Raw genomic sequence first — 115343 nt, 5'->3', positions numbered from 1 at the left:
ACCAACCATGTAAATAACATTTTTTACCTTTGGCAATGATCCAAGTTCTTCATCATTCATGAAATCTGCTACGATGGTCTTTACACCAAGGTCTTCAAGATCTTGTCGTGACTCTGGACCACCTGAGAATCGAGCAACTCCGTAAACCGTTGTATCCTTACCAGCTTTCTTTAATGCATCCATTAATAACGCTGATAAGTTATAACCGATTTTACCACTTACACCTAAAATTATAATATCCCCGTCTATTTTTTTTACATCTTCAACCAAAATTGAGGATGCTGTATTCATTTGTTTTTCAATGTTTTCTAGTATTGTATTCATTTTTAACTCCCCTGTTCATCGTCATAAGTGAAGCAATGCGTCAAGTACTCACAACCTCTTTGTGAAAGTTCTTCATAAACTTTTTCAAAGTCAGCATATGAACTTGGTGTATCGTAATATTCTTTGACACTAATTCTCTTTTGTTCTAGTAAGCGAATAAATTCTGCTGTATTTCTACCTTCTGTCCAACGGACAAATCCATACGGATAATCAACGGCATCCCGTTCATAGGATGTTTGGTAACGACCCGGTCCACCCGCTCTAGAAATACGAATATCAATCTCTTTCGCAAACATTTTTTCTCGAGTATAGTGAGGTTGTATATCCCCAACAATCACGGACTTCCCTTTATCTTTTAACCAATCCAAACTTTTATCTGTTAAGTAACTTGCGCCAGATCCTGCACACAAGAAGACTGCATCTGCGCCTTTTCCATCACTAAGGATATCTAAATCTTTTTCTAGTTCTGCCTCATCTGAGTATGTTTTCAAGCCTGAGACATCTGCTAAAAGATCAGCACGACTTTGTGAACGATTAAGCGCTAAGACAACCATTCCTGCATTATGAGCAATTTGAGCAATGAGTTGACCATAAATTCCTAAGCCAACCACAACACAAATCTCACCAAATTGCAGTTCTCCTTGACGTAATCCATGAATCGCAATCGCTCCAAGCCCTGCTAAAGAAGCATCACTTAACGAAACTGATTCAGGAACTTTCGCTACTAATGTTTTAGGCACACTCAAGTATGAGCGATGACCGACATAGGGTGCACCATAGACTGCAACTTTGTCACCAACCTTAATGCCCTCAACACCTTCCCCAACTTCTTCAGCAATCCCTGCTGCAGAATAACCTAAACGAACAATATCGTCTTTAGATTGACTGCTCATGGTCCCTTCAGTACCAGGACTCACAGCCGAGTAAACAACTTTAACTAAAACATAATTCTCTTTTACTTCTGGTTTATCATCGTTATATACATCGATACGACCATTTTGTGCTCCAATATATTTCATATTTATTATTTAACCCCCGTAAATGCAATTCCTTTAGTAAAGTATTTTTGGAAGAACAAGAATATTAGGAATGTTGGAATAAAGGATAATAATGCGCCTGCCATCTCAATTCCAAAGTTTCCTTCTTTAGTCAACAGTGATGCTAATCCAACCGTAATTGGATACATCTCACTACTTGTTGTGAAAATTAAAGGCGTTAAGAAATCATTCCATGCTGAAATGAATGCAAACGTTCCAACTGTAGCGATAACTGGTTTGGATAAGGGTAACATAATTGAGAAGAATATTTTCATATCACTTGCGCCATCAATTTTGGCCGATTCTTCCAATGATTTTGGTAATTGTGCCATAAACTGTTTGACTAAGAATACCCCCATAATCGACCAGACTGCCGGCAGAATTAATGCTGCACGCTTGTTCACAAGATTAAAGCCACTAAACATAATGTATCGTGGAATAATCAAGACTTGCGTTGGCACCATAACAACCGCCATCATGCTCCAGAATAATATTTCTTTTCCAAAAAAGTCTTTTCTTGCAAATACATACCCTAAAATAGCTGCAAAGAACATTTGTAATACTGTTGGTATTACCGAAATTATGATCGAGTTGACTAACCATCTTAAGATTTGTGAATACTTAAATATGTGGCGGAAGTTGTTGAGTGTAATCTCATGTGTTTTTAACCATAAAAACGGACTTCCTACCGGTATTTTCGCATCAATAAATGCTCCAGTAATCATAATTATGAAAGGAACTAGAAACGAGATACCAAATATAACTAATATAATATTGCGAATTATCTTCGCTGTTTTTTCGCTCATAATTTCCTCCTAATTATAGTCTACCTGTTTTCCAAGGTAGCGTTTTTGTATCATTGATATAATAAAGATAAAGAAGAATAGTACATAGGCTAACACACTCGCATAACCAAAGTTGAATGCATTAAATCCTTGTTGGTACATATAGAATACAATTGTATTTGTTGCATAATTTGGTCCACCATTTGTTAATAAATAAGCAGAATCAAAAATCTGGAACGAACCAATTGTGGTTGTTATTGCGACATATAAATGAATTGGCAATAGCAATGGCATGGTGATTTTGAAAAATGTTCTAAATCGACCTGAGCCATCAATTTCTGCAGCTTCATAGACATCATCTGGAATACCTTGTAAGCCTGCATAATAATAGATCATTGTATTTCCAACAACTTTAAAGACCGATAAACCCGCTAAGACAAACAGTGCTTGGGTTGAACTCGATAAGAACAATTGTTCTTCAATTCCAAATATCGATAAAAGTTGATTAATAAAACCTGAGCTGTTCCCTTTAAACATCCATGCCCAGATACCAGAAATAACGACAAATGAGGTTACAACAGGAAGAAAGAATATCCCCTTGAATAGCGTCGCCCATTTACGTTTCAATGATTGAATTAGAACTGCGAAGAACAATCCTAATGCCATCGTTGGCACAATGTAGTACAAGGAGAATTTGAATGTATTCCAAATTGATCTCCACGCATTCGCATCATTGAAAAATCGTTTCCAGTTGTCAAACGCAATAAACTTGGGACTTCCAACAATTTGATAGTCTGTAAATGTAATAATAAAACTAAATATAATTGGCCACACATAGAAAACTGAGAAATGAATTAGTATTGGTACTAAAAATAAATAAATCAGAGAGTGCTTCTTGAAATGACGAAGCACTCTTTGAAATATACTCAGTTCTTGTGGGCTTTTCTTGGTTTCAATTGTTTGTTTAATTTCTTCCATGTTAAACCCTCACATTCTAAATTTTAAACTAAAACTCAATTATTTTAAGTATGATTGAATATCTTCTGCTGCTTTATCTGCTGCTTGTTGAGGTGTTAATTTACCCTCCAACATTGCTTGAACTGCTGCTTGAACATCTGGCATAAATACACGTGCTTCAGAGTTAATAACACCTGGTTTAGCAATCTTTGTTAATTCAGCCATTTGGAGCATTGCTGGATTGTCTTTTAGAATATCCATTGCTGCTTCACGTGCTGGAATGTGCCCTGTAACTGTGTTAAATTCACGCATATTGTCTTCGTTTGTCATAACTTTAACAAATTCTGCTGCTTTTGCTTGGTTTGTTGATGTGCTTGCAACAACAAATGCTCCTGTTGTTCCATAAGTTACTTCAACTTCTTGTTTTAATGGTGAACCAATTAAAACTTCGACATCATTTTCTTTTGCCAAGTTAATCATATTGTTTGCTGACCATGTTGCTAAGATTTTTCCTTCTAAGAACATTGATCCTTGGTCATCTGATGTGATTGAATCTTTTGCAATTAATCCATCTTTATACCATTCGTTAATTTGTTCAAATGCTTTTACTGATTTTTCATTATTGATTGAGATTTCGTTTTTATCGTTAACAATATCTCCACCTGCTTGCCATACTAATGGGTATAGTGAGGTGTTTAATGTATTTCCACCTTCATAAGTACGTGCATAGTATCCTTTAGCAACTGCTTTTTTACCTAACTCGTTAAACTCATCCCAAGTTGTTGGTAAGTTATTTACATCTCCACCAATGTCTTCAAGAACTGCTTTATTATAGAATAATGTTTGTGATTCTCGTAAGATTGGTAATCCGTATAATTTATCTTTATATGTAACGGCTGAAACTGATGTTTCTGTGAATCCGTTTAAATCATCTTTTGTAATATGCTCATTAAGATCTGCTAATAATCCTTTTTCAGCAAATTGTGAAATTTGGTCAGGAATTAAGTAGAACACGTCTGGTCCTTCTTTAGCTGCAAGTGCTGTTGTGATTTTTGTTTCACGGTCTGCCCATGGAATTTCTTCAAATGTAATTTTTGCATTTGGATTATCTTTTTTGAATTCTTCAGTCATCTTAGCATAAACTGCTTCAATGGCTTCTTTCTTCTCCGCACCGACATATGGATGAACCCATACTGTAAGTTCAACGTCCTCATTATTTGTTTCTTCTGCTTTTTTTCCACATCCTGCAAGTACTAATAATGATAGTAAAACAATTATTGTATTTCTTATTGCTTTTTTCATCGATTTTCCTCCTACGATTTTTATACGCATCTTCACGATGTCATAACTTTATTACAGTTACTAATGTTTCCAATTTGAGCTTCTTTTTGAGTGCACCTCCTTATGATCATCAATACAGCTCAAGACTCCTCATTAGGATAGAATCCTATCCAACGTAACAAGGTAATAATCGGTTTTATAAACTACAGGTTTACATTTATTTCCTACATTTTTCATTTAAATGCAAACGCCCCTCCCTTGTATACGCTTTCATTATACCCTTTATTGCTCTCTTAGAAAATTACCGAACTTGCCAATAATTATAACTATCTTGCCATATACCTCTAAAACCCTAGTATATAGACGTTATTTCTTTATTTTTTTGCTTTATTTCACCATACTAACATCTTCTTTTGTCGGTCTATTCGTAACTATCTTGCTTTTCGGTTAGTTTTTATTGCTCAGATTGGTTTTTTAGTCGATTAGTGTATCCCAACTTTCCTGATATGCACTAAGGATTTCAATTATTAACTTTTGATATACTTTTAAAGTATGTGATTCTATTTTAATTTCTTTCATCTTAGTCTTTGCTTCCATTAATTCCTTCGAAATTATTGCCTGATATTCTGGATTCTTAACATCCGTCAACCTATTGGGAAAAAGTACCGTGTTATATTTAGTTAATGGCGCTAAAACATCTTCAACTTCTAAATGAACATTTCGCTCCTCAATATGCAAGCTTGCTAATGTTGGATTAAAACCAAGATAACTGTATGCAGTATTATTAAGTTGGTGAATTCTTTGGTAATTATATTTTTCTTTGAATTGATCAAAATGATGTGCCGTAAAATAAGGTACATGCAAATTCAGTACGCCCTCCAATTTTAGTCTTTCATAATAATTCATGTCTGTTTCAATTCGTCTGAGTAAACTTGGATAAATCTCACTCAGCATAAAAAAATCACTATAATATTCCAATACTGTTGTTGATGAGCATTTTGATGTGAGTTTTTCTAGGGTTTTCATTCCCCTTAAAGAATTTTTTTCATGATAGTCACCATAATTATGGCCCCAATAGGCGAACAAAGCGTTAACGTCTTTTAAATTTTCCTCATAGTTTGTTACTTCTAACATTTCCCAAGACAAGCCAGCATTGTAAGCAATGAATTCTACTTCCGCCCCTAAGGCTTGTCGATCTATTTCTTTTTGTAAGTACTTCACAAACGAAAGATAAGATTTAAAAAATTCTTGTCCATTGTGTCGTTCGATTGATAGATCCTCTGGCCACAGTGATATTCTTGTAATTAGTTTAAATTCTTTAATATAGTCTATAATTTTTTTTACTAATATTTCCTGTAAAATTTCGCTTTCAAATAAAAATACGTTTTCCAGTTTTTTTTCTTTAATCGATTCTTTAAGTAAAAACTGTAAACTATGTCCACCTAATGTTACGTTAATCTCTCTTTTTAATAATTCTTCTTTCAACTCTTCTTTTACCTCATCCCACAAAAAGAATGTGAAAAATATTTCATTGTGATAGTATTCTGCTCCGAACTGAATTTGGCTTTTTAGATAAGAAACATCATTAATCACTTCATAAATATTACCACGCCGATTAAACCTTGCTTTTTTATTCGCATTAGGCGCCTTGCTACGATGATAGTCATAAAGTCCATAGAGAACTGACCGTTGCTGATCAGCGACTATGGTCAATACATTGTTTTTAAAATCATAGGTGAAATATTCTAGTTCTTTTGCTTTAATACTAACATTTATTTCAATATCCAAACGCTTTGCTTCGTTTAAAATAAAGTCTTTTATCATTTGCTCTCCTTTATTCAAATTAATGTCGTTCTTTTCGAACCGAGTTGATTGCAAGTAAGAGTGATCCAGTAATAACCAAAAATATAGGGTAAAGTGAGTAGTTCATTCCAGTTTTTGGTAGTTCCTTGTCGGATTCTGCAATTCCCTTATCCTGCTCTGGTTTATCTTCTTGCTCTGAATTATCTTCGGTTGGGTTAACTTCTGGTTCTTTTTCTTCTTTAGTATCGCTAACTTCTATCGTTATCTCATCACTGCATAAATCCTCAAAACACGCTTGTATTTTTACACGTCCTACTGCAAGTGCTTCTAGATTTGAATTCATAATTAATTCATCTGATGATTTAATCGTTATCAAATTATTGTTAATGAGTTCATTATCCATATAATGATTACTCAATCTATAATCCACTTTCATTACTTCACCAAGCTTTATTTTTTTGTCAGTTATGTCCATATTTAATTCATTATGAATAATTGTTAGTTTATACATTTCCGAACCAATGTTGTAGAAAATATTTCCGATATCATCAATTGCAAAGTTTGTAACAATTCCACTAACTAGTTTTTTTACAGTTTGTTTTTCAATATCTATAACGCTCAGTTGCTTACCAGCACTTGTGTAAAGTTTATTATCAATTCCCCACTTTATGTAATAAGGTCTAAATCCAGGGGTATGTTGTGTACCTGGCGATGTTTTAATCGTTTTTTCCACTTCTAGTGTCTTCGAATCCATTGAGAATATCAGCGCATCTTTAACAGTTGCTGCCCATAATTTTCCATCAGGACCTTTACTAATACTGCCAATAAAGTCAGGATTAGAGTCATTCGGAAGATTTGGTGTTACTTCCTTGATTACTTCTAAACTATGCTTATCCAAAATTGCAACTCTTGCAGAAGGTAATTTAATATTTGGATCAACACCCAAACCGCCACTGTTGCTAGTAGATAAATAAATATAGTTTTCATCGACATCAATGCCTGTGATTGATTGTTGGTCGACAATATTCCTCTTCACAATTTTTTCTTTTGTCTTAGGATTATAAATGGTGAGGGCTCCACCAGTTACTCCGTATGTCGGAAATGTTCCAATATACAATAATCCATCGTGTTCGTGCATAACAAATGGTCGATCTTGTTGGTCGCCAATCGTGAATATTTTACCAGGATTCCCTTCTTTAAATTCTTGGTAATTCAAATCATTTTTTGAACTGTAATTATAAATCACTGCACCACCATACGTTCCAAAATAGACCTCATCATCCACAAATCCAATACCTTCTGGCTGATGAAATGTTGGAATTGAAGTTTTTATTTCTTCAAGAACTGGATCAAAGATTGACATTCCCGACATATAACCACCAATGTAAATATTCCCATCATTTCCTGATTCCATTGATTGAATAATGACACCATTCGATGGTAAGTTACTCTGTTTTTCTTCAAGTTCATTTGTTTTAGGATTAAAGAAAAACACCTCAAGATTTGTTGTCATAAAGGCAACTACATCTTCATTTTTTTCATTTTTTATCCATTGTGCTGTTCTAAAATTACGAGTTGGTAACAGTCCTAATTCTTTCATGTCCTGGAATTTTTTTGTTTCAATATTATAAGAGCGGATTGTCCCAACTTCTGTTTTAAAATAATGGTGTACACCATCGATTGGATTAATCCCACTTACCTTTCCATCAAAACGACTGTATCCTTCAACTTCCAATGTTTCCTCGTCAAGAATAACGAATAAGATACCAGAAGAAGCAAGGATTTTTCCATCAACAATCGTTATTTCTGAAAACATAGACGGTGTTTTTACGCTATCAATGACTATATCTATGATTTCTTTTTCACCTGTTTTCTTATCAACACGCATAATCTGTCCTACAGTACCACCAATACCTGCATAAACAAATCTTTCACTAAGTCCAAGCCCCCTGACATAAGATACCCCTTCTGGGGCAGTCGCAAACACACTTGATTTTTCAGTTTCAAAATCATAATAAATAATTCCACCTGGTTTATCTTTCATATATGTCCCAAGATACAAGCCGTTTTCATCGGCTTTAATGTCCCATACATGACGATGATTATCAGATAATTGTGTCAATGTTTTTATTGATTTTGTTTCAATATTGTATTCATACAGGTTTCCTGTTTCTGTACCGGAAAAATAGACATGACCATTTGGAGCAACTGTTATTCCCCAAATAGTATTCTCATTTTTTATTTCAATATCAGCTTCAATAGTGTTTTTTGTGTGATTTAATGCTGTAAAACGAACAGGTAACCCTGACAAGCCAAAAAATTGATAAACATCGCCTTTTCGATTTGTAAATGCTGATCCTTGAGCAAGTGATGTTTGTACAGGGTCATTGATGTATCTGGGTTTATGGTACTTAACATCTGGCACCTGATCTGATTCTACTTTCTCTACAAATGATAATTCATCATAATAAGCTGTTCCTGTATGGCCAGCTCCTATATACAACATTATTTGAGCTTCATGAGCATTTTCAGGACTTGTAATTTCCTGAGAAAATAAAGTTAATTCACGTATTGTTTCTAAACTAGGATTAATGGCAAATGAAGTTGTTGCATCCAAAGTTTTACCCTCACTATCAAAGAAATAGATATAAACTCTGCTTGGATTTTGATGAGCCAAAGCCTTACCAGATACTTTATATTGAGTGTCGCTTGCGATAGCAAAACGATCACTTTTCAAACCAATGGATGCTTTACTTGATTGGTCATTAATGACAATTCCCTTATTTCCATCCGAGACGATATCCGTTTGTATTTCTACATTTGTACCTTCTAATGGTTTAACAGGTTCTTTAGTCCAACCTAGCAACCCATCCTCAAAACTAGGATTTCTTAACAAATTAGTTTCTTCCGCTTTTATAGTAATCCCTGTTGATAAGAGCATACAAACCAAAACTAAACAAATCATTTTCTTCATGACTTTTCCTCCTTTTGCCCTAAATTTATCACACCTTGATAGCGTTTTCATCATTTTCTTTAATTCCGACAAAACAGTTTAATCAAATAGCAATATTTTTCTCATTTATAAAATTTCCTATGATATACTTGGTGCAGATAGGGGTGATTATTTTGGCTAAAATAATTTATGAACTTCATACATTTGATAATCCTCATATTCCAATCATTTTTCATAACGATCGACTCGTGAGAGGCTATTCACATATCCTTCCCCATTGGCACGCTAATCTAGAATTACTTTTAGTTATAGAAGGTACCATTGAAGTAAATCTCGATCAAACTATTTACACAGTAAATCAGGGTAGTGTGGTTGTTATAAATAGTAATGAGATTCATGCAATCAAACCAATCACAAACGAAGTAGAATATTACTGTTTAATTCTTGATTATAGTTTTTGCCGTTCTTTTGATTTTGATACTCAACTTAATACCTTTAAGAGTATCAATCAAGATCCTGAACTCATACGGCTAATGGAGCTTGTAGCATATGAAATAAAGGAATTAAAAAATCACTATGAACTTGCGATTAAAGCATTATGTAATACCATTCTAATTACTCTATTCAGAAACCAATTAGTCGCTGACACTCCAATCGAAAACTCACAATCAAAATTAGATTTAGTTCAAAATGCAATGACTTATATTCATTTTAATTATCAACAGCCATTAACTTTGGAAGATGTTAGTGAAAGTATTGGTGTCAGTAAGTTTTATTTATCTAGACTATTTACAGAATTAACTCAAACTAATTTCAGTAATTATGTTTTAAAGTTTAGATGTTTTCAAGCCTATAATTTACTTATAAAACAAAAAATGAATGTATCAGAAACTAGCAATTATTGTGGTTTTAATTCAGTCCCTTATTTCTCTAAATCATTTAAAAACCAATTTGGAATAACTCCCTCAGAAGCCTTATCAATCTCTTGGAAAAAAGAAGCGAAAAGTATTCGTACGTTTGGGGAGGCTATTAACCACGAAATTAATGGAGTCTACTTTTCAGCTGACTTAGACAAGTAAAAAAGTTCAGTTTCCTGAACTTTTTTACTTGTTTCTTGCTCTAATATTTGATGGCGTTATTTCTATACATTCATCATCGTTAATGTAAGCAATCAAATACTCAAAATTTACTTGAATCGGTGGATCAATTTTTAATGCTTCTTCTTTACCACCACTTCCATTACCTCTAAAACTATTTAAACGCTTATTTTTAATAACATTTACTTCTAATTATTGATTCGATGACAACACCAACAATCATTCCTTTATAGACCATTGTTTTCTCTTGGATAAAAATCGCCTCTATCCTTTAAGTGAAACATGGAATACAACATGGATATGCCGTTTTCATTGGATATCATCGATCCGTTAATGCATTTCATTAAATCACCTTTATAAGAAAGATAATCATAGAATCGACGAGAAAAAGTTCCTTTCCCTCTTGTAAGGTTTAAAATTAAATCATTTAATCCAACTAATGATTGGCTCGGCATTAACCAAATTTGCTTTAAATAAGTGTCGTAATACTCCACATTTTCAAGTTCTGCTTTTCTCATTTCAAGGCCATGCGATACGTTATTATTGAATTCAATAAAGATAATGCATTCCAACCTTTCAATCGGTTCCATTTTTTCACCAACAAAACGGTATTCAACATTGGGTCTTGGGACTTCAAATTCGTAACCTTCACGACGCATGGTTTCTACTAAAACAGAAAACTGTAACATTCCTCGTGTTAACACTTTGAAGTTATTAGAGTTTGCTTTTTTTCAATTTTTATTCCTGGGTTAATTTTCGTTTCATGATTAAGTCGATCATATATTTGTGTCGAAGTTTTGTACTGACCTTCTAATCCTGACATCGCTAAGCCATTGACCCCTAAAATAAAAGAAATCTTAGGTTTGTCCATTTCAACTCTCGAAAGAGCCTCTTGATCACTCGTTTCTGCAAGTGAATCACCTAATTCAATCGTATCAATTCTTACTATTATCGTAATATCACCAGCACAAACTTTTTTAACTGGTTTGAACGTTAGACCATCATAAGTAAATAATTGTTTGATTTTAATCGTTGAGTCTTGTTTATCAGCGGATTTTTTAAAGTACGATTTGTTTTTCTCGAGTGTACCTTGATAAAGCCGACCAATGGTTAATAAGCCATAATGATTATTGTATTCTTTTGAATACGCTTGATATAGAGCCGGTAGAGATGTATTATTTTGAAATCGACATCGTTCTATAAATTAATCTAAAACTATTGTTATGCCTTCATTATAAGAATTTAAATCTTTATAAATACGCGATCCCGTGCTGTCCCATAAAGAATAGGAAAGTTAAACTGAGTATCGTTTGCATCAAGATCTATGAATAAGTTATATATTAGATCAAGCAGCAATAAGACCGTATCAACTGTTTTGACAACTCTTTCGGCTTCACTCGAAAAATCAGCATGTCCTGGTGTATCGATATTATTTATTTTTGTATTTTTATAGTTTATGGAACAATTTTTAGAATATATTGTGATACCACGTTCTTGTTCTAAGTCAAATTTATCAATGATTTGGTCATTTGTTTGTGCACTATTAAAATAGTGTTCATGCAATAGTGCATCAACAAACGTGCTTTTACCAACATCGACATGGGCAACTATACCTATATTAATATTCTTCATAGTACTCCTTTTATTATGAACTCGGAGCACTGACATTGTATCGGAACTCCGAGTTAATGTTAGTTTGATTCTTTTTTAGTATTTAGATGTTTTATTCCTGCCACAATGGGACTTTAGATTAAAACATCCACATCGGGTACAGGAGCAATTTTTTTAATAATATCTGAATATGTTTTCATAAAATACTCCTTTCGTCTCTATTAATATAGCATATTTTTAATTTTTTTATTCAATGACGCTTTATGAATTAAAAGAAACTCCAAATTTTACTTGGAGTTTCTTGTCTATCATTTGATTAAATCTTGCCAGTCTTTATGGTCTTGAATTTTTTCAGTGTTCAGATATTTGAAATATGACCGTAAAACTTTTTTCTGTTCCTCATACATTCGATTCCAATTAACCATGAAGTCATCTGTTTCTTTTAATGCATTCATGCTCGCTGTTAAGAAATCTGTAAATACATTCACTTTTGTAATACCTAATGAAACTGCCGTCTGTAAATTTTGTTCACCAGACGATGAACCACCGTGTAGAACTAATGGTATTTCGATTGCGTTTTTAATGGCCTCTAAACGAACAAAATCAATTTCAGGCACACCAACATAACTACCGTGTGCTGTTCCAATTGCAATTGCGAGTGAATCCACCTTTGTTTCTTGATAAAACGATACTGCCTCTTCAACTTCCGTTAATTGAGAATCTCTTAGCTCATGATTTTCATAATTTTCCCCTGATCCTACATGACCAATTTCTGCTTCAACCGTTATATTCAAAGGTCTTGCTAGCTCAACAACTTTCTTTGATATGGCAACGTTGTCATCAAATGTTTCACTTGATGCATCAATCATTACCGAAGTAAATCCACTATGGACGGCTCTTTCAATTGCTTCGTATGTTTGTCCATGATCAAGATGTAGACAAATTGGAACGTTGGCTTTTTCACCATAATAGCGCACTAATGTCGCCATCTCTTCGATACTTAAATCCATTAAATCTTCTTGCGCTTCTGCAAAGCTAATGATTAATGGGCAATTCATTTCATCAGCTACTTCTATTAATCCCTTAATATTTTTTGAACTATAAACATTTGGGGCTGGAATACCAGCTTTCATATCTTTTGCCATTTCTAATATTTTCTTTGAATTTACTAACATTATACAACTCCTATAAATGATAAAATTAAACATATCACAATGGTTACCACTAACACTCTATTAAATGACCATTTCTTTTTGCTCATTAAGTAATGGGAACCAAGGGTATAAACAAGTGGAATTAAACCGACAAATAATTGATCTAACACATCTTGAACAACCATCGTGTTTTCTGGCGAGAACACAATCTCCAAGCTTGTATTAAATGAAATAAAACTAACTGTCATAGCACCAATCATAAATAAGCCTAATGAACTTGCGGCTTTCGTTAATATGTGAATTAAGCCTGATTCATAAACTTTTTCTAAATATGTTGAACCTAACAAATAACCAATTCTTGCATTATAGTATCTTAAAAGGACTGATGGAATATTATAAATTAGTATGAACACAATCGGTGCAAGAACATTTCCTTGCATTCCTAAACCAATTGCGATCCCTGCTGCAATAATTCGTATAATTCCCCAAAATATTGAATCACCAATACCCGCAAGTGGCCCCATTAAACTGGTTTTTACAGCGTTAATTGAATCAGTGTCAAAATCTGGATTTTCTGAATTTTCTTTTTCCATGGAACTGACTAACCCCATGATAAAGGTTGAGAAAGGATGGGTTGTGTTAAACCATACAATGTTTCGATCCATCGCTTCTTTTAATTCTTCCCCTTCATAATATTCTTCTAGGAAAGGTAATACTGAGTACAAGAATCCTGTTGCTCCATGGTTTGCATATCCAAAGGAAGAAAACAGTGTAAATGATCGCCAAAACATTTTGTTAATATTTTTCTCTTCTTGCTTTGTTAATTGGTTTTTAGACATCAAAGAATCCCTCCACTTCATCCTGTTCTACATCAACAGCTTTATTGCTTCCTAGATTTTCATAGCTTTGCATTGCAATTATGTAAACAAGAGCAAAACCAATGACCGCTAAAGCAATTAAAGGTATATTGAAATATGCTGCTAAAACAAAGCCAAGTAGATAGAAAACTGCAAGTTTTTTATCCCACAATAACTTGAGTAACATTGCAAATCCAAGGCCTGGTAGTAATCCACCCGCTACTTGGAAACCATGAATGATCCATTCTGGTGATATATCCATTAAGTGCTTGACAGGTTCTAATCCTATTTTCACTAAAATAGCTGCAATTATACCAAATACCATATATTTTCCAAACCATAAACCATAATGCATTCTAACTATTTCTTTAACTTTACCTTGAGAAGCAAGTTCCTCTTGCTTATTCACAAATAAGCTCATAATTATTCCAGCAACAGTTTCTAATGCACCACCAAATAATCCCAATGGTAATGCAAGAGCCAGTGCCGTTTCCACACCACCTTGAGTTGCTAATGCAAAACTTGCGGACAGTAAGGTTCCAAAAGATGGATTTATAGGTGCTGCCCCTCCAATATTAACTGCCCCCATAAACAAGGCTTCTAACGATGCACCGATAATAATTCCTGTTTGTAAATCATTAAAAACTAAACCAACTAAAGGCGCTACCACAATTGGTCTATCTAACATCGATTGCCCTGTTAACCAGTTACCACCAAACGTTACAAAGAGTACTAATCCCAACATAACTGCTTGCATCGTCGTAATCATACATTGACTCCTTTCAAGTCTCTTTCATTTGAATCTGGTGAGATTTGATGGACCATTTTAACCGACATTTTTTGAATGGCCTTAAAACTCTCCAAATCACTGTTATCTAAATAAAGTGTAGAAAATAATTTGTGCTTCGTTGATAGTTCTTCCCCATCAAATCGACCAACGTTCGCAATATTAATCCGATCAATTGACGTTACATTTTTTAACATTTCATATGCATCAGTAACACTTTTACACAACAACAAGATGTTCATTGAACCAGCGCGTGGATCATTTAAAATGTCACTTGCTTCATCCAAGGATTTAATTAATACGTTAATTCCTTGTGGTGCAGCCATTTTTAAAGATGCTTGTTGTACCTTACTTGTAGCTGCAGCATCATTAGCGACAATAATCCCTTTTATCTTTAAATGCTTGCTCCACAATAGTGCTACTTGACCATGAATTAAACGATCATCAACTCTTAATTCAATCATATACCTTCCTCCTAAAAGAATGATTCTTCTTCCACTTCTTGATTCTCTAAGCGCTCTATATCCATTTGTGAAAAAGCGATTACCTCCTCAATCACAGTGTCATTCAGTGATTGTTGAGTCAAAATACCAATCAACATTGCTAAATTGAATCCACTAATTAAATAAACATCATCTCTATCTAATACACCCTCTTCAATAGCAAGTCTTGTTAAACTCCCTGATTTAAGGTCCGTCAAAATTACTTTCTTTGGGGTCAATGTTAAAAAATCTTTAATCAGTGAACGTGGATCCTCTTCACTCACATAAGCATTAACAAACCTACAGCAATCATAATTGATCTCAAATAAATCAAGGGTTTCTTTCATTCCCACACTCAAATTACCATGACTTAATACCAATACTTGGAACACTCTTTCCACCTCCTTAACTAAAGTATAAAGTATGCGCTTTCATTTTTGACTGGTTTATTGTAATTATTGATGTATAATATTTTTAAAGAGTTCAAGTACGAACGTTTATGAACGTTTTATGATTTAATTGATATAATTTCACAAGGAGGATATGATGCCACATACACGTCAAGCAGGAATTGTTGATTTATTACTACAAAAACAAATTGTACGAGTTAAAGATTTAAGTGAACGTTACCAAGTAAGTCCTCTAACGATTCGAAGAGATCTTGATCAATTAGAAAAAATTGGAATGATTAAACGCTATTATGGAGGAGCGATTTTAGATGAATCGTATGCTGATAGAATGAACATGAGCTCACCGATTTCAAATCTTGGTGAACACCACGAAATCATTAAACACGCACTCGATCTTATTAAACCTGGTGATGTTGTAGCAGTTACCCCCAGTAAGATTCATGAAACATTTTGCTTAATGTTGCCCGATAAGATGGATATAACAGTTATTACTAATTCCATGAATGTTTTTGAGATTATTAAAGATAAATTTTCTCGTGTTATTCTTACAGGTGGATCTTATATGAAGAGTACAAACTCTTTTGAAGGTGAAGAGACTAAAGAAGCCATGCTTCGTCACACCATTGACGTTGCTTTAATTGGTTTTAATGGTATCCAAGACAATACATTATTTACAGGTACAATGATGGAGGCAATTGTTAAGAAAAGTTTAATCGAACATAGCAAGACAAAGGTGGTACTTTTAGAAAAACATAAACAAAATTACAAATCAAACTACAAATTATGTTCCATTGAAGCTATAAATTATGTTGTCTACTCAGAACAAATTCAGCTATAAAAAAAAACGATCATTTGAAATGATCGTTTTTAGATATCCATATGCCTTTCAAATTCTTCTAACACTTTTCGTACTTCATCGGTAGTTTTTGTTTCCATTAATTGTACACGAAGATCACTTGCACCCTTCATTTCGCGAACATATATTTTAAAGAATCTCTTCAAAGGTTTTCTTAAACTTGGCTCTAATTTTACATAGTGATCATAGGTATCAAGATGAAACCTTAATAAGTTTAGCAATTGCTTAGGAGAAGCTTTAAAATTATCTTTTGAAAATGCGTATGGATTATGGAAGATTCCTCTTCCTATCATGATGCCATCGACCCCATATTTTTCATATAATTCCATACCCATTTGGTAATCCATAATATCACCATTAACTGTAATCAAGGTATTTGGAGCTATTTCATCTCTTAACTTCATTATTTCAGGAATGAGTTCCCAATGTGCATCTACTTTACTCATCTCCGTTTTTGTTCTTAAATGAATTGAAAGATTCGCAATGTCTTGTTTTAATAAATGACCTAACCATTCTTTCCACTCTGATGTAGAACGGTGACCTAATCGTGTCTTTACACTGACTGGTAGTCCACCTGCCTTGGTAGCTTGAATTATTTCTGCTGCTTTTTCTGGTCTTAAGATTAAACCTGATCCACGACCGTGTTTAAAAACATTGGGTGCAGGACAGCCCATATTCAAATCAATGCCATCATAACCCATTTTCGCAAGACCAAGACTCATTTCTTTAAAGTACTCAGGGTCATCTCCCCATATATGAGCGACAATTGGCCCTTCATCTTTCTCAAACGTTAAACGACCACGTAAGCTTTCTTTCCCTTCCGTATGACAATAGCTTTCACTATTGGTGAATTCTGTAAAAAACACATCTGGTCGACTTGCTTCACTGATAACCTTTCGAAACACTATATCTGTAACATCTTCCATCGGTGCTAAAACAAAAAAAGGCTTAGGAAGACTTTTCCAAAAATTTTGACTCATACACATTTCCTCACTTTATATTACTGTAAGATTTTATCATTAATTCATCATGCAATGAAGCAATAAACTCTTTTCTATCAAATCAAACGTTTTTCAAATCCACCATCCACAGCCATATTCTTGCTCACGATTATAAAACTTTGTGGATCAAATCTTTTCACCAGACGCCTTAATTCTTTCACTTCAGACTGGGCAACAACGGTAACCAATACCTCAACATCCGTTTTTGTATAAGCTCCCATTCCCTGCCAACACGTAACACCACGATGCATGTCCACAATAATACGGTCTTTCACTTCCATATCTCGCGTAAAAATCATAACACTTGCTTCTAAATTATGTTCATGGAAACGATCCAACCCCTTACCATAAAAATATGCATAAACCAAGGAATAAATTGCTGTTGGAACATCAAACACAATCATACAAATGATATAGATTGTTGTGTTCAGTATTATATAAATTGTTCCGACACTTAATTTATTATACTTTGAAAGATAAAACCCTAACATGTCCAAGCCACCGCTACCACCCTTTACTCTAAACATTAGTGATACACCAAACGACCCCAATGCTGCCGCAATGATAATATTAACAAAAACATCACCAACGATTGGGCTTGACGGCGTTGGAATTACAGAAAGAAAAATGGCTTGTGAAGCAATGCTGACTAAATTTAATAACACAAACTGCTTCGATAGTTTGTTCCATGCAAAAATAAAAAATGGTAAGTTAACAATAATTATTAAAAGACCCAATAAATCAAATCCATCAAATCCTGTAAAGTGGACAATTGCATCTCGAATTAACTGAGCAGTTCCTGTTAATCCCCCATTATAAATATGAGTTGGTACAACAAACCAATTCACAGATAATGCGAAAATACCAGATCCTAGTATAACAAAACCAACTCTTTGTAAGAAGGACATGTTTTTCATTTTTATACCTCCACATCATTTCCATTCTAAACTACATGTATAACCTTAATACATTATACCTTAAGCGTAAAGAAAAGCTAACAATGTGTTAGCTTTTCTCTTATTTTTCTACATTTTCTAAGTGATCAATGAATGCTTTAAGAACCTGACGACTCACACCTTCATAGTCACCCTTTTCGTCATATTGATAGGATACTTTTCCATGGGTTGTCGGGTCTTTAAACCATCCTTTAAATGATGAATGAACTTGATTAATTGAAGTCTTAACCAAAATGGTATCCACATTACTAATATTGACTCCAGCACCAACACAAAGTTCTATTTTTGGACCGTATCGTTTGTGAAGGTCTTTGAGTAAATCGATTCCTTGATCTGCAGTAGGCTTTTGTCCACTGGTTAAAATACGATCAACCCCGCAAACAATTAGTGCTTCAATCGCTTCATATGGATCATTTGCACGATCATACGCACGGTGAAATATAGCTTCCACTTCGTGTTTCTTCGCTAATTCAACAAATTTCTTTGTCGTTTGCACATCAACACTGGCATCTTCATTTAAAAAACCAAAAACGATCCCATCAACACCATGCTTTATCAGTTCTTCTGCATCCCTGAACATAGTTTCTATTTCAACATCATTATAGTAAAATCCACCAGGTCTTGCTCTTAACATGGCAATGATTGGGATATCAACTCTTTTTTTCGCCTCAATTAAAGTGCCAACACTGGGTGTAAGCCCCCCTAAGTGCACTGCATTATTTAATTCAATTCGATGCGCACCTTGTTGCTCTGCAATCAAACAATCTTCAACTGATCCTGCACATACTTCAACTAAATATTTCAATTCAATTCTCCTTCCTTACCATTGCTCCATTAACTCCATCAATCTTATGTTTCTATACCATACTTCTTTTCCTACCGTTTGTTCTTTTAAAATTCCTATGCTTGTTAATTCCTTCAAAATTGTCGTCGCTGTATTTCGACTTATTGACAGATTTTCTCTAAAATATTCATTTTTAGTTATGAAATCATAATATAATACTTCTACAAGTTCTTTAGACTGTCTTTTAGGTAATTGTTCGCCTAAAAGTCTATAGGTTTCATCCATACTTTCATTAACAGCATCAATAAATTCTATTGTAAATATTGCGGTTTCTTCTACTGCCTGTAGCATATACTGTACAAAATATACAATATTTTTTTTATCCTCTTGAACTTTCGAGATTAATGAATAATAGTCTTCTTTATGATTAATAATATATTTGCTGAGATAAAGTACAGGTAGACTTATTTTTTCTTTCAAAGTAAGAAATGCTACGTTTAAAACTCGTCCCGTTCGACCATTGCCATCAAAAAAAGGATGAATTGCTTCAAATTGATAGTGTATTAACGCCATATCAATCAACGGATCATAGCTCGACTTTTCATTAATATACTTTTCTAAATTTTCCAGATAATCACGAATTTCTTTTTCATTTTGTGGTGGCGTGTGAATGACTTCTTTTGTTCTCTCGTTTCTGAGAACCGTTCCTGCTTGATTTCTGATTGCCCCTTTGTTCGGTTCGATAACATGGTGAATTGCAACCATATCATTTGTCGTTAACATCTGTTTTTTTATTACAATTTCGTGAGCCAAGTTTATTGCATCTTTATAATTCAAAACTTCCTTCGCATTCTTATTGGAATTTTCTGAGGTTATACTCTCATAGATTTCATGATAAGTTGTAATTATATTTTCAATTTCCGATGATATTTTCGCCTCACCAATTGTGATAGCATTCAAAATAATTGACGGATTGGGAAGAAGTTTCAAGGCTCCATCTAATTGTCCAATACGATAGTTTGCTTTATTTAACTGCAATAATATCGATGTTGTATTCAAATCAATGTCTAATGGTAAATGAAACATAGCACTATTTCCTCCTTCAATCTACGTAAATACAAAAAGCACATACATTTCTAAATAACAGCATTAAAATTCAGGTATATGTTCATGAACGAGGCGATCACTGAATGCTGTATATAGATCGGCAATTCATGATTAAATTACGTGTTTATTTGGGCACGTTAGCAACTCATGCCCAATTTTTGCATTTTTTTGGGCACGTTAACAACTCATGCCCAAATTTTCCGTTTTTTTGGGCACGTTAACACCTCATAAACAAATCTTATCATATTTTAGAGTCATTAGCAGTTCTTGACTATTTTTACCCGTCTTAACTTTTTTGCTTATATTATTATATTGCGATATAGACTCTAAACCCTCTGGCTGCATAGTATGATGAGGCTCCATTATGGAATACAAATGACGTATTATATCTTTTTTCACAGAAAAGCGCGCCTCCTAGAGAACGAATGTCTTGAGGTGTTTTGATCCAAGATGAGGTTTTGAGGTCGAAATTAAAGTATTTTTGTAAACTTTCGTAGTCTTGTTGATTCAATAAACTTAAATTATACGCCTTAATTGGCTCCATAATATGGCCTACTGGTTTGTTTTTCTTCCTTGCATTTAATGCTGCTTGATCAAAACACAGACTTCTCCGGCCACTTGGACTTTCAATCGCCATATCAATATAAACGACTTGTTCATTAAGCAGAAATAAATTAGGTTCACCACCTGTTTCTTCCATATATGTTAACGCTTCATAAAACTTTGGGTCAGTTTTTAATCTTGATTCGATCGTATTCCACGATATTTGATCTTTAAAATCACTTTCTTCATAACGGTCTTTGAGTACTTCTATTAAGCTCATAGTAAAACCTCCTTATGAATTAATTATACAGTTCACTTTAGCTTTCATAAAGAAGTATGCAAAAAAAAGAACACCGAAGTGTTCTTTTGACAGTTAAAGGTTTAACAATTTAATTCGTGATATAAATTTTGGAAGATGTTAAACTCATCAATATTACTATTATCTAAATTTGTGACAAGTTGTAGATGAAATCTTCCTATAACATCATCATCCAGTCCAATCCATTTTAAATCATCACGCTTAAATATTTTTGCGAGGTCAATGGGTAAGATACTAATCGAATCATAAGCGGCTACGTGTTCAAGTACAACTTCCCAGTTATCATTTTGGTAGGTGATATTGGGGGTAAAGCCTAAAGCTTTACAACGTTTGGGTACTTCTTGCCCAATGGCATAGGCATCAGAAACTAAAGCGATGGATTCTTCTTTAATGTCATCGAATGTTACAGACTGACGATTTGCTAGGCGATGATTCTTTGGTAAAACAATTCCTACATCGTAATAGTAACCTTCAAGTCTTTTAGCATTACTTGCTAATTTAGGATAGTAGATTGGTTCAGAAATTAATGCTACATCTACTTTATCCTGAATCATCATCTCTTGTATTTCTTTTGAACCTCGTTGCACGAAATTCAACTCAACACCTGGATATTTACCAACAAATCCTTGAAATTGTTCCATATAATTAATGGAAGATAGGATGGTGAGTCCAAACTTAATTTTACGTTTAATTCGTAAAGCTTCTGACTTCATAAGCCGGTCAAGGCGATTAATTTGAGCGACAACATCTTTTGCTCCATCATAAAACACCTGACCACTTTCAGTCACAACAACACCCGATTGCGTGCGCTCAATCAGTTGTGTTTCTAGTTTTTCTTCAAGTTGTTTAATATTCCAGCTGAGTGCTGGTTGTGTCATATGTAATGCTTTCGCGGCAGCTGTAAAACTTCCTGTTTCCACAACTGCAACAAAATATCTTAGTTCTCTAATTTCCATAGCGACCCCTTAATTCTATTTGAAGTATTGAATTTTTTCTTTACCTTGATAAGCTCTTAATCCACCTGATGAGAGTGCTTCTAACTCAAATTCACCAGGATAAATATTAAGCGGAGCAATAAACTCAACGCGTTCTTTAATCCAGTTCATGACACGATTTGATCGTGCAAAACCACCGCTAATTACAATTGCATCAACATCGCCTTTAAGGACTGTACTTAATTCACCAATACTTTTGGCGATTTGATAGGCCATTGCTTCTAAAACAATCGCAGCTTCTTCATTCCCTGAATCAATAAGGGCTTCAATCTCTCTTACGTCATTTGTTTTGAAATAAGAGACAAGGCCGCCTTCATGTCTTGTGAGTTTTGTAACCCCTTTCACATCTTCATTGTAGCACAATTGTGCAAAAGGTCTCAAGGGTAATCCACCACTTCGTTCAGGTGAGAATGAACCTTCATCATCCCCAACTAAGTCAATCATTCTGCCTTGACGATGTGCTGTTACTGTGATCCCACTTCCTGCATGGACTACGATAAGATTTAAGGTATCATAAGGAGTATTAGTATCTTCCGCGTGTTTTATGGCAACTGCACGCGAGTTTAACATGTGTCCAATGCTTTTTCTTTCAATTCCTTTAAGGCCTGAAATACGAGCGATATCATCCAATTGATCGACTGAGATTGGGTCATATATATATGCTACACATGACTTAGCCTGATCAACAAATTTTTGAGCGATGGATGCTCCTAAATTTGCTGGATGGAGTACTTCAGAATTATGTAAAAGGTAATCGATGAGTTCATCAGTAACCGCAATCGCCCCTGCATCCACAGGAGGCAGAATACCACCACGACCTACAGCAATCTCGATATCTTCAGGATTGTATCCAGCTTGCTTTATACTTTCGTAAATAGATTCATAGCGATCATCAAGTTGATCAACTAATGTTTTATATTGACTTACTTTTTCACGAGGAATTTTTAAATCTTCTCGGAATAATTCTACTTCGTTATCAAATAGTGCAAACTTCGTTGACGTTGCACCTGGATTTATTGCTAAAATATACATTTTTATTCCTCCCCTGCAATTAAACATGCTAAGAGAATTGAATTAATTTTTTCTTCTCGTTCTGATCCTCTGGATGTTAAGATAATTGGTACTTTTGTTCCTTGAATGACACCAGCCATTTTACCATTCGTAAAGAGTGTTCCTACTTTACCAAGAATGTTTCCACTAATGATATCTGGCGTAATTAAAATGTCAGCATCACCTTGTATTTGACCATCCCATTGTTTGATTTCTGCTGCTTGCTTTGAAACAGCTAGATCTAAGGATATTGGTCCTTCTACGATGGCTTGTCCCCAATTCATTAAACTAAGTTTTTCTGAATCAACTGAGGATTGAATATGAGGATTGGTATGCTCTGCTGCATCAAGTAATGCAACTTTGGGTTCCTTCATTCCCAATGAACGGGCAAGGCTAATACTGTTATCGATGATCCCAATTTTTTGTTCGAAATTAGGATACGGTAACATACCACCATCACTCATAATATACATTTTATCTTTAAACGGAATTTCAACTAAAGCAACATGTGACAGGACTTTTTGTTCGCGAATTCCTGTATCACGTTTAACAACAGCTGAAAGTAAATCGCTTGTTTGAATTAAGCCTTTCATGATTAAATCTACTTCACCATTTTTAGCCATAGAAACAGCAATTTTCGCAGCTTCCTTAGGATCTTTTTCATCGATAATTTCATAATTTGCAATTAATTTATTGCTTTCAATCAAGCCCTTAATTTTCTCTTCATCACCGATCAAGACGGGTTTTATATAACCCCGTCCTTCAACATCAGCGATTGCTTCTAAAGCATTAATTTCATCTGCACAAACAAGTGCTAAGCGACTTTGATTAATTTTATTTCTTACTAAATAAGCTTCTAGTTCTACAAAATTTTTCATAATTTATTCTACCTGAATTCGATAATCTTCGACATCTACAACTGGTTTCATTTCTGTAAATACTTTACGGAATACAATGGCTAAACCGATTGGAACAACCATGAATGCAATAACTGCATTGGCGATATTTCCAAGTGTCCAACCACCTGCTAAGTTAATCGCATTAATGGGTCCAATTAACCCACTAATTCCAAAACCTGCTGACATAGGTGTACCCTGTTGATTCAACAATACAATAAAGATTGCACTGACTGCCGCATTCGCAAGAATCGGAATCATTGTTTTAGGATTCTTCAATACGTTGGGCATCGCCATTTTAGGTGATCCTGCCATAATAGCAATTTTTGTCCCTAGTTCATTGGCTTTCCACCCTGTAATTGCAAGACCAAACGCTGCTGCTGTAATACCAACGTTCGCTGCTGCTGATCCAACACCTGATAAATTAACAGCCAGAGCAATACCAACTGTTGATAGGGGTGATACAATCATCATCGCAAATATCATTGATACTAAGATTGACATTAGCATCGGCTGCAAATCGAGTAAGTTACTGATTAAGACTGCTACTGCACCTGTAATCATCTGGACATAAGGTAATGTTAATACACCAATTCCTCCAGCAACAATCATGACAACTGTTGGCGTTAATAACATGGCATAAGCTTTAAACTTATGCGCAATAGCAAGAATGATGATTACAGCAATCGTTGCTGTTAGGGTCATGTTGATAATGTCACCACTTCCCTTTAAAATGAAGCTTCCTTCTTCACCAATCTTCCATGCGCCAGATGCCAAGGCTGTCGCCATCCCAACTGAGGCTGTTTGAATTGGTGTAAACTTAAACATCATTGATACAGCAACCCCCACAACAACACCCATTAACGTCATAGCAAATGCGTTTGCCGTTAAAATAAACTGACCTTGTGGAAAAATAGGTAATAATGCTTTAAAAATTTCGTTTAATAATGCACCTGGAATTAAGACAACAACTGATCCAATAGCGACTCCGTTAAGAATCTTCATTGTAAAGCCTTTTTCAAAGATTTTGTTCTTCATAAGGTTCCTTTCTAGAGATGAATTGGCAGTCCCATTGCAAGTTCAGCAGTATCCATAATCATTTCAGAAAGACTTGGATGTGTGTGAATGATGAGTGTTAAATCTTCAACGGTTAATTGAGTTTCAATCGCCATTGTTAGTTCTGTTAACAACTCACTTGCTTGTGCACCGACAATTTCAGCACCGACGATGAATTTACTGTCTTCATCGACTGTTATGCGGACAAATCCTAATGTATCGTTCATCGATAATGCACGACCATTGGCTGCATATGGGAATTTATAGGCTTTTGCTTTGATTCCTTCTGCTTTTGCTTCTTTAACATTCATACCTACCACAGCAATTTCTGGGTTGGTATAACTAACGGATGGAATGACTGTATAGTCAAATCCTGCTGCATTCCCAGCAATAACATCCGCAACAACTTTTGCTTCATAACTTGCTTTGTGTGCAAGAGCTGGTCCAGCAATAACATCACCAATCGCAAAGATATTTGATACATTCGTACGGCCTTGATCATCCACAAGGATGAGACCTTTATCATCAACTTTGACACCAGCATATTCTAAGCCAATATCATCTGTATTAGGTCTACGACCAACCGTTACTAACACATAGTCCGATTCGATTGTTTCTGTTTTACCGTCTTTACTGTAATCGACTTTAACATTTTCTTTTGATTGAACTGCTTTTTCAGCTTTTACGTTAGTGTGAATCGTTGCGCCTTGTTCTTTGAATTTATTAACAACAAATGAACTTAAATCTTTATCAAAGATCGGTAAGATATTATCTGCACCTTCTAAGATTGTAATTTCAGTTCCAAGATTAGCAAATACACCTGCTAATTCACAACCAATATATCCACCACCAACAATTGTCATTGTTTTAGGAACTTCGTTCAGTTCTAAGGCTGCGGTTGAATCAAGAACACGTTTACCAAATTTAAATCCTGGGATTTGAATTGGACGACTTCCTGTTGCAACTATCGCATTTTTAAAGTCAAAGGATAAGACGTCGTTTTCACGAACAACACGAACTCTTTCTTCTGACATAAAGTGTGCTTCTCCTTGAACAATTTCAATTTTGTTCTTTTTAAGAAGTGCAGCGATACCGCCTGTTAAGCCTTTAACAACACTATTATCTTTCCATTCAATTGCTTTTTTCATGTCAAATTTAGCTTTGCCATAATCCAATCCGAATGGTGTTTTTTCTTTTGTTTTCGCAAATTCACTTGATGCATGGATCATTGCTTTTGAAGGAATACATCCAACATTCAAGCAAGCTCCACCAATTGAATCTTTCTCAACAATTGTTACTTTTTGTCCTAATTGGGCGGCACGGATGGCAGCAACATAGCCACCCGGTCCACTTCCAATAACGATTAAATCTACTTTTTTTGCAAAATCTCCAACAACCATTTCTATCCCTCCAACACGAGCTTGTTTGGATCGCTCAATACTTTCTTCATGTGGTCTAAGGCTTCCTGAGCTTCGACACCATCAATGATTCTATGGTCAAAGGTAAATGATAATTTCATGAATGGAGCAATTTCAACAGTCATATCTTTGGTTACATAAGTATCCATTTCAATACGAGCTGTTCCTAAAATTCCAACTTCAGGTGCATTGATGATTGGTGTTGAATAAACACCATCAGCGGACATTCCACCCACGTTTGTGATTGTGAATGAACCGTTTCTCATGCTATCCATTGGTAATTTTCCTTCACGAGCAAGACGAGCATTTTCTTCAATTTCTTGTGAAATTTCGAATAAGTTTTTCTTATCTGCATCTTTAATGTTTGGTACATATAAACCTTGTTCTGTGTTTGTTGCGACACCAATGTTAATTTGATCACGATAGACAATTTCGTCTGTAGTTGTATCAACCATTGAGTTAAAGATTGGGTATTTTTTCAACATTGTCACTGCTGCTTTTACAAAGTATGCAGTATATGTTAACTTAACACCTTGTTCTTTTGCATAGAATTTGTACTCATCACGGTGTTCCACAAGTTTTGAAACATTGATTTTTGTGAACACTGTAACACGTGGAATTGTTGATGTTGATTGAACCATTGCATTCATCGTTGCACGACGCATTGGACTCATTTTCTCACGGCGTAATCCTTGAGCATCAATCTTAACGGGTGCTGGCGCTGGTGCAGCTTGTTGAACTGGAGCACTTGCGACAGTTTCTTCAACTTCTTGTGTTGTTCCACCTTGTAAGAATGTGTCGATATCTTCTTTTGTAACAGTATTGTTTTTACCTGTTGGTGTTACTGCACTGATATCAACATTTTTTTCTCGTGCATATTTTCTAACTGAAGGAATTGCACGAGCTTTTCCTTGTTTAACAGGTGCAGTTGTTGGTTTTTCTTCAACTTTTTCTTCAACAACTTCTTTCGCTGTTTCTGTTTCTTCGCCTTCTGGCATATCACCAGCTTCGACTTCAATTTCTAAAAGTGTTTCTCCTACTTTCGCAACAACTCCTGCATCGACTAAGATGCTTTTAATTGTTCCTTTTACAGGGGATGGTACCTCGATTGTTGTTTTATCATTTTGGACTTCGAATAAAGGTTCATCGTTGCTAACTGTGTCACCTTCTTTGACATGCCACATCAAGATTTCACTTTCTGTGATTCCTTCTCCTAAGTCTGGTAAATTAAATTTAAAGTTCATATTTCCTCCTAATAATCTTCAATTAATGTACGTGCTGCATCAGCGATATCTGTTGCATTTGGTAACCATGTACTTTCAAGTTGTGGGAATGGGTACACTGAGTCAGGTGCCGTTACACGACTTACCGGTGCTTCAAGATCTAAGAAAAATCTTTCACTGACTTCTGACATAACATGACTTGCCACTCCAGCTGTTCGTTGTGCTTCTTGAACAACTAAAACACGACCTGTCTTAGAGACTGATTCTCCAATTGTTGGAATATCAAGCGGTGCAATGGTACGTAAGTCTAAGACTTCAACACTATGACCTTCTTTTTCTAAAGCTTCTGCTGCTTTACGTGCTTCTACTACCATTTGTCCGTAACTGATAATGGTAACGTCAGTTCCTTCAACAACAACATTTGCTTTATCTAAAGGAACTTCATAGATACCTTCAGGTACTTCAACACGTTCGCCACGATATAGTTTTAAGTGTTCTAAGAATAACACTGGATCATTACTACGAATTGATGAAATGAGTAATCCTTTGGCATCATAAGGGTTTGATGGAATAACAACACGAATACCTGGGTATTGCGCAATCATTCCCTCATAACTATCTGAGTGAACTTCTGGTGTTTGAACGCCACCACCATAAGGTGCACGAACTACAATTGGTGCTACAATGTTTCCACCTGTACGGAAACGAATACGAGCCATATGGTTAGCCAATGAATCAATTGCTTCAGTAATAAAACCTAAGAATTGAATTTCTGGCATCGGTCTAAAACCTTCCGCTGCAAGACCAATTGACAATCCCAAGATTCCTGATTCTGCTAATGGTGTATCAAAGACACGGTCTTCTCCATGTTTTTGTTGTAAGCCATCAGTTGCACGGAAAACACCACCGTTTTTACCAACGTCTTCTCCGAAAATTAAAACTTTTTCATCGTCTGCTAGCATCACATCTAATGCATCTGTGATCGCTTCTACCATGTTTTTAACAGCCATTATTTATTCTCCTTTTCTAAGTAAATATTGTATTGTTCTTCGATTGCCGGTGGCATTTCTTCAAACAAATCTTTTAAGTAATTTGAAACTTTTTGTGGTGGAAGTGCACGTGATTCTTCTAAAGCAACCTTAACTTCTTCTTGAGCTGCTTCAATGATTGCGTCTTCCTTTTCTTCATCCCATAGACCTTTTTCAGTTAAGAAATTTCTCATTCTGATTAATTGATCTTTTGGTTTCCATTCTTCGACTAATTCATTTTCACGGTAACGACGTGGGTCATCACTCAATGTATGAGGTCCATAACGGAATGTTAAGAATTCTAATAATACAGGACCATTTCCTGCAACTGCATAGTCACGTGCTGCACGCGTTGCTGCATAAACTGCAAATGGATCCATTCCATCAACAAATAAATGAGCAATTCCTACACCCACTCCTTTTTGTGAAAGTGTTGCTGCACGAGTTTGGAAACTACGTGGTACTGAGATACCAAATCCATTATTTTGTGCAATAAAGATAACTGGTGCATCATAGACTCCTGCAAAGTTAATTCCTTCGTAGAAATCCCCTTGTGATGTACCTCCATCACCAATATATGTCATTGCAACATTTTTCTTACCGTTTTTCTTCAAGCCAAGCCCAACACCTGCTGCTTGAATAATTTGTGCCCCAATTAGAACTTGAGGTGGGAAAGCTTTAATTGACTTATCATAACGGAAGCCATCAGTGTGTCCGTTGTACCAACTCATCGCTTGACGTGTATCAATACCATGACGAATCAATGGTGGAACATCACGATATGTTGGTAATAACCAGTCACCATTCTCTAATGCATATTGAGAAATTAACTGAGCTGCTTCTTGTCCTTCGGTTGGAGGCAAGTTACCTACCAATCCTTGACGACTCAAGATACTCACTCGTTCGTTATACTCACGTCCCCATACCATGATCTCCATCATTTCAACCAATTGCTCATCTGTTAATTCAGGCATATAGTCTTTATTAACGATTTTTCCTGTTTCATCCATAATTTGGAATAACTTCGGCTCCTTGTTAGAGTCCTTCAGAATTTTCTTGTAATCTATTACTTTTGCCATTGTTTGTCCTTTCCGTCTTTTTAGACATATCTTTCTTATACAAATTGCATAAACCTTGATAAATCAAAGAATGATAGCGCTATCACTTCTTGACTTCATTATAGAATTGATTAGACTTTTTTCCCAATACAACCTGTTTTTAGATATAAATGTTTTTTATGACGTTCGTTTTAAGGCTTAAACAGTGGTGCAAAAACATCACTTTTTCACAAGTAGTCATAAAAACTATTGATATAAAAAGTTTTTATGGTGATTTTGAATGTAAAAAAACTCAATTTTTATATCTATTGAGTCATTTTTTGTGTTGGCTTTTCATACTATTAAAATAAAAATTCTAAAAATAGAATGTTGATAAGCTTTGCATTTACTGTTTTTTTCATATTATGAGAATATAAAAAGACCATTCAAATAAATGGCCTCTATACATTACATTTATCAAAACCCATAGAAAAACTCTAGGCTTTTGAGACTTCTTTCATGACTTCATAAAGTTTTTTGACATCTTCAATTCGAGTTAATCCTGTTTCTTTATCAATAATTGATGAATAGACATGTGGAATAACTTTTGGAACCTTTGCATCGATTGCGATTTTAATAATTTCTTTGAAGTTGTCTAGTGTGATTCCGCCTGTAGGTTCAATCATAAAGTTTTCTTGTGCACATGCTTCACACACTGCTTTATATTCTTCAATCGTTTCTAATCCGTTCATAGGAAAGAACTTTACTGAACTTGCCCCCATCTCTTTTAACATTGCAATTGCTGTTTCAATAGGAACCTCTGTTGCCACTTTTTCTTGACTCAAGTAACCAGTTGCCATGTTAACATAGCCTGGACGTCCAGTTGGACCAACAAGTGCATTAACAATCGTTTCGTCTTGGCCTAATCTAGCTCTAGTAAATCCTGTTGCTGTGCAGATTTGATTGACATGAGGAGCTTGGAGTTCTCCTGCGAGTTCCGCGACCATTTTCCATTGTTTTGGATCACCTGCACCAAGTCCAATTGATAACGCTCCATTAATATTAACAGATAAATCACTCATAGCTGTAATTGCTTGTTCATTTGTTTCGTAGTTTTTTGATAACATCCCAATGAGAACATGACCTTGGGTGACTTCATATATTTCTTTTGCATTTTCTTTATCATGAGATAAGACATTTAAACAAATCTTATCATTTAAAAACTTTACACTTTTATGCATTCTTGAATCTCCTTATCAATTCGTTTATATATTTCTTTTAACTCATCGTCATTCACATCTCGAATATCGATTTCTATAATTCCTTCATTTTGTCGATAATCACGAGTATAAATTTTATTGTTTCCGGTTTGCATTTGCGTCACGATTGAACGTGCTAATGCGGCTGGAGTAAATGTTAATTCAGATCTAAATATTGGTCGACCAGCACCATCTTGGACAATTTTACACGCTACATACTCACTGCCTTCAAAATATTGATTGAATGTTTGGAGTCTGTTTTTTTGACTTTCGATACTTTCTGGTTCTTTGTCTAAGTATTCATCAATCGCATTCGTCAGTGAAAACAGTGCTTCTTTACCTACCTTCATGACACGCCCAATTCCTAATCCTTGAAGTCGGATGAATTCTATAAAATCTTTTTTTCCAACAATTAAACCACTAGTTGGTCCTTCAATTGCTTTGGTTCCACTATAAATAACTGCATCAGCGCCCTTGTGAGCATACATCTTTAAGTTACCTTCTGCTGCGGCATCAATGATAATGGGAATTTGATGATGATGAGCTAGTTCAATGACATCATTGACACTTGCCATTGATTTTTGAACAGCATGATGAGAAACAACATAAAGGATTGCAGCTGTATTTTTGTTAATCATTTGGGCATAATCATCAATTGAACATTCATTTGCATACCCTGCTTCCACAATTTTCCCACCACCCATACGAATGGGAACCTCGATGCTTGTTCCATAATTTACAATATGACCTTTGGCGATAACAATCTCATTTTTTATAATCTTATCACTATAAACATTCATAATAAATTGACGATTATCTTGGGCAATAGCTGCACCAACACTTTGAGCAATTCCAGAAGAAGCACTTGAAACGATGTGGGCTGCTTCAACACCAATTCTCTTAGCAAGGAACTGACTTGATTCCTTTAGCAATTCCTCCATTAAATAAAACGTTTGACTTCCTTCTTTAAGAGCTTGAGCCGCCCTTTCTGATAAAACAGATCCGCCAAGAACCGTCATCTTTCCTGACGCATTAATAATTCGACTTAAATTATTTTTGAGTTCCATAGTACTCTCCTTTCACAATACAGCCAAGTGTCTCAAATCCTTGACATTGCTTTCGTTCATTACCATTAGAGTCAAACAACGATTGGTTAATTTCATGATATTTAAAGATCGTAAAGTCTGGATAATTACCAACTTCAAGGTCACCTTGATGCTTTAGATTCAATACTTGCGCAGGCTTGGTGGTTACCATTGCAAGCACTCTTTCTTTTTCATATCCTAGGAATAGCATTTTATTCATGGTTGTCGCTAAATCATAAACCGGACCTTTCTCCATGTTACGTGAATAAATATCAGTCGAGATTGTATCCAGTGTGAATGATTGAGCGATTGCTTGTTCACCAACTTCAAAATTAAAGCTATCTGTGCCATGCCCTAAATCAAGAATAATACCGTCATTTTTTGCTTTCCACATGAAATCAAGAACCTTATTATCGTTATCTAGTATTCCATTCGCTTTACCATTATAAACATGAGTTATAATGTCATCTTTTTCTAGTAAAGTCACGATATCCTTGAGCTTGGGAGGGTTTGATCCAATATGGACCATCACAGGTTTGTTGAGACTGCGACCAGCTTTTTTCGCAATTTTAAGTGGTTCCACATCATTTTCACCAACAACACTTTGACTCATACGCGCTTTAATTCCCACAATAAATTCTGGATATTGATTGATTTTTTTAATCACCGATTCTTTGTTAACAAAATTCATATCGCTTAACTCATTTTGTCTTTCAATACCTAATTCAGAAATATTTATAAAGGCATATACACGCGTTTTACTTGTTAGTGTATCGTTGTAGAATTGATCTATATGATTAAACCCTGTTGTTCCCGCATCCACAATTGTTGTAACACCTGTTCGAATACCAATTGTATCAGCATTTGCTTCATAAAGATCAAAGCCTTCAAAACAATGAGTATGCATATCAATCCAACCCGCTGAGAGATAGCTATTTGGGGGTAAAATTACTTCTTCACAGGATTGGCACTCTAAGTTATTTCCAAGTTTAATAATTTGCTCATCATTATAAATAATATCAATTCTTTTATTATTGAGGAGTCTTGCATTTCGTATTATTTTATTCATTGATACTTCACATCCATTCTAGCCATTTAACGAATAATTTTCGAACCGTTCGATGATAAACCTTGTTCAATCATCTTTTCTGTCACAAGACACTTATCACCTTGTATAGAGTGACTCAAAACACCACTCATACTTGCTCTATCCACAATCCTTTGTAGGCTTTCTTCCCTCAAGATTCCCGCAATCGCGCGAGCAGCATAGGCATCACCTGTTCCAACAGGATCCAAAACATCTTGTATATCATAAATCGAACTTAAGACATACTCATCTTGACTCATGATAAATCCTTGATAATCATGATTGTTTTTATGAGTCCCCAAAAATAATTCGATCTCATATTTTTCAATAAATGCTTTGAGCAATTTTTCATCATCACAATCTAATTCTAAAAAGTTTTTTGCATCATATCTTGAGCCAAAAACGATGTCAGCATAATTCAGTACCTGTTCATAATTGTTCTTAATTTCTTGTTTTTTAACAAGTGAGGGACGAACATTACAATCAAATATGATGGTGATATCTTGTTTATCCGCAACTTCAATCATCCTTAAACAATTTTCACGGCTCGTATTTGATGTCGTTAATGCAATGCCACAAAGATGAACCGCACAAACTCCTTGTAATGCTTCTTCAATTTCTAAAACAGTTAATTTCCTCGTATTAAAACTACTTAAACTTCGATCTAAATACGTAACTTCACTTGGACGAAAGCCATGGCCCTTTTCCAAAATATAAGATCCCATATGCTCGCCATAAGTCTTAATTAGACGACTATCAATTCCCACTTTTTGTATTGTTTCCAGTGCAGCTTTTCCTAAATTATTGTCAGGTAATGCTGTTAGGAGTGTTGTCTCAATGCCAAAAGAGGATAAACCACTTAAAACATTTAAACCTGTCCCAACAAATGAATATTTAAATTGATTGGACTGTTGGAGTAAATCATGATCCAGCACTTCCAACCGGAGCATAACTTCACCAAAAGCTAATACTTTCATACATTGACCTCCTCATGTCTAAAAAGGGGCGTTATGCCCCTTGAATTTCTTTTTCCTTTTCTAACTGTTGTCTTTCAAACACTTTAAAGAATGGATAATAAATCAAGAACGATACAACAAAGTTAACCAATACAATTACACCTGCCATAACTGTCCAATCTGTACTCATCCAAGCGGCGATTGGTGCGAGTACTGTAAATGGTAATCGAGCAACCATCATAGGAATGATTCCTAACTTCAATGCTATATAGGCAATGGTTGTCATCACCATTGGTGCAATGATGAAAGGAATTGCTAGGATAGGATTCATTACAATTGGAGCACCAAATATAATCGGTTCATTGATATTAAATAAACCAGGAACAAACGATAATCGACCAAGTTTCTTTAAAAACTTAGATTTTGAGAACATAAACATCACAACAAGTGCAAGCGTTCCTCCTGAACCACCAATCCAAGCAAACCATTGAATAAATTGTTCAGTAAAGATATTAGGCATTTGATCGGCTGGAACACCTGCTGCAAATGCTTCCATATTTTCAGCAATTGACATATCCCAAAATGGACGAATAATGGGTCCTAAAATCGCAGGTCCATGAATCCCCATTACCCAGAACATAACAATTAAGAAAACCGTCAATAATCCACCAAGTAAACTATTTCCAGTGAGTAATCCTTTGAGTGGCATGAGTAACATTGATAAGAATCCATTGATATCAAAATTTAAACCATAGCGTAAACCAACAAAAATAAAGATCACGACTGCAGTTGGTAACAATGCTGCAAAAGAGTTCGCAACTTCTGGTGGAACACCTTCAGGCATTTTAATGGTCCAATTCTTTTCTTTCATAAATTTCAAAATCTCAACAGCAGCAATCGAGGTAACAATCGCTGCAAAAAGAGACGATGAACCAAGTGCACCTAGATTAATGAATCGACCTGCACCAATAACACCTTCCACAGGATCGATAACGCGTGTTGGAACAACTGTACTAATTAAAAAAGCAAGAACAGCTAATAATCCAGCTGACGTTGAATCAATTTTATAAGTATTCGCAAGATGTTGCGCAATGGTAAATGTACAATACAAACTCATTAATCCAACCGTATACCTAAACGGAATATCTAAAACCGCACGATAAGGTTCAATCATCGCCGCCAAACTATCAACAGGTAGATTTAAAAGAACTGTAAAAAACGATCCCACAATCGTTAAAGGCAAGGTTGCAATAATCCCCGATCTTATTGCTTGCATGTGCCTTTGACTACTAATTTTCATCGCTGCAGGCATTAACTTCATTTCTAAGTAAGACATAAAAGCTTCCATATCTTCTCCTCCTTACCTAAAAGATAACATTATAATGTTATAATGTAAAGGGTTTCTTTTGTGAAAGTTGTTATGTCATGCATTTTTTTTACAATATCAATTTTGAAAGTTTAGTTTCTCCAAAAGCCAGTCGAAATAACTTTCTTTTTCGTAAATAATTCTTGCTTCAATCGGCATCGAGGGAATGGCTTTTATCACCTCATCTTTGTTTTTTAATTCTGTTTCATTGAGTGCTACTTTGGCTTTATACAATAGTAAGTTGCCTTCTGGTGTTTCTTGAGTAATTGTTCCTGAATCAATTTCAACCAATGTTCCTTGTAGAGTCCCGTATTTTGTTGAATTAACACCGTTCATTGCAACCTTAACATCTTGCATTATGTCAACTCTTGAAATGTCGTGTGCATTTATATAGGCTTCTGCTATTAGCAAGTCTGGATTTGATGTCGAAACCTCAGCAACAACTTGGTTTTGTTGAAGTGAGAGCCCAACATGCATTGGCCTAAGATAATGAAGTTTTCCACTTTGATTTGTCTTAATTTTATACGATTCTGTCTGATCAGTCACTAACTTGATACTTGACTCAAGCTCATTGATCCGTGTTTCGACTTGCGTGCGATTTTTTCCAAGTTCCATTAACATCTGAGCATGCATTGAATTGTTTTTATTAACAGGGGATGTGACTTGTTCTTCCAACCGAGCTACTTCATCTTGCTTAGTCTCAACTTCACTTTTTAGCTTTTCCAATTCATCGCGATCATTTTCCTCTAAATTCATTCTTTTTTGAATTTCATCGTATTTAAAGCTTAGACTTTTTTGCTGCTTAGTTAGTTTACTTATACGCTCCCTAAAACTTGCTTGGGGGTTTTCCTTTTGTTTAAGTTCATTCAATGTTTCTTGATTCTCTGTAATTTGACGCTGAAGTCTATCTAATTTTTCGTGATGATCAGTGATGGTTATCTTACTCACCTTTTCTTTTAACGTTTCATATTTTTCTTTTTCTTTTTTCAAGGCAGTTTCTTTTTTCTTTAACTCTTCTTTCACATCTTGGTTCGAAACATTACTTATTTTTTTCTCCCCTAAGTAGTACTCCAGGTATGCATAATATTCTTGTTCTAGCCCCTTATTTTTCATTAAGTTCTTCTCTTGTTCCAACGAACTTTGATATTTATCCATGATTTTTATTTTTTCTTTTAGATGCTTGACTTGTGTTAAGTACGCTTCAATTTCTAATGTTTCTTTTCCATCACTCACAAGCATAATAACATCGCCCTTTTTAACATCTTCCCCTTCTTTTTTTAATACTTCAATAACACCACCATTTACATTGGAAGAAACATATTCTAAATCACTACTTTTAAGACAGCCTTGTGCCTTGACGATGTATGTTTTTTGAATCATTGTTGATGTAAAAAGAGCAGTTATCATTAGCAATGTTATAAAAATTGTGAAAGCCAAACCAAACTTCGGTGGTCTTTTATCAAAAAAAATACGACTTGAGTGAAGATGTTCTTTTGAATATAATTTCATAATTTTCTTTCTGGTCTAAATAAATCCATGACCAAATGATCTTGACCATCCTCAACAATAATCGTATATGTTATATCTTTAGCCATTAGATCGTGTTCATAAAAGTATAAATCTAACTTATTATGAGCAAAATTAATATACTGAGGATGATCTTCGAATCGAAGATAAACACAATGTTCTTCTGTTAATCGTTCATATGTCTTGTACATGTCTTTATAGTTTTTATAGTTATGGGCTTGAACCATCACATCATAGTTCACTGTTATATTTCCTTTATCATCCATTGAACTGCCAAATGCTTTGGTAATTAATGGGCCAAAACTTTGCACATTTAAAACTTGTAATTGTGCGACAAACTGATTAATTTTGTCATCAAGCACATCCAATGATATATTTCTCAACTCGTGGCAAACAACATGTTTAAGCACAAGTTTCTTGTTTTCAACAACTGTTAGTTTAGACATATGATACCTCATCTCCTTCTTTAGAATTTCTCTCAAAACTATTTGTCTTTGTTAAACCTCTTTGAATTCGAATCATAGATGCGTATTGACCATCTTGTTTCATCAACTCATCATGACTTCCTTGTTCGATGATCTGTCCTTTATCTAGAAAGAAGATCTTGTCACATTGAACAATCGTTGATAAACGATGTGCAATGACAATGGTTGTTTTGGTTTGAATTGTTTCAAAGATTAAACGGTGAATTTTTTGTTCACTAAATGAATCAAGATTTGAAGTTGCTTCATCAAAAAGAAAAATATCAGGATTTTTTAATAAAGCGCGTGCGATTGCAAGTCGTTGCTTTTCACCACCTGAAAGATTACTGCCGCCTTCTTCAATAAACGAGCCATATCGATTCGGCATTTTTTCGATAAAATTCGATGCCCCCGACATTTGACAAGCGATCACAATTTCTTCATAACTTACTGAAGCATTACCTACTTTTAAATTATCAAGGACTGTCCCTGTAAACAATTCTATATTTTGAGGAATATAAGCGATTTTTTCTCGTAAATAGGTATGGTCAATATCTCGTAAATCACAATTTGAGATGGTTATCAATCCATCATTACACTCAATAAATTTCATGAGTAAACGAGCAATCGTACTTTTACCTGCACCACTCTCGCCAACAAACGCTATTTTATTTCCATGTTGAATTTTTAAATTCATGTTATTCAAAACAGGCGCTCGTGATCCATAAGCAAAGCGAACATCTTTGAACTCTATATCACCGGTAAGATCAATGTTTGTCCGAGACTCTTTTTTATGGTTTTCTGTCTTCAAACTCATGAGTTCACTTAAACGCGTCATGGAAATCTGTGCTTCTTGAAATGTAATTTGTAATAATACTAAGTTTTGTACCGGTTCTGTAAAATATTGACTCAGTGTCTGAAAAACGAGCAAATCACCAACACTCATCTTGTTGTCAATGATATAGAGTGCACCAACACCCATAAAAACGACCTGCCCTAAGGCTGCGACAAAATTAACTATGAACCCTTGAACATTCTTTAAGACCCCGACTTTGTAATCCAGTTTTAAGGAAGTGACATACCGTTGCTCTAATTTATTCATTTGTTCTTTTTCATCACCCATTGATTTTACTGTTTCTATATTTTCAATCGACTCAATAAGTTGAGAATTTAACATCGAACTAGATTCCATTTGCTCATAGTTATATTTTTTATAAGGTCTTTTAAAAAGATAAATTAAAACAACATTTATGCAAACCATGAGGATTAAAATTAAGAAAAGTTTTGAATTTAAATGCCACAAAGCAACACCCGAGATCAAGGATAGTAAAACATCCATCACTAACGATATCGATAAAGATGTAAATATTTCCTTAATGGTCATTGCATCTTGAAATCGTGTTAATACATCCCCAACTCTTCGTGTAATAAAAAAGAAATATGGAAGATGAATCACATGGTTGTAATAACCTAAAAGAAGCGGTATATCAATTTTCCTTGATAAGAATAAAAGGACATGTTGTCGGAATGCAGAGAGTAAATTTTGAATGAGGGATACTAAAATAAAGAACACCAAAAAGAGTAAAAGACTTTTCTTGAGTTGAAATGGAATAATTTCATCCATGAGTATCTTTGAAAATAAACTTGATAATATCCCTAGTAAACTAAGAATTAACGACATGATGATTGTGGTTATAAGCAGTTTCTTTTGTGGAAGAATCAATAGTTTAAATACTTCAAACATCGACTTATCTTTGAGAGTAGCTTTTTCAAATTCACTGGTTGGCGTCAACACAATAAGTACGCCTGAAAACCACGCATTAAATTCTTCTTTACTTTGCTTACTCACATCTTTCGCCGGGTCAGCAATAATAAAATCCTGATTCTTAGTAATTCGATGTATAACAACAAAATGATTAAGTCCTTCTTTAGTTTTAACATGAGCAATAGCTGGCAGTGTAAGATCAGATGTTAGATCATCCGTCGTCGTTTTAATCGCTTTAACATTAAAGTGTAGTTTTTCTAACCCTTCAACAATTCCTTTCACACTGGTACCATAGGCATCAGTTCCGATAATTTCTCTAATTTTCATCAGAGACCTCTCTTGCTTATAGCTCAAAAGTACAGTCGCAATCGTAGCTGCGGCACAATCTGATGCATCGTGTTGATGAATATTATGATATTTTCTTAAAAAAACAGTCTTAAATCTTTTTAGCATCCTGACATCTCCCCTAAAAGACACTCATTTAAAGTAATGGATTTGATAGAGAATTGTTCTCAATCATTGATCTGCCCACTCTTCATACACTCTTTAATTAAATGTTTAGACTCAAAAACCCTAGAAGATTTTTTTGATATAAACCTGAAATTTCAGACAATAATAAAGGGGTTCATTTTTTTATGAAATGAGCTCAAGAAGCATTGTTGTTATATATGTCTTATTGAAAATCTCTTCAGCATTAAATGATTGTCCAAATTAATCAGTGAAATTAATTGTATGTTCTTTCTTTTCATTGACTGATTAGTCTCGACAAAATATGTTTCAACATGAATCTATGCTTTTCAAATTTATTTTGGAAATAAAAAAACTATACATATATTAAGAAGTTAAAATACAAGTATTTCCTCTTAATTATACGTATAGTTTTGTATTGAAAAACATGACAATCTTGGAATTGTGAATTGAAAGTCTTACTTAAAGATTATGGATAAGTATATGATCCTGAACCATTGATGTATACGCCTGCAACAGTCCCAGACTCATTTCTAGTTATGAAGTAATATTTATCATTTTTGAAAACCCCAGTCCATGATACTCTGCCACTTTTTGATGCCCCTGATTTAGAGTAAGCAGGTAGGCTAATATTCGAAACTATTGTTTTAGTAGTCCCTACTTTGCACTAACTTAAAGCAAAAATACCGATTATAATGCTATAAATTTTGTTTTTCATACATTGTCTCTTTTTTCAATAATTTATAAACACTCCTAATTAAAGTATACCCCAACACAAATCCAATTGAATTAGCAATTAAGTCATTTATATCAAAATATCTATCAAGATTGATTGAGTAAGCTAGAATCAGCTGAATAAATTCTATAGATAGAATAAAGAGAAAAGAAAAAAGCATTGATTTCTTAAAATTATATCCATGATAATACCATAGAATCCCCAGTGGAATAGTCATCATAATATTTAAAAGAAACTGTTTTGAGAAAACGTTTTGGAAAGGTTTTAGCAATATAATATCTGAAAGCTGACGTATTCCTGCAATTTCTTCATAAAATAGCAAACCAGCTTTACTTATTGGAATCGGAAAAATTGTGACATCAATAACAGCACAAAAATAACCCAAAGTACAAGTGTTCAGTATAATTCTTTTTTTATCGTATTTTTTATATATCATGTAAGTTAAATATAATATAAAAAAAATAAAATAATAAATAATTCCAGTCATAAGTCTTGATTCCATATATATCCCCCGTCTAATTATTAATATCTTATTAAAAACATTAAAAATAGCACTTTTATAAAATCTTCTAATTTCCTAGATTTACATGAGCAATTATAATTATTTATTGCGCAGCATCTCTGAATCCTAATCCAACTATAGCAAGCACTTTAGCCAAAGTCAATTTTTCATACAAATCATTAAATACAACCATTATATACATATTATCTTTCAATTTACACTAAATACAGGAGTTTAATAATTAGTTAAAATATTTTTGGTGCGTACCTTGATGATCTCGATTGTATATCCGCTGAAATGGAAGGAGAGGTCTGAAGTATTATTTAATAGATATGAAGAGATCACAATCAAGTCATTTTTTTAGATGACAATTAAAAGCAGAACAAAAAATATCGTATTATAATTTAACTAAATCAAGATTAAAAAGACTTAGTCCTGTGGAATACAGAAACTAAGTACTTCAATTAAATCATTCAATGCTTTTTATTAAAATTATTGAGGTCACTTTATCTAGGCTTTAAATCTCATATTCAATCATATAAGGCATAATATCACTGTTGTAATAACCATGTGACACTTCAATAACTTCATTATCTAAACTATAAGATAAGCGTTTCCTTAGAAGAAGATGTTCATCCTCTAACTCCAGCACTTCCATCATCACTGCATCAGCAATTCCGACAGAAAATTGATCTTGGAAATGCGAGACATCATGACCATGATTCGATAACCAATGGTAAATTGAATATTCTTTTATTTCCTCTAAAGCCTCTTCGTTACTTTGATCAACTACAGGAAAAAAATGATTAAAATATATAAAAGCTTGACCATCTAGTTTATAAATTCTACTTAATTTCAGACAATCTTTTTTGAAGTATTGATGCATTTCATCTTCCTTATCAAACCGAATGATTTCAAGATTTAATAACTCCTTTTCTAAGTCATGATTTTTTTCTAATAATGTAGAATAAGAAACTGCTTTCGATAATTTATTAAACAAACGATTACTAATGACACGCGTTCCTTTGCCACTTCGTTTTACTACATATCCCTCATCAGCAAGTATTTGTACTGCTTGACGAACCGTAATTTTACTCACACCAAAAATTTCTTCTAATTCCGTTTCTGTTGGAAGGTAAGAATTCACTGGATAATTCCCACTTAGAATATCAGCTTTAATCTGATTCGCAACATTTTGATATAATAATCCCTTCAAATAAATCCACTCCTTTTATAATATATTCCATAGTTATTTTAAAAAATAATCATTCCTTACGACTTTGACGATTCACATGATTAATGCCCCAATCATGTAGACTTGATAAAATAGGTTTAATCGTCATACCATACTCCGTCATTGAATAGACAACTTTTGGAGGTATCTCTGGATACTCTTCTCTAAGAATTAATCCTTCTTCTTCTAACTCTTTAAGTTGACTCGATAGCATTTTAGGGGTGATTCCGACTATTTTCCGTTTGAGTTGCCCATACCTAAGCGGACCTTCGTAGATAAGTGTTAATAAGATTGTAGGTTTCCATTTTCCTGTTATAATCGCTAAAGCATCATCAACTCTACAAAAAACAACATGTTCAAACTCTGTCATTATAGCCTCTTTCTATCTAATAGTAACCTCTAAGATACTAACTAACATTAAAGTACGTACTTCCATTCTCCTAATAATTATACCATAATTGTAATATAGGAAAGGCGGATTAATGAATGAAAAAATTTGAAATTGGAATTTACTCGTTGGGTGATTACCTTCATGACCCAGCAACAGGAAAAAGAATTAGTGAACAAGAACGAATTGAACAAATAATAAACGCTGCGAAACTAGCCGATGAACTTGGACTCGATATTTTTGCACTCGGAGAATCTCATCAAGAACATTTTATTTCTCAAGCTCATGCCGTTATTCTTGGAGCAATCGCAAGAGAAACAAACAATATCACGCTTTCCAGTTCAGCAACGATTGTCTCAACATCAGACCCTGTTCGTATTTATGAAAACTTTACAACCATTGATTTAATGTCTAATGGACGAGCAGAAATCGTTGGTGGACGTGCTTCTCGACTTGGTCTCTTTGAATTACTTGGGTACAATGTCCGTGATTACGAAACTTTATTTGAAGAAAAATTTGAACTTTTACTGAAATTAAATAAAGAAGATAAAATTACTTGGCGTGGTCGTTTTCGAGCACCTTTAGAAGATGCCGTTTTATATCCAAAACCATTGCGGGGGTCTCTACCGATTTGGCGTGCTGTTGGCGGTCCACCACAAAGTGCAGTTTTGGCTGGACAACAAGGTGTACCAATGATGCTTGCTACACTGGCAGGGCCTGCAAGTTTGTTCAATCATTCAGTAGAGGCATATCGAAAAAACTATCAGGCGTTTGGACATAATTTAGATGAAATGCGGGTTGGAGTTACTAATCTTTTCCATACAGCAGAAACAGATGAAAAAGCATTCAAAAACTTCTACCAATATGTCAACAATACCTTTATTAATTCAAATGGACACCCTTTTAATCGAGAAGCATATGTTGATGCTCTTGATATTAGAAATGTTATACTTGTTGGGAGTCCACAGACGATCATTGATAAGATTTTATATCAATATGAAATTTATAACAATGATCGCGTTATGCTTCAACTCGATCTTGGTGGTATGCCTTGGGATCAAGTTGACTATAATATCAGAATGATTGCGGAAGTCATTGCTCCTGCCGTTCGTCAAGGGATCGCGCAAATTGATGAAAGAAAAGAGGAAGAGTAACATGAAAATTTTAGGAATCGTTGGTTCAGTATTTGGATCAAAAACACGGATTGCTTTAGAAAACATTACGTTTAGTCAAGATGTTGACTATGAAATTATTGATCTGGCAACTTTGGATATTATGTTTGCTGATGGTCGAGATTATCGTGATTATGAAGGGGATACAAAAACCTTAGTTGAAAAGATATTGGATGCTGATGCGCTCATTATTGGTACCCCCGTGTTCCAAGCATCAATTCCTGGCGCTTTAAAAAATGTTTTTGATTTATTACCGATTGATTCAATTAAAGATAAGGTTGTTGGTATTGTTGCTACAGCGGGATCAGCAAGACATTATCTTGTACCAGAATATCATCTAAAGCCTATTCTTGCATATATGAAAGTTGCTTTGTTAGATAAATATGTATTTATTGATTCACGAGATTTCTTAAAAGAAGCAATTATTGAAGACGACGTTCATTTTAGATTACGAAATCTAGCAAGACAGGTCGAGAATAGAGTGACTCAAATTAAAAAAGAATACGAAGAACGTTATGATTTTTAGCGTTAAAAAGACACGAACCTTATTGATAAGTTCGTGTCTTTCTTATTTGCTCATTATTTTTTTAGCATCTTCTAACTCACTATTTTTTTATGATTTCAAATTGAGCAAACAAGTGTTTCTTCCTGCATATACAAATCTTCTTTTTTCACCATATATACAAGTATATTTTACGCTTACTTTACGTTTAGGTATAGCCTTTTGCTCAATTTAAGACGTTTTTTCTTGATTATCTTTTAACAAGTCGAACCATATGTTTCAACAACTCTTGATTATCATTAAGCAAAGCTCCAAGATGAATACTTGACCCTAAAAATGCAAGACTTGAGAAAATAGTTAAGACTAAACCAAGCGGTTGTGCAACTTTGAAAATAAAAACTAACAACAACAGCCATTCAATCAAATGCACAACAATTATAGAGTGGGTTTGTTTTTCAACATACTTCATCCCATATAACACAAGAACGATTAAAATCCCCAATAATGTCTGAGAAAATCTGCGTTCAATAATATCATAGGACAAGCTATCGATACTTTGATCAATCGTTGAATTAACCATTTGTCCCACATCTAATTCTTTCATGCCTAATTGCGATATTATCGTATTTTCATCAATCGCTTCTGGAACACTTACACCTAGATAGGATAGTGGTTTAGAAATTTTTTCAGGCACTTTTAACACAATATAGCCGTCTTGGTTGGGTGTGAAATCAATCGTATATGAAATATGAAGGTCTTCCTTTAGACTGTCAATAATTTTTTGGCCAGTAAAGAAAAAGAGACTTAATACAATAACAAGCACTGCACTGACTTTCACACCTGTTTTGATGAAATTATCGGCCTGATCTTTCAATGTTTCTTTTGTAATGACAAATTTTCCGTCACGATATAAACTATAAATAATGAGTGAAAACAATACTAATTCAATCAATAAGTACCATCGCAATCCGTTTGAAAAACTGTTTGGAATACTCGCTGATACATTTTGCGTTATATACAGAAAATTATGGGCTCTTAACCACAACGAAATAATAATTATCATTGTAATAAATACCGTTAGTAGTGATGTATCATGCTTAATCGTGTATCTTTTCAAGAAAAATATCGCAGTTTGGAAAACAATGAAAACCAAAGCAAAATAGGCTGCATCAAAGGTGATGACTGGCTTAAATACATTGTGGATAAAAACAGAAATATTTAAAATATTCAAGCTTTTCAAATAGGCCAAGAGTATGTTTCCAATATAGGGAATTGTACTAAACATTGTGCTAATATAACGATTAAATATCTTAGGGCTAATGTTTGAAATATAAACAACAAAAATGACAGAACTGACCAAACCCAGTAACCAAAATAAATTAAACAAATTATTCACTAGCTTAAATTTGCTTCCTTTTCCATTTGTCATGCTAAATCCTCCTCTTGTGAACTTCGTATATTTATATTATACATTTATTCACGTTGAGTCGGTACAAAAAAGATATAAGTTTAATTTAACTTATATCTCTTTCTTTTGCTAAAGTTTTAGAAACATTGCGTTAATGGCAACAATAACTGTACTAAGTGACATGAGGATTGCACCGATGGCTGGACTTAAAATAAATCCTACACCAGCCAATATTCCGGCTGCTAATGGAATTGCTAAGAAATTATATCCTGCTCCCCAAATTAAATTTTCTTTCATTTTTCGATTTGTGTTTTTTGACAACTTTAAGAAATTTAAAATATCATTCGGATCACTTTTAACTAAAATTACATCAGCAGCATCAATGGCTACATCTGTTCCTGCTCCAATAGCAATCCCAATGTCTGCTCTTACTAGACTTGGTGCATCATTCACACCATCACCTACCATCATGACCGTATTCCCTTTATTTTGATAATCAAGAACAATTCTCTCTTTGTCTTCTGGTAATAGTTGGGCATGAACATGGTCAATCTTTAATTGTCGGGCGACTGCTTTTGCGGCATTTTCATTATCCCCCGTCAACATCACCGGTGTAATTCCTAGACTTTGAAGTGTTTGGACCATTGCTTGGGATGTTTTTTTAATTTCATCACCTTGAGCAATAACTCCTATATCCATTTCATCATATAATAGATAGCTAACCGAATAACCTTTTGATGTTAACTCATTAAATAACGATTGATCATACGATATATTATTTTTATCAAGATAAGCAGCACTGGTTATTTTAACTTGTTTGTCATTGTAGAGTCCTTGTAATCCAACACCAGCAATGGTTTGAACATCACTAACTACTTTTAAGTCTACAGACTCTTGTTCCGCTTTTTCCATGATGCCTTTTGCTAAGGGATGCGATGAATGTTGTTCCAAGGAAGCAAAGAGTTCTAACATCTCATGATCTGAGACTTCTTCATGATTTGATTGATAATGCATGACTTTAAAATTTCCTTCAGTTAAGGTTCCTGTTTTATCCATCATGACCATATCTACATGATCCGCAAGTTCAATGGCTTCTCTTTTCTTAATTAAGAGTCCGTTTTGTGCAGCAAGCGATGTAGAGCGAGCCGTAACAAGTGGAATTGCCAAACCTAAGGCATGAGGACACGCAATAACCAATACGGTCACCATTCGTTCAATACCAACATTAATATTTTGAGTGATTCCCCAAATTAATAGGGCGATAAGGCTCACAACAACTGCAACATAAAATAACCATTTCGCTACACGATCTGCCATTGATTCTGCCTTTGATTTGTCATTTGAAGCTGTTTCAACAAGATGCATAACTTGTGCTAAATAACCTGAAGACCCAGATCCTGTAACCTTCACTTGGATGGTTCCAAATCCATTAACCGAACCACCAATGACTGAATCATTAACTTTTTTCTTGACTGCTAAAGATTCTCCAGTAATCATGGCTTCATTAACATTTGTTTCTCCATGGATAATCAAACCATCCACTGGCATATTCTCCCCAGCTTTCACTAAAACAATATCGTCTTTTTTAATTTTAGATAAGGGTATAACTTGAGTGCTTCCATCTTCTTTGATGAGTGTTGCATCACTTGGTAAAAGAGCGGCCATTTTTTCTAATGCATTCCCCGCACTTGAAACAGCATCCATTTCAATCCAGTGACCCAATAACATAATTAAGATTAAGCTCGCAAGTTCCCAAAAGAAATCCATAACCTGATGATTTTTGTAAATAAATGTATTCATGCCAAAGGCATACATACTATAGATATAAGATACAGAAATTCCTAACGAAATTAATGTCATCATCGCTGGACTTCGATCGCTCAATTCATCTTTTGCACCGTTTAAAAAAGGTGCACCACCGTAGAAAAAAAGAATTGTTGATAAGATCATCACAACCCAGGTACTCCCATTAAATTCAAACTGGAAGGGTAGTTTTATCCCCATCATTGGTGCTAGAAAGAGTATCGGAATTCCTAAAACAAGTGATCTAAAAAATATCGTTTTAAAGTCACCGTGATGACTGTGATCATGACCTCCATGTGTTTCATGTCCTTCATGATTGTTGTGTTCGTGGTGTTCGTGGTGTTCGTGGTGTTCGTGGTGTTCGTGGTGTTTGTTTTCCATTCGTATCACTCCTTTATTTATAGTTTACACTTGTAAACGACCTATGTCAAGTTTATGCCTTGACACAAGCTGTTTACGGACGTAAACTATAGATAAGAGGTGGTTAGAAATGGATGAGATAATTCAAGCGTCTCCTGCAGAATGGGAAGCTTTAAGAGTTGTTTGGAGCCTTAAACAAGCCAGCAGTAAAGAAATTTCTGATATATTACTTGAGTCTCAAGGCTGGAAAAATGCGACAACAAAGACACTGTTAGGACGACTTGTAAAAAAAGGATACTTACAAACAGAGAAAGATGGCAATCGTTTCATTTATTCAGCAACTGTTTCAGAGCAAGCTGGAGCAAATAAACGAGCCGATGATCTATTTTCATCGATTTGTAGTAAAGCGGTCGGAACGACATTAGTTGAAATCATCAAATCTAAGGATTTATCGTTTGCTGATCGTGATTTGATTTTACAAGCTCTTGAAGTAAAAGACTTTGTTGAAACAGTATCATGTGATTGTGTTGCTCATGATTGTGAAACATGTTCTCACAATTGAAATAAGACTTTAAGGTGTTGATGAAAAATATTCATCAACACCTTTTATTTTTGAGTATAAAAACCCTCTTGATTGTATATAATTCTATAATTTAAAGCTGCTTAAATATATTCTTTGCCGTTATGGCTTACTTTTTAGATACTTTTCCCTGACAAGTAATCTACAATGTTTCTATTTCTATCACTCGATGAACCTTTTGCATAACATAGTCATCGTGCGATACAATCACAACTGTTTTACCTTCTTTATTAAGTTCAATTAATAGATTCATAACATTCTCTTTGTTTATGTCATCAAGGCTTCCTGTTGGCTCATCGCATAAAATTATATTAGAATTTTTAACCAATAAACGAGCGATTGCAATCCGTTGTTGTTCTCCCCCTGAACAGTGGTATATTTTCTTTTTTTCAAAACCACTCAATCCCACTCTAGCAAGGGCGGATTCAATTGTATAGTGACTTTCTTTTGTCCTAGCCAACTTCAAATTATATTCAACACTTTTATGATCAATAAGCGCAAAGTTTTGGAATAAGTAACCAACATCATTCTTTAATACTTTAGTCGCGTTTCGACTGTATGGCTTCGGACTTTCAATTCCATTCAAGTAATAAGCACCCGTATCGTAGCTATCTAACAAACCTAAAATATTTAATAAAGTACTTTTCCCTGATCCTGAAGCACCACTAATGCAAATTAATTCTCCTTCATCAATTACTAAATTAATATCTTCTAAAACTTTTTTAACACCAAAACTCTTTGAAAGATTTTCTAAATAAATCAGACTCATTGGTAATCTCCTCCTTTTATTATTTCCGATACTGATTTTTTTTCAAATTTCTTCATATCATAAATTATCAAAAACAAATCTAAGGACACCAGTGCTATTAGTAACCAATAAAGTTGAGTAAAGTCCATCTCGATATTATAGTCTACACGGTAACGATTATATAATTGCGAAACACCAATGCCAACTGAAACTAAACTTGGGACAAGGATTGAAAATATCAAAGGATAATAACGCTTGATTCGAGATTCCCCCATGATATATTGAACAGTCAATTTTTTCTTTAGATTGTTAATCATCATGCGGTTGATTAATTTACTAATTACGACATTTAAAATAATAACTACAGCAAACAATGACATGATTAGTATTTGATCATTGATATAATGCGTCTGAAAAAACTGATTTTTCGCATCATTATTACTGACCATCACCAATCCTATTTCACTTGATATTTTCTTAATAATCTCATATAAATTTTCATTTGAAGTTTGGTTATAGTAAACATCAAACTCTCTATAGTCAAAATTAATCTTTGGATCATTTAAGACATGTATCATCTTGGGATAGGAAGAATCAACTAATAGACTTGCTTTTTCGGATCTCAATTGTGGTGCATTTTCAATACCAATTTTTTGAGTCGTTATGTATTCTAGATTTTCCTTTTTGACGAAATTTTCGGGTACCAGTAAAACATCTTCGTGAAAATCATTCGTATCAAGCAAGTTTCCATTCGTATCTCTTAATTGATAAGGTTTAATAAATTCCTTATTAACATAGACAACATCATTTCTATACTCATCATCAGGATATTCAATCACATCACTCATGATAGCCAGATTATACTGCTCAATAATCGACATGTAGATTGAGTTTACATTCAAGTCCCATGAAGCATCTTTGGGATGGTTAAAAGGAAAGACTGGTTGAACGATCTCATTCAACAATGTTCTGTTCATTGTTTGAGGATCAAGGGATCGTGCAATTCTATGTTGGTTAAAATCTTGCATTTCTTCAAATTTTGTCGTGATTGGAACCATTAAAATGAGAATCATACTCATCTTAATGATCATTGCTAAAAAAACAAAAAAATTCGTTGTTGCTTTAGTCTTTAAATATTTAACAGATTTGAACACATTAAATATAATAAAAATACCAAAATAGACTACAAATATCCACAAACTAAAAATGATGTTCGCTTGAACAATTAATTTAAAAAACTCCATTTTTAAGGGATCAAACCCTCCCATTAGTATTACCCAAAGAACAATGGAAGTTAAAATAAAAGAACCGACAATTAGAAGATAATCAGTAAGAGTCGTTGAAAAATAAATCTTAAAAAAGTTATTTCCATTTAATTGTCGAACCATAATTTCTTTTGATTTTTCAAAACTTGTATACAGAATAATAATCACTAATAACATTGTTGAAACTATGAACATTTTCTTGGGCATCGAACCTAGACTATTATAACTACCAAATATATTCAATGTCTCATTTTGATAGGTATCAAGCAAATTACTAAATTCATAAACATCTTCACACTTGACCCCACCGCAGAATTCATAGGGATTTAATATTTCTGTAAAAATAATAGTTTCGATTGTCTCAAGGGATGATTGACTAAAATAACTCACGTTAAACTGAGTCTTGATTGTATTAATTTCATCACCATGTAGATAATGAATTGGATATGTTCGACTATCTTCCTCTAATTTGTTCCTTGAATTATAAGTAAAACTTCTAGGCAACCTTAGCATTCTAGTCGCATTCGCATCGTTCGAGTTTACGTTTTCAGTTACGTACTTTGTTTCATTCTTATTGTTAAATTGAATATCATTGATATCTTTATCAAAAAAGACCGAATTATAACCACTATTATCACTTATATTCGTAAATGATCGACCAACTGGCTCACCATATTTATCGAATCGTGTAGAATGGATAGCAATTTCATCTCCGTACTTTTCAGCAACAGATACCAAATTATCAAAAAATTCTTGTGGATTGTCAAGATAATGAGTTGAGCCTGAAAAATTGAGCCCATTAATTTCTTTCTCTATAATCCGACCATAAGCAACATCACTACTAAAAATATTGTAATGAACGTTAAAATAATCCAATAAACTATTAAACGAAATCATCGCAACCAATATAGCAAAAACAACACTATATTTTTTCATGGTTTATCCCCCTCTTAAACTCTGAGTTATCAGTATTGAATCAAATTTATTATTTTATATGTCCATGTTAAGTTATAATATTTTATCAGTTTTTCATCATATCTTTATGACCCAATAATTCTAGAAACTATTTAAAGGAATTATTGATCTAATCTTTTTTCATTATTTGATGCTCATTTTCTAGAAAATGTTGATTTTTACTTTATGCATCCAGATTTAAATGAAAAAGCGATTATATTAATTGGGTGTTCTAAAAAGACATTCTTTACTCTATTTATGTTTTTGTTAATATTTAATTAGATGTTATCATTGTATTTAACATTAGTCAATTTTTCATTAATCATCATGTCTAATGGTGTTGTTGTTTAATTAATTGACTGATTTTCTTAATTACGGACATTTTATTGTATTACCTCATTCCACCTTCAATTGTTTTTATTTTTATAAATTGATAAGAAGTCTGAACTCACCTTCCACTTTTTTTTAAACCCTTCGTTAGTATTTATATGAACTTAGAATGTTTATAGAATCAAAAGAATCAATAAAAAACTATCACCAACTTGATTGTGATAGTCTTTGGATTATATAGTGATGGACTTGTGCCCTACGGTAAACCCGTTAAAACTCAAATTTAAAACAGGTCTCTAACCCAACTTGACTTGTAGCTGTTAGGTCAATATCATGTCTCAATGCAATTTGTTTAGCGATCGCTAAGCCTATCCCATTTCCATAGCGATTGGACTCGCTCTCTTTTTTATAAAATCGGCTAAAAATATTCGGAAGTTCGTCTTCACTGATTCCTGGACCATAGTCTTTAATTAGAAGACAGTTTTGCTTTAAATAAATATCAATCACGCCTTGTTTTGGAGAAAACTTGATTGCATTGTCTAAAACAATTAATATCATCTGCCTTAACCGGGAGTAATCACCAACAAATGGTGTAATATCTTGATCAAAATGAGCATTCACACTGATGCCTTTTTCAGAATGAAGGGGTCGTGTTGAGCGGATGACATCTTCAACAAGTTGATTTAAGTTTATTTTCTCTTTATTCAAAGCGAAATCGGTGCTATTCAACTTAGAAAAATCTAAGAGGTCATTCATTAGATTTTGTAGATGTATCATTTCGTTCATCATTGTTTCTTTAGATTCTTCTTGGCCTTGTAACATGAGGGTTTCTAAAGTCCCTTTCATAATTGTGACAGGCGTTCTTAATTCATGAGAGATATCTGCAAAGAATTCATTTCTTAAATGATCAAATCTTGCTCGTTCTTGTTGTGCTTGATCTAACTGTCGAGATAATTCATCAATCGAAAGTGCTAAGTCACCAATTTCATCATTTTGATAAACATTGGTTTTGACTGTGTAATCACCCTCTGCGATGGCTTTTGATGTCTCTTTCATTTTATATAAAGGTTTAACAAAACGTTTTGATAATAGATACGCTAGAAGAATTGATAAACAAAGAGCCATTACAATATAAATAATTAAAACATGGTAACCATGTTGCACCACTGCATCAATTCCTGCCAAGGGAGCATGCAAAAGTACCGCTCCAATAATTCGTTGTCCTTCAAAAATTGGTACACCTACAGATACTGAATCTGCATTCAATACCTTACTAAACCCTTCACTTTGAACATTTTTTCCTGTTAATGCTAAATCGATCATTTCTTTAGCATCGAATGGTAATGCTTCAAAATCCATGCTTGAATTTCTGTGACTTCGACCAATTGATTTCATGTTTTTATCCACAATCCAAACTTCACCAATTGTTGTTGCTTCCAATGATTCGAGATAAGTCGATAAATTTTTATTTCGCATCATATGACCTTGGCGGTGGCTGTTGGTTTTTGATTCATCCACACCATAAGCACTCACTGATTGTGCAATGGTTTGAGCTCTTTGTTCTAAATCAATGATTGCTTGATCTAACGTTGACTGTTTAAACATCGCTGAAAATGTAAACCCAATCACAAGTGCAAAGACTAACAACGTGATTGCAAAATAAGTAATTAGCTTTCGCGATATTTTACTGTTCATGGTTGAGTTCCTCAAATTTATAGCCAACACCCCAGACTGTTGTAATAGCCCATCTGCTATTATCTGTGTTGGGTAATTTTGCTCGTAATCGTTTGATATGAGCATCAACCGTCCGAGAGTCTCCATAATAATCAAATCCCCAAACCTGATCCAATAATTGATCTCGGGTAAACACTTGATTTTTTGACTTGGCGAGTGTCCATAAGATTTCAAATTCAATTTTAGTCAAAGGAATACTTTGATTGTTTATGCTAACTTCATAATTCGCTAATTTAATATTGAGGTTATCGAATTGTAGACTGTCTGTTGCTTGTTCTTTATCGATCCGTCTTAAAATTGCTTTTATTCGAGCAACGACTTCTTGCAGTACAAAAGGCTTTACAATATAGTCATCAGCACCTATATCCAGGCCTAGGATTTTATCATGGTCTTCGCCTTTGGCCGTGATCATGATAATCGGAACATTTGACCAGGTTCTAATTGTTTTACAGACTTCAAATCCATCAATTCCTGGCATCATCACATCAAGTAAAATGATGTCATAGGTATGTTTTTTAGCTAAGTCTAAAGCGGTTGTACCATTATTTGCTTCATCAACCTTAAAACTATTTTCGATTAAATAATGAGCTAACATATCTCTTATTTTATCATTATCATCTACGAGTAAAACGTTTGTCATTGATATCACCTTTTCTACCGCTATACTACCATACAATCTTTCTGTTTGGTTAACTTATAACAAAATGTCATCATTTCGTCATAATTGCTTGTTATAGTTTCAATAGGAGGAAAACAATATGAAAAAAATTAAAATTTTAGGGATTGCTTCCCTTTTGACTGTTCTTTTATTTTCACAATCAAATAAGGTCTTTGCATCAACAAAAAATAGTGTCATTGAAACAAAAAGTGATCGTCGATTTGATTATGATAATGATGAGTATTGGGAAAACCATATGAAAAACAAAGACAATTATAGCGATAAAGATTGGCAAGATCATCATAAAAACATGAGAAATAGCCATCGAACCTCAACAAATAGAAGACATTGTCATTAAGGAAAGTTATGAAAAAATATCTAGTCGTGGCCTTACTTGCCGGATTAATACTTACCTTATTTGCTGTGAATAAAACAAACAAACAAGATAACATTGCTGCTTTTTTAGAAAACTTAAACATTCAGTACAGCTCTAATGAAGCTTTAATAAAATATTTGGAATATGATAACAAGACAGATGATTCTTTACAAGCACAAATATACCCAGATAAGCTTATATTAAGTGATCAAAAAACCGAAGTAGAAACTTCTCTTAAAGATTCTCAATTCTACTTATCATTTGCTCCATTTATCAATGAAACCCATCCCTGTACTTTCCATGTCCCCACAGGATGTCAGGGCGAAATGCCAAACCAACAATTCTTTGTTACAATTCGCAATTTAAAAACAAATGAATTAATTTACAATGATCTTGTGACAACGGCAGATAACGGGTTTGCTGGCCTTTGGTTACCACGAAATATTGAAGCATCAATCGAAGTCATGGCATCTGGCTTATCAAGTAAGCAGACGATTTCAACATATAATGATGATCCAACCTGCCTCACAACTTTAAACTTAATTTAAAAAAAGCTAGATTTTATCTAGCTTTTTATATAAATATTTTAATTGCATTATAACAGTTTATAAAGAAGACAATAATTAGAACTAGATTAAAGATCTTCTTGATACTTTCGTTGCTTAATTTACCACTTATTTTAGCACCCAAAATGCCACCAAATAACGCTGCAGGAATGATAAACAAGATCATCTTTAAATCCATACCTATATATGATTGGCTTATCACAATCATTCCCAATTTCGATAATTGCGAAAAGAATATCGTAATGATAGAGTAAACTGTTGCTTCTCTTATTCCGACACCAAAGCATGCCATTAAGATTGCGACATTTAACGGTCCACCACCAATGCCTAGTAAACTCGCGAGTAATCCTAAACATAATCCAACGAATATTTTTGATATAGAAGACGTAAAGCCAAAATTGATCGATTCGTTTTGGGTCAAGTAATATGAAATAATCAAGGTAATGATTGTGAGCGTAATTTGAACTAAACTCACATAGGCTTCATTACTTATACTCACCATTAACAAGTCAAAGATACCTTGACCTAGGAGTCCACCAATAAATGAACCAAACGAATTAAGCAATGCAAAATTCCAATCAATGTCAACTTTATTTTTCATTTGACGCATTGTTGATGATATTGACATCAAAAACACGGCAACACTTGAATAAAGTGAAATCTCCGCAACGGAATGAAACCTAAATAAATCAAGGATTGGTTTAATGATAGAGCCTCCACCAAGTCCTGAAATTGAACCAATAACATTCGCAGCGATGATGATTAACACATAAATTAATGCGACCATTTTAACTCACCTTCCTTTGTTATAAATCAATGTCATCTGTTGATTAATTGCTTTTTTATTGTCAATAAAAAGTTGGAGAAGCCGTTGGTAGGAACATTGTTTCTCATTGATAAATGTTTCTTTCATACGTGGACAACCTCCATGACATAGCCAGTTGAAGTAGGGACATTGTTTACACTGACTCATTGTCGTTTGTGGACGCTTTATAAATGAATAATATCGACTTGGTTGGAGAATTTCACTGAGTTCTTCTTCATGAAGTTTTCCCGTTTCAAAGCCATCCATCACATAAAAATCACAAGGGTAACATTTGCCATCTGCTTCAATGACTGCTTGTGGTTTACAGCCTCCATATCGACCACAAGTAATGGGCATTCTTTGATTCATCAAACGAATGCAATCATCAAACAAACTAATGCTCATATAATTTCCCAACTCTAATTGTTCGTACCATCGTTTATAGAATTGTTTATAAAAACTGTCGTATAATTCTGGTGTGCAAGCAAATGGACTCTCATAAACTGTCTGATTAAAATCGGGAAGGCATTCAATAATTTGAATATTGGATAGATTGTTTTCCAAATAAAAATCAAAAAGTTTATCTGGATTGTTGGCTAGATTCTTCGTTAACACTGTCAACACGTTATAATCCAATTCATATTTTTGAATTAGTTTTAATGATGCATAGACATGGTCAAAGGAACCTTTACGATGAAAAAAACGGTGTTTATCGTGGTTCTCTTTATAACCATCAATTGATATTCCAACCAAAAAATTATGTTTCTTAAAAAAATTAAGCCATTCCTCATTTAAACTTACGCCATTCGTCTGAATGGCGTAAGTAATCTCTGCATTATGATTTTCTTTATTTACTTCTTCAATAAAACTATAATAATAATCAATGCCTATTAATGTTGGTTCTCCACCTTGAAATGCGAAATTAACATGTTCTAGTGTTTTATCTTTAAGGGTATTTTTGATGATATTCTTTCGAGTCTCATCATCCATTAATCCATATGACTTCACTTTTCTACACTGACTCACATCATCATAGAAACAATAAGAGCAAACATTATCACAACTTGATGAACTGGGCTTGATTAAGACAGTAACGTCTTTGAGCTTGTTCATTGTAAATATTTATGAGTAATTGTTTTCATTTGTTCCCATTGATTTTCCATCTCAGCAACAAGTTTAAATTGTGTACGAGTTCTTACTAAGTTATGATCATCATAATGTGTTTTGAAATATGTATCACCAAGGAGATAATCTGTTAAGAATCTCATTCCACATTCTAACGTCATCATTTTTGAAGCTTCAGGGAACAGTTCGATTTCAGTATTTTCAATCTTGTTTTGTGCACCTTTAAGGAAACCTTGTATGTATGCTTCATATAAATCTAAATCAATGGTTATTTTACTTAAGTCTTTCTCATCTTCTAATCCAGTACTTGCACCGAAACGAATTGAGTCTCCAAAATCATCCAAAACAAATCCTGGCATCACAGTATCTAAATCAATAACACACAGTGCTTTATGGTTATCCTTATCAAGAAGTACGTTATTGAGCTTTGTGTCATTATGTGTAACACGTTTCTTTAATGTTCCTTCTTGGAATAATTGAGTGAACAAATGAGTGAACTCACTACGTTCTAGTGCAAAATTAACCTCTTCTTCAACATTTTTCAAACGATCAAGAGGGTCTTTTTCTATGGCATCTTTGAGATTTTGTAAGCGAACGGGTGTATTGTGGAAATCCTTAATTGTTTCACTTAATACCGTTGCATCAAAATCTGATAAGTAATATTGAAACAACCCAAAAGCATAGGCACTTTCGTAAAATTGCTCCTTGTTCTCAACTTGATCAAAACTAACACTGTCTTCAACAAATAAATAAGCACGCCAATAATTTCCATACTCGTCATTAAATAAATATGAATTGTCATTTTTCAACGAAATTAATTGTAGAACTTCTCGATCAAAGTTACTGCCTTCAGGCATTTTTTCTTTAATATGTTTCGTAACGTATTCTATATTTTTAACTAACGATTCTGGATCTTTAAATGTATGATGATTGATTCTTTGTAGAATATAATTTTTCTCACTAAAATCCACTTTATAAGTGTCGTTAATGTGACCATTTCCATAAGGTATCCAAGCGAGTTGTTCACCTTGAAAGTTAAATGCATCAATGGCATTTTGAACTCTAGTTTCTTCTTTTATTGTTCCCATAATTTTTCTGGATAAACTCCTTCCTCTTTTAATTTTTTTATTTCATTCATAACGATAATTTTATCTTCTTGATATGTGACCCCAAACCATTGACTCATGCTTGGTTTAACGTCTACACTCATGGTTTTATTTAGATTTCTATCGACAACAGTTGGTAAAAAATACTCCGATTTTTCAATATTTTCTAAGTAGTCATTTTTTAAGAATCGTGTTAAATCTTCAGAGATAATATCAAAAATGCTTGGTTTAAATCCCCAACAATTCATAGAAACTAAAGTTTTAGGATCCATTTCTTCTAATGAATTATCTTTACGTACGAATATTTTTCCATCCTTAGTTATAATATCTGTTTCTTCAACAATTGCTTGTAACTTCCCTTGTTCCACACTACAAACGCCACGAGAAACGCTTCCTTTTTCACTAATAGTTTTTTGCAATTCAAAAGGCGCTAAAATATGCTCATTCTCAATTTTATTGTCAATTAAAAATCGATGAATTGTTTCTAAGGTTTCTCTTCCATAAAAATCATCAGCGTTAATAATTGCGAAATTTGATTTCACAACATCTTTTGCACAATATAAAGCATGGCCTGTTCCTAAGGGCTTTTCGCGTTCAATCTTCATGTTAAGTGGATTTGTATTACTATCTTGCATAACATATTTCACCGAAAGCATTGAACTCATTGGTTTACCAATCTTTTCATGAAATTCATCTTTAATGGATTCACGAATGATGAAAACAACTTCATCAAATCCTACTTTATAAGCATCATAGACTGAGAAATCAAGCAGAGTATGACCCTGTTGATCCATACTGTCCAACTGTTTTAAGCCACCATATCTAGAACCCATACCAGCAGCAAGTACTACCAAACTAGTTTTCATAGACTCTCCTTTTCTTTTACATACCCCAACATACCCATCACACCAGCATCTTCGATTAACCTTGACTGTTTAACGATTGGTGTTGGAAGATAATCAGGTTTATACTTCACCATTTCCTGGGTAATTAATTCCAATAAGAAATCGCCTGCATTAGAAATTCCACCACTAATCACAACGAGATCTAAGTCCAAAACGACGTAAAGATTTAAAATAGCATGTGATAAATGTTTAAAGTTTTTCTCTAATAACGATCGATATTGTTCATCGCCACCCTTGGCTAAATCAAACATTTCTTTAACTGTGATTGGTTCACTCACTTGACGCTCAAGCCCGCTTTTTGAAACATAGGTTTCTAAACAATTTTGTCCACCACATGGACATGTTGTTTTCTGATCTGTTTCAATGTGAATATGGCCAAATTCTCCTGCAAGTGCATGAGATCCTTGATGAATCTGATGATTGAGGATTAATCCTGACCCAACTCCGGTTCCAAGTGTAATTGTCATAGAGTTTGGAAACCCTTTAGCTAAACCATAGTAGTATTCACCCAAAGCAGATGCATTGGCATCATTCATTACGTAAACATTTGTATCCAAATAATCTTTAAATTCTTTAATTACATTTTTTTTATGCCAATTTAAATTGACACATATTTCTGTATAGCCACTATCATCAATAACACCAGGTATCGCAAGACCAACTGCTCTTATGACCCCGGTGTTATTATCTGCGTATTCTTGGATGTGTTTAGCAATATCAGGAATGATGTTTCTTCCGTTATGTGTCGTATCGGTAGGAAAGGATAGTCTGGATATAGATTCACCATTCATGATTGCTATTTCAATATTTGTACCGCCAAGATCTACGCCTACAAAGAGATTGTTCACCTTACCACCATTTGATAAGGTCAGTTACTTTATTTCGTAAATCAACAAAATCTTTTGAGAGGATATCACGTGGTCGTGGCAAGTCATTAATGATTTCCTCTTTGATTTTAGTCGGTTTATTGGTCAGCACTAGGATTCTTTCGCCAAGATAAACTGCTTCTTCTATATTATGTGTGATGAAGATAACAGTTGTTCCTGTACGTTCCCAAAGCTTAATTAATTCATCTTCTAATCTAAAACGTAATTCGATATCAAGTTGTCCATACGGTTCGTCCATTAAAAGCAACTCTGGTTCTGTTGCAAAAGCTCTTGCAATAACCACTCGTTGTAACATACTGGTTGATAATTGATCAGGATAATAATCACGGTATTCATTCAATCCGACAATATCAATATACTCATCAACAAGACTTTGAGCTTTTTCGCCCTTAATTCCTTTAATATCAAGTCCAAAGCGTACATTCTCTTCAACCGTTAACCATGGCATTGTAGAATATTCTTGGAAGATATAGGCGACGTTGTGCTTATCAAGATCGACGACTTCACCATCAACGAGAATCTCACCTGATGTTGGTTCATAAAGCTTTGTAATACTATTTAAAAAAGTTGTTTTACCACAGCCTGTTGGCCCAACGATACAGAGAAACTCACCTTTTTTAACGTCAAATGATATATCATCTAAGACTAGTAAATCACCGAATTTCTTTGTTAAATTATTGACTTTTACTTTTACATTTTCGCTCATTTTTTCTACCTCCTACAATGACTTATCCATGTTGTCAGTGATTTCTTGTCGTAAACGTAGAAATTCTGGATCAACATAACTACGCGGGAATGGCAAATCAATTTTATATTCTTTTTTGATTTTTGCAGGTGTATTTGTGACAAGAATAATTCTGTCTGCTAAGTATACCGCCTCTTCAATATTATTCGTAATAAAGATGACCGTTCTTTTTTCAGTTTCCCAAATTCTTTGCAGTTCTTCTTGCATTAAGTAACGGGTTTGAGCATCTAAGTGACCAAATGGTTCATCTAATAATAAGATATCCGGGTTGTTTGCATAGGCTCTTGCAATCCCTACACGTTGTTGCATCCCACCTGATAGTTGATTAGGATAACTCTTTTCAAAGCCATCTAACCCTACAAGATCGATATAATGCTTGGTGATTTCATCACGTTTTATCTTATCTATTTTTCTAACTTTAGGTCCAAATTCGACATTCCCTTTTACTGTAAGCCATGGAAATAATGCCATTCGTTGATAAACAACTCCTCGTTTAGGGTTAGGTTTTGTCACCAATTCTCCATTATCAAACACTTTTCCACTGCTTGGTTTTTCAAGGCCTGCTAATATGTTAAGCAACGTTGACTTTCCACTTTGACCTGGTCCAAATATAACTAAGAACTCATTCTCCTTTACTGAAAAGCTAATGTCATCAATGACATGATTCTCAGTTTTTCCATTATAGCCAGGAAATGTTTTAGAAACATTTTGGCAAACTAGTATATCTTTTATCTTTGATTCCATTTGAGTAATTTCCCTTCTAGTAAAGCCATTCCGCTTGCAAGTAAATATCCAACAATTCCAATTGCTAGCATACCCACCATAATCTGTACTGTATTCCCTGTTGACATTCCCATAACAATTAACCAACCAACCCCTTCGTCTGAGCGAATCATTTCAGCTCCAACAACGGCTGACCAGCCAGCTGTAATCGCAATTTGCAATCCAGCAAATATATAAGGAACAGATGCAGGTAAGACAACTTTGAAGAATACTTGACGTTCATTGGCCCCTAACATACGTGCTGCTCCTAATAATTCTTGATCAACACTTTTTGTTCCATCGTATGTATTGACTAAAATAAAGTTGAAACATCCTAAGAAAATAATAAAGAATTTACTTTCATTACCTAAACCAAACCATAGTATTGATAAAGGGACCCATGCTAAAGGTGGAATTGGACGGATAAACTCAACAATTGGCTTAATAATTGCTTCTGCTGTTTTTGAGTAACCCATAGAAACACCTAACATAATTCCAACAACCGTTGCAAGAGCAAAGGCAATTCCTACACGATATAAACTAATTCCAATATGGGTTGGCATTGTATGACGACCAATTGGAACCACAAAACTTTTTAAAAATTCACTGATAATTTTACTGGCTGGTGGCAAGAACATGCCTGCACTTGTAAACTGAGCCAATAATTCCCATACGGTAAGGAAAAGACCAAATGCAACAAGCGTCATGATGGCTGTTTTTTTCTTTTCACTAAAATTTTCAAAATTCATAAATTATGCCACCTCTTTTCTACGAATGACTTTTTTCTGTAAATACTCCAAGGCTGAAGACATTAAATAGCCAACAACACCAATCGTAATCATTCCAACAATGATAATATCGGGTCTTCCTAACATTCGACCCACTTGAATCATATATCCAACACCTTTTGTAGCTGCTAGTAATTCAGCGGCAACCAAGGCAACCCAGGATGACCCTAGTGCTAAACGTAATCCTGTAAAGATCATTGGTAAAGCTGTTGGGATTGCTACTTTAAATAACATTTGTCGATTAGTTGCTCCAAATGTACGAGCAACCCACAAGTGAACTGTTCTTGTCTGTTTAATCCCTGCATAAGAGTTTATGGTTGCACTGATAAAGGCTGCAAAGAAAATAATTCCAACTTTTGACCAATAACCAATCCCTAACCATAAAATCATTAATGGAATCCAAGCAAGGGCTGGAATTGGACGAATGATATCAAAGAGTGGTTTCGCAAATCGTTCAAATTTACGACTCCATGCCATGCCAATTCCAAGTGGCACACCAATCACGACTCCCAGGAAATAACCACCTAAAGCAATTTGTAAACTTGCCCAGATATGCTCAAACAATGATGCACCATCAGGGTTTTTACCGCCCATTAATTTATAGATAAATGTATCAACCACTTTTCCTGGACTCGGTAAGATTAAATGCGATACAAGATGTAAACCATCTGTAACTAACCACCAAACAAACAGGACAGTAGAAACTGAAGCGACTGATATTAATGTGTATTTTAATCCGTCTTTATTTTTTTTCATATTTTTCACCTACTTAACGAATTGTGAATCAATTGATGTCTCAAATTTTTCTGTTAAACTTGCATCAATTTGTCCTTGGGCAATGTAGAATTCTCCAAGTTCTTTAGCGAATAAACCAAGGTCACGATCTTTCCATGCATCTTTTTCAATAAAGTTTGCACGTTCTAAATCTCCGACAACGCTTTCACGACTTTGTTCAACACCATTTTTCTTTAAGAATTCCATCATGAGGTCAGCAGCTTTTTCTTTGTCTTTATTTATTTCAGCATTTGCTTCCATCACTAAGTTTACATATTTTTGAATTAATTCTTGCTTTCCTTCAACTGCTTTGGGGTTGGCAACAATCATGTCAACATAACGTGTTCCTAAGTCAGCTAAATTTCCAAGTTGAACCATGTCATCATTCACAGCATCAAAGAATGTTGGAACATTCAATGCAGCCATATCAGCTTGGTCAGCCTTTAGAGCTTGATAAGCTTGAACAGTTTCCATATTCACAATATTGACATCTTCTTGTTTTAAACCAATTTTTTCCAACCATTTTAACGTTGTGAAGTGCTGTGCTGTACCAATAGGCAAGAGAATTGTTGAACCTTTAACAGATTCTTTATCACCGTATACATTTGGGAAGGATGGATTCAATCCTTTCACTTTAGCTGCAGGATGAGCTGGTTTTGTGAAAATACCTAAACCATCAAGTGACTCTAGAACTTCACCAATAATCATCATGTCATAATTAGCAACACCCGTTACTGCTGCCGCACCCATAGCACCAACATCCCATAGATCTGCCGCTACTGCTTCATTCATCGGTGCTCCTGTTGAGAACATTGTACTTTCAATCTTGAAACCATTTTTAACATCAAGACCATTCTCAATAATGTACTCAGTTGGTAAACTTGTTATAAAAGGCATCATCGCAACTCTCAGGACTGGTAAATCTTTACCATCATTGTTTGCTTCTCCTTTATTATCAGCATTTTTTGTACCACATGCTGTCAATAACAAGACGACCAATAATGTTATTGTTATTTTTTTTATATGTTTCATTCTTTCCTCCTACAGGGCATGTAACCCTTTACATTGTTATTATAAGAAGATTGACATAAAAAAAAACCTCATTCTTTTGAGGTTAATTTCATTATTTTTATATTTGAAATCTTTGACGTCAATTTATTTGATTATACTTTAAATATTTTGACTATCGATGGTTTTGTTTACGATATTCATAAGGGTTAATCCCAAATTCCTTCTTAAACAATGTTGAAAAATAGCTAACGTTATAGTATCCTACCGCATTCGCAACTTCCTGAACTTGATACGTTGTATCTAATAAAAGAACTCTCGCTTTTTCCAATCGTAATTCAGAGAGGAACGCCGAATAGGTTTTATTCATTTCTTTTTTAAAACTTCGTGATAAATATTCAGGATTGAGATTGACAGCATCAGCAACAATGTCTAAACTAATCGGTTCATGGTAATGCTGTTCAATAAACTTCAAGGCTCTTGCAATCGGCATCGATAAACGACTTCGATCAACCGTTTCCCCGATTGAAAAACTTTCATTATATGCTAATAATGCATCTTTAACGATCATAAAATTCTTGCCTTCATGGATCGTTTGTTTGACATGATTTAGTTCTTGCAAAGAATAATCAATGTTTTGATTTGCTAAGTTACCGTATAAAATTGAAGCAATATCTAAACATATCTTTTTAAATAAGATCACATTACTATTCTGGTTTACTTCAACAAATTCCAATAGTTCATCAATACTGTTACTTCGCTCAGAGATTCTTGATGTAATAATTTTTTGATAAAATTGAGTTAACTCAAAGTCTTTAGCATTCTCTTGGCGTTGTATTTCAACAATACTATTTTTACGATTGAAAAGTTGGATTACTTTACGTTGGTCATAAAATGTTAACATTAAAGAATGAATCGATTCATAGATTGATAGATTCACAGTTTTTATCGTATCATGAAGCGCACTCACCCCTGAAACTAAGCAATCTGTTGACTTTATAATCTGTTCTAATGAGTTAATTTCTTGAAGTCGATCCATTTCACTAATATAGTTTGTCAGTGAAATAATGATCGTATACACATATTTATTGCTTTCAAATTGATGTAGAATCTGATACTTTTCCTTAAATAGTTCAGTTAAATAGATCCTGTTTTCCACAATATCCTTATTCCAAAATGACAACGCCACAAAATTATTCATTTTAGTATTAACCATTTGTTCTTTTAAACTAAGAATATCGTCTTCTGATAAGGCTTCTTTCTTTAATAATATTTGTTTAATAATTGGATGATTATTCGGCCCTTGTTGAACATCTGAATAATCTTTAAGTTCAAGATTTTTAAAATATTCTTGAATTTTTTCTTTATTCATCTCTGTTTTCAAAAAATAATCATCGGCATGGTTGCGAATCGCTTCACGAGCAAATTCAAATTCAGAATAAGCTGTCAACATAACGACATACGTATTGGGTTCAATGGATTTAATTTGAGTCAGTAGTTCTAAACCATTCATCACTGGCATCTTAATATCACTTAAAACAACATCGGGATGATGTGCGTTGAATAGTTCAAGCGCTTCTTGACCATTTTTAGCGATACCAACAATTTCGATCCCTTCTAAATCAACAAAGCAAAACTCGAGCCATTCTGTGATTAAGCGTTCATCATCTGCAATTAGTATTTTCATATGCTCTCCTTTTTGTTTGTCTTGGGAATAATAAGTCGAATAATTGTGCCTACGTGTTTTTCGCTGATAATATCAAACTTACCTTCGCCATTGTATGTTAAGTGAATTCTATTGGCCACATTCACTAAACCAATCGATTCACTGGGTTGAAGGGAAAAGTCCGCAAGACTTCCTTTTATTTTTTCTATTGTAGTGTCGCTAATACCGATTCCATTATCAATAATATCAATTGAGAAAAATGATTCATTTAACGAATAAACATGAATCGTTATCCCACCATAATCATGTTTAGGCTCAATACCATGAAAGATTGAGTTTTCCACAATTGGTTGTAGAATCAGGACAGGAACTTCTTCTTTTAGTAAATCTTCTTCTACTTCTATCTCAAAAATAAAACGGTCTTCATATCGTATTTGTTGTAAACGTAAATACTTTTCTGTTGATTCTAATTCCTTTTCGACCGTAACTAAACTGGTGTCAGAGGAGAAGGTTGAATTCAATAGACCGGTGAAAGCATCAATCATATCCAAAAGTTTATCTTTTCGATCCATTTCTGCCATACAACGAATTGAGAAAAGAGTGTTGTATAAGAAATGAGGATTGATTTGCGCTCTAAGGAAGTTCATTTCTAAATCTTTACGATAAGACTCATGGGTCACAATTGTTTTTAAGAGTTCGTCTATTTGCATTACCATTTCATTAAATGTAGTACTGAGGTCGTTCACCTCATTGTATGATTTAATATCACTGCGGATATCAAAATTACCCGCTTCCAATTTTTTCATTGATTTTGCTAAATCGTACAATGGTTGTGAGATATGTCGACTCACATAATACGAAATAAATAAGGCAACAAGTACACAGATAACCATGGCAAAGATAATGTAATTAATCGTTTGATATGCTTCATTAAAAACATAACGAGTTGATGTTTCTTCTATAATTGTCCAACCCGTTGCTTCATCATGGACCATCGAAAATAGATAATCACCATGACTTTTATTAATAATTAAATAATCTGACTCAGGATATAAATTCGCAAAGTTATCGTGACTAAAATAGTTTAACCCTAAAAAAGATTGATCTTGGTGAGAGATAATATTCCCGTTTCGATCAACAATGTAGATGATACTGTTTTCATCAAGCAAGGGTTCATACAATCGCCGAAGGTAAGTTTCACTCACTGTGATCATGATTGTTGCTAAATCTTCTCCATTTTCATCCTTCAATTGTCTTGAAGCACTAAAGACATATTTGTCTTCACCACTTCCAAATTTATCATTGAAACTACTAATGAAAGTAATGTCGCCATTCTTATCATAAATATTCTTAAACCATAATTGATTTTTTAAATTTACATAGTCATAGTCACGTTCTTCAAAATTATAATTAAAACCATTGTTAGACATAATGATAACATTGTACTTAATATTTACATCATTAAAAACATGGTTGTATGTCTTTTGTTGATTGTTGATGTAATCTCTTAATGCTTCATCATTATCCACACTCTCTTGTTTAAACTGCTCAACAATATAACCATCATAGCTCATTAGGTTTAAAGCAGTAATACTGGAGTTTTTAACAACATTGGCACGTTCACTGACTTGCTTTAGAACGTCTTTTCTTGACGCTGATATTTCTTTAAATAACGATTGTTTCGTAACATTTATCAACGATAAAAACACAACAGCGATAAAAAGTAAAAACGTAAAAAAGTATGCAAAAAACAGATGATTTCTCATTGAATTAAATTGCTTTTTTTTACGTTTATCCTTCATATGATTATCCTTTCGCCTATTGGCTTTTGTGTTCTTCTCTTATGACGAAGTCCGCATCTGCATGGCTTACTTTTCCTTTTGACCAAAGGCCAGCTTTGTTGACTTGTCCTGAACCATAGACTGCTTCTTTGGCACCATCAATTTCAGGGTTCACATATTTAAAGAACCAACGTTCTAAATCAAATCTTAGCACATTCGCAACCTCATGATACATATCTTTATACTCTTTTATTAAATTATTATACTCCTTTGGATCCTCGTTTAAATTATATAATTCATCAGGCCCAACAGGATATCGTTTAATATATTTATAGTCTTCACTTCGAATCATGCGGTTAGGACCATACTCATCAAAGACATAATCCCGTTTTGTTGATGAACCAGTTCTTAAACTGGAGGCAAAACTTTTACCAGGATAACTGTTATCAAGCTCATAATCAATCCCAACATAGTCTAAAATTGTTGGAAAAAAATCATACGCAGATAAAAGTTCTTTTGAAACAAGTCCTTTCGGAGTATACCCTTCATGACTTACAATGAATGGAACTTTTACAGATTCATCGTACATATTGATGGGATAGGTTCCATTTCCTTTTCCCCAATACCCATGTTGTCCACAACTAAAACCATTATCACTTGAAAAGATAATTAAAGTGTCTTTTTTAATCCCTAAATCATTCAAGGTATCGATAATTTTACCAATATTGGTGTCCATGGCTGTTGTTGCAGCAAAGTAGCCACTCAAGTTTCCATGTAAATCTTCCTCTACCATGTCCGTTAAATAAATAGCATCGGGATGACGTTGATCATCAGGAATACTCTTAAATGCACAGTCTTTGTATAAATCTAGGTATTCTTGGGGATGGTTGTTGATCCAAGGTGAATGAGGTGCAGTATAAGCAACTGAAAGATAGAATGGCTTATCCATGGTATGTGTTTCGTTGATAAAGTGAATCGCATCATCTGTAATCACATCCGTCACATAACCTTCAGCTATTTCAAATTTACCATTTCGGTAGAATGGTGCATTGTAATAGGGACCTGAACCTGATTTGTGAGCAAAGAAGTGATCAAAGCTTTTTTGAACTTTTGAACTTTTCCCTAAATGCCATTTTCCCGATAATCCACAACGATATCCATGTTGAGTTAAAATATCAGTATAAGCAACTTGTCCTTCAAGGTATTCAATTTCTTCAAGTCCTTCACCATCTTGAACCCAATCATGAACACCATGCTGACTTGGTATTTTACCAGTCATCAATGAAGCTCTTGCCGGTGAACAAACAGGCGAAGCACAGAAAAAATCATCAAACTTGATTCCTTCTTCTGCAAGTTGATCAATATTTGGCGTTATGATATCCTCATTGCCACTTGTTCCCAAAGCCCAAGGTCCAAGGTCATCCGCTAGGATAAAAATAATATTAGGTTGTTTCATTTTCTTATTTCCTTTCACGTATAGAACAAAAAACAGTCTTTGCTGTTTTTTGTTCTTACATTAACTTTTATTTTGTAAACTTAGGATCAATTGCTGTTTCAAATTTTTCCATTAAGCTCGCATCAATTTGTCCTTGTCCGATATAGAATTCTCCAAGTTCTTTAGCAAATAAGCCAAGTTCTCGATCTTTCCAATCATCTTTTTCAAAGAAATTAACACGTTCTAAGTCACCAACAACACTCTCACGACTTTGTTCTACACCATTTTTCTTTAAGAACTCCATCATTAAGTCTGCTGCTTTTTCTTTATCTTTATTAATTTCAGCATTCGCTTCCATGACTAAATTAATATACTTTTGAATAATTTCTTCTTTACCTTCGACTGCTTTAGGGTTAGCGACAATCATATCAACATAACGTGTTCCTAAATCAGCTAAGTTTCCAAGTTGAACCATCTCATCATTCACTGCATCAAAGAATGTTGGTACGTTTAATGATGCCATGTCTGCTTGATCTGCTTTCAACGCTTGATATGCTTGGACAGTTTCCATGTTAACGATGTTGACATCTTCTTGTTTCAATCCGATTTTTTCTAACCATTTTAGAACTGTAAAGTGTTGTGCTGTTCCGATTGGTAAGAGAATCGTTGACCCTTTTACAGAATCTTTGTCTCCGTATACATTAGGGAATGATGGATTCATTCCTTTTACTTTTGCTGCTGGATGATCTGGTTTAGCAAAAATCCCTTGACCATCAAGTGATTCTAAAACTTCACCAATAATCATCATGTCATAGTTCGCAACACCTGTAACTGCTGCTGCTCCCATTGAACCAACATCCCAGAGATCTGCTGCTACAGCTTCATTCATGGGTGCTCCTGTTGAGAACATTGTACTTTCAATTTTGAAACCGTTCTTAACATCAAGGCCATTTTCTATAATGTATTCAGTTGGCAAACTATTGATGAATGGCATCATCGCTACACGTAGTACTGGTAAATCTTTGCCATCATTATTTGCATCGCCACCATTATCTTTCTTTTTGGTGCCACATGCTGTTAATAGCACGAGTACTAGAAGTGCTATTCCGAATGTCTTATATTTTCTCATTGCTTCCTCCTATGCGGGTGTAACCCCTTTCACACCATCATTGTATCTTTATATTTTATTTGATTTATTTCAATTTTATGATAATTATGATGTTATATTGATACATTTGCTCTTAAACTATCAATATTTTGTCTGTTTTTTTGTGTTTTTGAGGTTTTTTGCAATATTTTGACTTTTTTTATTGTTTATTAGCGGTCAAGCATTCTAGACTCAAAACAGTCTGGTCTATGAAAATTGGGTTTTTCACTCTCAATCATGAAAAGACTTTGGAAATGTAAATTCTCTTCTGTTTCTGAAATTTTATAAGCATTAAACCACAATGGTTTTGTGATATCGATCGTTTCATGATTGGCAAGAACAAGCCAAGGAATATCCAATCGGACACTCCAAAAAGTTTTATCTAATACAATCGAACGACGGATTCTTTTTAGGTTTGTTGAACTAATTTTAATTCGTTCTTCTGTTGTTCCATATTGAGCCAAAAGAGCCCCAGTACGATTAAACTCAAAGTTAAAGTAAGATTTCTGATCAAAACTTAAGAAAAACTCCATTGCACTGTCTTTATAGACCGGGTCTTGATCCTTATAATAACGTGTTAGAGGTTCTTGTTCATGTGCACGCATTTCAAGATAGAGGTAATTGTCATCAAACGCAAGTTTTAATGTTGTATCGACTGATTTAATGCTATTCCATAGGACATGATTTAATTTTAATGGTTTCACATCTTCGAGTTCATTGTATGAACGGATGCGGCTTATCTTATTGGTATCCATGAGGATTACCTTTCTGCCAACGCCATGAATCTTCACTCATATCTTTTAGGCTATACTCTGCTTTCCAGCCTAACTCATTGAAGGCTTTGCTTGCGTCTGCAAAACATGTTGAAATGTCTCCAGGACGACGTTCTTGAATTTTGTAGGGTATATCAAATTCAACCACTTTAGAAAAAGCATCAACGATATCAAGAACTGAGTAACCTTGCCCTGTTCCTAAGTTATAAATATATTCTTGACCTGTGTTGAATTGTTTTAATGAGGCAACATGACCCTTAGCCAAATCAACAACATGGATATAATCACGAACTCCTGTTCCATCTTCTGTATCGTAGTCATTTCCAAAGACTGCGAGTTCTTTGAGTTTTCCTACTGCAACTTGAGTAATGTAAGGAATTAGATTATTTGGAATACCATTTGGATCCTCACCAATTCGCCCTGACTTATGAGCTCCAATTGGATTAAAATATCTTAAAATCACAACACTCCATGTTGGATCTGATAAGTGTACATCTTTTAGGATTCCTTCAACAATTAATTTAGATGCTCCATAGGGATTTGTGGTACTAAGTTTAGCATCTTCAGGGATTGGCACGACTTCTGGTGCACCATAAACTGTAGCTGATGAACTAAACACAATGTTTTTCACTTCATGCTCTTTCATCACTTCGAGTAATGTGATGGTTCCTGCAACGTTATTTTTATAGTACTCAATTGGTTTTTCAACTGATTCACCCACAGCTTTTAATCCTGCAAAATGAATCACACCATCCACCTTTTCTTTAGAAAAAACTTCACTTAGTTTTACCTTATCAGTAATATCAACTTGGTAAAAAGGAATTGAACATCCAACAATTTCTTCAACCCTTTCCAAAGCAACACTTGATGCATTGGATAAGTTATCCACAACCACAACATCATGACCTTGTTCTAATAATTCAATAATTGTATGGGTCCCAATATAACCAGCCCCACCTGTTAATAATAATTTCATAGTTTGTCCTCCTGATTAAATAGTAGCACGTCGATAAACATTTTCAATCTCCTTTTACAAACATCACAATTTATCATAAGGATTGTCAAATATAATAAAAAAAGACACCTTAATTTGAGGTGCCTTCGATCTTATCTGTTAATTCAATAATCTCATCAATCATTTGACCAATAAAATTAATCGTTTCTAAGAGGGGTTGTTCTGTTTCCAAATCAACATCAACCATCTTCGCTAAATCGAGAGGTGTTTTAGTTCCGCCTGCTTTTAAAACATCGATCCATTGCTCAATCTCTATTTCATGATTGATAACCTTTTGACTCGCTTGGGTCGCAATCGTTAAACCTGCACTATAAGTATAAGGATATAATCCCATATAATAATGAGGTTGACGCATCCATGTTAGTTTAGCTTCATCGTTAATTACAATCTCATCACCCCAAAACTCTTGAATAACATCCTTCTTAAGTGTATTTAATACTGTTGTGGAAATCGCTTGACCTTGATCCACTAAACGATACACTTCTCTTTGGAAAGCTGCTTCAAGTAGATGAGTGACAAAATTATGGTAATAAGTACGACTAATTATGCTAGATAAGACCCATCGTTTAAAACGATCATCATGACTTGTACTCTTTAAATGGTTCGCCATTAAGAGCTCATTCATTGTGGATGGCGCTTCAATAAAGTATAAAGATGGTCTCACATTCAAGATATTTTGATGTTTCCCTGCCAAATAGAAATGACCCGCATGACCAACTTCATGAGCTAAGACAAAAACCTCTCTCATTCTCTTAGTCCAATTAATGAGAATATACGGATGGTTTCCATATGGACTACTGCAAAATGCTCCCGTAGATTTACCAATGTTTTGAGGGAAGTCAATCCATCGATCATCAAATGCTTGATTAACCATTTCTAGATAATCATCACCAAGAACGCTTAAACCATCTAGTAAATATTGCTTTGATGCTTCAATTGAGATGGTCGGTTCAAAGTCGGGATCAACACTCAGCTTCAAATCAGCATAGGTCATTGTTTCTATGCCATGAATTCGTTGTAACAATTTTGCATACTTTCTCATATGGGGTGCTAAGTGTTCCATTATCAGATCAATCTGACGATCATACAATTCGACACTCACTTCTTGATCGAATAATAAATAGTCAAAGACAGAATCAAATCCTTTTAAGTCTGCCATTACTTTCTCTTTCGTTACTTGATTTTGATAAATGGCTGCAAATGTATTTTGATACTTACCCAGTTCCTTATGAAAGTGATTAAATGCCTCTCGACGAATCTCGTCATTATCCTCATACTCGAATTCGTTTTCATAAGATACAAACGACATTGGATAAGACTCTCCATTCACCTCAAAATTAGGAAAATCAATGTCTGCTAGTTTACTACGATTATACATTGAGTAAGGTGCTCCCAAAACAGATCCCAATGCTGTAATGGCTTGATTAACCTCTGGACTTAACGCATGTTTTTTTTCTTTAATCTTTTTTTCAATATACTTTTGATTCTCTTTATTTTCACTGGCAGCTTTTGTTAAAACAATATCTTCCACCGTCATTAATTCTGTTTCAAAAAAACCTAAAATATTATTTAGATTACTGGCAGCAATTTGATATTCTCCAGAACGGTTTAGATTCACGTCATCTTGTTGGTTTGTATTCAAATGTAAGGATTGATATGTACCAACAGCTGTCATTTTTTGCAAAATAATTTTATAATCAGCCAATGCTTCATTAATAATTTGCGAATTTTTAAGTTCGCCTTTATACTGTTTCGCAAACGTATTAGCATTCTCTTCCAGTTCAATTAATGTTTTTTTAAAATCCGCATCATTTTCAAATAAACTTCCTAAATCCCATGTATCTTTTAGATTGACTTCATTTCTATCGTTAATTTTCTGTGTCATAGTAGTCTCCTTTTACTTATTATACATTATTCATAGAAAAAAGAAGATCTTAATGTGTCAGAGCAAATGATTAGGATTTTAGAATGCAAAGTAGTTAAGATAAAAGAAAAATGATTTTATCTTTGCACTAACTTTTGTCTTAAAGTAACGATCATTCTCGGTCCTACACTTGCTTTTGAATTTAATCCTTAGCAACAGATAATGAAAGCTCATCGAACAATCTTTGACTTGTTTTTTGTTGTATGTTACGTAGACTATGCTTCTAAAGCCGAGGGGGGAATAAAAATGAGAAAAAAAATTAAAGTCATTAGTGCATTTTGTTTAACGATTTTGTTAGCACTAGGAGAGGTCGAAAAGTATGCAGAGTAAGCATAGGAGTACAATAAAACTTTGGTTGCTTGGGGCATATGTTGTTTTAGTTAGCACCCTCTCTATGAATGAAATAATTAGGTGGCTTGAATCTAAAAAATATGATGAAATTTTAATAGCAATTGTTTATTCCTTTATCCTTTTCATGACAACTGTCATAATCAGATATATTAAAAAAGGATTAAAGAAGTGATTCCATATAGTTGAAGAGTTTATTTAAGATGTATTTAGTAAGGATTGATTTCTGTATTGCACAAAAGTTAATCCTTTTTGTTTGATTTTGAGTTGTCTGACGATCCATATTCAAGTCTCTCAACACGTCACTCCTTTAAAAGAGTGTCTTTGACTTCTTTTTTTGTACATCAGTATCTTACGATTTCTTGTTAATGTACACTTTAAAAAAGTGAACCTTTTGAAGTTCACTTTAAATACCGTCTTTAATAATTAAATTGATTCGCTTGATGCTTCTAAATGTTTAAATGACTCTTTCAAGATTCGACAATGAACACCATTTACTCCATTTGCTACTTGTGTTACATGAAAATCTCCTTTAACACTCAACGTTGAATAGGCTAACTCTTTTGAAATATTATAACGATGTGCTAAAAAATTAACCGCTTCGATGGCTGCTTCTTGGATTGCTCCATCAAGTCGGTAGCCATATCCATGAGTTTCCCAATGAGTACCTGAATCTAAGATTTGGTTCTTAAATATCTTTTTATCTTTATGCAAAATAAGTTGAATTCGTCCATTAATACTGCCCTCAATGGCTGTTCCACTTAATTCACCATCTCCTTGAGCAAAGTGTGAATCTCCAACATAAACACCAGCTCCTGGAACCTGCACTTTAAAAAACATGGATGTTCCTTTCACAAAATTCTTATTATCAACATTCCCACCAAAGTTTTTGGGGTGTAATGAATGAATTTTTCCAGAATCTTTTGATAGAACTCCAGCTACACCAAAATGCAGATTTAATGGAATTGCTAGTTTTTCCTTGATTGGAATTCTTGTTATTTCATTTTCATCAACAATAAGTCCAGGTGCATTAATGGGTCTTGGATATAAATATTTAAAAATCGGATACGTTGTTTGTGTTTCTGGATCGACTTCATAAATGAAGACAGTTTCTTTATGACCAAAGTAATTTGATAAATTACCCCAGTTCGCTAAAACATTGGATCCATAATTCATCCGTGGTTGCATATCAATAACTTTCATTTCAATCACATCGCCTGGCTCTGCATTTTCAACATAAATCGGGCCTGTGACTAAATGATCACCCATATTTCTACCTTCGTTATAATCGTAAATTTCTTTAATCACATCATCGAAAAGATAATCGGTTGCATCCCCCGATTGGTGATTAAGCGCTTCTATGTCAACATAATCGCCTGAATTAATATGTAATACAGGATCCCATGAGTTATCATAGAAGCCCCACTTAACAGTATCAATTGCTGCTTTTAGTGTATGTACTTTTTCCATAATAACCTCCCACTATCGCTATCTAATTCTATTATAACCTAGCATTAAGCGACTAACATTATCCACTTCGGATAAACATGTTGATTAATATTGCTGAAAACGGCAATAATTGGTATAATTTAGGTATAAGAAAGAAGTGGTAGTGCAATGTTCATAATAACCGATATATCGTTGTTTAATTCATTCAAGAATGCGCAGTTCTTTTTGCATGAATCAATTCATCATAAAGTGTACAATGAGTTGGTTCCTTTTTCATTAAAATACGATACTATTCACGAGAAACAACTTCCTGTTTTAATGGCTTCCGCTATGAGTTCGCGTATCAATCATGTCCGCTTGAACATAAAAAATAGAGGAATTACAGCTTTGGTTTTGATTGTGGATTCCGTTGAACATGAGTGGATTAGCGATTTTTATGATGATGGCATTTCACTCATCGTTGTTGAATCAACAAAAAAAGATATTTTTTCAGATATTTTAAATGAACTGAATGAATATAAACAAGCTGTTTACACTCGTGTTTCTAAAGCCGAATCTTTTTTACAAAATTACAGTCGGACACACTTAGACTTTTTAGAAATATTGACATTATTAAAAAATGATTGCGGATTCGATAGCGTACTTCTTAGCGGTAACAATGAAGTTCTAGCTACGACTTCTCCCTATCACAACGTCAGCGAGCTAACGCTGAAACAACAGTTAATTAGTGTTAAAAATACGATTACATTGTTTAATGCGTCCTTGAAATTTGACGACTTAACGGCAATCGATGGCATCTGGATGCGAATACCAGTTGTTGAACAAGATTATTATCAATTAATTGTCCTCGACAATAAAATACTCCGATACGCTGACACTTTAATCTTAGAAAAGATTGCTAATGCTATCCGTTTTGAGGCATTGAAACGTATCGCCTTAGAAAGTTCTGCAGTCAAACGGATGAATGAAGTCTTTGATAACCTCTTGAACGGAAAGCATTCTAGCTATGAAGATTTAGTCAACAACGCCCATCTCTTAGGCCTAAAGGAAACACTTCGATATCGAATCATTACCATTGGTTTTTTAGATGCACAAAATTCTTGGTTGATTTCTGATCCAGTTCGTTTCAAGTCAGCTTTAGACTTAACCATACAAAAACTCGAGTCCATTTGGCCACAGTTTTTCTTTCGACAATATTCTAATCGAATTACACTGCTGGTTGATGACGCTTCTGACTCTGATCGACAATTCAAAGAACTTCTAAAACCTCAGATTGAAGATGTCATTAAAATACTTGATCAACAATCTATTTTATTGAAGGTTGGGGTGAGTGACAAAGCCGATATTCGTAATATACACCTCAAATCAATCCAATCCTTACAAGTTATCAAAATTTCACAACTCTTAAAATCAAATGAATCCATTATATTTTTTGATAATCTAGGTATCTACAAACTTTTTATAAAATTGCAAGGAAATTATAATTTACTGGAAATTATTCCTCAGGTAATCTTTGATATTGAAGCCTTTAACAAAGAATACTTGGAGACTTTAATTGTCTTTTTGGAACAAAATCAGAATTATAGCCTGACAGCTCGAACCCTTTACATTCATCCTAAAACAGTTAGATATCGCATAAAAAAGCTTGTTGAAGACTTTAATCTTAATTTAGAGTTACCCGAGGTTGTGATGAATTTACAGATGGGATTTAGAGCGTATGACTTAGAGAAAAGCAATATCATTCTATAACAATTAAAAAAACTGAACAATTTGTTCAGTTTTTTTAAGATCTATTTCACAATTCTGGTTCCTGTTTTTCCTTCAATCGCTTCAGCGGCTTTATCTAAGGAGGTGATAATGGCTTCACCGTTATTTGACAGTTTTACAAAGCGCTGTGCTGCTTCAACTTTTGGAAGCATTGAGCCAGGTGCAAAATGACCTTCTTTCACATACTGGTTAACGTCATTTAAATTTATTTCACTTAACCACAGTTCATCTGGTGTATTATAATTTAATGCCACCTTATCCACTGCAGTAAGAATAATCAACATGTCAGCATCTGTTTGAAGTGCAAGTAAGGATGCCGCGGCATCTTTATCAATGACCGCATCCATTGCGATATACATGTTATCTTTATCGACAACAGGAATTCCACCACCACCTGCACATATAACAATATTTCCGTACTCAACATTTTGTTTAATTGCATTCACTTCAACGATTTTCTTTGGTAATGGCGAAGCAACAACTTGACGAAAGCCACGACCTGAATCTTCAACATAATGTTGGTATCCTTTTGCTTTGATATCATTTTCTGTATAGAAAGCACCAATTGGTTTGCTTGGGTTAGCGAAACTTGGATCATGTTCATCCACTTCAACTTGGGTCAAGACTGTGATAACATCTTTGTCAAGTCCTTCGTGACGTGCTAATCGATTCAAACTATTTTGCAAGTGGTAACCAATATACCCTTGTGACATCGCGATACTTTCAGGTAAAGGCATAACTTCTAAATGATCATCAATTGTTTGTCCTTGTTCAAATGCAAGTTGAATTTTTCCAACTTGTGGACCATTTCCATGCACAACAATGACCTCATTGCCTAATTTCACAAGATTCATTATGTGTTGTGAAGCATGGTTAATCGCTTCTATTTGTTCTGTATTCGTTTCACCTAAGGCGTTTCCACCAAGTGCGATTACAATTCTTTTTTTCATACATTCTCCTTCTCTAAAATCATCAATCCTAATAAAATTCCTGCTAAGGTATCTTTACCAGACGAGGATCCAAACGCTAACATTTTCGTAATTCTTTTTTCGATTATTTCTCGATCATCATTGGCTTTATAAATATCAAGAAGGACTTGGTAAAATCTTCCTTCAATCGCTTCTCTAATAAACGACTGACTAATTTCGTTTGTTTTATTTTGCGCTAACAATTCATTGAGAACCTTGAAGAATTCTATATCCAAGTAAGGGGTCATTGCATGCAAAAATAGCATTCCTATGATGACATCATCACCTGAAGGTGTTAAACCTTTGCCTCTTCCAATCACAAAGTTAAGAAAATGATCAGAAGATGTTGAATAGTGTTGACTGAGTTGTTCCACTAAAACATTGGTTGACACATCAAATCCTGTTGGATAATTTTTTTCAACGATGATATCTTTAATCACGGTTTGTTTTTGAGAGCTTAGACCCAATGGCTTGACCTGATAGTCCTCAATTTGAGCATGCTTAAAATCAATCATCAGACCCCATTCTTTAAGATGAATAACTTTATCTGCAATGATTACATTAGGGATTGTGTTTTTTAATATAACTCGTTTTAGAAGATGAGGATCGACATAAATTGATGTTGATCCCCGCCTTCCACCGATATATATAATTTGGTCTTCGACTTTTAAATTAAACCCATGTTTGAATTCACTATGAAATTTAATGGGGACATCACCGGAAAGATAAGGGATAATATTTTTTGGAATAATATCGACCCTTACTAACATAACTTAATGACCTAATTTTTTTGCGTATGCAAGAATTGCTTTTTCAAAGCACGCTAAGGGTGCTTCAACTGTTCCGGCTCCAATTTGTCCCATTCCAGCAATTTTGTGAGCAATCCCTGTATTTATAATTGGTACAATTCCTGTCTCTACAACACGTCTTGCATCAATCCCAAGCGGTGTACCTTTAAAATCCCATGTCGGTATTATGAAATTAGGATTATTATCGATACATATTTCTTGCATTGTGTTGGAAATTCTTAGGGCATCATCAAAGCCGCCTGTCCCAACAAAGCGTGTAACAGCTGGTGCAGCAATCATTGACATTCCACCTACACCGTAGGTTTCAGTAATCGCACTATCCCCCATATCTGGGTTGGCATCATCACCAGAGTAACCTGTGAAGTATAGACCTTGTGGCGTATTAACAGGTGCTGTAAACCATTCATCGCCCATACCCGCAATTTTTATTCCGAAATTTTCACCATTTCTTGCCATAGCAGTAACAATCGTTCCAGATTCAATTTGACGAGCACTATCCATGACAGCTTTTGACGCCGCCATTGCAATGTTTAGGAAAAATTGATCCGTGTCAGCTAAAAATTGCATGACATCATTTTTATCATTTGCATCAATATCAAGACTTGTGATAATGGGGGCAACTTCTTTTAAGAATACAAGTGAAGCCGCAATATTTCGTTGATGAAATTCATCACCCATTGCGATTGATTTAGCCATCATTGGATTAATTGAAAGACCGCCTTCGATTTCTTGTAAAGCCAAACTCAAGGTTGGTCCTAATTTTTCAGACATCCATGTCAAGCGGTCAACAACTTCTTGCGAATAAGCACCAAATCGTAACACCGCACCAATTCCTTCATTCATTTGACAATATGCGACAGTACCAAACGTTGTTTCTTCTACAACTAACATTGGCATATTCGGTGAGGTAATTCCTCCCATTGGTCCTACAGCATTCACATCATGACAAGGAATAAATGTAATTTCTCCGTCTTCTAACATTTTAAATGCGGCCGCTTCATCATCAGCCCAACCTTCAAATAAGATCGCCCCTACACAAGAACCTTGCATTGGTGCACTCATATTTTCGTATTTAATTGGTGGACCCGCATGCAATAAGACATGATCTTTCATTTCTGGAATCAAATCTTTTGCGTAACGGACATCTTTCAATATTGGCATTGTTTTTTTAATACGATCAACAACAGCAATGTTTGCTGAATCTATAGTTTCAAATTTCATCTTATATCTCCTTTACATTATCTAAGAATTGTAATGCTTGGATAAGTTCTAAATTTCCACCAGCAACTGGTTTCCATGTATATTGTATTGCATCACCTTGAGCATCAAGAATATTTTGGTAAAACCCTTCTAAACCAACATTAATAACTTTAGGTTCATTATCTAGAATGTTTGATTGATAGATTTCATCATCAAAAGATGAGGTTGTTTCTTTTTCATTCAGTGGTAATGATTCTAACGTTAATGGTTTACCAATAATTTCTAATGCTGTTAAGACTGCTTCTTGATTTGACTCGCAAACAATAACGCCTAAATCTTCAAGTATTTGAACCTGATTATCATAGCCTTGTTTGTCTAAATTCGTACCACAAACACTTGCAACAAAGGATACATCAGGCTTTTGATTCATGACATCAACAATAGCTGGCGCTAAGGCTGTAGCCATATCATCGTGAGAACCATAACCAATGACAACATCAAATAAAACAACACCCAAGTCCTCTGACTTTGCAGCATTTTTGAGATAATCAATTCGTATACCAGGATCAATCATTGGATGTGGTTTACCTTGAGTATATTGATCATCACCCAAGTCAATTACATCAAAACCATTGACACCTTCAATATCTTTCGCAGTTTCAGGAATACCCACCGCTTTACTAATTAACATCGACGCCTCAGACGCTAACGTTCCACCCGAGTAATAAGCTTTGATAACTTTGTTTGTTTGTTTTGCATCAACATCTTTCGCAACACCCTGTTTTAAATCTTTAATTGGATTTTGGTTGTTGTCAAACATCACAGCTGCTCGAGCTGCTTCTGCTAATGTATAAGCACGATAAATGTTTGGACTATGCTCGACAGGTTTTTCACCTAAAAATAGCGTAACCACCGGTTTATCTAATGTATTGATATAATCATTAATTTTATCTTGTACTTTCTTTGAACTAGGTTTTGATAAGACAACAATAACATTTGTATTTTCATCATCTTTTAATGCTTTGATGGATTGAAGCATTGTCACCCCACCAATTTCATCATGTAAATCACGACCACCCGTTCCTAATGCACTGGAAATCCCTTTCCCCATTTTGTGAACCAATGTCGTAATTTCTTGAATCCCTGTCCCGGATGCCCCCACAAGTCCAATTGAACCATTCGCAACTTTATTTGTGAACGCAACTGGAAGTCCTTTGATAATTCCTGTTCCACTATCTGGACCCATCACCATAAGATTCTTATTCAATGCTTTGTGCTTTAAGATAGCTTCATCTTCAAGTGACACATTGTCACTGAACATAAAGACATTTAAATCATTATCCAATGCTTTATGCGCTTCATGTGCTGCATAAATTCCCGGAACTGAAATCACTGCCAAATTTGCATCAGGCTTGGCTTTCATTGCTTGATTCCAAGTTTCAACGGTTGTTTGACTTCCAGAATCTGATGAACTGTCAGATTGGTTTAAAAACTCTTCAATTTTTTCCATCATCAGTTCTTCAATTTCATCACTTTCAACGTCCGCAACAATTGCGATATCATTGGCACTGGCCTGTTCAACCTCTGGCGTCAGCATACCGCTTCCTTCAAAAATACTCTTATTGGCATCCGTTGCCATCATTACAGAAATCTTTTTAACACCCTCTAGTGCAGAAATTTCGTTTGTTAACAGCATGAGGACGATTGAATCCTTATAACTGTTTTTCATAATTATTGTTCTATACATACGATCTCCTTTTCTTTGTTTATGTGTATTTATAACTTATATCAATACCATCTTACATCTATATTTTAACGCATTAACCTGAGCAAGTCATCGGTCATAGAGTACAATTTATTGTCATTGTTGTGCATGTTGCACATATATTCTCAAAATGGTAAACTATACATAAGAAAAGAGGGTATTCAATGGAAAACATCATACTTATTGGTAATCCTAAGGCAGAAAAAACAATTCTGTACATTCACGGCGGAGGATATGTGATGGGGAGTGCAAATGACCTTCCCCAAGAACTTCAAGCATTATTTATTGAAAACGACTACAAAATCCTAGGTTTAAATTACCCCTTAGCCCCCCAAGTCCACGTCGACATCATTCTTGAAGAAATAGAATCAATGATTAACCAAGCTCTTCAGTCTTATTCTGTCGATTCTTATTCTCTTCTTGGTCGTTCTTCTGGTGGAAACGCAATGCTAAGTATTAATCCACAAAACTTACTCTTAGAGCCACAATCACTCTTGCTTTTTTACACCTATGCGTCCTTAGATCTTAGTTGGATGCATCAAGCAATTCGAAACCTTGATTATCCCATCAACAAAACACTTGTAGAGACCACAAATACCAGTAAACAAATCCAATACTCACGATCAATCGATGATTTTTATAGTTATTACTATTCTCTTAGAAAGATGGGTATTTGGCCTGATACCATTCAAATAAAAACCCATGATATTCTTTGGGATCGTAATATGCCTAGTTTCATCATTCACAGCATGTTTGATCCTGATGTCCCATACCGTTGCGCTTTAGAGCTCAAAGATTACTTTATAAACTCTGAGTTTCTAACATTTACCCAAAAACAACATGCTATCGATCACAATCTTGATATAATAGATGAAATAGTTGTAAAGCTCAATGACTTCTTAACAACACTCAAGGAGGAAAACCAATGATCACAATTCAAGCAATCTTAGAACAGAAAATGTTTCAATACCTCAAACCCCTCACAAAACCATCCACACTCCAACGAAAAGTGGATACTGTGGATCTGACTGAGGCACCCGATGTTTCAAAATATACTTCGCCTTATGCCTTTATGCTAACAACCGCTATGATTTTTAAAGATGACCAAATGAAATTAATTCCTTTCATTGATTCTTTAATTAGCGTTAATGTCGCCGGGTTAGGGATTAAAACATCTCGTTTTTTAAAAACACTGGATCCACGCGTTATCGAGTACGCTGATGAACATAATTTCGCACTTGTTGAAATACCTGATGGAACAACACTTGGTTATACAGCACATACTCTTTTTGATTTTATTCTTGATAAGAATAACCAACAAATTTTATACGCATTGGACATTCAAAAATTTTATTCTAACCTTGTCATCAACAATGCAAACATCAATGAAATTTTAGAGGAACTAAGCCAAATTATTGAAACACCAGTTTTCTTAATGAATCCTTTCCTAACCTTATCTGGTGCATCTTCAACCCTCTCTGAACGCTTAACATTGACAGACAATACTATGTCTTCAATTAGAAATGCTATCACTCGTAGTGCACCTGACTCCACGATCAAAAACTTAGAAATCCGTGATAACCAAGGTCACCATACGTTTATCAATATTTTCAATGTTTCGATCAGTAAAAAATTTCCTTACTATTTAATCGTTAGTCATGATAACAATTTAAGTTATCCACTCTCTGATTTCGCCATTGAACAAAGTATCACTGTTTTAACTTACATCATTTACAAAAACCAAAAAGTCGAAGAAACCATGGTTCAAATGCAATACAATTATTTTAAACGAATTATTAGTGAACAAAACCAAAGCGCCACGATCGTCCACAGTCTGATTGAACAAGGTTTAAACTATGGTTTAATTAATTCCAATAGTTATCGTGTCATTATTTGTGATACAAAAATTGATGTTTTGTCTCAAAATGAAAAAAGTGAGTATGCTTATGCACTCTATTCATGGATTGTGGAATCGACATTAATTCACCTAAAACACAGTTTAGCGTTCTTTGATGATGAAAATAATAAAACAATCATCTTAATGCAGTACAATGTTCCTAATTATGAGAACATCCTATACAATTCAATTCAATCATTAAAGCAAGACTTCGCTATTGATGTGCATTTTGGAATTGGTACAGAAGTTGCTCACTCATACGATATTAAAAACTCTTATTTTGAAGCATTAGAAGCTATAAAATATGCCAATGACCATACAATCAACCACTTCAAACCAAAAGGTATTTATACCCTCTTGCATAACACTGACCGTAAATCTGTTCAATATTTTATTGAGATGCATCTTAAAGACTTAGCGTTTGAAAACAATGAGTTTAATAACGAGTTGAGAAGAACCTTGAAAGCATATTTAGACAACCAATGTGAAATCAGTTCTACAGCCGACGAATTGTATCTGCATCGAAACACCATTATTTATCGTATTAAAAAAGCAGAAGATATACTGGGAGTCGATTTAAACGATTCAGAAACTACCTTATCATTGCGCATTGCTTTGGAACTGTATGAATCTGCATAGAAAAAGCCGTTATCGCATTAACGGCTTTTTTTTGCATATAATTTCATTGGATCCACATCATCCACTGGAATTGGGATATGTTCAATTTTCAAATCTAATCTGTCTTTTTGTCCTTTAAGATAATCATAAATTTGGCCTGAAATCGTCAGCCCAACCTCTGCACCTTCTTCAACAGTATTGGCAAAGTATACATGTTTAATTTGAGTAATGCCAATAGCACCTAAGCACATTGGACAAGGATGACCACTTGCATAGATTATACACCCTGATAAATCATTCGTTTGTAATTTTTGTTGGCCTTCTCTGATTGCAATCATTTCGGCATGGCCAGATACATCATAGGCTTGATGTAACGTATTGACACCTTCACCAATTATGATGCCATCTTTCACAAGAACTGCGCCATACGGTGTGCCGCCATTTTCAACATTTTCTATCGCCAAATCAATGGCACGATGTAAAAATTTTTCCAATAGAATCCCTCCTCTTTTTAAAAACAAGGTGTTGACTTATGCCAACACCTTTTATTATACCTTAATAATTCACTTCAGTAGTTCTGGAGTTTCTGACTGTAACGTTACCATCTTTCACAACCATTAATTTTGTTGGTAAGTCGATGATGGCATTTTCATATGATTTTGTATCAAGTAAAATCATTGTTGCTTTATTTCCTTCTTCAATGCCGTAACCTTCTAAACCAATTGCACGAGCTGGATTTGTGGTAATCATTGGTAAAACTGTATGCAAGTCATCCGCTCCACCTAAGTGTGCGACTGGAATTGCAAGCATAGCTGTTTGGAAAATATCCCCATTACCATAAGGAGTAAATGGATTTCGGATATTATTTGTCGCGATACAGACATTCACACCACCATCTCTTAACTTACGGATTGGTGTTAATGTACGACGAACATTATAAGTATCTTTTCGACCTCCTAGGTGAAGGTCAGTTTGTGGAAGAGCCATGACACTAATGTCAGCTTCTGCCATTAATTTGATAATACGATCTAATTCTTCAGGTTCTAAGTCTGCTATAGCTGTCAAGTGTCCCACAGATACACGACCATGGTAACCTTCTTCAATTGTTTTCTTTGCAAGATATTCAATTGAAATCTTATCAGCATTGTCTGCGAAATCTTGATGTAAATCAATATCTACATCATATTTTTTCGCAACTTCAAAAACAAAATCAATGTGATCATTGGCATCTAAATCATTGTATGGAACTGCCCCTACTAAATCAGCACCCTTATCCATTGCTTCGTACATCATCTTATCAGTACCAGGCGCTTTATGGATTCCTTCTTGAGGGAAAGCAACAACTTGAATATCAATAAAGTCTTTAAATTCTTCTTTGATTTTCATGATTTCTTCAAATCCTGTGAAGCCTTGCTCTGGGTCAAATTCAGCATGAGTTCTCATGTAAGTTACACCATTTGGGATAATCATTTCTTTTAATACACGAGTTGCACGATCATAAATATCTTCAGATGTAAATGTAGGTTTTAACGATGCAGTCACTGATAAAGCTTCTTGTAACGTTCCTGATTTGTTTGGCTTACGATCAGCAATTAACGCTTTATCAAGGTGAATATGACTTTCGACCAATCCTGGGATTAGTACACGTCCTTCTCCTTCAATGACTTCTTTAGCATCTCCTGTAATTCCTGACGCTATTTTTGTAATAACACCATTTTCTACAGCTACATCAACGAGATTGTCTTCTTTTGATAGTCGAACATTTTTAAATAATAAATCCATAATATTTTAAAATCTCCTTTTCTATTTTTATTTCTTAAAGAACGATAAATGATAATAAAATTAAGATACCAACAGCAGATAGAATCCACTTCAAGTTACCTTTCACAACATCAATGATATCAACTTTGAACCCTGATGATAAAGCTTGCATTGTGATATTAACAACACATAACTGACTTCCAAGTCCCGTTGCCATCGTTACCAATCCAATTGCAAGTGGGGAGAACCCAAGTGCGATTCCAACCGGTAGGACAAGTGCGAGAATGGAACCAACATAAGCACCCGCTGGAACACCAATTGCGAAACCAGCAAGAATAGCTGTTGGAACAACCAAGAATGTTGGAGCACTTTGTGCTAAGTTAGCGATAACCGAGAATGCCCCTGTTCGAGCAATTACGTAAATAAATCCTAAGAAAATACCAACTTGGAACAATGCTTTTAAGATATAGGTTGATCCATCAACCAATGACTTAAAGGTCTTATCAACTGTAACATCTGTACAAAGTATGATTAATGCAAGGGTTCCAATCATATTTACAACTGGAACAAATAAACCAAATCCAATTGCCTTATTAACGACAGGACCAGCAATAACTGAGAATAACAAGAAGACAGCAGGAACTGTAAATTTCGCAAGTTCTTTTGATGACATCGAAGCAAATCGATTATCTGGATCTTCTTTAAAGGTTAACTTACGTTTCTTTGCACCAAAGAATGCAAGTAAGACCGCTAGAATAACAAATCCTGCCCAGAATGGACGCATGGTTGTGACATAAACACTTGGATCAATATTCCCAAGTTGAGCCACCATACTTGTTTCAAGTGATGCTGGTGAAGTTGTGAATGATACAGCAACCGCTAACGACATCGCCGCAATTAATTCAGGCGTTGCTCCCACAGCTGCGAACGCTAAGGGTGCAATAACCATCGCACTTCCACCACCAATACCTGACATATATGTTGCTGCTGCAACAAGAATTACGATAAACGCAGAGACATATTCAACTTTCCCCTTGATGCCTCGTTTTACTAATTCAAGTGAAGCAGAGTAACTTCCTGCACTAAACACTGCCATCGCTATTGCAGAGTTTAAGATTGGTACTGTGTTTGATAACATTTGCGGAATCGCAGTCATCAAATCACCATTCAATGTTGCAAGATCAACATTACCAATAAGCATTGCTAATACTGCAGCAATGAAACCAGCTAAAATCATATCAACCTTTAAGAACAGCAATACCAATACCACAATCAATGGAACAAGTGATAAGAATGAATCTAAGGCCCCTGATGGCGCTGTAATTTCATTCATATCCAGTGCTGAAACCCCAAGCGTTGAGACTTGCAGTAAAATCACTGATAGAAAACTAACAAAGAGTATTCGTTTGAAATACTTCATAACAATAATTCCTCCTCTTTCTAATGTACATTTAACTATATGGGAGCGCTTCCTATGATTCCATGGTATCACATATCATGCCGTAATCTACCATAATGTACTAAATTATCGAAATATTGTACGAAGTGCACAACGGTATTTTTTTGTATAGGCAATGTTGCTTGTTAAAAATAAACAGTTTATTAATTTCATTTTGTCAGTTATACTAAAATTATATGAAAGGAAGTGTTAGAATGCCCGTTATATTACAAATGCATTTTGATAAAGAAGGTCCGTTTGGTGAAGATTATGTACCTTTAGGTAAAGATAGAGCTGAAAGCATCAACCATGAACCTGGTTTTATATGGAAACTTTGGACAGAAAATCCAGACGAAAAACTTGCTGGAGGAATCTACCTATTCGATACCAAAGAAAACGCACAAAACTATGCAGATATGCATCTCAACCGATTAAAGTCACTAGGATTCAAAAACTTTGAAACCCATATTTTTGAAATCAACGAAACATTAAGCGACATTAACTCAGGACCTTACAAAGTCTAGTAATATTAAAACCTCCAATCAAATTGATTTGATTGAAGGTTTTTTTATATAAGTTGAAGTACAATTGCTTGATAAGGTTTAATTTCGATAACATCTTTATTATACTCTACCTCTTGATTGCTAAATAATACTTTTTTAATTTCTGTGGTGAGAGGATACGTATAGTTATTATTTGAAAAGTTATTAAGAACAAGGTAGTGTTCATTATTATCTTCTCGAATATAATTAAAGAGATGTTCATGATCAGAATCAATAAATCGGATTGTACCTGTTTGGAAAGCTCGGTTAGCTTTTCTGAGTGCAATTAATGCTTGATAATAGGTTAAAATCGAAGGGCGATTCATTTGCTCACTTGCTGGAATTAATTCTTCTGCCAAACTAAAGTCTAGCCAAGGCTTTGTCGAACTAAAGCCATAGTTATCTTCAAGGTTCCAAGGCATCGGAGTTCTTCCATTGTCTCTTGACCGTTCATTCAATACTTTTAAACATTCATCATTCCCAAGGTTTGATTGATGTTCTTTGATATAATTAATGGCTTCCACATCTTTGTACCTATCCAAGTTATCATATTCAGTATTTGGTATACCTAGTTCTTCACCTTGATAAATAAAAGGAGTTCCTTGCATTAAAAATGTTGCGGTTGCTAGAAGACTTGCTGATTCTTGATGATATTCTTTGTTACCAAAACGGCTCACTGATCGTGGTTGATCGTGATTATTTAAAAATAACGCATTCCAACCACCCTTTTCTGAAAGCTCTGTTTGCCACAATCTCCAAAGATCAAACAATTTTTTGGGTTCAAAGTCTGCTAGTTCCCATTTTTGACCATCACGATAATCCACTTTTAAGTGGTGGAAACTAAAGACCATTGATAATTCATTACTCTTTTCACCAGAGTATAGTGAACAATCTTCAATATTTGTTGATGACATTTCTCCAACTGTTAGAATATCATCATGTCGACCAAATGTATGGTCATTCATCTCTTGAAGGTACTGGTGTATATTAGGACCATCCGTATAAAAGCGACGACCATCTCCAACCAAATCATCTTCATAAATCTCAGGCTTTGAGATTAAGTTAATAACATCCATTCTAAAGCCTTTAACACCTTTAGCAATCCAAAAATTAAGGACATCATATAATTCTTGTCTTACTTTAGGATTATCCCAATTTAAATCTGCTTGCGTTACATCAAATAAGTGAAGATAATATTTATCTAAGTGTTCGACATATTCCCAAGCATTCCCACCAAATTTAGAAATCCAATTTGTAGGTTTATCTTTAAAAATGTAGTAATCCATGTATTCAGGATCACCTGTTAACGCTTTTTTAAACCATTTATGTTCAGTTGATGTATGGTTAAATACCATATCTAACATGATGTCTAAATTTCTTTTTTTGGCTTGGTCCACTAACTCATCAAAATCATCCATAGTCCCAAACAATGGATTGATTGCTCGATAATCAGCAACATCATAACCATTATCATTCATCGGTGAGGTGAAAAACGGTGTAATCCAGATCATATCAACCCCTAACGATTGAATATAATCTAAACGATTAATAATTCCTCGTAAATCACCAATACCATCACCATTTGAATCTTGAAAAGACTTCGGATAAATTTGATAGATTACAGTATTTTCTTTTGTTCTAAGCATTTTCCACCAACGAGACTGCCTGTTTTAAAACACTTTCCCCATCCATCATGCCATAATCAATCATAGATATTGTTGCAATGGTGACATGAGGGAGTTGTTCTTTTAACATCGCTTCTTGAAATTTAACTTGTGGAGCGCACAAGATAACATCTGAATCAGATGCTTCTTGTTTTGCTCGACTAATTGCGACTGCTTGAATTTCACATTTGAGTGCTTGTTTATTTGCTGATGAAACCATGGTTTGGACAAGAATACTTGTTGACATACCACCAGCACATACTAAAGTAATCTTCATTGATTAAGCCTCTAACGCTGCTTCTTCGCGTAATTTTTGTTTGTCAAATGCACGAACAAATGGCCAATAAATCACCATACAAACGACAAGAAGGAAGAGACCAAAGATAACTCCTCTTACACCAGAAGTAAATAATGGACGTAGTAATTCTGGAGTTCCAGAAGGAACACTAACACCATTGGGTTGAGGTAAGAAACCAACAACAATTGCGACATAGGAAAGAAGGACACTTGCGACTGGTGTTAGAATCATTGGAATCGCTAAAATTGGATTTAAAATCATTGGCAAACCAAATTTCAATGGTTCACTAATTCCAAAGAATGCTGGTACTAAACCTAAACGACCGACTTTCTTTAAATGTTGACTCTTTGTATTGAAAGATAAAATAATCGCCAATGCAAGGTTACGTGGACCTTTTTGATTTTGGATAAATGATACTGTGATGATATATGGTAAGACTGTTGCTCCAGCTTGGAATGCTTCCAAGTTAGCAACATCCATTGAATAAAAGACCGTTAATAAAATCGGATTAACAACATTACTTCCATGAATTCCAAAGAACCATAGAACTTCCATTAATGCGACTAAAATAACAACTGTGAAAATATTTGATCCCATTGATTGTAACGGCACTTGTAAGATTGCGAAAAGTGCAGCATGAGCATTTCCATAACTTGTTAATGCGAATAATCCATTCATAATACCAAAGACTATTGCAACAAAGATTGCGGGAATTAATGCTGTAAATGTCTTACTTACAACAGGTGGAACGGTGTTTGGCATTTTAATCGTGATATTTTTTTGAATCACAAACACATAAATACGAGTAGCAATCAATGCACTCATCATACCAACAAATAAACCACGTGATCCTAAATAAGTAATCTCTAATGCTGTTGATTTATCAAATGTTGTTAGCGGTGTGATAATCATAAAAGCCATAATACTAATCATACCTGCTAGTAAACCATCTTCATCAAATGATTCCGCAAGTTTATGACCAATTAAGAACACAACATATAATGCCATAAAATTCATGGTTACTGTAAATATTTTCGTTAATGCTGCATGAATTCCTGTTGACATGATAAATGCTTGATAGGGTGCTATGTTTAGTTGACTAAGCAACGCACTGATTGAGCCAATAACCATGATTGGCAAGAGTGACATCATTCCCCCTGATAATGCTTGTAAATATTTATTTGTTTGAACCTTTGACATTGTCTGGTTCAGTTTATCTAATTTTTCTTGAAATTTCATTTCTTTCTCCTATTCAGTTAATCTTTGACGTATTGCATTAAGGTCTTCATCACTCAGTGCTAAAGCTTCCTTAAAATAATTATCATAAGAACCGTATATTTCTTTAATTTGTTTCAATGCCGCTTCCATATAAATCCCTTTTGAAAGTTGCATTGTATGTAATAGTTCTAATATTTCTTCATCATCTGTGTATTGACGATATCGATTCATTTGGCGTTTGTTTCGCTCTGATTTATAGTACGTTGATAATTCATAATCATGAATTATATTTTCTTCATCGACTCCCAAGATAAGTTGAAGAATTGCTACTCCAAATCCAGTGCGGTCTTTTCCACCACGACAGTGTTGAAGCAGTGGCAAAGTATCGTCCTTTAAAAACAAGCTGATATAGCTTTGGTATGCTTCTATTGCTTCTTTTGATGTAGAGAATTTTTTATATTCATGGAGCATATTCTCTTCTGGATTGCCATAAATACTTGGATCAAACGTTCCTGCTTTCAATAAATCAATCGTACTCATGTTTTTCTTTTCTTGAACATCAACAGATCCAGCAGCAAGCTGTGCTGTCGTTGCATTGGGGTCAAGTGAGTACGTTTTTGTATTTGGAATTAATTTATTAGGAAAATTACGTGCTTCTAAGTCACTTCTAAAATCCACAATGGTTCGCAGTTCCATGTCAACAAGACGTTCAATATCATCATCACTTAAATCAGACAATTGATCACCTCTAAAAAGAACGCCCCACTTAACATGCTTTCCATCTTTTGTTGGATAACCACCATAATCACGTAGGTTATGGGTTCCATCTAAATTGATGTAGCGATTAGCAACAAGCTGTTTTTGACCATCTTTAAAGACTAAAACATAGTAATTTCTCGTCGTATCATGCAGTTTCTCTAATTCATTATTATCCTTACTTATTGTCCCTAAATAATGTTTATCATCGAGTGAAGCGGTTGGTAAAGAACCAACATAAACTTTGATTAACGCATCTTCTTCAATGTTAAATTTAACACTTGATTCTAACTCAGTTATTGTAATCATTCAATTTCACCTCTTCGAATTTGTTCAACAATAAAAGCCCCATCCATCATGCCATAGGCAGTTTCATTAATAACTGCAACTTTGGTCCCTTCCAAGGCAATTCGCCTTACTTCTGATATATAATTAGCAACTTGTGGTCCCACTAAAATAACATCTAAATCCTTTCGATGTCTTTTAATTGTTGAATAATCTGTTGCCCATATTTTGTACCCTAAATCTTGTTTGTCTGCATACTCTTGCATATGCATAGCTAAGATACTTGTCGACATTCCACCTGCGCATACTAATAATATATTCATTATAAAGCCTCCTTAATTAATGATAATTCCTTTCGGATTTCATTCATTTCCAGTGCCATATCCAAAACGACTTCTGCACTCGACACATGATCTTGTGCATGAACCATCAACATATTAATTGACGTCTGTGATTCCTTTATTTCATTTTGTATAATCTCAGTTTGCATTTGATGTGCTTGATTCAATTCTAAACGAGCTTGTTTTAAAAGCCGATCAGCTTCTTCAAATTCTTTTGTTCTCCCAAGTTTAATTGCTTCTCTTGCTTTACTCTTAGAATTTCCTGCGTGAAGAATTATCTTAAAACTTGCGGAATAATCATTCATAATAACCTCTAATCTATTTGTAAAATAATCTCTTTAAAATTTTCATAACTTGGATTTTTTACAAGTTTCTCTAAATACTTTTTGTTCGTAATTAGTTTAGACATAACCCGATAAAACCGTTGTAAATCCTTCATGTCACCTTTTTCAATTGAAGCCATAAAAACAACATCGACTTTATGTTTTCCCCATTGAACAGGTGTTTCTAGAATACATACACTCACAAACGTATCATCTGTAAGTGGCGTGTTAGGATGTGGAAATGCCACACCATCCATTAAGTCTGTACTCGAGATAGCTTCACGATTTAACACTTCTTCCATGAAGTTAGTCGGAACATCCTTCACTTCTTTGATTTTTCCAACCATTCGTTCCATGATTTCTTCCTTACTGCTTGCCTTCACAAGTGATAAGAATAGTGACTCAGGGAAATAATCAAGAATATCAATGAGTCCATATGTCTCGTCTTTAAATACCGCATTAATTGTTCCTATGGAACGTTCATCCAGAAAATGTGGGATGACAAAGACACCTTGATTTCGAATTGGAATTGTACTAAAGATATAATCATATTTTTTCAAATCTAATTGATCCATTGCATTTAAACTCGTTGTTTCAACGGTATTGATAAAGTTTTCAAATTCTGATAGGAATTGATGTTTTAATAACTGAGAAGTCCCTTTACCTGATGAACACACAATCAAGATATCAAACGTATCTTTTTTACTTAGTTTTTTTGAAATAGCAACTTGAAAATGCAAGGCATAGTAACCGATTTCATTTTCATCTAAGACAATTTCATAGTATTCATTGATCACTTGACTTGCGACATTCGCTAAATCATAAGCAGCAATAAATTTCGATTTAATATCGCTTAACAACTCGTTTCTCATTGACAAGTTATGCTCTAAACGATGAACCAAAGGAATTGTATGATGAACCAGCAATACACGTAAATTTTGATTTCGAGTCAAATCAACACTTCGCTCATCGTTTACTCGTTCCAACATTCCATCCACAAGATTCTCAGCATGCATTGCCACTGCATTTTTCTCAAGACTTGGAATAAATATTTTCCCTGACAAATGAATCATCAAATAACGAACTTCACTTTCATAAACCCTTGGCCCTATCACACTTTCTAAATCTTTGTATAGAGCTTGAGCATAATGATAAAGTAAAGAATCATCATCACTCTTCATTGATTCTAAGTCAAGAATATTATTTGTATTTATACGGTGTACCATGACAATAATATGGTTAATTAAATTATCCAAAATGAAATCCGCAACTTCAATATTTAACCGTTGAAAAAAACGGATAACAATTCTATTAATCATGATGACTTGTTTTTCTAAGATGAGTTTTGAACCATTCGAACCATCGTTAGTGTAATCAACAATAAACTTACGAATATTATTTTCATGGCCTGCAAACTTGATTCCTTCATGACGAGTATTCTCTAAGGTAATGTCATAAGACTCAAGTTGCTTTCGTAGAATTTTTAAATCACTGAACACTTGAGACCTTGAAATAAACAATTCACGTTCTAATCGATCCGTGTTAATAAGCTCTGATTCATCCAAAACTAACGAAACAATTTCATCAAGCCTTACATCACGATTACTCAATAATTCATGTTCTTTGTTGAATTGATTCATAAACAAATCAAATTTATGCTGATTTTGAATCAATAACTCAAATCCTTTACCGGGAATTCCTTTAATCTCTGCAGTGTTTAGCGGTAAAGTTGAATTTAATTGAGCAATTCTGTTAAGAATTGTTTTAGGGCTGACATTCAGCTCTTTGCTTAATTCAACACTGGTTAAGTAACGGTCTTCACCAATGTTCATTTTTAGTAATTCTAGGATTCTTTGCGAAACCATAAACTCACCTCACTTGTATAATATCAAAGATTAAACCGGTTACAGTATGAAGGCTTACCATCAACTAAGGAACCTGACTAGACTCTTTAACATTTGTATCTTTTATTTTAACGTAAGACAATTAGAAGGTCTACGATGGTCATCCATTAAAGTTCATTCCACATAAAAAGTACGTTTTTGATTAAACGTACTTTTATTAAAATAATATGGGTAAGAATATAATTTGAGTAAAAACATGAACCAAGACATGACTAAGCATTGAATAACACAGACCATATTTCCAATAAAGCCAACCAAATAAGAGTCCCGGTACAAAATTCAAGAGTAGAATTCGGATCACAATGATTAGACTTAAGCCAAATATCACGGACGCTGCAGGAAGATGCCCTAATGCAAAAATCAAGGATGATATTACAACTGCAAAGATATAGGTTCCAACATGATCACTTCTTAATATCTTTTGGGTCAACCACACAATGAGTGTTAAAACACCAAATCTCAGTAGTATTTCTTCGATGATACCACCGTATAATAAACTTGCAATAAAGAATGTCCATGAGAACTGATAGGGTTGAAGTTCACCAAGGTATGGTTGAAAAACAAACCATTCTAATCCAGTATTTAGAAGTGCTACGACACAACTCATGATGATAACTTTAATAAATACATCCCGTTCAAAAACGAACGAAACCTTTAAATTTGTCTTTGGAGCGAGAACACTCCCAACACCATAAGCTATCAACGTCATCACTATAATTTGAATTACACCGACAAACAGCAACATTTCTAAAGATCCTAATTGTGCAATCGCAACGTCTAACATTGAGGGTGGCAACGTGTTTATTTGTTGGTAAACTAACATAAATCCTGAAATGCCTGATATTATAATTATTAATATTAAGTCTCTTTTTTTCATCAGTTCCTGCCTTTCATTCTTCTTCAAGTTTACCATAAAAAAAGTTGAGATGAATCTCAACTAATTATCAAAGCCTTTTTTATGATAGAAATAGCCAAAGACAGCTAAGCCAATAACAATCCATAAAGTGATGGTTAAATAACCAATAAACAATGAATAATCAAACTGCTCAAGAAGACCAGGATTCATAAAAAACATAATCGGTCCCGTTGGAATGAATTTCATGATTGTTATCATAAACTCCTCACCAGACATCATTGCAAAAATTGGCAGCATTGATAGAAACATCACAGGCATCCCCAATAAGCCTGCTGTTTGTTGAGTTGGTGACAAAATACCAATCACAGAACTAAATAACAAAAGGGCTAGAGTTGTCATTAAAACATTCAACAAATAAAGTGGTAAACCAGAAATCGCGGCTCCTAAAATTACATAACAAGCAATCATCGAGATCATAAATAAAATGACCATGACAACCAGCTTACTAATCACAAACTCTAAACCTGATACGTCTGAAAGCATTAACGATCGAAGTGTTTTCTTTTCTTTTTCTTCCGCAATCGTAATAGCCATTGATGAAGCACCAATAACACCAAACCCTAGCATCGTTACGAGTGATAACACCATCTCTTTTACATGAGGATCGTTACTTCCTTCAACCAACAAGTATTTGTAGATAACCGCAAACAATACCGGCATAATAAAAACAAAAAATATACTTTTATTATTTAGGGTTAGTTTAAAATCTTTCTTAATTAGTGCTTTCCATTTACGCAAGTTCATAATCAGACCTCCCTGTGACATCTAAGAAAATATCCTCTAACGAGGGTTCAACCGAATGAATTGTTAAGATGTCATCGTCTTTACCATCATTTAAAATCTGTGCCAATCCATCATTACTTTTTTCGTACAATTTCCTTGTTCCCGATGCATAAACCACATTAATTTTATTTTGTGCATATTTTAATTTTAATTCATCTTTACTACCAATTTCCATAATTTCACCTTGGTCTAAAAAGGCAATGCGATCGCATAATTTTTCTGCCTCATCCATTGAATGAGTGGTAAGAAAAATAGTCGTCCCTTCTTGGTTTAAATTTCGTAGAATGGTATGAATTTCCAACGTTGTCTTGGGATCCAATGCCGCTGTTGGCTCATCTAAGAACAATATCTTGGGTTTATGAATAAGCGCCGTTGATAAAATGAGACGTTGACGCATTCCCTTCGATAACTTCTTGGCTAATTTACTTCGATCTTCCCACAGTCCAACTTGTCTCAACAACAATTCGACTTGGTTACGGTCAACATTTCTCAAATCAGCAAATAAGTTTAAATTTTCTAAAACGGATAAACCCTCGTAAATGTCGTTTGAATCAGTCATAATCCCTAAGGTGTCATACACTGAATTACCTAATGACTCCAGTGATTGATTAAATAAATAAGCACTCCCATTATTTAATTTTAATTGCTTCGTTAAAACTTTAATGGCAGTTGTTTTCCCAGCGCCACTGGGTCCTAAGAAGCCAAATATTTCATTATCGTAGACCGAAAATGATAAGTCATTTAAAGCGAGTGTTTCTTTAAATTTAACTGAAGCATTCTTTAATTTTAATATTTCTTTCATACTTTCCTCCTGTTTCACGAACAATCAAACTATACACCAAAGATTATAAAAAGTAATAAAAAAAGGCCCAACGACGTCAGATCAAGGCCCAATTATTCTATTTTTATCTCAGTGGCACCCTTATGACGCTGAGTGGAGCTGTGAAAGAAAGTCTTGATATCGCCGTTTACTCAACGGTATCGTTAAATCCTCCAAACTATCCAAAGAAATAACATAACTGTTTTTAGTCCATTGCTGAATCTCCGTCACATACAAAAGATTCACTAAATACGATCTATGGGATCGATAAAAATTATAACTCTCCAACTTTCGACTCAGTTCTTCTAACGTAAATTGTGTTGCAACAAGAGAATTTTTAATGTAAATATGACACACTGAATCGATACTCTCAGCATAATAAATATCTTGAATGGGAACAAAAATAGTTTTACCTTCTGTCTTCACTTCTAGTCTAGAATTCAGATCTTTTTGTTGAGAAAAATTAGCACCAATCATTTGTTCCAACGATTCATAAATCGGTATAAAACCACCCTCAACAAGATGGTAAGAGTTACCAGGCATCAACATTACTCTTCTAAATGATTCTGATGAGGTCACAATGCCAACACCTTCTTGAGACATGGTTTCTAATGTTTGCACAATTAGTTTCTGTGTTGACTTATCGACCGTCCCCAACGGATCTTCCATAAATACATAATCTGTCTCAGAAACGACTGCCCTTGCTAGCATCATCCGTTTAAATTCAGATTCATTAAGCGTAGAGATTCTTTTTTTCTTTAATTCATCTAATTGTGTCAGTTTTAAAACATCGTCAACTTGCTTACTACTGTTGTTTAAATCAGCAAATAACGCAAGGTAATCCTTCACTTTCAAATTTTCATAAGCTTTATCATCTAATGCTATAAACGTTAGTGATGACGTTTCTAATAACGGTATAAGTGTTGTAATCACCTGATGAAATGCTTCTCCTGAACACTCAAGATTAACGGCAACCTTTTTCTCACTAATTAATTTTTTTAAGTATTCAATTTGATGCATGGCAGTCCCCTTTTAATTTTATATTCATTATATACTTATTTAAAAAGTCTTTCAATTTTCGACTTCTTATTCTCATCATTTTAATAAAAAGAACTAAGTGTCATTAATTTTAGACCCTTAGTTCTTCAATTTATTTTTATAATGAATATGGAGGTAAAGTTCAAAACTCACAACAACCAAGTTGATGACATAGAATACGACAACGTAATTAATTGAGTTTGAGAGGACTTTTCCTAAAATTCCAAAGACATAACCCGATAGAATTAAGACAACAAATCCTGTACTTTTACCTTCGATAGATTTTGTTTGTAGTATTTTTATGACTGATAATGGCCATGAAATACCAAAACATATAATCATTAATGCTTCAAATACGCTTGACAATTAAATGCTCCTTTTCTTTTTTTATTAGCCTAAATACCTGATGACAATCTAGCTGAGAACACCTCAAGATGTTTCGTCTTTTCTACTTAGAAAATCGACTAAGGTATCGTAATTTAATAATTCGACCGAAAGAGGTTTTGTGTAATTCAATTCTGCTAAATACTCTAAATACTCATACATTACTGTTAATTTATTCACTTCTTTACTATTCACCGAAAACAACAAAATCATGAATACAGTTTTGTCTTTCACTTTTAATCCCTCTGGGATCACAGCAATTGAAACAACACTTTGTTTAGACATTGACATCATAGGGTGGGGAATACTGATGCCATTATCAAGAACTGTCGAAAATGTATTTTCTCTTTCGATAACCGAATTATAAAATGCTTTAGGATCTTCAATATATCCTTGTTTGTGGAGATTGAGAACCATGGTATCAATCAGTTCTAAATAACTTGAAGGTGCATTGCGACGCATGTATAATTCTCTTGGAAAATACGTCTCAATTTTTTCCTTTTTATTATTATCGATTGTCCCAAAATTTTCGACAACCTTTTCGACATTTTTAAGATCTTGGGGGGTTAGAATAGGATTAACTAAAACTGTTGCTTTGCCTTTAATTTCTTGGCTAAACGGGACAGAGCTCACAATTATTTCTTCTTTAATTTCATGATGATCTAGAACTACAAATTCTGAGTATGGCATAATATTGACCTCATTTAAATGAGGACTTAACTTGGACTGCAATTCTTTTTTTATAAGTCTTGCTGTTGCAAAGCCTGAACCACACACAATCAACATATCTTTTTTTACAAATAAATCATCAAGAGCAACCGCGACATGAAGTGAAATATAAGCAAGTTCTGTTTCGCTAATAATTACTTCTGTTTGTTCATAAATGATTGGAATAATTTTTGTTGAAATGACATATGCGAAAGGATACTTTTTCTTTATTTGCTCTGGCACATCACTATGTTCCATCTGACTTGATTGAACCCTTACCATTAAAGGGCCTAGATGTGTCAGAAGTTTCGCTTCAAAGTTATCACTTTCATTTAAATTAAGTTCATATTCTTCAAAAACAATGTGTATAAAACGATCGAAAATATCTTGTTCTTTGCTTGTTGCTAAACTAAACGCTGTACCAATTTCCAATAACCGTTTAGAATTAAAACAATTTTGAATAAAGGTTCTCTCGTTTGTGTTTAACATAATTTCAAAACTCATTTCGATGCGATTGCATAAATCATTGATAATATTCATCAACAATCGTGGTCCTTGTGGGTAGTCTATAATCTCATAACCGGCATCAATCCGTAATAAAGAAATAAAAATTTCTTTTGAAAATGAAATCATATCCTTATCAACCATGACACACTCATAATAATTCAATTCACGCTTTAACATTTCGTAAATCAAAATAAGCTCTTCTTCAGCTTTTTGCGGTTTAAGCTTCCGTTCAAACAAGAATGCTGAATTAAATGTCAGCTTATATTTATTGATTTGTTTGATTGTATTATAGATCATAACTCGTTTAGATTGCTCTGATCCTTCTAGTTTTATTCCTATCCCACTATCAATGATTAATTGACACTGCCCTAATCCTTCTATTTTACTCTCTACTCGTTTTAGATCAAGGTATGCAGTTCCTTTGGATACAAACAACTCATGAGCTAAAGTCTCTGTTGAAATATACTCATCTTCGTACAGTAATCGGTACAAGATGTAATTTTCTCGCTCGGATGGGGTTTGCGGAAGACCCACTTCATCCTCTTCACTCATCACTTTAATATGTTTCAATAGTTTTTCTTTTGCTGCTGGGTTTATGAAATAGCCTTTTCGACTCTCGGAGTCGATTTTTACATCAAACGCTTCAAGTTTCAAATTGATTTCTTTAATGTCTGTTCGAATTGTGCGATCCGATACTTTAAAGATTTCAGCTAGGCTGGGTCCATTCATCCAAATATTTGTGTTCAATAGAATCTCTAATAGTTTCCTACGTCTTGTATTCATAGGCTCCCTCCAACCTTATTATATGGTTCATGTGTTTAATTATCGAACTAGTTATTTTCCCCCAATCGTCTACGACCTAGGAAATGTCTTAAATATAACGTTACCTTTAGTTTATCATCGATTAGCAAAAAATGACCATTAAAGATAAAAAAAGGAATTGAGGGCTTCAATTCCTTTCGTGCAAGATTTTATTTTTGATCTTTAATAGCTTTAAAACTAATGAGTTCTATAGCGTTCTCTTTGATGTAATCTTGAATAGCCTTACTTGTAAGAGTTTCTACTTCTGTTTCTCGTGGACTCGTAAAACTTGATATTTCAATCAATTCATCATCAACAAATCCAGGATGGGTCATCACTTCAAGTGTACAATCTTTATCCTTATATTCATCTAATATCATGATTAAATGATCAAGGGTTGATTGTTCTTCGTTCCCACCAAATCGTCGATCAAGATAGTCCGTTGTTCTCACACCATATTTTTCCATCATAGGAATGTGGGTATCGTTTTGGCGACGAACCGGAACTCCCTCTTCTGATGCAATTTTCATTACAACTTCCACAACTTCATCATTCAATAAAGCATGGACGTGATGATGTGAGTCCAGGTGAGTTAACTCCAGTCCCGTTTCTTTAAATTTAGCTAATTGTGCTCTAAATTCTTTTTCAATTTCATTCACATCATAATCTTTAGGAATTGAGGATGGATTTCGGTAAAACTTGCCTTCTTCAGTTGTTATACTAGGCAAATCTGATGCTGGTAACACGGGTGATCCGTACGTTAATGTTAAATGAAGACCGCAAGCTAAAAGTCCAATTTCTTCAGCTTTTTTTACGGCATAATCTAACGTTTTTGAATTGGCTAATAACGATGTATCACGTACAATTCCGTCAACGATTCCTTTAGCAATTCCATCCGTGACTCCTGGGGTAGAACCAAAGTCATCGGCTTTAATAATTAATTTCATTTACTGATTCTCTCTTTCAACCAATGTTTTTTCATACGCTTTAAAGAATGGATAATAAATAATAATATCAATCACGATAACACCTAGAACTAAGAAGAATGCTCTCCAATCCATTGTTGCTAGGGGCAACCCTATGAATGGTGGCGTTGTCCAAGGAACCGCAATATATGCACGTCCAATAAAGCCCCATTTGGTTGCATAAAAGCCTATAAATGAGTTTATCAGTGGCGTTAAAATAAATGGAATAGCGATAATTGGGTTTAAGATAATTGGAGTTCCAAAAATAATAGGCTCATTAATCCCAAATAAACCTGGTAACATTCCAACTTTAGCAACTGTTCTTAATTGTTTAGATTTACTTCGTAACATTAAGAACATGAGCCCCAAGGTTGCTCCTGCTCCTCCCATGACCACAATATATACTGAAAGAGGTCCTGTCATAATGAATGGTAATGGTTGACCGGCAGCTTTTGCTGCTGAGTTTGCCATTAAGTTTGATGTATAAACAGCTGATGTAATTCCACTTGTTACTGCACCACCATGAATCCCAACAACCCAAAGCACATGAGAAATAAACATCAAGATGACTGGGAACCAGACACTATCTGTTCCTTCTAATACTGGTGTTAAGACTTTGAAAATTAATTCTGGAATGGATAAAGTTGTAAATGAAATACTGACAAGGTTAATAATATAGAACAATAATACGTTCACGATTAATGGTATTAAAGATGTAAATGTTGCAGATACTGCAGGTGGTACACCTTCTGGCATCTTAATTCGGATATCTCGCTCGAGTAAAAAACGTGTTATTTCAACGGTTAGAACCCCAATGAGCATCGCTGTAAAGAACCCTTTCGCATCCAATAATCTTACTGGCATTGCTCCTTCTGTTGCAGGTGCTGCAACAAGCAAGAACACAACCATTGAAATCATACTTGCTGAAAATGGATCAATTGTATTAATTTTTGCTTTATAGTGCTTAGCTAAGTTATAGGCAACTGCACCAGCCACAAAGAGTGACATTATTCCCATGGTCATGACAAAGGGTGTAATAATCGCTTCTCCATTAGCAACCGCCCAATCATACCAAGCAAGTAAAAACTTGAACAATATATTTGTAGGTTTTACCATCGTAGGGTCCACTGGTGGGGAAGCGACTAAGAGGGAAATACCCCCAATAATTGTTAATGGTATGGTAATAATAAGAGCATTACTAATGGATTTTACATATTTTTGATTACCAAATTTTGTTGCTATCGGTACTAATTTTTTCTCAATAAAATTTCTAATCTTCTCAAAATTCATTGCTATTCTCCTCCTATTTTATTTAAAATCAGGGAAATACCCTTGATTAGCTTCAATTAACGCATCCAAGACTAATTTTGCTTTATTTGCATTTGGAATTGTTAAATTAAGCGTTAATGCTTTTAATGCTTTCTCATATGATCCTTCTAAACATGCTTCTACGGCTAAGACTTCATATCCTTTTTCTATTTCCATAAGCGATTTTTGAAAATCAGGAATTTCTCCCACTGCAATAGCATCAGGTCCATTCGCTCCAACATAACATGGCACTTCCACAATAACATCATCTCTAAAGTTAGAGATACTGCCATAATTGGGAACATTCACGATGTATCGATTCTTTAAATCGTTAGCAATTGAAATAGCTACACCGACAATATAATCACCATGAGCGTTGGTATCTAACTCAGAATCATCGATACTATTATTTCGAATAACTCGCTTACATTCTTCAAACACATCTTTATGACGTGTATCCATGACATAATTTGCTCTTGAATAGTTTGGATCCATTGTTTTCAACATATCATCTGGAAATAAATAATATTGTAAGTATGTTAAAGGTATGGCATCTGGAAAGAATTCAATCATTTTCATGATTCTTTCAAAGACATCATCCCAGTACTCATCACGTGCACTTTCTTCTGGCTTTAAATCATTTAATTGTCCAGATTTAACCCCTTGGATTATATCTTGTGCATAATCATGACCATTTTTATCATATATTTTAGTAAACCAACCAAAGTGATTTAAACCATAATAATCAAAAGTTAATTCATGATGTTCTTTTCCTATTAAGTTTGCTAATCCTAATTCTTGTCCGATTGGCATGTCACAAAGACACATCACTTTTGCTTCTGGAACTGCTCTCATCAACGCTTCTGAAATCATTGCTTCAGGGTTACTGTAATTTAGAACCCATGCATCTGGACAGTACTTTACCACGTCTTTTGCGATTTCAATCATAGCTGGAATCGTTCTCATTGCAAAAGCAAAACCACCAGGACCACAGGTTTCTTGACCGATTAAGTCAAATTGAAGAGGTATCTTCTCATCCAATTCCCGTTGTTTTAATCCACCAGGTCTAATTTGAACTAATAGAAAATCAGCATTCATAAATGCATCTTTTCGTTCTAATCCCCAGTTCACTTTAATAGATGGTGCATGTTTTTTTGCCATAATCTGACAAAACTGTCCCATAATATTTAATTTTTCTTCATCAATATCTTGTAAATATACTTCCTCTAAACTGAGGTCTTTTCGGTTAACGAGTAGACTCTTAAATATTCCAGGAGTAAAACTACTCGCACCACCAACAATTACTATTTTCTTTTTCATTTTTCTCCTTTAAACCAAAATTTCCTTAATAACATCAAGCAATAACATCGTTGTCATTAAATGATCTTGAGCATGAATCATGATGAGCGTTGGATGATTATCCATGCCCTCTTCAAGAATCTCTTTTTGAATGTTATGTACCTTCTTAATGAGGTTTTGTGCCTCATTTAATAAATCATTGGCTCGTTCGCTATTGTTCATTTTATATTCTCTGATTGATTCAATAGCATAACTTTTCGCACTACCTGATAAAGAGATTATCTGCAATGCTGCTTGGTTCATATCAATATCATCATTTTCCATATACTTTACTTCATACTTTCTTCTTTCATTTCTTTTGCCATTTCTAATATTTTTTCCCCATCTGCAATGCCATACAAGAAAGGATCAATAATTTGAAGTGGAATTCCAAAACCATTTGCTTTTTCAGTTAGTTCATCTTTTTTATATGACATTTGGGGTCCAAGTAAAACGACATCATAACTTGGCCCAATATCATCAAAAGAGTCAACTGGCCATGCTTCAATAACCCAATCCTGTTCATCTTCTTGTAAAGATTTTTTCATTTTACTTACAATTAAGCTTGTGGACATCCCTACAGAACACAGTAATAATATTTTCATTATATTTCTCCCTTCTTTGCTAAAAATTCAATCATTGTTTCATAGTTTAATAGTTCTTCTGGTAATGGTTTTGAATAATTAATTTCAGCAAGATATTCTAAATAGTCATACAACACTGATAACTTGGCTAATTCTTTACTATTAACTGAAAATAATAGAACAATATACACTGTCTTATCATCGACCTTCAATCCTTCTGGAATAATGGCAACCGACACCACACTCTCTCGGGACATTGAAACCATTGGATGAGGAATACCAATACCATTATCTAAAACAGTCGAGAATATTTTCTCTCTTTCTAAAACGGATTCATAAAATTTTTCTGCACTCTCAATATATTTATGATGATATAAGTTCATAACCATGGTTTTCACTAAAGCTAAATAACTTTTATCTTGTTTTTCAATTCGATAGAGTTCTTTAGGGAAATAAGTTATGAGTTCTTCGCGTGCATCATCATCGATTGTTCCAACATTCCCAATAACCTTTTCAAGGTTTTTTAGATCTTGTAATGTTAAGATTGGATTCACTAGAATAATCGGTTTGTCTTTAATATTTTTATGTATTGGTACAGATGTCACAATTATTTCCTCTTTAATTTCGGAAGGTTCTAAGTTATCAAACTCAAAATATGAAATTATATTGATTTGATTAACATAAGGACTCAATCGTGAATTTAGTTCTTTTTTAATAAGCCTAGCGGTTGCAAATCCAGACCCACAAACCACCAATAAATCTTTCTTAACAAAGATATCATCAAGGGCAACAGCAACGTGTAACGCAATATATGATAATTCTGTTTCACTGATAATTACATTTGTCTCTGCATAAATAATTGGCAGAATTTTAGTCGATATCACATAAGCAAACGGGTATTTTTTCTTTATCTGCTCTGTTACATTACTGTTTTCCATTTGATTTGTTTGTATTCTAGCAATCATCGGTCCTAAATGCGTCTTTAAGTTTTTTTCAAAGTTTTCACTACTACCTAAGTCCAATGAGTACTCATTTTTTACTTCACTTAAAAACTCTTCGAGTATATCATTTTCCTTGGATGATCCTAGAGTCAAGCTATGTCCAGTAGAAAGCAAACGTTTAGAATTAAAACTATCCTGAATAAACATTCGTTCATAAGTATTTATCGTCAATTCAAAGCGAAGTTCTAAACTTGAGCAAAAGTCATTAATGATATTCATTAACAACGAAGGCTGTTTATCGTTGGCTTTAATTTGATGACCTTCTCTAATCCTTTGAAGTGATATGTACACCTCTTTTGCCAAAGAAACCATGTCTTTATCAACCATGCTACATTCATATCGGTTTAATTGATTAATGAGCATTTCGTAAATGGAAATAAGCTGATCTTCTACATCTTGAGGGTCAATCTTTCGTTCGTAGTAAAATGAAGAATCAAAGGTCAAATCATATTTATTTGTTTGTCTAATCGTATTTGTAATCATAATACGACGATCTTTCTCTTTACCCGAAACTTTAATTCCAACACCACTATCAATTATTAATTGACATCCGACTGCTTGTTCAAATTTTTTCTCAATTCTTTTTAAATCTAAATAAGCCGTCGCCTTGGAAACAAATAATTCTGTGGCGAGTTGTTCAGTCGACAGATAATCATCCATATACAACAATCGATAAAGCATATAATTTTCACGCTCTTCTGGAGTTTGTGGAAACGCATCTTCACCCTTTCCTGTAATTGAATCCCCATTTTTATTCAAAATATCTTTTTGGTCTGGTTCTATGAAATAGCCCCTTTTGATATCAGAATCAATCCTTACCCCATACTCCGCAATCATTGTATTGATTTCTTTTATATCTGTCCGAATTGTTCGAGCTGATACCCTAAAAATATCTGCTAAACTTGCCCCATTCATCCATATATTCGTATTCAATAAAATCTGTAATAGCTTCCTACGTCTTGTGTTCATAGGCTCCCTCCATCTTCATTATATGTATCTCTGTCTGTATTATCGAACTAGTTAATTTCCCAATCTAAGCGCTTTCTTAGGAAAAGAATTAAAAATTTGTATAGCTTAACTTCATTTTAGCATTTATTCTTTCTATGTTTACCTAATCTTCTATGATAAAATTAGCGTTAAGATGAAGGTGAGGAAAAACATGGACACTTTGCGTGGTGTGATTGAAAATATCGTGGGTTTTTTTAAGGGAAAAAACAAATTACTGGATGAATACTATGATGACTATAATTTTACAATGTCAAAAAAACTCTTTTATATCCTTAGTTTATGTGTTTGGATTTTAATATTTTTACTCTTTGTGATTAGTTTTTTCATCGTTTATAACCTTTTAGAACCTAAATAAAAAACCAGATTAAGTTTCCCTGAAGAGGAAGACAATCTGGTTTTTTACTTTATATTTTTATATATTCACTCACATCAAGGGAATAATCACAGTTGTCAACGTCAAAACCGTTCATATTCAAAAAGTCTTGTTTAAAGTATTTAAATTCAATCATATCAAGAAATTCATCATCTTGGAACTTCGCTAATATTTTTTCGACTTGACTTTGAGCCTGTAATTCATACTTATCTAAACGGTATATGTCATGAGTATTTTGCTGACCATACACTCGGTCTTTGAATAATCTATATTTATGTTGGGTAATTGTTTCATGAGTTTTTTCTTCTTTCATAACTTTGAATAATGCACTGACGTAGATCGCCATCGTTGGAATAAAAACTGATGCTTTCGTGACTACGGCTTTTGATGCACTAATAATCGCTTCCCCATCATAGGGTTTGAGTAAGGCATTAATTTTTTTGTTTGTTTTTTCCAAATCTCGTTTGGCTTGCCCTATCGTGCCATCTTTATAAATCGGATCTGTTAGCGATGAGCCGATATATGTATAGGTCACAAACTTACAACCTTCATTGATAAGATCAGCGTCCACTAACGCTTTTGCCCATAAGTAATAATCACTTCCTCCCATGACGTTGATTGTATCTTCAATCTCTTGAGCTGTTGCTGGTTGCAGTGTTTGTGTTTTTAACTCTTTACTCATGATATCAATGGTTGTTCCGGTGTATGGTTGGTTAATTGGTTTGAGACTGGAGACATATTTCTTTTGGGTGTCAGGATCTATTCTTATGCCACTTGCCACTGAATAAATAACACAATCAATCTTTTTATTCTTGCTTTTTAAATCATCAATCACTCTTTGTTTTGTTTCATGTGCAAAGCAATCTGCGTTTAAATCATCACTTTCAAAGCCGTGCTGCTGTGCTATCTCTTCAAAGAAATGATTGTTATAATATCCAGCAGATGCTGTTCCACGACCTCTTGCAGCTCTTTCATAACTAACGTTATAAGTGTATGCATTGCCTTTGAATGTCAGTGCGATTCGACTGGCCAATCCATAGCCTGAACTTCCTCCAATAATTAATACATTGATTGGTTTCTCTTGAATTACTTCATAATCTTTAAGTTCATTAATTTGATTTATAATATTTTGTTTACATCCTAAGGGATGGGCGTTTAATGCGACACCCTCACGGATCATTGGTTTTAGACTCATACTCGTCCTCCTCATTAAAAGTATTGCAATATTTATTATATTATGTTTTACTTTGATTATCAAACTAATAAGTTTGGGAGGTCACAATGAATTTAGAAAATATAGAAAAACTAATGCAAATACTCGAAGAATCAAATCTTGAAAGTCTATCGTATAAAGATAAAAATTTTGAACTCTGCTTACACAAAGCAAAAGAAGGATTGCATGTCTCGCAACCTGTTATAGCAGAAAAATCAAGTACTAACCCTGTCGATATTATCGATGAAAACGATAAGGTCAAGTCACCATTGGTGGGTGTGTATTATTCAAAACCTGCGCCTACGGATGAATCCTTTGTATCTGTCAATCAAACTGTAAAAAAAGGACAAACACTTTGTATCATCGAATCCATGAAAGTCATGAATGAAATCAAAGCACATAAAGACGGGAACATTGGTGAAATATACTTAAAAGATGGAGAGATGGTTGATTATGATCAGCCATTATTTTTAATTCAATGAAACTCATCCAAAAAGTATTGATCGCTAATCGGGGTGAAATTGCGATTCGAATTATTCGGTCTTTGCGGGAAATGAATATCAAATCTGTTGCTATTTATTCGACTGTGGATAAAGATTCGTTGCATGTCATGTTAGCCGATGAAGCTGTGTGTATTGGTGATCATCGTTTAATAAACTCTTATCTGAATAAGAATGCAATCCTTCAAGCTGCTATAAACACACAAGCTCAAGCCATTCATCCTGGGTATGGACTCTTAAGTGAAAATGCAAGTTTTGCGAAAGCATGTCACCATCTTGGTCTTGAATTTATCGGTCCTCACTACAAAACAATTGAGTTGATGGGTGATAAACAAAGTGCAAGAGAAACAATACGTGCTGCAGGTGTTCCAATTGTTCCAGGGTCTAAGGGTCTTGTTTCAAATCTTGATGAGGCTCATCAACAGGCCAAGCACATTGGCTTTCCACTGCTTGTTAAAGCGACAGCGGGAGGTGGCGGTAAAGGTATGAGGATTTGTTATGACAAAGAATCGCTAAGTCATGCTTATCAACAAGCCGTCTTAGAAGCACAGACAGTCTTTGGTGATGGATCTGTCTACATGGAACGATTCATCGAAAACCCACGACACATCGAAGTACAAATTTTGGGCGATAAACATGAAAATATTGTACATCTATTCGAAAGAGAGTGTTCAGTGCAACGTAACAATCAAAAAATGATTGAAGAAGCACCAGCTCATAACATCAAGCCCGCAACACAGAAAAAATTATATGATGTTGCACTTAAGGCGGCACACTCTATTCAGTATGAATCAGCAGGAACCTTAGAATTTATAATGGATAAAGATGAGAATTTTTATTTTATTGAAATGAATACACGCATTCAAGTTGAACACCCTATTACCGAACAAATTACGGGTGTTGATCTTATCAAAGAGCAAATTAGGATTGCTGAAGGACGACGTCTCTCTGTCACTCAAAGTGATTTAAAAATTAATGGCTGTTCCCTTGAATTACGCATCAATGCTGAGGATCCTTACGATAAGTTTAAACCAGTATCAGGTAAGATTGGTGCCATTCATTTTCCTGGAGGACATGGCATACGTGTTGATTCTTTTTTATATCAAGGTTACACCATTTTACCGTTTTATGATTCAATGATTGCGAAAATTATTGTCCACTCAAGTTCTCGAGAGGATGCTATTGAAAAAGCAATCCGTTCAATGGAAGAACTAAATATCGAAGGCATAAAAACAAATCAAGAATTTCAACTTGAAATCCTTTTAAGTGAAGCCTTTCTTGATAATAATTATGATACATCGCTTGTTGAGAAATTCTTGAAAGGAGAAATTCAATGACACTCTTAAGTAACATCAAAAGTCGAAAAGAAAAAGTTGATGCACATAAAGATACTGACAGTATTGAAAATCATTTAGAAATACCAGATGGTCTTTACGACAAATGTCCTCAATGTGATTATGTTGAAGAAACAGTTCATTTTTATCAAAATAACTGGATCTGCTCGGAATGTAACCACCATCTAAGAATGCATGTTGCAGCAAGAATTAAGCTAATTTTTGATGAATTTAATGTTTTTAATCATATCATCAAATCTAAAGATCCGCTTAATTTCCCAGGTTATCAAGAAAAATTGGAAACATTAAGTGATGAAAATGGTGTCTATGATGCCGTAGTCTGTGGCGAAGCAATTCTTGCGAACAAATCTGTTATTGCAGTGATTATGGATCCAAACTTTATGATGGGTTCGATGGGAACAGTCGTTGGTGAAAAAATTACCCGAGCATTTGAACGTGCTCAAAAACAAAAGAAACCTATCCTAATATTCAGTGCTTCAGGAGGTGCTCGGATGCAAGAAGGTATATTAAGTCTCATGCAAATGGCAAAAATAAGTGGAGCTGTGAGCAAATTCAATCAAAGTGGCGGTCTTTTTATTAATGTACTCACTGACCCAACTACGGGTGGTGTGACTGCAAGTTTTGCCATGTTGGCTGATATCATCTTAGCTGAACCCAATGCACTCATTGGCTTTGCAGGACCTCGAGTCATACGTCAAACCATGAATCACGACTTACCAGAAGGATTTCAACGCTCAGAATTTTTATTAGAAAAGGGATTTATTGATAAAATTGTTGATCGGACACAATTAAAGAACACATTAAACCATCTTCTAGAATTACACGAGGTGAAATGATGAATCCAACAATCAAACGTTTAGAAAAAGAAATTAAACTATTAAAAAAAGATAACCTTGATACAAGTCATTTAGAAAAATCATTAGGAATCCTTAAACAAGAAATCAAATCAAAAATGAGTGCGTGGGACCATGTACAAATGGCACGTGACTTAAACCGTTATAATACAAAAGAAGTTATTGCATCTCTTTTTGACGACTTTATTGAGTTACACGGTGATCGTTATTTTGGTGATGACAAAGCTATTTATGGTGGAATCGCCTTTTTAGGTTCCCTTCCAGTAACTGTCATTGGAATTAATAAGGGAACCCATACCCAGGATAATATCGAGGCAAATTTTGGCATGGTCCATCCTGAAGGGTACCGAAAAACCCTACGCCTTATGAAACAAGCTGAGAAATTTAATCGACCTATTATCACATTTATAAACACACCTGGAGCATATCCAGGTGTTGAGGCCGAAGAACGTGGACAAGGTGAAGCAATTGCTCAAAATCTCATGCAAATGATGGAACTGAGTGTACCAACTATATCAATCATTCTAGGAGAAGCTGGGAGTGGTGGTGCTTTAGCACTCGCTGTCACAGATCAAGTATGGATGCTAGAAAATGCTATCTACTGTATTTTGTCACCTGAGGGTTTTGCTTCAATCTTATTAAAAGATGCAAGCAAGGCAAGTGATGCCGCAGAATCAATGAAGATAACAAGTAAAGATATGTTACAACATGGAATCGTCGATGAAATAATTTATGAAGATAAGGACTTTGAAGAGGTAACCCATTACATGAAACAACGATTAATCACTGAATTAGATTCTCTTTCAAAACTTAAATCTCATCGTTTAAAAAAACTCCGGTATGATCGATTTAGAAAGTTTGGTGATGTAATTCATGAACACTAAAATCATTCGAACAGGCCATTATCTACCTAAAACAAAAATAACCAACACAGACTTTGAATCCGTGATGGATACCAATGATGAATGGATTAGAAAACGAACAGGAATAAGACAACGACGATTCTCTAAAGAATCTGCGACCTATATGGCAACTCAAGCCGCACACAATGCCTGTATCGACATTGATGTTGAATCAATCGATTGCATTATTGTCGCCAGTTATACTCCTGACACGTTTATCCCCACGATTGCGAATGCAGTCAGAGCAAACTTAAATATAACTAGACCTATCGCATCATTTGATTTAAATGCTGCTTGTTCAGGCTTTCTTTTTGCTTTGCAAACAGCGAATGCTTATCTATTAGCAAAGATATATAAACGAATTCTCGTCATTGGTGTTGACAAAAACTCTCAATACTTAAATTTCGAGGATCGCTCAACGTCTATATTATTTGGTGATGGTGCTGGAGCAGTTCTTGTTGAATTGGGAGATAAAGGAATCATTGATTGTATTCTTGGCGGTGAAGCTGACAATAATGACTCAATAACTATGAAAAATGCGACCCATACACCCAATCCATTCATCCAAAATAAACCTTTTACCCATGAATATTTTAAAATGAAAGGACCCGAAGTCTTTAAATTTGCAACCAGAATTATTACCCAAGCAATTAAAGAAATTCTTATAAAAAATTCTTTAACCATCGACGAGATTGATTACATCGTTGCCCACCAAGCTAACAAACGAATTTTAGAAAGTGCAGCACGAAGTTTGAACTGCTCTTCTGAAAAATTTCTAACAAACATTGAAAACTATGGGAATACTTCTTCTGCTAGTGTCCCAATCCTTCTTGATGAACGACTGAAAGATGACACTATTTTAGAAGGAATGACCATTATTCTTATCGCTTTTGGTGGCGGTTTAACCTACGGAACAGCGCTTGTGGAAATGTAAAATATTGACAAACAAATAAAACAATTATATAGTTTGAATGTCAAACTATTATTATAGGAGGAACTTATGAAAGAAAAAATTATTGAAATTGTAGCCGAAATACTTGATACAACTGTTGAAGACATCAAAGAAGATGCACTCATTATTGATGATCTTGGAGCCGACTCCATCGCAGTTATGGAAATTGTCATGGAGCTAGAAGAAGTTTATGATTTTGAAGCACCAACTGAGGATGTTCTAAATCTCAAAACTGTCAATGATATCATTAAGTATATCGAAGCGAAATCATAAAATGAAAGGATTTCTATTTGCTGGCCAAGGTCAGCAATTTCTTTTAATGGGGAAAGATTTAGCCGAAACTTACCCCTTGGTAAAGGAAATATACGATACTGCACATTCAATATTAGATTATAATCTTTTTGATTTAACTGAGGAGCAATTACAAACAACTCGATATACACAACCCGCGCTCTTTGTTTTAAATCATGCAATCTGTACTATTCTTGAAAAATATGGTGTCGATGCCGATGCAACCTGTGGTTTATCTCTTGGTGAATATAATGCTTTAGTCTGTGCGAATGTTATTTCGTTTGAAGATGCTCTAAAAATAATTATTCAACGGTCAAACCTAATGCAAAATGCATTTGAACCTTTCACCACCGCTATGTTAGCATGCATCAAAACAGATCAAGCAAGAATTCAAACACTTCTCCAAGATTCTCCCGTTGAGATTTGTAACATTAATACTCAATCTCAAATTGTCATCGGAGGATTAAAATCAGACATTGAAAAAATTCAACCGCTCTTAAAAGAAGCAGGGGTCAAAGCAATTCCCATCAAAATGTCGACAGTCTCTCATATGTCACTTTTAGATGAAACAGCAAAACAGTTGAACGACGAACTTCAGGTCTATTCATTTAATAAACCGACAGTCCCCTTTATCAACAATATATCGGGATTTGTACAAGAGAACGACTTTGTAAGGTCATTAAGTCAACATATCGCAAGACCCACACAATTTCTAACATCGATTCAAACGATGCAAAGCTTGGGTGTAAAAACCTTTATTGACATTGGCCCCAAAGGAACACTCTCAAAATTTGTAAAAGAAATCTGTGGTAAAGAAACAGAAACCTTTAATATATACAATCTAGACACATTAAGGAGTTTTATGAATGAATAAAAAAATTGCAATTGTAACTGGAGCTACTAAAGGTTTAGGACTAGCTATTGCTAAACAACTTGTCAGTGATGATTACTATGTGATTGGAACCTACATCAGTGATTATCCCGGCGAATACCTCGAATCAATTCAAGATAAAAACTTTGAACTTAGACAAGTCGATTCAAGTAATTATGACGAATGTCTTGAATTTTCAAAAACAATAAAAGCTGAATTCAATCATGTATCAGTACTCATTAACAATGCTGGTATTGTAAAAGACAAATTATTAATCTCAATGTCCCCTGATGATTTCAAAACTGTGATTGATGTAAACTTAACGGGTGTCTTTAACATGACGAAAGCTTTTTCTAAAGGCATGTTACGCCAACGCTTTGGTAACATTGTTAATATTACCTCAGTCATTGGAGAAATTGGAAATGTTGGTCAGGCTAACTATGCTGCAAGCAAAGCAGGACTTATTGGTTTCTCCAAGAGCATTGCGAAAGAATTTGCACCACGAAACATTCGTGTTAACTGTGTTGCACCTGGATTTATCGAAACAGACATGACTCATAATTTAACAGATGACTTAAAAAAAGACATCTTAGATAATATTGCACTCAGTCAACTTGGAAAAGCTGAAGATGTCGCTCATGCCGTTAGTTTTCTAGTCAGTGAGCAAGCACGATACATCACAGGGCAAGTTCTCAACGTTTGTGGTGGAATGGTTATATAAGGAGATGAACATGAAAAAAAGAGTTGTTATTACTGGAATGGGAATGATTAGTCCCA

Annotated in this window: 111 protein-coding genes and 1 pseudogene (2 of these 112 running past the window's edge); 21 read left to right on the top strand and 91 right to left on the bottom strand. The window is 34.4% G+C overall.

Annotated elements, in window-relative coordinates:
* The 7 genes from GVV10_RS01780 to GVV10_RS01750 form a co-directional block, all read right to left on the bottom strand.
* On the bottom strand, window positions 1–324 hold the 5' portion of the coding sequence (locus tag GVV10_RS01780) for an NAD-dependent epimerase/dehydratase family protein (RefSeq protein WP_159518944.1). Its footprint begins 699 nt before the window's first position; 324 of the gene's 1023 nt are visible here — the first part of the coding sequence; the start codon lies at window positions 322–324; its stop codon lies off the left edge, out of view.
* Between the two features lie 2 nt (window positions 325–326).
* Entirely contained in the window at window positions 327–1343 is a 1017-nt protein-coding gene (locus GVV10_RS01775; protein WP_236261845.1) for a zinc-dependent alcohol dehydrogenase, read from the bottom strand.
* Window positions 1344–1348: 5 nt separating this feature from the next.
* The gene (locus tag GVV10_RS01770) at window positions 1349–2167 is read right to left on the bottom strand and encodes a carbohydrate ABC transporter permease (protein WP_159518942.1); all 819 of its coding nucleotides are present in this window, start codon (window positions 2165–2167) and stop codon (window positions 1349–1351) included.
* A gap of 9 nt (window positions 2168–2176) precedes the next feature.
* The gene (locus GVV10_RS01765) at window positions 2177–3124 is read right to left on the bottom strand and encodes a carbohydrate ABC transporter permease (protein WP_159518940.1); all 948 of its coding nucleotides are present in this window, start codon (window positions 3122–3124) and stop codon (window positions 2177–2179) included.
* 39 nt (window positions 3125–3163) lie between these two features.
* The gene (locus GVV10_RS01760; RefSeq protein ID WP_159518938.1) at window positions 3164–4405 is read right to left on the bottom strand and encodes a sugar ABC transporter substrate-binding protein; all 1242 of its coding nucleotides are present in this window, start codon (window positions 4403–4405) and stop codon (window positions 3164–3166) included.
* Window positions 4406–4858: 453 nt separating this feature from the next.
* A complete protein-coding gene (locus GVV10_RS01755; protein ID WP_159518936.1) occupies window positions 4859–6208 on the bottom strand; it encodes a hypothetical protein in 1350 nt (449 codons plus the stop codon).
* Between the two features lie 19 nt (window positions 6209–6227).
* On the bottom strand, window positions 6228–9161 hold the full coding sequence (locus tag GVV10_RS01750) for a carbohydrate binding domain-containing protein (protein WP_159518934.1): 2934 nt from the start codon (window positions 9159–9161) through the stop codon (window positions 6228–6230).
* Between the two features lie 152 nt (window positions 9162–9313).
* On the opposite strand from GVV10_RS01750, the gene GVV10_RS01745 reads away from it, so the two are divergent.
* On the top strand, window positions 9314–10219 hold the full coding sequence (locus tag GVV10_RS01745; RefSeq protein ID WP_159518932.1) for an AraC family transcriptional regulator: 906 nt from the start codon (window positions 9314–9316) through the stop codon (window positions 10217–10219).
* 24 nt (window positions 10220–10243) lie between these two features.
* Here GVV10_RS01745 and GVV10_RS09585 read toward each other — a convergent pair.
* The 9 genes and pseudogenes from GVV10_RS09585 to GVV10_RS01705 form a co-directional block, all read right to left on the bottom strand.
* Window positions 10244–10417 (bottom strand): annotated as a pseudogene (locus GVV10_RS09585) (hypothetical protein); the annotation flags it as partial.
* Between the two features lie 47 nt (window positions 10418–10464).
* On the bottom strand, window positions 10465–10926 hold the full coding sequence (locus GVV10_RS01740) for a large ribosomal subunit assembly factor BipA (RefSeq protein ID WP_159518930.1): 462 nt from the start codon (window positions 10924–10926) through the stop codon (window positions 10465–10467).
* Between the two features lie 8 nt (window positions 10927–10934).
* Window positions 10935–11108: a hypothetical protein gene (locus GVV10_RS01735; RefSeq protein ID WP_159518928.1), complete on the bottom strand. Its 174-nt coding sequence runs from the start codon at window positions 11106–11108 to the stop codon at window positions 10935–10937.
* A gap of 371 nt (window positions 11109–11479) precedes the next feature.
* Window positions 11480–11869 carry a GTP-binding protein gene (locus GVV10_RS01730; protein ID WP_159518926.1) on the bottom strand — a complete coding sequence of 130 codons (390 nt, stop codon included), beginning with the start codon at window positions 11867–11869 and terminating at the stop codon, window positions 11480–11482.
* A 287-nt stretch (window positions 11870–12156) separates the two neighbouring features.
* Window positions 12157–13023, bottom strand: coding sequence for a class II fructose-bisphosphate aldolase (locus GVV10_RS01725; protein ID WP_159518924.1), 867 nt, complete (start codon window positions 13021–13023; stop codon window positions 12157–12159).
* A complete protein-coding gene (locus GVV10_RS01720) occupies window positions 13023–13841 on the bottom strand; it encodes a PTS system mannose/fructose/sorbose family transporter subunit IID (protein WP_159518922.1) in 819 nt (272 codons plus the stop codon). Before GVV10_RS01720 ends, GVV10_RS01725 begins: the two co-directional genes overlap by 1 nt.
* The gene (locus GVV10_RS01715) at window positions 13834–14628 is read right to left on the bottom strand and encodes a PTS mannose/fructose/sorbose/N-acetylgalactosamine transporter subunit IIC (protein WP_159518920.1); all 795 of its coding nucleotides are present in this window, start codon (window positions 14626–14628) and stop codon (window positions 13834–13836) included. Before GVV10_RS01715 ends, GVV10_RS01720 begins: the two co-directional genes overlap by 8 nt.
* Window positions 14625–15110 (bottom strand): PTS system mannose/fructose/N-acetylgalactosamine-transporter subunit IIB, encoded by a 486-nt coding sequence (locus GVV10_RS01710; protein WP_159518918.1) that lies wholly within the window; start codon window positions 15108–15110, stop codon window positions 14625–14627. The genes GVV10_RS01715 and GVV10_RS01710 overlap by 4 nt, the downstream gene beginning before the upstream one ends.
* Window positions 15111–15121: 11 nt before the next feature.
* Complete coding sequence (locus GVV10_RS01705) at window positions 15122–15520, bottom strand: PTS sugar transporter subunit IIA domain-containing protein (RefSeq protein WP_159518916.1); 399 nt, start codon at window positions 15518–15520, stop codon at window positions 15122–15124.
* Between the two features lie 154 nt (window positions 15521–15674).
* On the opposite strand from GVV10_RS01705, the gene GVV10_RS01700 reads away from it, so the two are divergent.
* A complete protein-coding gene (locus GVV10_RS01700) occupies window positions 15675–16376 on the top strand; it encodes a DeoR/GlpR family DNA-binding transcription regulator (protein ID WP_159518914.1) in 702 nt (233 codons plus the stop codon).
* A 29-nt stretch (window positions 16377–16405) separates the two neighbouring features.
* Here GVV10_RS01700 and GVV10_RS01695 read toward each other — a convergent pair whose 3' ends face one another.
* The 24 genes from GVV10_RS01695 to GVV10_RS01580 form a co-directional block, all read right to left on the bottom strand.
* Window positions 16406–17374 carry a tRNA dihydrouridine synthase gene (locus GVV10_RS01695; RefSeq protein ID WP_159518911.1) on the bottom strand — a complete coding sequence of 323 codons (969 nt, stop codon included), beginning with the start codon at window positions 17372–17374 and terminating at the stop codon, window positions 16406–16408.
* A 77-nt stretch (window positions 17375–17451) separates the two neighbouring features.
* Window positions 17452–18312 (bottom strand): YitT family protein, encoded by an 861-nt coding sequence (locus tag GVV10_RS01690; RefSeq protein WP_236261844.1) that lies wholly within the window; start codon window positions 18310–18312, stop codon window positions 17452–17454.
* 100 nt (window positions 18313–18412) lie between these two features.
* Window positions 18413–19156 carry a copper homeostasis protein CutC gene (locus GVV10_RS01685; RefSeq protein WP_159518909.1) on the bottom strand — a complete coding sequence of 248 codons (744 nt, stop codon included), beginning with the start codon at window positions 19154–19156 and terminating at the stop codon, window positions 18413–18415.
* A gap of 15 nt (window positions 19157–19171) precedes the next feature.
* Window positions 19172–20221, bottom strand: coding sequence for a Fic family protein (locus GVV10_RS01680; protein WP_159518907.1), 1050 nt, complete (start codon window positions 20219–20221; stop codon window positions 19172–19174).
* A gap of 328 nt (window positions 20222–20549) precedes the next feature.
* Complete coding sequence (locus GVV10_RS01675; protein WP_159518905.1) at window positions 20550–21065, bottom strand: DUF4256 domain-containing protein; 516 nt, start codon at window positions 21063–21065, stop codon at window positions 20550–20552.
* Between the two features lie 101 nt (window positions 21066–21166).
* Window positions 21167–22060, bottom strand: coding sequence for a LysR family transcriptional regulator (locus GVV10_RS01670; protein WP_159518903.1), 894 nt, complete (start codon window positions 22058–22060; stop codon window positions 21167–21169).
* Between the two features lie 15 nt (window positions 22061–22075).
* Complete coding sequence (buk, locus tag GVV10_RS01665; RefSeq protein ID WP_159518901.1) at window positions 22076–23131, bottom strand: butyrate kinase; 1056 nt, start codon at window positions 23129–23131, stop codon at window positions 22076–22078.
* A gap of 2 nt (window positions 23132–23133) precedes the next feature.
* Window positions 23134–24027 carry a phosphate acyltransferase gene (locus GVV10_RS01660; protein ID WP_159518899.1) on the bottom strand — a complete coding sequence of 298 codons (894 nt, stop codon included), beginning with the start codon at window positions 24025–24027 and terminating at the stop codon, window positions 23134–23136.
* A gap of 3 nt (window positions 24028–24030) precedes the next feature.
* Window positions 24031–25083 carry a PTS transporter subunit IIC gene (locus GVV10_RS01655; RefSeq protein WP_159518897.1) on the bottom strand — a complete coding sequence of 351 codons (1053 nt, stop codon included), beginning with the start codon at window positions 25081–25083 and terminating at the stop codon, window positions 24031–24033.
* Window positions 25084–25094: 11 nt separating this feature from the next.
* Complete coding sequence (lpdA, locus tag GVV10_RS01650; protein ID WP_159518895.1) at window positions 25095–26501, bottom strand: dihydrolipoyl dehydrogenase; 1407 nt, start codon at window positions 26499–26501, stop codon at window positions 25095–25097.
* Between the two features lie 2 nt (window positions 26502–26503).
* Window positions 26504–27763: a dihydrolipoamide acetyltransferase family protein gene (locus tag GVV10_RS01645; protein ID WP_159518893.1), complete on the bottom strand. Its 1260-nt coding sequence runs from the start codon at window positions 27761–27763 to the stop codon at window positions 26504–26506.
* An 8-nt stretch (window positions 27764–27771) separates the two neighbouring features.
* On the bottom strand, window positions 27772–28752 hold the full coding sequence (locus tag GVV10_RS01640; RefSeq protein WP_159518891.1) for an alpha-ketoacid dehydrogenase subunit beta: 981 nt from the start codon (window positions 28750–28752) through the stop codon (window positions 27772–27774).
* Window positions 28752–29849, bottom strand: a complete 1098-nt coding sequence (pdhA, locus tag GVV10_RS01635; RefSeq protein WP_159518889.1) for a pyruvate dehydrogenase (acetyl-transferring) E1 component subunit alpha — start codon at window positions 29847–29849, stop codon at window positions 28752–28754. Before pdhA ends, GVV10_RS01640 begins: the two co-directional genes overlap by 1 nt.
* 455 nt (window positions 29850–30304) lie before the next feature.
* Entirely contained in the window at window positions 30305–31048 is a 744-nt protein-coding gene (gene dagF / locus GVV10_RS01630) for a 2-dehydro-3-deoxy-phosphogluconate aldolase (protein ID WP_159518887.1), read from the bottom strand.
* A complete protein-coding gene (locus tag GVV10_RS01625) occupies window positions 31033–32133 on the bottom strand; it encodes a DgaE family pyridoxal phosphate-dependent ammonia lyase (protein ID WP_159518885.1) in 1101 nt (366 codons plus the stop codon). The genes dagF and GVV10_RS01625 overlap by 16 nt, the downstream gene beginning before the upstream one ends.
* Window positions 32117–33220 carry an amidohydrolase/deacetylase family metallohydrolase gene (locus GVV10_RS01620; RefSeq protein WP_159518883.1) on the bottom strand — a complete coding sequence of 368 codons (1104 nt, stop codon included), beginning with the start codon at window positions 33218–33220 and terminating at the stop codon, window positions 32117–32119. The genes GVV10_RS01625 and GVV10_RS01620 overlap by 17 nt, the downstream gene beginning before the upstream one ends.
* Window positions 33221–33246: 26 nt before the next feature.
* Window positions 33247–34215: a sugar kinase gene (locus GVV10_RS01615; protein WP_159518881.1), complete on the bottom strand. Its 969-nt coding sequence runs from the start codon at window positions 34213–34215 to the stop codon at window positions 33247–33249.
* A 31-nt stretch (window positions 34216–34246) separates the two neighbouring features.
* Window positions 34247–35542, bottom strand: coding sequence for a PTS sugar transporter subunit IIC (locus tag GVV10_RS01610; protein WP_159518879.1), 1296 nt, complete (start codon window positions 35540–35542; stop codon window positions 34247–34249).
* A gap of 96 nt (window positions 35543–35638) precedes the next feature.
* Entirely contained in the window at window positions 35639–37069 is a 1431-nt protein-coding gene (locus tag GVV10_RS01605) for an HlyD family efflux transporter periplasmic adaptor subunit (protein WP_159518877.1), read from the bottom strand.
* The gene (locus GVV10_RS01600) at window positions 37066–37533 is read right to left on the bottom strand and encodes an AraC family transcriptional regulator (RefSeq protein WP_159518875.1); all 468 of its coding nucleotides are present in this window, start codon (window positions 37531–37533) and stop codon (window positions 37066–37068) included. Before GVV10_RS01600 ends, GVV10_RS01605 begins: the two co-directional genes overlap by 4 nt.
* Complete coding sequence (locus tag GVV10_RS01595) at window positions 37526–39766, bottom strand: peptidase domain-containing ABC transporter (RefSeq protein WP_159518873.1); 2241 nt, start codon at window positions 39764–39766, stop codon at window positions 37526–37528. The genes GVV10_RS01600 and GVV10_RS01595 overlap by 8 nt, the downstream gene beginning before the upstream one ends.
* A 713-nt stretch (window positions 39767–40479) precedes the next feature.
* Window positions 40480–41004: a VanZ family protein gene (locus GVV10_RS01590; RefSeq protein ID WP_201289964.1), complete on the bottom strand. Its 525-nt coding sequence runs from the start codon at window positions 41002–41004 to the stop codon at window positions 40480–40482.
* A gap of 532 nt (window positions 41005–41536) precedes the next feature.
* A complete protein-coding gene (locus GVV10_RS01585; RefSeq protein ID WP_159518869.1) occupies window positions 41537–42235 on the bottom strand; it encodes a GntR family transcriptional regulator in 699 nt (232 codons plus the stop codon).
* Between the two features lie 49 nt (window positions 42236–42284).
* Window positions 42285–42623 carry a winged helix-turn-helix transcriptional regulator gene (locus tag GVV10_RS01580; protein WP_159518867.1) on the bottom strand — a complete coding sequence of 113 codons (339 nt, stop codon included), beginning with the start codon at window positions 42621–42623 and terminating at the stop codon, window positions 42285–42287.
* A gap of 116 nt (window positions 42624–42739) precedes the next feature.
* Here GVV10_RS01580 and GVV10_RS01575 point away from each other — a divergent pair, with 116 nt between their 5' ends.
* Both GVV10_RS01575 and GVV10_RS01570 read left to right on the top strand, forming a co-directional pair.
* Complete coding sequence (locus GVV10_RS01575; protein WP_159518865.1) at window positions 42740–43795, top strand: LLM class flavin-dependent oxidoreductase; 1056 nt, start codon at window positions 42740–42742, stop codon at window positions 43793–43795.
* A gap of 1 nt (window position 43796) precedes the next feature.
* Window positions 43797–44339 (top strand): NADPH-dependent FMN reductase, encoded by a 543-nt coding sequence (locus GVV10_RS01570; protein ID WP_159518863.1) that lies wholly within the window; start codon window positions 43797–43799, stop codon window positions 44337–44339.
* A gap of 226 nt (window positions 44340–44565) precedes the next feature.
* Here GVV10_RS01570 and GVV10_RS01565 read toward each other — a convergent pair whose 3' ends face one another.
* The gene (locus GVV10_RS01565; RefSeq protein WP_159518861.1) at window positions 44566–45744 is read right to left on the bottom strand and encodes a hypothetical protein; all 1179 of its coding nucleotides are present in this window, start codon (window positions 45742–45744) and stop codon (window positions 44566–44568) included.
* A 108-nt stretch (window positions 45745–45852) separates the two neighbouring features.
* Complete coding sequence (locus tag GVV10_RS01560; protein ID WP_159518859.1) at window positions 45853–47907, bottom strand: heavy metal translocating P-type ATPase; 2055 nt, start codon at window positions 47905–47907, stop codon at window positions 45853–45855.
* Window positions 47908–48016: 109 nt separating this feature from the next.
* Here GVV10_RS01560 and GVV10_RS01555 point away from each other — a divergent pair, with 109 nt between their 5' ends.
* Window positions 48017–48448, top strand: coding sequence for a CopY/TcrY family copper transport repressor (locus tag GVV10_RS01555; RefSeq protein WP_159518857.1), 432 nt, complete (start codon window positions 48017–48019; stop codon window positions 48446–48448).
* A gap of 160 nt (window positions 48449–48608) precedes the next feature.
* Here the strand turns inward: GVV10_RS01555 and GVV10_RS01550 are convergent, their stop codons facing one another.
* The 4 genes from GVV10_RS01550 to GVV10_RS01535 form a co-directional block, all read right to left on the bottom strand.
* Window positions 48609–49235, bottom strand: coding sequence for an ATP-binding cassette domain-containing protein (locus tag GVV10_RS01550; RefSeq protein ID WP_159518855.1), 627 nt, complete (start codon window positions 49233–49235; stop codon window positions 48609–48611).
* Complete coding sequence (locus GVV10_RS01545; RefSeq protein ID WP_159518853.1) at window positions 49232–51415, bottom strand: hypothetical protein; 2184 nt, start codon at window positions 51413–51415, stop codon at window positions 49232–49234. The genes GVV10_RS01550 and GVV10_RS01545 overlap by 4 nt, the downstream gene beginning before the upstream one ends.
* A gap of 618 nt (window positions 51416–52033) precedes the next feature.
* Window positions 52034–53458: a HAMP domain-containing sensor histidine kinase gene (locus tag GVV10_RS01540; protein WP_159518850.1), complete on the bottom strand. Its 1425-nt coding sequence runs from the start codon at window positions 53456–53458 to the stop codon at window positions 52034–52036.
* Entirely contained in the window at window positions 53448–54137 is a 690-nt protein-coding gene (locus GVV10_RS01535) for a response regulator transcription factor (protein WP_159518848.1), read from the bottom strand. Before GVV10_RS01535 ends, GVV10_RS01540 begins: the two co-directional genes overlap by 11 nt.
* 118 nt (window positions 54138–54255) lie before the next feature.
* Here GVV10_RS01535 and GVV10_RS01530 point away from each other — a divergent pair, with 118 nt between their 5' ends.
* Entirely contained in the window at window positions 54256–54513 is a 258-nt protein-coding gene (locus GVV10_RS01530) for a hypothetical protein (RefSeq protein WP_159518846.1), read from the top strand.
* An 8-nt stretch (window positions 54514–54521) separates the two neighbouring features.
* Window positions 54522–55079 carry a CueP family metal-binding protein gene (locus GVV10_RS01525; protein WP_159518844.1) on the top strand — a complete coding sequence of 186 codons (558 nt, stop codon included), beginning with the start codon at window positions 54522–54524 and terminating at the stop codon, window positions 55077–55079.
* A gap of 25 nt (window positions 55080–55104) precedes the next feature.
* Here the strand turns inward: GVV10_RS01525 and GVV10_RS01520 are convergent, their stop codons facing one another.
* From GVV10_RS01520 to GVV10_RS01435, 18 genes are all read right to left on the bottom strand, one after another.
* Window positions 55105–55884, bottom strand: coding sequence for a sulfite exporter TauE/SafE family protein (locus tag GVV10_RS01520; RefSeq protein WP_159518843.1), 780 nt, complete (start codon window positions 55882–55884; stop codon window positions 55105–55107).
* Between the two features lie 6 nt (window positions 55885–55890).
* A complete protein-coding gene (locus tag GVV10_RS01515; protein ID WP_159518841.1) occupies window positions 55891–57015 on the bottom strand; it encodes a radical SAM/SPASM domain-containing protein in 1125 nt (374 codons plus the stop codon).
* Window positions 57012–58115 carry a phosphotransferase enzyme family protein gene (locus tag GVV10_RS01510; protein WP_159518830.1) on the bottom strand — a complete coding sequence of 368 codons (1104 nt, stop codon included), beginning with the start codon at window positions 58113–58115 and terminating at the stop codon, window positions 57012–57014. Before GVV10_RS01510 ends, GVV10_RS01515 begins: the two co-directional genes overlap by 4 nt.
* Window positions 58103–58999, bottom strand: a complete 897-nt coding sequence (locus GVV10_RS01505) for a sugar phosphate nucleotidyltransferase (RefSeq protein ID WP_159518820.1) — start codon at window positions 58997–58999, stop codon at window positions 58103–58105. The genes GVV10_RS01510 and GVV10_RS01505 overlap by 13 nt, the downstream gene beginning before the upstream one ends.
* Window positions 58996–59886, bottom strand: a complete 891-nt coding sequence (locus tag GVV10_RS01500) for an ROK family protein (protein WP_159518817.1) — start codon at window positions 59884–59886, stop codon at window positions 58996–58998. The genes GVV10_RS01505 and GVV10_RS01500 overlap by 4 nt, the downstream gene beginning before the upstream one ends.
* 1 nt (window position 59887) lies before the next feature.
* Window positions 59888–60631 (bottom strand): ABC transporter ATP-binding protein, encoded by a 744-nt coding sequence (locus GVV10_RS01495; protein ID WP_159518815.1) that lies wholly within the window; start codon window positions 60629–60631, stop codon window positions 59888–59890.
* Window positions 60632–60643: 12 nt separating this feature from the next.
* Window positions 60644–61414 carry an ABC transporter ATP-binding protein gene (locus GVV10_RS01490; RefSeq protein WP_159518813.1) on the bottom strand — a complete coding sequence of 257 codons (771 nt, stop codon included), beginning with the start codon at window positions 61412–61414 and terminating at the stop codon, window positions 60644–60646.
* A complete protein-coding gene (locus GVV10_RS01485; protein ID WP_159518811.1) occupies window positions 61399–62181 on the bottom strand; it encodes an ABC transporter permease in 783 nt (260 codons plus the stop codon). The genes GVV10_RS01490 and GVV10_RS01485 overlap by 16 nt, the downstream gene beginning before the upstream one ends.
* A gap of 3 nt (window positions 62182–62184) precedes the next feature.
* Window positions 62185–62976 (bottom strand): ABC transporter permease, encoded by a 792-nt coding sequence (locus tag GVV10_RS01480; RefSeq protein ID WP_159518809.1) that lies wholly within the window; start codon window positions 62974–62976, stop codon window positions 62185–62187.
* A gap of 9 nt (window positions 62977–62985) precedes the next feature.
* A complete protein-coding gene (locus tag GVV10_RS01475) occupies window positions 62986–64026 on the bottom strand; it encodes an ABC transporter substrate-binding protein (RefSeq protein WP_159518807.1) in 1041 nt (346 codons plus the stop codon).
* 151 nt (window positions 64027–64177) lie between these two features.
* On the bottom strand, window positions 64178–65689 hold the full coding sequence (locus GVV10_RS01470) for a response regulator transcription factor (protein ID WP_159518805.1): 1512 nt from the start codon (window positions 65687–65689) through the stop codon (window positions 64178–64180).
* Complete coding sequence (locus GVV10_RS01465) at window positions 65686–67470, bottom strand: sensor histidine kinase (protein WP_159518803.1); 1785 nt, start codon at window positions 67468–67470, stop codon at window positions 65686–65688. Before GVV10_RS01465 ends, GVV10_RS01470 begins: the two co-directional genes overlap by 4 nt.
* A 16-nt stretch (window positions 67471–67486) precedes the next feature.
* Window positions 67487–68905 (bottom strand): sulfatase-like hydrolase/transferase, encoded by a 1419-nt coding sequence (locus tag GVV10_RS01460; protein WP_159518801.1) that lies wholly within the window; start codon window positions 68903–68905, stop codon window positions 67487–67489.
* A 67-nt stretch (window positions 68906–68972) separates the two neighbouring features.
* On the bottom strand, window positions 68973–70013 hold the full coding sequence (locus GVV10_RS01455; RefSeq protein WP_159518799.1) for an ABC transporter substrate-binding protein: 1041 nt from the start codon (window positions 70011–70013) through the stop codon (window positions 68973–68975).
* Between the two features lie 188 nt (window positions 70014–70201).
* Window positions 70202–70786 (bottom strand): carbohydrate-binding family 9-like protein, encoded by a 585-nt coding sequence (locus tag GVV10_RS01450; protein ID WP_159518797.1) that lies wholly within the window; start codon window positions 70784–70786, stop codon window positions 70202–70204.
* A complete protein-coding gene (gene galE / locus GVV10_RS01445; RefSeq protein ID WP_159518795.1) occupies window positions 70773–71780 on the bottom strand; it encodes a UDP-glucose 4-epimerase GalE in 1008 nt (335 codons plus the stop codon). The genes GVV10_RS01450 and galE overlap by 14 nt, the downstream gene beginning before the upstream one ends.
* 109 nt (window positions 71781–71889) lie before the next feature.
* Window positions 71890–73704: an oligoendopeptidase F gene (gene pepF / locus GVV10_RS01440; RefSeq protein ID WP_159518793.1), complete on the bottom strand. Its 1815-nt coding sequence runs from the start codon at window positions 73702–73704 to the stop codon at window positions 71890–71892.
* Between the two features lie 813 nt (window positions 73705–74517).
* Complete coding sequence (locus tag GVV10_RS01435) at window positions 74518–75561, bottom strand: acetamidase/formamidase family protein (RefSeq protein WP_159518791.1); 1044 nt, start codon at window positions 75559–75561, stop codon at window positions 74518–74520.
* Between the two features lie 147 nt (window positions 75562–75708).
* On the opposite strand from GVV10_RS01435, the gene GVV10_RS01430 reads away from it, so the two are divergent.
* Window positions 75709–77289: a PucR family transcriptional regulator gene (locus GVV10_RS01430; RefSeq protein WP_159518789.1), complete on the top strand. Its 1581-nt coding sequence runs from the start codon at window positions 75709–75711 to the stop codon at window positions 77287–77289.
* Between the two features lie 41 nt (window positions 77290–77330).
* Here GVV10_RS01430 and arcC read toward each other — a convergent pair whose 3' ends face one another.
* Genes arcC through fdrA form a run of 4 tightly spaced genes read right to left on the bottom strand, consistent with a single transcriptional unit; the run spans window position 77331 to window position 82031 of the window.
* On the bottom strand, window positions 77331–78257 hold the full coding sequence (arcC, locus tag GVV10_RS01425; RefSeq protein WP_159518786.1) for a carbamate kinase: 927 nt from the start codon (window positions 78255–78257) through the stop codon (window positions 77331–77333).
* Window positions 78254–79045: a DUF2877 domain-containing protein gene (locus GVV10_RS01420; protein WP_159518784.1), complete on the bottom strand. Its 792-nt coding sequence runs from the start codon at window positions 79043–79045 to the stop codon at window positions 78254–78256. The genes arcC and GVV10_RS01420 overlap by 4 nt, the downstream gene beginning before the upstream one ends.
* A 3-nt stretch (window positions 79046–79048) precedes the next feature.
* Window positions 79049–80305: a YlbE family protein gene (locus GVV10_RS01415; protein WP_159518782.1), complete on the bottom strand. Its 1257-nt coding sequence runs from the start codon at window positions 80303–80305 to the stop codon at window positions 79049–79051.
* A 1-nt stretch (window position 80306) separates the two neighbouring features.
* Window positions 80307–82031, bottom strand: coding sequence for an acyl-CoA synthetase FdrA (gene fdrA, locus GVV10_RS01410; RefSeq protein WP_159518780.1), 1725 nt, complete (start codon window positions 82029–82031; stop codon window positions 80307–80309).
* A 182-nt stretch (window positions 82032–82213) separates the two neighbouring features.
* Here fdrA and GVV10_RS01405 point away from each other — a divergent pair, with 182 nt between their 5' ends.
* Both GVV10_RS01405 and GVV10_RS01400 read left to right on the top strand, forming a co-directional pair.
* Window positions 82214–82978 carry an alpha/beta hydrolase gene (locus GVV10_RS01405; protein WP_159518778.1) on the top strand — a complete coding sequence of 255 codons (765 nt, stop codon included), beginning with the start codon at window positions 82214–82216 and terminating at the stop codon, window positions 82976–82978.
* Window positions 82975–84585, top strand: a complete 1611-nt coding sequence (locus tag GVV10_RS01400; RefSeq protein WP_159518776.1) for a PucR family transcriptional regulator — start codon at window positions 82975–82977, stop codon at window positions 84583–84585. Before GVV10_RS01405 ends, GVV10_RS01400 begins: the two co-directional genes overlap by 4 nt.
* Before the next feature lie 17 nt (window positions 84586–84602).
* Here the strand turns inward: GVV10_RS01400 and GVV10_RS01395 are convergent, their stop codons facing one another.
* From GVV10_RS01395 to GVV10_RS01385, 3 genes are all read right to left on the bottom strand, one after another.
* Window positions 84603–85058 carry a nucleoside deaminase gene (locus GVV10_RS01395; protein WP_159518774.1) on the bottom strand — a complete coding sequence of 152 codons (456 nt, stop codon included), beginning with the start codon at window positions 85056–85058 and terminating at the stop codon, window positions 84603–84605.
* Window positions 85059–85119: 61 nt separating this feature from the next.
* A complete protein-coding gene (locus GVV10_RS01390) occupies window positions 85120–86346 on the bottom strand; it encodes an amidohydrolase family protein (protein ID WP_159518772.1) in 1227 nt (408 codons plus the stop codon).
* Between the two features lie 34 nt (window positions 86347–86380).
* Window positions 86381–87745, bottom strand: a complete 1365-nt coding sequence (locus tag GVV10_RS01385; protein ID WP_159518770.1) for a citrate transporter — start codon at window positions 87743–87745, stop codon at window positions 86381–86383.
* Window positions 87746–87978: 233 nt separating this feature from the next.
* Here GVV10_RS01385 and GVV10_RS01380 point away from each other — a divergent pair, with 233 nt between their 5' ends.
* Window positions 87979–88287: a monooxygenase gene (locus tag GVV10_RS01380; protein ID WP_159518768.1), complete on the top strand. Its 309-nt coding sequence runs from the start codon at window positions 87979–87981 to the stop codon at window positions 88285–88287.
* 44 nt (window positions 88288–88331) lie between these two features.
* Here GVV10_RS01380 and GVV10_RS01375 read toward each other — a convergent pair whose 3' ends face one another.
* The 19 genes from GVV10_RS01375 to GVV10_RS01285 form a co-directional block, all read right to left on the bottom strand.
* A complete protein-coding gene (locus tag GVV10_RS01375; protein ID WP_159518766.1) occupies window positions 88332–89951 on the bottom strand; it encodes an alpha,alpha-phosphotrehalase in 1620 nt (539 codons plus the stop codon).
* A complete protein-coding gene (locus GVV10_RS01370) occupies window positions 89944–90246 on the bottom strand; it encodes a PTS sugar transporter subunit IIB (RefSeq protein WP_159518764.1) in 303 nt (100 codons plus the stop codon). The genes GVV10_RS01375 and GVV10_RS01370 overlap by 8 nt, the downstream gene beginning before the upstream one ends.
* A 3-nt stretch (window positions 90247–90249) precedes the next feature.
* Window positions 90250–91506 (bottom strand): PTS sugar transporter subunit IIC, encoded by a 1257-nt coding sequence (locus GVV10_RS01365; RefSeq protein ID WP_159518762.1) that lies wholly within the window; start codon window positions 91504–91506, stop codon window positions 90250–90252.
* A 9-nt stretch (window positions 91507–91515) separates the two neighbouring features.
* Window positions 91516–92550: a tyrosine-protein phosphatase gene (locus GVV10_RS01360; RefSeq protein WP_159518760.1), complete on the bottom strand. Its 1035-nt coding sequence runs from the start codon at window positions 92548–92550 to the stop codon at window positions 91516–91518.
* Complete coding sequence (locus tag GVV10_RS01355; protein WP_159518758.1) at window positions 92547–92849, bottom strand: PTS sugar transporter subunit IIB; 303 nt, start codon at window positions 92847–92849, stop codon at window positions 92547–92549. The genes GVV10_RS01360 and GVV10_RS01355 overlap by 4 nt, the downstream gene beginning before the upstream one ends.
* Complete coding sequence (locus GVV10_RS01350) at window positions 92849–93172, bottom strand: PTS lactose/cellobiose transporter subunit IIA (protein ID WP_159518756.1); 324 nt, start codon at window positions 93170–93172, stop codon at window positions 92849–92851. Before GVV10_RS01350 ends, GVV10_RS01355 begins: the two co-directional genes overlap by 1 nt.
* 8 nt (window positions 93173–93180) lie before the next feature.
* Complete coding sequence (locus GVV10_RS01345; protein WP_159518754.1) at window positions 93181–95055, bottom strand: BglG family transcription antiterminator; 1875 nt, start codon at window positions 95053–95055, stop codon at window positions 93181–93183.
* A gap of 196 nt (window positions 95056–95251) precedes the next feature.
* A complete protein-coding gene (locus GVV10_RS01340; RefSeq protein WP_159518752.1) occupies window positions 95252–95971 on the bottom strand; it encodes a CPBP family glutamic-type intramembrane protease in 720 nt (239 codons plus the stop codon).
* Between the two features lie 60 nt (window positions 95972–96031).
* Entirely contained in the window at window positions 96032–96754 is a 723-nt protein-coding gene (locus GVV10_RS01335; RefSeq protein WP_159518750.1) for an ABC transporter permease, read from the bottom strand.
* The gene (locus GVV10_RS01330) at window positions 96741–97595 is read right to left on the bottom strand and encodes an ABC transporter ATP-binding protein (protein WP_159518748.1); all 855 of its coding nucleotides are present in this window, start codon (window positions 97593–97595) and stop codon (window positions 96741–96743) included. The genes GVV10_RS01335 and GVV10_RS01330 overlap by 14 nt, the downstream gene beginning before the upstream one ends.
* A gap of 120 nt (window positions 97596–97715) precedes the next feature.
* The gene (locus GVV10_RS01325; RefSeq protein ID WP_159518746.1) at window positions 97716–98633 is read right to left on the bottom strand and encodes a LytTR family transcriptional regulator DNA-binding domain-containing protein; all 918 of its coding nucleotides are present in this window, start codon (window positions 98631–98633) and stop codon (window positions 97716–97718) included.
* A gap of 117 nt (window positions 98634–98750) precedes the next feature.
* Complete coding sequence (locus GVV10_RS01320; protein WP_159518744.1) at window positions 98751–99017, bottom strand: hypothetical protein; 267 nt, start codon at window positions 99015–99017, stop codon at window positions 98751–98753.
* A gap of 63 nt (window positions 99018–99080) precedes the next feature.
* Entirely contained in the window at window positions 99081–101033 is a 1953-nt protein-coding gene (locus GVV10_RS01315) for a BglG family transcription antiterminator (RefSeq protein WP_159518742.1), read from the bottom strand.
* 188 nt (window positions 101034–101221) lie between these two features.
* Window positions 101222–101998, bottom strand: a complete 777-nt coding sequence (locus GVV10_RS01310) for a carbohydrate deacetylase (RefSeq protein WP_159518740.1) — start codon at window positions 101996–101998, stop codon at window positions 101222–101224.
* The gene (locus GVV10_RS01305) at window positions 101999–103306 is read right to left on the bottom strand and encodes a PTS sugar transporter subunit IIC (RefSeq protein WP_159518738.1); all 1308 of its coding nucleotides are present in this window, start codon (window positions 103304–103306) and stop codon (window positions 101999–102001) included.
* 18 nt (window positions 103307–103324) lie between these two features.
* Window positions 103325–104644: a family 4 glycosyl hydrolase gene (locus GVV10_RS01300; RefSeq protein ID WP_159518736.1), complete on the bottom strand. Its 1320-nt coding sequence runs from the start codon at window positions 104642–104644 to the stop codon at window positions 103325–103327.
* A gap of 9 nt (window positions 104645–104653) precedes the next feature.
* Window positions 104654–104947 (bottom strand): PTS lactose/cellobiose transporter subunit IIA, encoded by a 294-nt coding sequence (locus GVV10_RS01295; protein WP_159518734.1) that lies wholly within the window; start codon window positions 104945–104947, stop codon window positions 104654–104656.
* Window positions 104948–104952: 5 nt separating this feature from the next.
* The gene (locus tag GVV10_RS01290; RefSeq protein WP_201289963.1) at window positions 104953–105267 is read right to left on the bottom strand and encodes a PTS sugar transporter subunit IIB; all 315 of its coding nucleotides are present in this window, start codon (window positions 105265–105267) and stop codon (window positions 104953–104955) included.
* On the bottom strand, window positions 105267–107216 hold the full coding sequence (locus GVV10_RS01285; RefSeq protein ID WP_159518732.1) for a BglG family transcription antiterminator: 1950 nt from the start codon (window positions 107214–107216) through the stop codon (window positions 105267–105269). The genes GVV10_RS01290 and GVV10_RS01285 overlap by 1 nt, the downstream gene beginning before the upstream one ends.
* A gap of 190 nt (window positions 107217–107406) precedes the next feature.
* Here GVV10_RS01285 and GVV10_RS01280 point away from each other — a divergent pair, with 190 nt between their 5' ends.
* Entirely contained in the window at window positions 107407–107610 is a 204-nt protein-coding gene (locus GVV10_RS01280; RefSeq protein ID WP_159518730.1) for a hypothetical protein, read from the top strand.
* A 49-nt stretch (window positions 107611–107659) separates the two neighbouring features.
* Here the strand turns inward: GVV10_RS01280 and fabV are convergent, their stop codons facing one another.
* Complete coding sequence (gene fabV, locus GVV10_RS01275; RefSeq protein WP_159518728.1) at window positions 107660–108823, bottom strand: enoyl-ACP reductase FabV; 1164 nt, start codon at window positions 108821–108823, stop codon at window positions 107660–107662.
* Window positions 108824–108909: 86 nt separating this feature from the next.
* Here fabV and GVV10_RS01270 point away from each other — a divergent pair, with 86 nt between their 5' ends.
* From GVV10_RS01270 to fabF, 9 genes are all read left to right on the top strand, one after another.
* Window positions 108910–109323: an acetyl-CoA carboxylase biotin carboxyl carrier protein gene (locus GVV10_RS01270; RefSeq protein ID WP_159518726.1), complete on the top strand. Its 414-nt coding sequence runs from the start codon at window positions 108910–108912 to the stop codon at window positions 109321–109323.
* Entirely contained in the window at window positions 109320–110678 is a 1359-nt protein-coding gene (locus GVV10_RS01265) for an acetyl-CoA carboxylase biotin carboxylase subunit (protein ID WP_159518724.1), read from the top strand. Before GVV10_RS01270 ends, GVV10_RS01265 begins: the two co-directional genes overlap by 4 nt.
* On the top strand, window positions 110675–111532 hold the full coding sequence (accD, locus tag GVV10_RS01260; RefSeq protein ID WP_159518722.1) for an acetyl-CoA carboxylase, carboxyltransferase subunit beta: 858 nt from the start codon (window positions 110675–110677) through the stop codon (window positions 111530–111532). The genes GVV10_RS01265 and accD overlap by 4 nt, the downstream gene beginning before the upstream one ends.
* Window positions 111529–112434, top strand: a complete 906-nt coding sequence (locus tag GVV10_RS01255) for an acetyl-CoA carboxylase carboxyltransferase subunit alpha (RefSeq protein WP_236261843.1) — start codon at window positions 111529–111531, stop codon at window positions 112432–112434. Before accD ends, GVV10_RS01255 begins: the two co-directional genes overlap by 4 nt.
* A complete protein-coding gene (locus GVV10_RS01250; RefSeq protein ID WP_159518720.1) occupies window positions 112424–113386 on the top strand; it encodes a beta-ketoacyl-ACP synthase III in 963 nt (320 codons plus the stop codon). Before GVV10_RS01255 ends, GVV10_RS01250 begins: the two co-directional genes overlap by 11 nt.
* 66 nt (window positions 113387–113452) lie before the next feature.
* Complete coding sequence (locus GVV10_RS01245) at window positions 113453–113677, top strand: acyl carrier protein (RefSeq protein ID WP_159518718.1); 225 nt, start codon at window positions 113453–113455, stop codon at window positions 113675–113677.
* Between the two features lies 1 nt (window position 113678).
* Window positions 113679–114569 (top strand): ACP S-malonyltransferase, encoded by an 891-nt coding sequence (locus tag GVV10_RS01240; RefSeq protein ID WP_159518715.1) that lies wholly within the window; start codon window positions 113679–113681, stop codon window positions 114567–114569.
* Window positions 114562–115287, top strand: a complete 726-nt coding sequence (gene fabG / locus GVV10_RS01235; RefSeq protein ID WP_159518713.1) for a 3-oxoacyl-[acyl-carrier-protein] reductase — start codon at window positions 114562–114564, stop codon at window positions 115285–115287. The genes GVV10_RS01240 and fabG overlap by 8 nt, the downstream gene beginning before the upstream one ends.
* 10 nt (window positions 115288–115297) lie before the next feature.
* A protein-coding gene (gene fabF, locus GVV10_RS01230; protein WP_236261842.1) for a beta-ketoacyl-ACP synthase II crosses the window boundary here: on the top strand, window positions 115298–115343 show its 5' end (the start). It continues 1196 nt past the right edge of the window; the window shows 46 of its 1242 coding nt (coding positions 1–46); the start codon lies at window positions 115298–115300; the stop codon falls past the right edge of the window.

The sequence above is a fragment of the Erysipelothrix urinaevulpis genome (assembly GCF_009828835.1).
GTDB classification, from domain to species: Bacteria; Bacillota_I; Bacilli_A; order Erysipelotrichales; family Erysipelotrichaceae; genus Erysipelothrix; species Erysipelothrix urinaevulpis.
Note: the sequence above shows the minus strand (reverse complement) of the source record. Positions and strands in the feature narration are given on the sequence as shown.

Coding starts and splice junctions, on each gene's coding strand:
- GVV10_RS01775 (WP_236261845.1), bottom strand. CDS start 1,343: ATGAAATATATTGGAGCACAAAATGGTCGTATCGATGTATATAACGAT.
- GVV10_RS01770 (WP_159518942.1), bottom strand. CDS start 2,167: ATGAGCGAAAAAACAGCGAAGATAATTCGCAATATTATATTAGTTATA.
- GVV10_RS01765 (WP_159518940.1), bottom strand. CDS start 3,124: ATGGAAGAAATTAAACAAACAATTGAAACCAAGAAAAGCCCACAAGAA.
- GVV10_RS01760 (WP_159518938.1), bottom strand. CDS start 4,405: ATGAAAAAAGCAATAAGAAATACAATAATTGTTTTACTATCATTATTA.
- GVV10_RS01755 (WP_159518936.1), bottom strand. CDS start 6,208: ATGATAAAAGACTTTATTTTAAACGAAGCAAAGCGTTTGGATATTGAA.
- GVV10_RS01750 (WP_159518934.1), bottom strand. CDS start 9,161: ATGAAGAAAATGATTTGTTTAGTTTTGGTTTGTATGCTCTTATCAACA.
- GVV10_RS01740 (WP_159518930.1), bottom strand. CDS start 10,926: ATGTTACAGTTTTCTGTTTTAGTAGAAACCATGCGTCGTGAAGGTTAC.
- GVV10_RS01735 (WP_159518928.1), bottom strand. CDS start 11,108: ATGGACAAACCTAAGATTTCTTTTATTTTAGGGGTCAATGGCTTAGCG.
- GVV10_RS01730 (WP_159518926.1), bottom strand. CDS start 11,869: ATGAAGAATATTAATATAGGTATAGTTGCCCATGTCGATGTTGGTAAA.
- GVV10_RS01725 (WP_159518924.1), bottom strand. CDS start 13,023: ATGTTAGTAAATTCAAAGAAAATATTAGAAATGGCAAAAGATATGAAA.
- GVV10_RS01720 (WP_159518922.1), bottom strand. CDS start 13,841: ATGTCTAAAAACCAATTAACAAAGCAAGAAGAGAAAAATATTAACAAA.
- GVV10_RS01715 (WP_159518920.1), bottom strand. CDS start 14,628: ATGATTACGACGATGCAAGCAGTTATGTTGGGATTAGTACTCTTTGTA.
- GVV10_RS01710 (WP_159518918.1), bottom strand. CDS start 15,110: ATGATTGAATTAAGAGTTGATGATCGTTTAATTCATGGTCAAGTAGCA.
- GVV10_RS01700 (WP_159518914.1), top strand. CDS start 15,675: ATGCCACATACACGTCAAGCAGGAATTGTTGATTTATTACTACAAAAA.
- GVV10_RS01695 (WP_159518911.1), bottom strand. CDS start 17,374: ATGAGTCAAAATTTTTGGAAAAGTCTTCCTAAGCCTTTTTTTGTTTTA.
- GVV10_RS01690 (WP_236261844.1), bottom strand. CDS start 18,312: ATGAAAAACATGTCCTTCTTACAAAGAGTTGGTTTTGTTATACTAGGA.
- GVV10_RS01680 (WP_159518907.1), bottom strand. CDS start 20,221: ATGTTTCATTTACCATTAGACATTGATTTGAATACAACATCGATATTA.
- GVV10_RS01675 (WP_159518905.1), bottom strand. CDS start 21,065: ATGAGCTTAATAGAAGTACTCAAAGACCGTTATGAAGAAAGTGATTTT.
- GVV10_RS01670 (WP_159518903.1), bottom strand. CDS start 22,060: ATGGAAATTAGAGAACTAAGATATTTTGTTGCAGTTGTGGAAACAGGA.
- buk (WP_159518901.1), bottom strand. CDS start 23,131: ATGTATATTTTAGCAATAAATCCAGGTGCAACGTCAACGAAGTTTGCA.
- GVV10_RS01660 (WP_159518899.1), bottom strand. CDS start 24,027: ATGAAAAATTTTGTAGAACTAGAAGCTTATTTAGTAAGAAATAAAATT.
- GVV10_RS01655 (WP_159518897.1), bottom strand. CDS start 25,083: ATGAAGAACAAAATCTTTGAAAAAGGCTTTACAATGAAGATTCTTAAC.
- lpdA (WP_159518895.1), bottom strand. CDS start 26,501: ATGGTTGTTGGAGATTTTGCAAAAAAAGTAGATTTAATCGTTATTGGA.
- GVV10_RS01645 (WP_159518893.1), bottom strand. CDS start 27,763: ATGAACTTTAAATTTAATTTACCAGACTTAGGAGAAGGAATCACAGAA.
- GVV10_RS01640 (WP_159518891.1), bottom strand. CDS start 28,752: ATGGCTGTTAAAAACATGGTAGAAGCGATCACAGATGCATTAGATGTG.
- pdhA (WP_159518889.1), bottom strand. CDS start 29,849: ATGGCAAAAGTAATAGATTACAAGAAAATTCTGAAGGACTCTAACAAG.
- dagF (WP_159518887.1), bottom strand. CDS start 31,048: ATGCATAAAAGTGTAAAGTTTTTAAATGATAAGATTTGTTTAAATGTC.
- GVV10_RS01625 (WP_159518885.1), bottom strand. CDS start 32,133: ATGGAACTCAAAAATAATTTAAGTCGAATTATTAATGCGTCAGGAAAG.
- GVV10_RS01620 (WP_159518883.1), bottom strand. CDS start 33,220: ATGAATAAAATAATACGAAATGCAAGACTCCTCAATAATAAAAGAATT.
- GVV10_RS01615 (WP_159518881.1), bottom strand. CDS start 34,215: ATGAAAGTATTAGCTTTTGGTGAAGTTATGCTCCGGTTGGAAGTGCTG.
- GVV10_RS01610 (WP_159518879.1), bottom strand. CDS start 35,542: ATGGAAGCTTTTATGTCTTACTTAGAAATGAAGTTAATGCCTGCAGCG.
- GVV10_RS01605 (WP_159518877.1), bottom strand. CDS start 37,069: ATGAAATTATATTCAAAAGAACATCTTCACTCAAGTCGTATTTTTTTT.
- GVV10_RS01600 (WP_159518875.1), bottom strand. CDS start 37,533: ATGTCTAAACTAACAGTTGTTGAAAACAAGAAACTTGTGCTTAAACAT.
- GVV10_RS01595 (WP_159518873.1), bottom strand. CDS start 39,766: ATGCTAAAAAGATTTAAGACTGTTTTTTTAAGAAAATATCATAATATT.
- GVV10_RS01590 (WP_201289964.1), bottom strand. CDS start 41,004: ATGACTGGAATTATTTATTATTTTATTTTTTTTATATTATATTTAACT.
- GVV10_RS01580 (WP_159518867.1), bottom strand. CDS start 42,623: ATGACAGAGTTTGAACATGTTGTTTTTTGTAGAGTTGATGATGCTTTA.
- GVV10_RS01575 (WP_159518865.1), top strand. CDS start 42,740: ATGAAAAAATTTGAAATTGGAATTTACTCGTTGGGTGATTACCTTCAT.
- GVV10_RS01570 (WP_159518863.1), top strand. CDS start 43,797: ATGAAAATTTTAGGAATCGTTGGTTCAGTATTTGGATCAAAAACACGG.
- GVV10_RS01565 (WP_159518861.1), bottom strand. CDS start 45,744: ATGACAAATGGAAAAGGAAGCAAATTTAAGCTAGTGAATAATTTGTTT.
- GVV10_RS01560 (WP_159518859.1), bottom strand. CDS start 47,907: ATGGAAAACAAACACCACGAACACCACGAACACCACGAACACCACGAA.
- GVV10_RS01555 (WP_159518857.1), top strand. CDS start 48,017: ATGGATGAGATAATTCAAGCGTCTCCTGCAGAATGGGAAGCTTTAAGA.
- GVV10_RS01550 (WP_159518855.1), bottom strand. CDS start 49,235: ATGAGTCTGATTTATTTAGAAAATCTTTCAAAGAGTTTTGGTGTTAAA.
- GVV10_RS01545 (WP_159518853.1), bottom strand. CDS start 51,415: ATGAAAAAATATAGTGTTGTTTTTGCTATATTGGTTGCGATGATTTCG.
- GVV10_RS01540 (WP_159518850.1), bottom strand. CDS start 53,458: ATGAACAGTAAAATATCGCGAAAGCTAATTACTTATTTTGCAATCACG.
- GVV10_RS01535 (WP_159518848.1), bottom strand. CDS start 54,137: ATGACAAACGTTTTACTCGTAGATGATAATGATAAAATAAGAGATATG.
- GVV10_RS01530 (WP_159518846.1), top strand. CDS start 54,256: ATGAAAAAAATTAAAATTTTAGGGATTGCTTCCCTTTTGACTGTTCTT.
- GVV10_RS01525 (WP_159518844.1), top strand. CDS start 54,522: ATGAAAAAATATCTAGTCGTGGCCTTACTTGCCGGATTAATACTTACC.
- GVV10_RS01520 (WP_159518843.1), bottom strand. CDS start 55,884: ATGGTCGCATTAATTTATGTGTTAATCATCATCGCTGCGAATGTTATT.
- GVV10_RS01515 (WP_159518841.1), bottom strand. CDS start 57,015: ATGAACAAGCTCAAAGACGTTACTGTCTTAATCAAGCCCAGTTCATCA.
- GVV10_RS01510 (WP_159518830.1), bottom strand. CDS start 58,115: ATGGGAACAATAAAAGAAGAAACTAGAGTTCAAAATGCCATTGATGCA.
- GVV10_RS01505 (WP_159518820.1), bottom strand. CDS start 58,999: ATGAAAACTAGTTTGGTAGTACTTGCTGCTGGTATGGGTTCTAGATAT.
- GVV10_RS01495 (WP_159518815.1), bottom strand. CDS start 60,631: ATGAGCGAAAATGTAAAAGTAAAAGTCAATAATTTAACAAAGAAATTC.
- GVV10_RS01490 (WP_159518813.1), bottom strand. CDS start 61,414: ATGGAATCAAAGATAAAAGATATACTAGTTTGCCAAAATGTTTCTAAA.
- GVV10_RS01485 (WP_159518811.1), bottom strand. CDS start 62,181: ATGAATTTTGAAAATTTTAGTGAAAAGAAAAAAACAGCCATCATGACG.
- GVV10_RS01480 (WP_159518809.1), bottom strand. CDS start 62,976: ATGAAAAAAAATAAAGACGGATTAAAATACACATTAATATCAGTCGCT.
- GVV10_RS01475 (WP_159518807.1), bottom strand. CDS start 64,026: ATGAAACATATAAAAAAAATAACAATAACATTATTGGTCGTCTTGTTA.
- GVV10_RS01470 (WP_159518805.1), bottom strand. CDS start 65,689: ATGAAAATACTAATTGCAGATGATGAACGCTTAATCACAGAATGGCTC.
- GVV10_RS01465 (WP_159518803.1), bottom strand. CDS start 67,470: ATGAAGGATAAACGTAAAAAAAAGCAATTTAATTCAATGAGAAATCAT.
- GVV10_RS01460 (WP_159518801.1), bottom strand. CDS start 68,905: ATGAAACAACCTAATATTATTTTTATCCTAGCGGATGACCTTGGACCT.
- GVV10_RS01455 (WP_159518799.1), bottom strand. CDS start 70,013: ATGAGAAAATATAAGACATTCGGAATAGCACTTCTAGTACTCGTGCTA.
- GVV10_RS01450 (WP_159518797.1), bottom strand. CDS start 70,786: ATGGATACCAATAAGATAAGCCGCATCCGTTCATACAATGAACTCGAA.
- galE (WP_159518795.1), bottom strand. CDS start 71,780: ATGAAATTATTATTAACAGGTGGGGCTGGTTATATTGGGACCCATACA.
- pepF (WP_159518793.1), bottom strand. CDS start 73,704: ATGACACAGAAAATTAACGATAGAAATGAAGTCAATCTAAAAGATACA.
- GVV10_RS01435 (WP_159518791.1), bottom strand. CDS start 75,561: ATGGAAAAAGTACATACACTAAAAGCAGCAATTGATACTGTTAAGTGG.
- GVV10_RS01430 (WP_159518789.1), top strand. CDS start 75,709: ATGTTCATAATAACCGATATATCGTTGTTTAATTCATTCAAGAATGCG.
- arcC (WP_159518786.1), bottom strand. CDS start 78,257: ATGAAAAAAAGAATTGTAATCGCACTTGGTGGAAACGCCTTAGGTGAA.
- GVV10_RS01420 (WP_159518784.1), bottom strand. CDS start 79,045: ATGTTAGTAAGGGTCGATATTATTCCAAAAAATATTATCCCTTATCTT.
- GVV10_RS01415 (WP_159518782.1), bottom strand. CDS start 80,305: ATGAAATTTGAAACTATAGATTCAGCAAACATTGCTGTTGTTGATCGT.
- fdrA (WP_159518780.1), bottom strand. CDS start 82,031: ATGTATAGAACAATAATTATGAAAAACAGTTATAAGGATTCAATCGTC.
- GVV10_RS01405 (WP_159518778.1), top strand. CDS start 82,214: ATGGAAAACATCATACTTATTGGTAATCCTAAGGCAGAAAAAACAATT.
- GVV10_RS01400 (WP_159518776.1), top strand. CDS start 82,975: ATGATCACAATTCAAGCAATCTTAGAACAGAAAATGTTTCAATACCTC.
- GVV10_RS01390 (WP_159518772.1), bottom strand. CDS start 86,346: ATGGATTTATTATTTAAAAATGTTCGACTATCAAAAGAAGACAATCTC.
- GVV10_RS01385 (WP_159518770.1), bottom strand. CDS start 87,745: ATGAAGTATTTCAAACGAATACTCTTTGTTAGTTTTCTATCAGTGATT.
- GVV10_RS01380 (WP_159518768.1), top strand. CDS start 87,979: ATGCCCGTTATATTACAAATGCATTTTGATAAAGAAGGTCCGTTTGGT.
- GVV10_RS01375 (WP_159518766.1), bottom strand. CDS start 89,951: ATGCTTAGAACAAAAGAAAATACTGTAATCTATCAAATTTATCCGAAG.
- GVV10_RS01370 (WP_159518764.1), bottom strand. CDS start 90,246: ATGAAGATTACTTTAGTATGTGCTGGTGGTATGTCAACAAGTATTCTT.
- GVV10_RS01365 (WP_159518762.1), bottom strand. CDS start 91,506: ATGAAATTTCAAGAAAAATTAGATAAACTGAACCAGACAATGTCAAAG.
- GVV10_RS01360 (WP_159518760.1), bottom strand. CDS start 92,550: ATGATTACAATAACTGAGTTAGAATCAAGTGTTAAATTTAACATTGAA.
- GVV10_RS01355 (WP_159518758.1), bottom strand. CDS start 92,849: ATGAATATATTATTAGTATGCGCAGGTGGAATGTCGACAAGTATCTTA.
- GVV10_RS01350 (WP_159518756.1), bottom strand. CDS start 93,172: ATGAATGATTATTCCGCAAGTTTTAAGATAATTCTTCACGCAGGAAAT.
- GVV10_RS01345 (WP_159518754.1), bottom strand. CDS start 95,055: ATGGTTTCGCAAAGAATCCTAGAATTACTAAAAATGAACATTGGTGAA.
- GVV10_RS01340 (WP_159518752.1), bottom strand. CDS start 95,971: ATGAAAAAAAGAGACTTAATATTAATAATTATAATATCAGGCATTTCA.
- GVV10_RS01335 (WP_159518750.1), bottom strand. CDS start 96,754: ATGAACTTGCGTAAATGGAAAGCACTAATTAAGAAAGATTTTAAACTA.
- GVV10_RS01330 (WP_159518748.1), bottom strand. CDS start 97,595: ATGAAAGAAATATTAAAATTAAAGAATGCTTCAGTTAAATTTAAAGAA.
- GVV10_RS01325 (WP_159518746.1), bottom strand. CDS start 98,633: ATGCATCAAATTGAATACTTAAAAAAATTAATTAGTGAGAAAAAGGTT.
- GVV10_RS01315 (WP_159518742.1), bottom strand. CDS start 101,033: ATGAATACAAGACGTAGGAAACTATTAGAGATTCTATTGAACACAAAT.
- GVV10_RS01310 (WP_159518740.1), bottom strand. CDS start 101,998: ATGAAATTAATTATTAAAGCCGATGACTTTGGTTCTACCCCAGGAGTC.
- GVV10_RS01305 (WP_159518738.1), bottom strand. CDS start 103,306: ATGAATTTTGAGAAGATTAGAAATTTTATTGAGAAAAAATTAGTACCG.
- GVV10_RS01300 (WP_159518736.1), bottom strand. CDS start 104,644: ATGAAAAAGAAAATAGTAATTGTTGGTGGTGCGAGTAGTTTTACTCCT.
- GVV10_RS01295 (WP_159518734.1), bottom strand. CDS start 104,947: ATGGAAAATGATGATATTGATATGAACCAAGCAGCATTGCAGATAATC.
- GVV10_RS01290 (WP_201289963.1), bottom strand. CDS start 105,267: ATGAAAATATTATTACTGTGTTCTGTAGGGATGTCCACAAGCTTAATT.
- GVV10_RS01285 (WP_159518732.1), bottom strand. CDS start 107,216: ATGAACACAAGACGTAGGAAGCTATTACAGATTTTATTGAATACGAAT.
- GVV10_RS01280 (WP_159518730.1), top strand. CDS start 107,407: ATGGACACTTTGCGTGGTGTGATTGAAAATATCGTGGGTTTTTTTAAG.
- fabV (WP_159518728.1), bottom strand. CDS start 108,823: ATGAGTCTAAAACCAATGATCCGTGAGGGTGTCGCATTAAACGCCCAT.
- GVV10_RS01270 (WP_159518726.1), top strand. CDS start 108,910: ATGAATTTAGAAAATATAGAAAAACTAATGCAAATACTCGAAGAATCA.
- GVV10_RS01265 (WP_159518724.1), top strand. CDS start 109,320: ATGAAACTCATCCAAAAAGTATTGATCGCTAATCGGGGTGAAATTGCG.
- accD (WP_159518722.1), top strand. CDS start 110,675: ATGACACTCTTAAGTAACATCAAAAGTCGAAAAGAAAAAGTTGATGCA.
- GVV10_RS01255 (WP_236261843.1), top strand. CDS start 111,529: ATGATGAATCCAACAATCAAACGTTTAGAAAAAGAAATTAAACTATTA.
- GVV10_RS01250 (WP_159518720.1), top strand. CDS start 112,424: ATGAACACTAAAATCATTCGAACAGGCCATTATCTACCTAAAACAAAA.
- GVV10_RS01245 (WP_159518718.1), top strand. CDS start 113,453: ATGAAAGAAAAAATTATTGAAATTGTAGCCGAAATACTTGATACAACT.
- GVV10_RS01240 (WP_159518715.1), top strand. CDS start 113,679: ATGAAAGGATTTCTATTTGCTGGCCAAGGTCAGCAATTTCTTTTAATG.
- fabG (WP_159518713.1), top strand. CDS start 114,562: ATGAATAAAAAAATTGCAATTGTAACTGGAGCTACTAAAGGTTTAGGA.